The sequence below is a fragment of the Providencia alcalifaciens genome (genome assembly GCF_915403165.1).
In the GTDB taxonomy this organism is placed as follows: Bacteria; Pseudomonadota; Gammaproteobacteria; order Enterobacterales; family Enterobacteriaceae; genus Providencia; species Providencia alcalifaciens_C.
Window position 1 is genome coordinate 3,168,299 of the sequence record NZ_OU659204.1, and the last position, 115,343, is coordinate 3,283,641.

Here is a 115,343-nt window from a genome sequence, read left to right on the forward strand (position 1 = left end):
CCGTTTGGTTTTGGCTGGTGTTTTTTTCCACCATCATCGAAATATCAAGCTGCTTACGGCGTTCTTCCGTAATACACAGGCACACAATGCCGCTGCTATAGCGAATGGTCATTGCCATTTGCTCTGTGGTCATGGTTTCTGCTGCAAACACTAAGTCACCTTCATTCTCACGATCTTCATCATCGAGAACTAAGATACCTTTGCCTTGGCGCAGGGCTTCAATTGCATTTTCAACACGCTCGGTAGGATTACCGAATTCGGAAAGTAGCGTCTGATTCATGGTAAAAACCTTCTTAAATTAACAATATTTGAGTTACCAGAACCAGGGCAGTCTTAGGAGTACGAGAAATGAATAAACACAACGACTTAACAGCCGTTTCGCCATTCAATATGTAGAACAATGTTGCACCTAAAAGGTACAAACATGCAGATACAGTGATTCTCTCCCATCCGGACTATGACCGTCGGCTCCAGATTCACACTGGATCTGCTGACCTTTCCTATCCATGACAATAATGCCAAAGATAACAAAGCGCTCGCGGGCTTCATGCGCGATGCATGTTACCGCCGGTGGGGACTTTCACCCCGCCCTGAGATTACGCAATTAATATAACTCCAATAATTCAATGGTGCAACGAACAAACGATAAACTGGAAACTTACTCACACTTTTCGCCAATAAAAACAAGATGAAAGGCTGGGTTTTTATAATAATGTTAGAAGGTGGTTTATTCATAACGCCGCAGGTATTACACTACCCCACATTATTTATATTGAAACTGAAGGACCCGCGAATGCTCGATCCGAAAAAAATTGAACAAGTTGCCCGCCAAATTCAAGGTGCATTACCAAAAGGCGTGCGTGACTTAGGTGAAGACTTTGATAAAAAGCTTCGTTCACTGCTGCAATCTCAGCTTGGCAAATTAGATTTAGTCAGCCGTGAAGAGTTTGATATTCAAACACAAGTTTTGCTGCGCACTCGCGAAAAACTGATGAAAATGGAGCAGCGCGTTAGCGCACTTGAAGCCCGTTTTTCAGATGAAAAAGTGATTGAAGAAAAACAAGAAGATTGATTCACAAACAAAAAAGCCTAACTTCTGTACGCATTTAAATGCAGACAAAAAGCTAGGCTTTTGCTAAAACCAATTAAAATTTAATTATTTGGTTTTCATAATATTTTTGATGATATTGGTGGTTGAAATACCATCTTCGAAATTCAAAACCATCACTTGCCCACCAGCAGCCCACACTTCCTTGCTACCAGCAATCTCATCTGGTTGATAATCCCCACCTTTTACTAAGATGTCAGGCAGAATTTCTGAGATCAAACGCTGCGGTGTATCTTCCTCGAATGGCACAACCCAATCCACGGCACCCAATGCGCCCAACACAATCATACGTTGGTCTAATGGATTAACTGGGCGAGTTTCGCCTTTCAAGCGACGAGTCGATGCATCACTGTTTACCGCAACAATCAGGCGATCACCCAATTTACGTGCATTTGCCAGATACGAAACATGTCCTGCATGCAGAATATCGAAACAGCCATTGGTCATCACCACGCGCTCACCGCGAGCACGCGCATCGGCTACGGCTTGCTTAAGCTGGCTTTCGGTCATTACGCCGAAACCATTCTCTGCGCGACCACGGATCGCATTTTCTAATTCGATAGGTGAAACTGTTGAAGTCCCTAATTTGCCAACCACAACACCCGCCGCTGCATTCGCTAATGCACAAGCTTCATGCAATGGACGACCTGATGCAATTGATGCCGCCAATACGCCAATCACCGTATCACCAGCCCCTGTCACATCAAAGACTTCCTGTGCTTCAGTCGGTAAATGTAGAGGTGCCTCATTACGGCGGATCAAGCTCATGCCTTGCTCTGAACGAGTAATCAATAGCGCTGATAACTCTAAAGACTCAAGGAGCTGCATCCCTTTTTCTTCAACATCTTTATTATCTTTGCAACGACCCACAATCGCTTCAAATTCAGACATATTTGGCGTTAACAGGGTTGCTCCACGATAACGTTCGAAATTGTTGCCTTTCGGGTCGATAAGAACAGGTACGCCCGCTTTATTCGCCAGCGCAATCATCTTCTCAACTTCGGTTAATGCACCTTTCGCATAGTCAGACAGCACCAATGCCCCAATATGTGGCAGAGCTTGTTCGATGCGCTCTAGCATTGGCTGTGCATCCACATTTTCGAACCCTTCTTCGAAATCGAGGCGGATCAGCTGCTGGTTACGGGATAAAACACGTAACTTAGTAATGGTTGGGTGCGTTGGAATGGCCACAAAATCACAGCGTACATTCACGCCATTCAGGTTCTCAGTCAGCGCTTTTGCCGCGTCATCAATCCCCGTTAAACCCACTAAGCGAGAATTTGCGCCCAGTGACGCAATGTTCATTGCCACGTTTGCAGCGCCACCTGGGCGCTCTTCCACCATGGTCACTTTAACAACCGGAACCGGCGCTTCAGGTGAAATACGATTCGTAGGTCCATGCCAGTAGCGGTCTAACATGACATCACCAACAACCAATACACCTGCTTGCTTATAATCAGGAAGGGTTACTTTCATCCCGCACTCCAGTTATGAAAAGAAAATCTGAAATTAATTGCCGCTAATACTAGCATACTGCGCAATATCGCCTAAATAATTTGCTAGCTAATCAATTACTCAAGCCATTTTTTCCAGCTGGCAAGCACTAAGGCGCGTTGAGCTGAAAATTGTTGACTGTCCACGCGACTCGGTAAAGATTGTAGCGCTAAGTGATGTAGCTCGTTACGCATCGTGACATACGCCTGCGTTAAACCATACGCTTCGTCTTCTGGCATAAAATCATACTGCGCCATTAGCTCAAAAATACGCACGTTATCTGACCAGCGAGTCAGCGCTGGATTATCAATAGCAAAACGCAGCACTAAATATTGAGCAATAAATTCAACATCAGTGATCCCGCCCGGATCAGCTTTTAAATCAAACTCATTTTCCTGATGGCTTCCCAAATGCCGATGCATTTTCAGGCGCATATCCCGCACCTGCTCACGCAGCACATCTGGCTCTCTCGGCAGACATAAGGTTTCATGACGAATTTGCGTGAATTTTTGTTGCAGCGAACTGTCACCAAACACCATGCGAGCGCGGATCAGCGCTTGATGCTCCCATGTCCACGCATCATTTTTTTGGTAATCATCGAAAGATTGAATTGTGCTGACCAACATGCCCGATTCACCGGAAGGCCTTAGGCGCGCATCCACGTCGTACAATACCCCTGAAGCCGTTCGGGTGCTAAAAAGATGAATAATACGCTGCGCAACACGCAGATAAAATTGACGAGCTTCGATGGAACGATCCCCTGTTGTCACCGCATTCATCGGGCAGTCAAACAGAAAAACCAAATCCAAATCTGAGCTATAACCCAACTCCCAGCCGCCTAATTTACCATACCCCAGTACCGCGAATCCGTACTGTTTTTCATCGAACTTATCTTCATCAAACTTAGCTAAGTGATCCGGCTCTCCATAGCGCTTGACCATCATTTGCCATGCTTGGTGCACCACGGCATCAATAATCGCTTCAGCCAAATACGTTAAGTGGTCACTCACTTTCATCACAGGGAGCACTCCCGAAATATCTTCGGCGGCAATGCGTAATAATTGTGCCTGTTTAAATTGGCGGAGCGCTTCTAACAACTGCTCTTCGTCATCTTCAGGCACGCGCATTAAATATTGGCGTAATTCATCGCGATAGGCGGTGAGTGGTAATGGCTGATACAAGGATTGCGGATCGAGTAATTCATCCAACAAAAGTGGGTGACGGGCTAACTGCTCGGCAATCATTGGTGAAGCCGCGCATAAGCGAATAACGTGAGTCAGTACTTCGTCAAATTCGAGCATCAACTCTAAATAAGTTGTTCGGCTAACAATGCTCAGCAGTAATGGCGTGATGCGTTCAATCACTCGCCCAGCATCTTCGCGCTCGCCGACTTTTGCCAACAATTTTGGCATTAATTCATCAAGAACATCACGACCACGAGGGCCGATAGTGCGCTTATTAAGATCATGGCGGAACAGGCTAATTCCATGGATCATTTTTTCTGCGACGAGTTCATCTTTTGATGGTAAATAACTTGCCAGCTCCTCTTTGGAAAGCTCGCTTTGCCATAGCGTAATGTACGCTTCATGGCACTCTTCCACTTGGTCTTCCTCGTCATCGCTACCGATTTGTTCTGCGAAAATTTGGTGTACTATTGCCATTTTCGCACTCAATTGCTGATAAAAATCAGTCCAATTCGCAAATCCCATTCCCCACGCTAAACGCGCCTGATTTAAAGCATCATCGGGTAATGTTTGGGTTTGTTGGTCATCGATACTTTGCAGTAAATTCTCTAACCGACGCAGGAAGATATAGCTGTCTTGCAGTTGAGTAACTTGCTGTTCAGGTAATAATGCAAGCTCTTCAATGCCTTGTAATGCGGTAAATAAAGACTGTGACTGTAATGCAGGTTCTCGCCCGCCTCTGATCAACTGAAAAACTTGGGAAATAAACTCAATTTCACGAATGCCTCCCGCGCCTAATTTGATGTTGTTGACCAATCCACGGCGGCGAACTTCTCGCTCAATCATGTTTTTCATATTACGTAAGGATTGGATGACACTGAAATCTATATAACGACGATAGACAAACGGGCGTAATAATTTACGCAAAGTATCCGCATAATGAACGCTGTCAGGCCCCATGATTCGGGCTTTGACCATGGCATAGCGTTCCCAGTCTCGCCCCTGTTCTTGGTAGTAATCTTCCAAAGCAGAAAAACTGAAGACCAATGGGCCGCTATCGCCAAATGGGCGTAAACGCATATCAACGCGGTACACAAAACCATGAATGGTGACTTGGTCAAGAACGCGGATAAGCTTCTGCCCTAGGCGCGTAAAAAACTGCGCGTTATCCAGCTCTTTACGCCCACCTTGAGTAACCCCATTTTCGGGATAAGCAAAAATCAGGTCGATGTCAGAAGAGAAATTTAACTCTCTGCCACCCAGTTTACCCATCCCAAGCACTAATAGTGGCTGCGGGTTTCCAGCACGATCACACGGCGTTCCCCACAAGAGGCAGTAGGTTTTGTATAGCCAATCACGAGCTGCAACAATCAATACCTCAGCCAGTTCACTCAGTTGCACAATAGTATCGCGCTGAGCACATAATTCTAAGGTTTGCATCCAAGCAATACGTACTAACATATGATGACGAAAAGTGCGTAAAACCTGCATCAAATGATCTTCATCAGTCACCGATGCTAGCGCTTCCTCCAGCCATTCCCCATAGCGAGTCCATTCATCGCCTACCGGCGGCAGTGTTCGGATATGCTGTAAAAATCGGGAATGAGCGAGAACCTGTTTCAACACAAAATCACTGAATGCGAGAAAATTCAGTTCAGATTCATTTAGCGGAAGCAACTCAGAAGATTGCTCCGTAAACTGCTGAATAATACGTTGGTGTTGGTTCTGCAAAAGCTCGGAAGAAAGCGGCATAGATTCAGTACCTATTCGACATCAGTATATGTTAAGGCGGTTAACCACTGAATAAAGGCTAGTTTGCATTTTAGCCATTGGCTACTGTAACAAAAGCCTTCTGCACTGACCGTTTCATCAGTCACATCCAAACGTAATTGTTCCAGAGGGAGATCGTGAACAAAATGCGGCGCAGAGTTTTGGTAATGTACTAAGAAAGCCTGAACAAAGCGTAAGAACTCGCTGAGCCCATGACGTGCATGCTCACCATCCGCTAGCCAATACTGTTCATGCTGCTGGCAAAGTTGCTGCATGTGCAACAGAGACTTCTCAATCGGTTGTTCTTCATAATCAAACACCGATTCAGGACGCACTAAAAGTACTGGCTCACTCGCCAATAATGAGTAGCCTCGCGCCGCTTTACTCAGGGAGGATAGATTCAGACCATCGATATCCGCGAATTTCTTCGCTAAATTCAATACATCCGCCACAAAGCCTTGTTTTAGTTCCAGTTCAAATTCTTGAATCGGTAAGTCTTTCGCACCCGCAGAGACTTCCCCTTGGTCGAAAACAATTTCAATTTCACTATCTTCGAATTTCACTAACCATGTTTCGCGAGTGAAATTGGTACTAAACAGAACTTCCAACTCATCCTCAAGTTGCGCGATATCCGTTCCTTCTGGCCAGATTTCAGCTGGAAATGCCGCGAGATTGATTTCAGGGGAATCAATCTCCACGTTGAACTCTGGGCGCTGGTGTAATCCGCTAATCACTTGCCCAGCCGTTTTCATCGTCATCTCATAACGACCATCACAACCCCGAATACGCAACCCCATATCCCATTGGCGTAGTTGTCTTTGCGCCGTATCAAAATAGATATTAGTCAGCTTGCGAGGAGCAGAATGTTGTGGCGAAAGCGTCGAAATACACTGGCGAACAGCATCAATAGCAGAACTCTGAGCCGCTAACTTGAGTTCAACTTCTATGTGGTTCATACATTTCCTTATTTAATAATTTTACTGCATCCATATTACCCCAATCCCTGAAAGCAGAGAAAAGAAACCGCACGGAAACCAAAAATTCTACAAACATAAATTCCCTTAGAGGGTTGTTTCAATAACATGCTTAAAAATTGTATTATCCAGTGACTTAGGAAGGTTCTCATTCTCATTCAACATTTACACAACTCTATGCTTTAACGTTTGCACCAATAGGCTTTACTTATTAGTATTTAATTAATACGACACTCATTCACCGTGAAAAGATAAAAACACTATGCGAAAAATTCCACTTTTACTTGTTTCAATCATGGGGTTAGGCCTTTCAATCACAGCAAACGCTGAAACACGCTACGTTTCTGAAGATTTATCGACTTATGTCCGTAGTGGTCCGGGCACCAACTACCGCATTGTTGGCTCGCTAAACGCAGGTGAATCCGTTGAACTAATTTCAGTGGATAATAAATTTGCTCAGATTAAAGATAGCAAAGGTCGCACCGTTTGGTTACCAACGGATCAGCTCAGCGACATCCCAAGTACGAAGAGCCGAATTCCGCAGTTAGAAGCTGAAAATCAAAAGCTTCGTCAACAGTTAGATAACATTGATAATACTTGGAATACCCGCACCGCAGACATGCAGCAAAAAGTGGCTGATAATGATAGCGAAGTGCGTCAGCTCAAAGCGGAAAATGAAAAACTGAAAAACGAACTCATCAAAGCAGGTAAAAAGTTAGACATTGCTGAAGTGAATCTGGATGACCGCCGCCGTGAGTTAATTTTACAGTGGTTTATGTATGGTGGTGGCGTGGCGGGTGCTGGCTTAATTTTAGGGTTACTTCTCCCTCACATTATTCCACGCCGTAAAAAACGTAATGATGGTTGGATGTAAGAGAGCCTAAATGAAAGTCTATCTCGTCGGTGGAGCGGTACGTGACAAATTACTTGGGTTACCCATCTCAGATAGAGATTATGTGGTGGTGGGTACCACGCCAGAGGCAATGCTAGCCCAAGGCTTTCAGCAGGTAGGAAAGGATTTTCCGGTCTTTTTGCATCCGAAGACTCACGAAGAGTATGCCCTTGCCAGAACTGAACGAAAAATTGGTTCTGGCTACACTGGGTTTAGCTGTTATAGCGCGCCAGACGTCACCATCGAGGATGACTTACTGCGCCGAGATTTAACCATCAACGCCATCGCACAAAGTGATACAGGGGAATTGGTCGACCCCCATCATGGTGTACGTGATCTCAAAAATCGCGTTCTGCGCCATGTCTCTGATGCTTTTTTGGAAGACCCATTGCGCGTATTGCGTGTCGCGCGTTTTGCCGCTCGCTATTATAACCAAGGCTTTCGAATTGCCCCAGAAACCATGACACTGATGCAATCCATGTCGGAATCTGGAGAGCTATCCCATCTCACCCCTGAGCGCGTCTGGACGGAAACGCACAAAGCACTGATGTCCAATTCACCTCAAGTTTACTTTGAAGTTTTACGTGAATGTGGCGCACTTGCCGTCCTATTCCCTGAAATTGATAACTTATTCGGCGTACCAGCTCCTGAGAAATGGCATCCAGAAGTGGATACTGGGATCCATATTTTGATGGTAATGCGCGTGGTGGCAATATTATCGAAAGATATTGATGTGCGTTTTGCTGCGTTATGCCATGACCTAGGTAAAGGGCTTACACCTAAAGCGGTCTGGCCAAGTCATCCGCAGCATGGAGAAGCAGGGATCCCCCTGATCATCGACATGTGTGAGCGGTATAAGATCCCTACCAGCACCAAAGATCTCGCCTGCCTTGCTGCAAAATATCACGATATGATCCATGTGATTAACAAACTCAGCGCTGCCGATATTGTGGGGATCTTTGATGGATTAGATAGCTGGCGTAAACCTGAGCGTATTTTTCAGCTTAGTTTAGTGAGTGAAGCTGATGCCAGAGGTCGCGGAGGATTAGAAAACCAAGCTTATCCTCAAGGAATATTTTTACGCCAGTCCTATGAGATAGCCAAAGCGGTTGCGGTAAAATCGATTATTGAGCAAGGCTTCCAAGGCGCACAAATCCGAGAGGAACTGACTAAGCAGCGTATTCAAGCTGTTGAAGAGTGGCTGAAAATACAAACCGTGATGATTTAAAATAGCTGAAAATATTGGCGGCACATAGACCGCCAACATCCACGAGACAATCCCCATTAACTGGTTTTTGTACCACGTTCAATCAGCACGCCCATATTGGCTGCACGGGCTACTGCGCCCGGCTTAGATACACGGATACGTACCCAAGGCGTTAAAAATTCATTCATCAGAAGTTGAGCCACTTCTTCTGCAACTCGCTCAACTAATCCAAACTTGTTCTGTTCTAAATAGCTAACAATGCGTTCGCTGACATCGGCATAATTCAAACATAATTCAACATTATCGCTCATCGCGGCCTGTTTATTGTCCCATCCCATTTCGATATCGAGCAAAAGTTTTTGTTCAATACCTTGTTCCCAGTCATATACACCAATGGTGGTGATGACTGATAATTGTTCAATAAATACGATATCCATCACGTCATTTTCTCGTTTATGTGCTGAATTGATACCACTTCAGGAAAAATATGCGTATTATCCAAGACTGAAGTGAATTACATATAAATAGCCTAAACCGTTTTTGGAGTTAGTTATGAGTGCTATCGCGCTTGGCATGATAATCTTCGCCTATCTTTGCGGATCAATATCGAGTGCTATTTTGATCTGCCGTCTGGCAAGATTACCCGACCCTCGTCAACACGGCTCTGGTAACCCCGGTGCAACTAACGTCTTACGCGTCGGTGGCAAAGCCGCCGCTGCTTCAGTACTGATCTGTGACGTACTGAAAGGGATGATCCCTGTATGGCTTGCTTATTATTTAAATGTGCAACCATTCTATCTTGGCTTGGTCGCGATTGCAGCCTGCCTTGGGCATATTTATCCGGTTTTCTTCCACTTTAAAGGTGGAAAAGGCGTTGCAACCGCATTTGGATCCATCGCAGCAATTGGCTGGGATCTTTCAGGGCTGGTGGCCGGTACTTGGCTGCTCACCGTATTGCTCAGTGGCTACTCATCCCTTGGGGCGATTGTCAGCGCACTACTGGCACCATTTTATGTGTGGTGGTTTAAGCCTGAATTCACCTTCCCGGTTGCCATGCTGTCGTGCTTGGTGCTTGTTCGCCATCATGGCAATATTCAGCGTCTATGGCGCGGGCAAGAAAGCCGAATTTGGCAAAAATTGAAAAATAAAAAGCGAAAAACCACCAAAGAGATAGCTCAAGAGCAACGTGACGACAACGACGATTAACATCCTTCACGAATCATGCCTCTAATAAATCATTACTTTGATAAGCAATAAGGGCTGAATTTCAGCCTTTTTTTATTTCTATTATCTTCACTTCTTGTTCAATCACATCCTTCTATACCATCAAAAACTTTCCCTATTTTTTACTGCATTGACTCACACTCACATCACCAATATTGATACGTATTTACACTTATTCATAACGCAGCGCACACTTTTAAAAAATAGTTAAAATATTGCAAATTTATTACTAATGAATAATTAAAAATTGTCGACTATATAAAGGAAAACTTAACTATAAAAGTGAATATAAAATGAGCAGAACTCCATATGTAACCCAAAATGAGCATATCTTAGATGAAGATATCACCTTGATGACTACAAGCGACCTTCAAGGGAATATTATTCACGCTAATGATTTTTTTGTGCAGGTCAGTGGGTATGATCTCGATGAATTAATGGGACAGCCTCACAGGATTATTCGTCATCCTGATATGCCCAAAGCCGCCTTTGCGGATATGTGGCGTACCTTAAAAATGGGAGAACCGTGGACAGGGATCGTCAAAAACCGCCGTAAAAATGGCGACCATTACTGGGTTCGTGCCAATATCATCCCCATGCAACGAAAAGGTGTCATCACCGGTTATATGTCTATTCGCCTACGCGCCACCCGAGAGGAAATCGCCGCGGTTGAGCCGCTGTATAAAGCCTTAGTCGAAAATCGCAGCAATCGCCGAATTTATAAGGGGATCGTGCTGCCCAAACGCCGTCGATTCTCACTTTCAACCCTGTCTGTTCGCTGGCGTTGCCGTTTAATTTCCAGCAGCTTACTTGTCTTGTGGATGGCGATGGCGGGTTTATCGGGTCTATCTGGAAATGCACTGTTACTGGCCAGCTTATTCACCTTGATAACCCTACTACTCGGTAATGTGATGTTAGAGCGTAGTTTTGCTAAGCCGCTCGAAAATATTATGTCTCAGGCACTCAGCGTCGCGCGGGGTAACCGTAATAGCATTGATCACATGAGCCGTGTTGATGAAATTGGGCAGATCCTGCGCTCCATTGGCCAGCTTGGCTTAGTGTGTCGTTGGCTGATTAACGATGTATCCGAGCAAGTGGATAACGTTCGTAAAGGCAGCCAATCGTTAGTGAGTGATTGCGGTGAACTCGATAGCCATACACAACGTACCGTAGGCTATATGCAACAAACCGCCGCCACCATGAACCAAATGGCGGTCTCCGTTAAGATGAATGCGGACAACACCCACAAAGCCGATATGCTCTCCAATGAAACAAGTGAAACAGCGGTGAATGGCGGTGCGATGATGGATGCAGTGGTCATCACTATGGATGAAATAGTACACAGCACCAGTAAAATCAATTCGATCACCGATGTGATTAAAGATATCGCATTCCAAACCAATATCTTGGCGCTAAATGCCGCCGTGGAAGCTGCTAGAGCGGGTGAACAAGGCAAAGGTTTTGCCGTCGTCGCCAATGAAGTTCGTAGCTTAGCTAGCCGCAGTGCTAGTGCAGTGAACGATATTCGCGAGCTTATCAATAACTGTGAAAAGAAAGTGAGTTCTGGTAAAGACCAAGTCTACACGGCGGGGAACACAATGAAAGAGATTGTGGATCAAGTGCAGAACGTAACGCAGCTAATTACCCATATTAGCCATGCCACTACGGAGCAAGCTTCTGGGATTTCCGATATCACACAAGCCGTCAGTGAATTGGAGTCTATCACTCAACAAAGCAGCTTACTCGTTGAGCAGAGCACCGAGACTGCGAATCACGTTAAAGATCGTTCCATTCGCTTAGAAGATGCAGTGACTGTCTTGCACTAAAAACGTTATACATTAAGCTCGTTTTACAATAAAAAAAGGGGCTAACGCAATACGCTAGCCCCCTTTTTTATTATGTTCAAAACATAATAAATTAATTATTTAACAGCACTTTCATCTAACGGTGGCAACTCTGCAAGAGGCCAACGAGGGCGAACGGTCACGCCTAAATCTGCATTTGCTCCGCCTTTTAAGCGAATTAAGCCAGCTAGTGCAATCATTGCGCCATTGTCGGTACAAAACTCAGGGCGTGCATAAAATGCTTCACCGCCACGCTGCTTTAAAACTTCTTCCATTTTGGCGCGTAAAGTACGGTTAGCACTCACGCCACCAGCCATCACTAAACGTTTAAATCCAGTTTGCTCAAGCGCACGCTTACATTTAATGGCAAGAGTATCCACAACCGCATCTTCGAAAGCACGGGCGATATCAGCGCGGGTTTGAGGATCATCCGGGTTATCGCGAATCGTATTTGCTGCAAAAGTTTTCAAACCAGAAAAACTAAAATCTAACCCCGGACGGTCAGTCATCGGGCGAGGAAAAACAAAACGCCCAGCAACGCCTTGCTGCGCCATACGAGACAACACAGGTCCACCTGGATAATCTAAACCAAGTAATTTAGCCGTTTTATCAAATGCTTCGCCTGCCGCATCATCGATGGATTCGCCAAGAAGTTCGTATTCACCAATGCCCGTCACGCTAATTAGCTGGGTATGACCACCAGAAACTAACAGCGCCACAAACGGGAACTCAGGGCTTTTTTCTTCCAACATCGGGGCAAGTAAATGCCCTTCCATATGATGCACAGCAACTGCAGGTACATCCCACGCAAACGCCAGCGCACGACCCACTGTCGCTCCCACCATCAATGCGCCCACTAAACCAGGGCCTGCGGTGTACGCAACGGCATCGATATCTTCACGGGTTAAATTGGCTTCTTTGAGCGCCGCTTGAATTAGCGGTACTGTTTTGCGGATATGATCACGAGAGGCTAATTCGGGTACGACGCCACCGTAATCAGCATGAACTTTAATTTGGCTGTATAACTGGTTCGCGAGTAGACCCAGTTTATCATCATAGATTGCGATTCCGGTTTCATCGCAAGATGTTTCGATACCTAAAACACGCATTGCACTACCCTTGTTTGTTGCATGGGGGCAAGTTTACCACTAAATTTGTGTCATCGCGCCTAAATTTGCGTCATTGCGCAATAAAATGTCATGAAACCCCACAATTAATCCCAGCAAAAGGCTGACTTTCCAAGTTGTATAGTCTATAATCAGACCCCTGTAATAAAAATTTCGTGTGGCAAACTCTCATTATTATCTGGTTTTTCTCACTTTATTGAATAAAGTTGAGGTGAAACAGGTGATCTTGCGTGATTCAATTTTATACGGCACTTTACAAACCCGTACTCATTGAAGTAAAATTCCGCACCATTTTAAATGAAGGCTGGTGAACCAAAACCAGCAACAAACCGATTTCTATTGAGGTGAGAGGCACATGCCGGTAATTAAAGTACGTGAAAACGAGCCATTCGACGTAGCACTGCGTCGTTTCAAACGTTCTTGTGAAAAAGCAGGAGTTTTAGCAGAAGTTCGTCGTCGTGAATTCTATGAAAAACCAACGACTGAACGTAAACGCGCTAAAGCATCAGCTGTAAAGCGTCACGCTAAAAAACTGGCTCGCGAAAACGCACGCCGTACTCGTCTGTACTAATTTGATTGCGATTTTTATCGCAGCCAATACAGATAAGTAAGTAGTTAGCAGTTAAAGGCCGTGCTTTCCTAACGGAAGCGCGGCTTATTATCGTTCATCAACAGGCGAAAAAGAGGCTTATGGCTGGACGAATTCCGCGTTCATTTATCAATGACTTACTCGCTCGTACCGATATCATTGATTTAGTCGATGCAAAAGTCCCGTTAAAAAAACAGGGTAAGAACCATCACGCTTGCTGTCCTTTTCATAACGAAAAAACACCATCATTTACTGTTAATGGTGAGAGGCAGTTTTACTATTGTTTTGGTTGTGGTGCCCATGGTAACGCCATCGATTTTTTGATGAATTACGACAAATTAGATTTTGTCGAAGCGATAGAAGAGTTATCCGCATTACACGGTCTGGATGTTCCATACGAAAAAGGAACCGGAACCAGCCAAATTGAACTCCATCAGCGTCAAAATTTGTACCAATTGATGGAAAAAATAAATCAGTTTTACTGCGCTGCCTTAAATCATCCATCGGCCAATAAAGCTAAAGATTATTTAAGCCAACGTGGTTTAAGTGCAGATATTATCTCGCATTTTTCGATTGGTTTTGCGCCCGTAGGCTGGGACAACCTTCTCAAGAAATTTGCTGTGACCCCAGAAAGCCGCCAACAACTTGATGAAGCAGGCATGCTGGTCACTAATGATAATGGTCGCGTTTATGACCGCTTTAGAGAGCGAGTCATGTTCCCGATTCGCGATCGTCGCGGTCGCGTAATTGCATTTGGTGGACGGGTGTTAGGCGATGGGGTGCCGAAATATTTAAACTCCCCAGAAACCGATATATTCCATAAAGGTCGCCAACTTTTCGGCCTTTATGAAGCCACACAAAATAGTAGTGAGCTTGCAAAATTACTTGTTGTTGAAGGCTATATGGACGTTGTAGCACTCGCACAGTATGACATCCGCTATGCGGTTGCATCACTTGGCACCTCTACAACCTCTGAGCATATTCAATTGCTCTATCGCTCAACAGACACGGTAATTTGCTGTTATGACGGAGATAGAGCAGGAAGAGAAGCCGCTTGGCGTGCACTTGAAAACGCCCTTCCTTATCTGACCGATGGTCGCCAACTCCGTTTTATGTTTTTGCCTGATGGCGAAGACCCAGATTCATTGGTACGCAAAGAAGGAAAAGACGCCTTTGAGCAACGCATGGAAAATGCGCAAAGTCTTTCCACATTTTTGTTTGACTCTTTAGTTCCTCAAGTGGACTTAAAAACCCAAGAGGGTCGAGCAAAAATTAGTAAGCTTGCTATCCCATTGATAAAACAGATACCGGGTGAAACTCTGCGTCTTTATATGGCACAAGAGCTAGGAAATTTTATTGGTATACCGGATATTTCCCAAGTTCTTGCTATGATTGATAGAGAGAGTACTGAGCCAGTTAACTATCAGGCACCCAAACTGAAACCAACAACAATGCGCATACTTATCGCGTTGTTGGTGCAAAATCCGAACTTTTCGGAGCTTGTTCCCTCGCTAGAGGGAATTGCCCATATCCAAATGCCGGGGCTTTCTCTATTTCAGGAATTGGTTGAAGTTTGCCGTTCCACCCCCGGAATGACTACTGGGCAGTTGCTAGAACGTTATCGCGATAATAATTTCGCGAAACAACTTGAAAAACTCGCAACATGGAACGATATAGAAATAGAGGAAATAGCGGAAAATACCTTTATAGATGCTCTAAATCATCTATTTAATAGCGCCCTCGATGAGCGTTTCGACTATTTGATAGCGAAAGAACGAACACAAAGGCTGACACCTGAAGAGCGCGAAGAAGTCCGTCTAATCACTCTTTCACGAGTGAAAACTTAAAGCATCCAAAAATAGTATACAGAACGGCTTAAGTGCCGCAAATAACAAGGCAAATGCCTGTAAATGCTACGAAATATAAAGGGCGTAGCGCGTAGTCAAATGTCCCTTTAAATGTTCTTGTTGGCCGTTAGTTTCGCCGACCGACACCAATTTAAATACTCAGAAGTGTGGATACCGTCTTATGGAGCAAAACCCGCAGTCACAGCTTAAGCTACTCGTCACCAAGGGTAAAGAGCAAGGTTATTTAACCTATGCTGAGGTAAACGACCATCTGCCGGAAGATATCGTCGATTCGGATCAGATTGAAGATATCATCCAGATGATTAATGACATGGGCATCCAGGTCATGGAAGAAGCACCTGATGCCGATGATTTAATTTTGGCTGAAAACACTTCCGACACGGATGAAGATGCAGCTGAAGCTGCAGCTCAAGTATTGTCCAGTGTTGAAAGTGAAATTGGCCGTACAACTGACCCAGTGCGCATGTATATGCGTGAAATGGGGACTGTCGAACTTCTTACCCGTGAAGGTGAGATCGACATCGCAAAACGTATCGAAGATGGTATCAATCAGGTTCAGTGCTCTGTTGCTGAATACCCTGAGGCTATCACCTACTTACTTGAACAATATGACCGCGTCGAAGCTGGCGAAAGCCGCTTATCTGACCTCATCACTGGGTTCGTTGACCCAAATGCGGAAGAAGATTTAGCCCCTACAGCAACCCACGTAGGTTCTGAACTTCCACAAGAAGAGTTAGATAAAGACGAAGAAGATGAAGAAGACGAAGACAGTGATGACAGCGATAGCGATGACGATAACAGCATCGATCCTGAGTTAGCACGTCAGAAATTCTCTGATCTTCGTGAGCAATATGAAAAAACTCGCACCCATATTAAACAATATGGTCGTAGCGATGCGAAAACTGTAGCTGCTATCGAGCAATTATCCGAAGTTTTCAAAGAGTTCCGTTTAGTACCTAAGCAGTTTGACTATCTGGTCAACAACATGCGTGAAATGATGGACCGCGTTCGTATGCAAGAACGTACTATCATGAAACTGTGTGTTGAACAGTGCAAAATGCCTAAGAAGAACTTCATCACCTTATTCAGTGGCAACGAAACTAGCGAGACTTGGTTAACCGCAGCAAAAGCGATGAACAAACCGTGGTCTGAAAAACTGCTGGAAGTGGAAGAAGAAGTTCTGCGTTGTCTGCAAAGACTGCGTCAAATCGAAGAAGAGACTGGCCTGACAATCGAACAGGTTAAAGACATCAACCGTCGTATGTCTATCGGTGAAGCTAAGGCTCGTCGTGCGAAGAAAGAGATGGTTGAAGCAAACTTACGTCTGGTTATTTCTATCGCGAAGAAATACACCAACCGTGGTCTGCAGTTCCTTGATTTGATTCAAGAAGGTAACATCGGTCTGATGAAAGCGGTTGATAAGTTTGAATACCGCCGTGGTTATAAGTTCTCAACTTATGCAACATGGTGGATCCGTCAAGCTATCACCCGTTCTATCGCTGACCAAGCACGTACTATCCGTATTCCGGTTCACATGATTGAGACAATCAACAAACTGAACCGTATCTCTCGTCAAATGCTGCAAGAGATGGGCCGTGAGCCATCGCCAGAAGAACTGGCAGAACGCATGCTAATGCCGGAAGATAAAATCCGTAAAGTACTGAAGATTGCAAAAGAGCCAATCTCCATGGAAACGCCAATCGGTGATGATGAAGATTCACATTTAGGCGATTTCATTGAAGATACCACATTAGAGTTACCGCTAGATTCTGCAACGTCAGAAAGCTTACGTTCGGCAACTCATGAGGTTCTGGCTGGCTTAACCGCGCGTGAAGCGAAAGTCCTGCGTATGCGTTTCGGTATCGACATGAATACTGACCACACCTTAGAGGAAGTGGGCAAACAGTTTGATGTTACCCGTGAGCGTATCCGTCAGATTGAAGCCAAAGCGCTGCGTAAATTACGTCACCCTAGCCGCTCAGAAGTTCTGCGCAGCTTCTTGGACGAATAAGCTACAACGTCTTCAAGTCTACAAAATCAAACACCTGCTTCGGCAGGTGTTTGGTTGATGACAAAGAGGGATAAAAGCGTGGTTTTTCCCTCTTTGTGTTATCAGGCGAAAATCAATAAATTGATTTTCCTTGTTAGTTTTACAACCCAAAAGAGCCATTTCCAAACCTGATGGGTTTGTCAATGGTCTGACACCTGCTTCCGCAGGTGTTTTTTTATCGGTCACTCACACTCAATTTTTTGCTGGCGTTTAAACATTAACGCTAATGAAAGCAAAATTGCCAATGATCCACCGAACATCGCCAAATTAAACCCCGAAACAAAGGCTGAGCGCGTTGCTTGCTCAATCATCGTTGACGAGATATTTCCATGTTGGTTAACTAACTCGATAATTTGCTCAGTGGAAAGTTGAGCATTAACCTGTTGATTACTCAACAGTAAATCGACGGCTCGGTGAGTCATTAGCGTTCCCAGTAAGGCTATCCCCAGAGTCATACCTGTTTGCCTCAATGCGTTCATCACCGCAGATGCCATCCCTGAATAGGCTTTTTCAACACTCGACATCACCAGCGCCCCTATTGCAGGTGTTGCCATTCCCATGCCCGCCCCCAAAATAAATAACGTGACCGCAATAGGGAAATAGTCAGTATCAGCATTAACCCGTGTTAAAAGCATGGATGACAGAGCTATCAGCAGAAAACCAATAATCATAATGTTACGGACACTGTATCGCCGAGAAAACCGGCCGAAACTGAGTGAAAACAGCGCCATTGCGATAAATTCGGGCGTCATCCGTAAGCCAGCCTCAAAAGCCCCCCAACCTTGCCCTTTTTGCAAAAACATCGCGATAAAAAACACATTACTATAGGTGGCAAATCCGAGGGCAAATGACGCCATATTGTATTGAAAAAAATCAGGATTTTTCTTGAATAGATACAGGGGTAATAAAGGGCGCAGCACTTTCATCTCCACAGCAACAAAACCCAATAATGCTGTAGTACCAAGCGCCAAACAGCCCAACGTCGATGGGCTATCCCAACCAAGATCCCCCGCGTCAATTAGCCCATAAGTGATCCCGCCAAGAGCAACAATACTCAGCAACTGACCTGCTGGATCCAATGCCGCCTTATCAGGATCGGCACTTTCCGTTATACCTAACCAACCTAATAATAAAGTCAGTAAGCCAATGGGAATATTGATGATAAAGATGGTAGTCCAATCAAAAGTATCCACTAGAAAACCACCCAGAATCGGGCCAACAATCAATGACAACGCACTGACTGCCGACCAAATACCAATGACTTTAATTCGCTCTATATCATTACTAAATGTCTGCGTAATAATAGATAGCGCCCCAGGGATCAGCGCCGCGGCGGCAATTCCTTGAACAACACGCCCAAATAGCAGCCATTGAATATTTGATGCCAAAGCACAAATCAACGATCCCAGCGTAAATATTGCAATCCCAGCAAGCCACACTTTCTTACGCCCATAACGATCGCTCAAAGGCCCAACGGAGAGGATCAATGCTGATAAACACAACGCATAAGCATCTATAATCCATTGTAACATCGACAAATTTGTGGACAGTTCTTGCCCTATAGCAGGAAGAGCGACATTCACAATACTGATATCGAGCGTAGCCATAAACGTTCCCAAACACACCGCAATAATCAAAAAAATGCGTTTCATTCTCTTATTCCCATTATCTTTCTTTTCCGCATGTTAGATCGCAACTGACCGACGGTCAATCAATATTGAGAATAAAAATCATTTGTAATTAAAATGGAAAATTCTTTATTTGCTAACGATAAAAAAACGGCCTATTGACCGTTTCATGTTCCACTAAGTAACTATTTTTCGAAATTTGGTTTATTTCACCGGTGTTTCATGCAGGTATTTCCAAGTGCACGTTTCATTTTCAACATGAATACACGCAGTGGAAATTCGTAACGACGAAACGCCTTCATTGGTCTGCAATTCTTGGTATTGCACCCAGCAATCATCGCCTGATTGCTGAATTGGCACTATCTGCTCAATTGCGATTGCCAGATAAGGCTTTTTGCCAACATTCTGACTAAATAACGCAGTGACATCTTTGTGGGCGATCCCCTGCCCTTGGATCGTGATCATTTTAAAATCCGAGTCAAAGCTATTCAGTAAAAGCGGTAAACTCTCCCCCTGATTGCGCCCTGTAAATACATCCTCAATAACCACATGTAAATCAATCACACTTTGTACTGCCAGCGACATTTTAGAGTCCATCTATTTTCCCTTAATGACTGAAATTAACGATAGCAGCCCTAAAATAGCTGCAATGAAAAACGTATATTGATAACGAACTAGCTCTGATGAAAATGAAATAAGGTTAAAGAGGGAAATTAATACCACCGTCCCCACACTAAAAGCCACCTGACGGTTAATATTCCACAACACACTACCTTGCAATAGATCCTTATCTTTAAAATCTATTAATGCACTAATTTGCGCCGTATTCGCACTGATCCCACCACCTATTCCCATTAATAAATAGGCCATAATGAGCAATATTAATTGGCTTTGGTTATCGACCCAAAACAAGGTCAAGATCCCAATGCTATGCACGACAATCCCCGTAATAAATAGGCTTCGCTTACCTAGACGATGATAAAAATAACCGCCGGTTATCATGGAAATCAGAGCGCCCGCCGCATACACCAGCATAAACATGCCCGTTTGTTGTGCATTAAATCCGATATTATTTTGTAGATTAAAAATATTCAGTAAATTAACGCCCGTAAAAATTCCCGGCACCGCGTAATAAACAATAAAACCATTACGTAAATTATAATTTTTGAGTAATTGCAGGTTTAAAATCGGCGCTCGACATTTTTTTGCATACTGTAAATAGACAATCAGCAAAACGATAGAAAGAGCAAAACTTAATAATGCGAGAGCTAAACTTTGGTAATCATTATAAAGGGAGAATGACATCAATAAGCTCAGTAAACTGAAACTGACTAACAGCAGTCCCATAATATCGGGCTTTTCTCGTACCTGTTTTTCACTGGATTTTACCCAGCACCAAGCCAACAACGCCGCCAACAATGAGAACGGAAGATTAGCAAAGAATACCCATCGCCAAGAAAGAGAATCGATAATCATGCCGCCAATTGCCGGAGAAAATGCAGGGGCGATTAAAGCAACCGTCATGATCATTGTGGATATCTTTTGGCGTTCTTGATTAGGAAATAGAGCAAACACTAAAGCCTGACCAACAGGAATTAATAATCCCCCTGCAATTCCTTGAATAAAGCGCCAGAAAATCAAACTATAAATAGAATCACTAAATCCACATAACCCAACGGAGAGGGAAAACAGCAGCATCGAATAAGCAAGTAATTTGCGCTCCCCCAAACGACCCGCTAACCACAAACTGACAGGCATAATGAGCACTAACCCTAGAATATAGGCATTCGCTACCCAAGAGACCATCGACTGACTCGTCGAAAATGCCGAAGCAATGTCTGGCAATGCAATGGCAGACATAAAAATATTAATACAATCAATGAAAAAACCGAGAAGAAATACTGTAGCGATTTGATAACGATATGACATAGCTACCTCCGGTCGCAAAGAGTAGAGCGCAGCCCTTCTCCTGTCGATGCAAAGGAAGTAAAATCATTGTTTAACACAATCAAACAATCGGGAGGATTATGCAAAAAAATCTCAAGCAAATTACCAGCTTTCTTCAAGTTGTAGATTCTGGTTCATTTACCAAAGCCGCAGAGGTTTTAGAGCTAAGCCGTTCGATGGTCAGTATTGATGTCAAACAGCTTGAAAAGAGCTTAAATGTCAGCTTGTTGGTGCGAAATACCCGCAATATTGCACTCACTGAGGTGGGAAAATATTTCTACAATGATTTTAAACAGATTCAATTACAAATTCAGGAAGCCTTTGAAAGAAGCCAAAATTTAGCAACCAACATAACTGGCACATTGCGTTTTTCTTCAACCAATGAATTTGGGCAACGCTATATTTTGCCTTTACTCCCTGAATTTTGCCGGCAATACCCTCAACTGCGCCTGCAATACAGTTTTAATTCTTCTTTCGATGATTTATTGGCTGAAAAACTGGATATTGCGATTCGATTAGGGAATTTAAAAAACTCATCATTAAAATCCCGTAAACTCGGAGAATATGCAATTTATTTGGTCGCCACACCGCAGTTTGTTCATCAATATTCCATTAAAAATATCGAAGACTTAGCGCATATTCCGTGGGTCACGCATTCACTACTGAATTTGCAAGATAGCCAATATATTCTACAAAACCGTCACGGCGAAAAATTTGGATTACCGTTATTAAACAGTCAGCATGAATCCAACTCCGCAGAAACAATCCGCCAGTTGGCACTTGCCTCATTAGGTGCAGCTATTTGCCCCGCATGGCTGGTTGAAGAGGATTTAAAAACGCACCGATTAGTGCGCTTGTTGCCTGAATTCGAGCTACCGAAACAAAACATTCAATTACTCTATCCCAATACCCAAACTCTACCCGCCAAAACACGGGCATTTATTGAGTTTTTGGTCGATAAAATACAACTGTGACTAATTGCCCGCCACCGTCCACACCTTGGTACACACTTTCTCTAGCAGCGCTTTATTGTGGCTAAAAACAATCATCGCAAGGGGGCGTTGCTGTGAAATACGGATCAAATGCTGCCATACATCCTTTTGAAGATGGGCATCTAATTGGGCTGTGATTTCATCGGCAATCAGCACTTTGGTACGAGGGTCGAGCGCGCGAAGTAAGGCGATCCGCGCAAGTTCTCCGCCCGATAACTCACTAGGGCGTCGCTCTAACCATTGCGGTTTGATAGAAAGGTAATCTAACCATTGGGTATCCGGTTCCCATGCATCGCGAACACTGGAACCCACGGTACGATAAGGATTAAAACTTTTTTCAGGGTGCTGCGGTACTAACTGAATTGGGCAATAACCGCGATGAGGAACAGGCTCACCATTAAATAAAACGTGTCCATCAGTGGGCTTTTGCCACTGCCCAAGCACACGTCCTAGCGTCGTTTTCCCAAATCCACTTGGAGCAGAAATGCCAAGCCGTTCATTGTCTGCTAATGACAAATTCAGGTTATCCCACAGTACTCTACCGGCCTGCTCAATACGCAGATTTTGAATTTCTAGCATCTGGCTACCTCCACTCATCCAACATCATAAATTGATGTTCAGGCAGGGCATTCCATAGAGATTGGATCCATTGTCCGCCACCACCTTGTTTGAGTTTTTCGCTGCTCAGAACCTCTTCTAATGCACCATTACGTAATAATGTGACGCGATCCGCAAAGCGTACCGCCATAGACAAGTCGTGAGTCACCCACAATACACCGCGACCATCGCGACATAGCGATTTAATATTATCGAGCAATTGCACTGCATGTTCATCATCCAGCCATGAAGAGATCTCATCGGCAAGAATATACTCCGCACACGAAAGCGTGGCGCTGCTCGCCAACACCCTTTTAGCCATTCCCCCTGAGAGCTGACTTGGGTAGTGATTCACAAGGCTCGATTGCAAACTGTATTCTTGTAGATGCCGTGCTACATCGTGCATTTTTATATGCTGCCCGCTAAGTACCGCGGCGCGTTCTAGCTGAGGGCCAATCTGAATTAATGGATTTAACGCACTCACTCCTTGGGGCACATAACACAGAGAATTTCCGCGATACTGAGATTTGGTTTTCTCCGTCAGGGCTTGACCATTCAGTTCGATATTCCCTTTGCAGCGCATATTATTTGGCAATAATCCTAATGCGCTTTGTAGTAATAAACTTTTACCTTCACCACTGCCGCCAATCAGCGCCACCATTTCACCAGGTTGAATATCGAGTGAAATATCTTGCAGTAATGGAGACCATTGCTTTTTACCCAACCAACGATATTGCGCCACATCAATGGTCAAATTTTCAAATTTCAGCATGTTGCTCCTCTTAACCACAATTGTTGAGCCGATTTCGCAAACTGGTCAAATAGCAGAACTAACCCCATCAATGCCGCACCGGGGAAAACGACCATCCACCACGCACCAGTACTCAAGTAACGTAACGCTTCAGAAAGCAAAATACCCAGCGATGGCTCATGGGGTGCTAACCCAAATCCGAGGAAACTTAATGCGGCGCTGTGTAACACGGAATGCGGAAACATCAATAATGTTCCGACCATCCATTGAGGAAGCAACATCGGTAAATAATGGTAGCGTAAACGCTCAAACGCGCTGTTACCTATACGATGGGATAGCATGATGTAATCAGTTTGCTGAACCCGCAGCAATTCTGAGCGCAAGATTAATGTCAGTTTAGGCCAGTGCGTCAATGCCACCGCCCAAATTACCCCCATCTTTCCGCCACCCAGCGTAAAGCAGATCAGTACCAATAACAGTAAATGCGGTAGAGCAAGCAGTGCATCAATAATACCGCGCACCACATAATCCATGCTTTTATTGAGCGAAGATAACCCCGCCATCACCAAGGCGATAATGCCGCTGGTTATCGACGCGGTTAAACCAATTTGTAAACTGGTAGCGAGCCCTTGAAATGTACGCTCAAATAAATCGCGTCCTAAATTGTCTGTCCCAAATAAATGCAACAATGACGGCGCTTGTCGCCTATCGAGCAAGCTCATTTCAATATCAGACGAAAGCAGCCAAAAGGCATAGCCACCTAATATAATTAGGCAACCTAATGAAAGGATTAGTTTGATCAGAGCGCGATTCGGATTATAAGTCATGATCCTCTTATCACTCCCTTATTCACCCGTTTTAATAGCAAATCTGCCATCGTATTACTGAAGAAAATCAGTACGGCGCACAGCATCACTATCCCCATTAACAGCGGCACATCTCCACGTAAGCCTGCATCAATGGTGGCCTGTCCTAATCCTGGATACGCAAACACTTTTTCCGCTAATAATGCGCCACTAAAAAGCTCACCGACAGAGGCAAACTGCAAGCAAATCGCGGGCGTGATAGCGTGTTTAAGCACATGGAAGCCCATCATTGACCAGCCTTTATCCCCTTGCGCTTGTGCGTAATGAATAAATTCGCTGTTCATCACTTCAGCCACTTTTGCGCGGGTATGCAAAGCAATGGTGCCGACCCCCAGCATTCCGAGGGCTATCACTGGTAAAATTAAATGCTGAATTTTTTGTGAAAATGTGGCGGTCTGTTCATCTAAACCTATTGGCCATGCGCAACAAATGGGTGCCCATTTTAAAGAAACCGCAAACAGAGACAGCAGCAATAAGCCTATCCAGAAGACGGGAATTGAAGCGAGTAAATAACAAAATGCCGAAATAACTTTGTCAGGCCAGCGGTTTAAGTAGCGCCCAGCGACTAACCCAAGCCCAAACCCGACCACGCCGGAAAATACCCATGCACTGCCGAGCAATGCCAGTGAAGGAACAATACGGTCAGAAATCACTTGTAAAACAGGGGTATTGTACAGCATCGAATACCCCAAATCCCCTCGAAGCATTTGTGAAAACCAACGCCAGAACTGCATCCAGAGCGGCTGGTCAAGCCCCCAACGCGCCGCAATCAGCGGGTATTGCTCTGGGGGCACATGCATCAAGTCGTTACCAATGTAGGCTTTGATCGGATCAATCGGCGAGTAACTTAGTAGGATAAAAATCCCCAGCGCGGTTACCGTTAATAAGCAGATAAATCGCAATAAAAGCCCAAAGGTCGTTCGCATTACTTACAAGTCCACTTCCATTCATCGACGTTATTTAACACAGACCAAGATCCGTGAATTTCTGGGGCACTTTTACCCAAATCAACACATTGATTTGATAAGTAAACATGCTGAACATTCATCAACCAAGCCCATGCAGCATCCCCTTGGATACCAACGCCCACTTTGCCATTCCAATCCACTTTCTGCCATAGTGGGATAGCGGCATCTTGGTCTGGTTGACGCAATGCTTCTTCGATAATTTCATCCACCGCTGGGTTTTTATAGTAACCCGCATTGTAGAAGCCGACACCCGCAGCTTTGCTGCTGTAGTTGTGGACTAACTCCATTGGGTCGAGGCTGCCCCAACCAAACAGTGTAGGGTTAGCATGCATATGCAGTTCAACCGTTTCCCAACTACCTGATTTCAAATCCATTTCAATACCGAGCGGTTTTAAGCTTGAGCGAATGGCTTGCGCTAAATCACGGCGAGTTGTGTCACCGCTGGCATACCACAGGGTTAATTTCGCTACTTTGCCATTTTTCTCTCTCAACCCTTCTTTATTCAGCTTCCAGCCTGCCTCTTCCAAAATTGCTTTCGCTTTGTCTAAATCCCCATCTTTGAATGACGAGTTAGGGTTATTCCAAGGTAATCCAGCCACGCCGGTATAAGCCGGAACAGCAAAACCTTCAAGAACAGATTCCGCCAACAGCTTGCGGTCTAATGCATAGTTAATGGCTTTACGAATAGCCACATCGGAGGTGATGTCGTTACCGATTGGATTACCCTGAGCGTCTTTTTCGCCAGCAGGTGGAATCGGGAATGAGATCCCGCGGTTTTCCACACTGTAACGCTCAATCAGCTTCATATTAGGAACATTATTGGCATTGCTTGCTACAGCGGGTGGAATGCGTACAACTTCAAGCTGAGCACTCTGCGCGGCAGCAAATGCGGCATCTTCATCAAGGAACACAAACACCATTTTGCCATAATCATTTTTAGGGCCGGCATAGTATGGGTTTTGCTCAACAATCAGTTGTTGGCCCGGTTGGAAAGCCACTAAGCGGTATGGGCCTGCCCCAATCGGCTTATGAGCATAAGTTTTTGCATCGTACTTATCCGCAGAGACGATCCCTAACGATCCCAACACATTGATAAACGTACTTTGCGGGGAAGATAAGGTAATTTTCACAGTCAGCGGGTTAATTTCTTCTGCTTTCGCGAAGTTACCCATATCCACTTTACCGCCACTCGCCGCCGCATTGTTGTAGCTGAATACCACATCTTTTGCCGTTAACGCTGAGCCATCCGAGAACTTCAGATCCTTTTTCAAGGTCAGTATCCACTCTTTACCATCTGCATTGTGTGTGTAGCTTTCGAGCATATAGCTATGCCAAGAAAGATCTGCTTTTTGCTTTAAGAGTGGGCTATGCAGGAGCAAGTAACTCCCGTGGCTCCAACCCAACATTGGGTCAAAACCTTCAGTGGGTTCTGCGCCAATGGCAAGTCGTAAAGTGTGTGTAGATGATGCGGGCTCAGCCGCTTGTGCTTGCAGGGTTAATCCCATTAAACACATGGCAACCGCTAATTTTTTAATCATATATCCCTCTAATCGGTGATTTTTTCATTTCGGCACCGTTTTCAGGTGCCGTTTTTAGGGTACAAATAACTAACAAATTCGAGGTAATGGCTCGCTATGTGGCAAATCTAACAGTCGTGAAGCACCAAAAATACCCACCAGCTTCACCTGTTTATTTTCTGTCACACAACCAATGGTTTTGGCATTAACACCTAATGGATGTTGATGTAATGCGGCTAAAACTTGCTGTTCAGCTTCAGGTTTCACCACAATCACTAATTTGCCTTCGTTGGCAAAATTAAGGGGTTCTAAACCTAATAATTCGCACACACCACGAACGGCGGAAGAGACTGGTAAATCCCCTTCGTTGATGGAAATACCGCAGCCACTGGCTTGTGCAAATTCATGCAGAATGGCATTCACACCACCACGAGTGGCATCACGCAGAGCGCGTACACCATCAATATCACGTAAAGGCTCAATAATCGGCGTTAAAACCGCACAGTCACTGCTAAGTTGCCCTTCCAGCCCCATCTGCTCACGCAGGTTCAGGATAGTCGCACCATGATCACCCAATGTTCCGCTGACAATCACTTTATCTCCCGCTTGAATTTGCTGAGCGCCCCAATGAATTTCGGTTGGGATCACGCCAATGCCAGCGGTATTGATAAACACTTTATCCGCCGCGCCACGCTGTACGACTTTGGTATCCCCTGTCACTATCTGCACTCCCGCCGCTTTAGCGGTTGCCGCCATGGATTCCACAATGGTTTGCAAATCAGACAGTGGCAAGCCTTCTTCAAGGATAAACCCGCAAGAGAGATATTTAGGAACAGCACCGCTAACCGCCACGTCATTGACTGTACCGCAAACCGCCAGTTTCCCAATATTGCCGCCGGGGAAAAAAATAGGGTCAATCACATAACTATCGGTACTGAAAGCTAAACGGTCACCTAATGCGGTCATTTCGGCCAGAGAAAGGCGCGCTTGGTCTTCACGTTCATCGAGAGCTTGGTTAGCAAAAGCCTGTAAAAACAGCTGTTCAATCAGCTGCTGCATGGCGAGACCTCCACTACCATGAGCCATAGTGACCACGTTTTTAGTATCCGAGCTCATTTTACGCCTCCCGACGATATTGGTAATACGCGGCGCAGGCTCCTTCAGAAGAGACCATCAACGCGCCAAATGCCGTTTGTGGTGTACAACGTTGCCCAAACAGCGGGCATTCATTCGGTTTACAGCGCCCCGTTAGCACATCACCACAACGTGCTTGAGGGTCATCCGACACTTGATGAGGCTGGATATTAAAACGCAGCTCCGCATCAAAGGTTTGGTAATCAAGGGTTAACTGCACACCTGAACCCGCAATTTCACCCAATCCTCGCCACTCACTGGTGGCTTTCAATTCAAACACATCGTCCAAGGCTTTTAACGCCAACAGATTGCCTTCATCCGCCACAATACGCTTATATTGGTTTTCCACTTCACAGCGACCATCCGCAATTTGATCCACCAGCATGGCAAGAGATTGCAAAATATCGAGGGGTTCAAACCCTGTAACGACCAGCGGTTTATGGAATTCTTGGGTAATAAACTGATAAGGATGCGAGCCAATCACCATACTGACGTGACCCGGCGCAAGGAAGCCATCAATTCTCACATCAGGCTGTTCAAGCAGGCTACGAAGGGTTGGGATAATGGTGATATGTTGGCAAAATACCGAAAAGTTTTTCACCTGGCGTAAACGCGCTTGTTGTAGTGTCAGTGCGGTGCTCGGCATAGTGGTTTCAAACCCCAAACCGAAAAACACCACTTCACGTTCAGGGTTTTGCTGGGCAAGATTTAACGCGTCTAATGGTGAATAAACGATCCGCACATCCGCCCCACGGCGTTTCGCGTCCAGTAAAGAGCCATTTTTACCCGGCACACGCATCGCATCGCCATACGTGCAGAAAATCACTTCAGGACGTTCAGCAATTTCAATGCAGCCATCAATTCGTCCCATCGGCAGTACACAGACAGGGCAACCCGGTCCGTGCACAAATTCAATTTCAGGAGGAAGCAGCTGGTCAATACCAAACTTGAAGATGGCGTGGGTATGGCCACCACACACTTCCATTAACTGTAATGGGCGCTGCTTGGCTCTTGGGATATCCGCAATACGCTTGCGGATATGCGCCAATAATGCTTTTGCCAAGGCAGGGTCGCGAAACTCATCGACGTACTGCATCTGTTGCTCCCGAATTTAGCCCTGTAAAGTCCCCCACTTCATGGTCTAACTGGCTCATCGCCGTTAGCGCATCAAGGGTGGCTTGAGCCTCTTCTTCGTTAATCACACTCATCGCGAAGCCAACGTGTACTAAGACCCATTGGCCTAGCAGGTCTGCGGTGTCCCCTTCACAAATCAGCCCAATGTTCACGTCGCGTTTCACACCACAGACATCAACTTGCGCCAATTGGTGGATATCTTCACCCACCGCGACAATTTTACCCGGTATTCCTAAGCACATAGCTGAGTCTCCAGCCATGCTAACCAAGCATCCATTCCTTCACCGCTAGTGGCAGAGACTTTGATCACTTGGATGTTCGGATTCACCCGTTTTGCATTGGCAATGCAGGCTTCTACATCAAAATGCAGGTAAGGCAGTAAGTCGATTTTATTGAGGATCATAATGTCAGACGCTGCAAACATATGCGGGTATTTCAAGGGTTTGTCTTCACCTTCAGTGACAGACAGCACCGCAACTTTATGGCGTTCACCCAGATCAAAACTCGCTGGACAGACTAAGTTTCCAACGTTTTCAATAAATAGCAGGCTGTTTTCATCCAAGCCTAAACGGTCAACCGCATCATGTACCATTTGCGCATCTAAGTGGCAGCCTTTACCCGTGTTCACTTGAATAGCTGGTACACCCGTTTCACGAATACGCTGAGCATCATTGGTAGTCTGCTGATCTCCTTCAATCACCGCGCAGTTCAATTTGTCGCGCAGACGTAACAAGGTTTCCGTCAGCAAGGTGGTTTTACCGGAGCCAGGGCTTGAAACGAGGTTCAATGCCAAAATATTTTTTGCCGCAAAATCTTCACGATTATGCTCGGCTAGATGGTTGTTTTTATCCAAAACATCCATCTCAATTTGTAACATGCGTTTTTGGCTAATACCCGGCGCATGGGTTCCCGCTTCACCTTGACCATAATCGAGGTCATGGTGGTCACCTGCGGGGGCAAAAGTGGATTGCGCATCATGGCTATGACCATGAGCATGATCGTGGGAATGCGGGTGCTCGTGCTTATGTTTATGCTTATGTTTTTCAATCTTCACGCCACAGGTATCTGGCTCAGATTGATAGTAGTGGTTCACATCACCTTGATGATAATAATGGTGATGAATAATCACCGTTTTACCACTATGTTCTGCTGCATGACTGTGGTCATGGTGATGATGGTCGTGGTCATGATGATCATGGTCATGCCCATGAGAATGTTGATCGTGGTGATGATCATGGTCATGAGAATGAGGATGATGGTGATCATGTCCATGGTGGTGGTCACTTCCATGGTGATGTTGGTGCTCATCACCTTCAATTCTGCGCTCTCCCGAAGCACAGCCACAAGTACTACACATAATGATTACTCCATAAGTGAGTGATGAAGTTAGCTTAGTGCAACATCAAAAAAATAGGTTGATTCACCGCAAGGTCAATTCACAATTTTCGCTCTAAATCACACAAAAGGTTCTTAGATCAAAAATCTATTCGATTTCTAATTCTTTGATTCGCAGGCTGTCACCGTTCTCAACTTTGAGGTTAAAACCGTGACATTTAGGGCAAGTGGCGTCGTGAGTGTGGACATCAACACTTTCACTACAATCCCAACACCATGCTTGAGCAGGACGATACAGGATATGCAATTGACTACCGTGTGCCACGGTTCCGCGGCACGCGATATCAAAACAAAAACGAAGGGCACTCTCTTCAATGCAAGAGAGCGCGCCAATTTCCAACCAAACGCCGGTCACCTTTTTCACCTGATGCTGTCTTGCTTGCTGTTCAATTATCTCGACAGCACTTTGGCATAAAGAGACTTCATGCATTATTGGTCTCCCAGATAACGCGCGAAGACAGCGCGACGTTCCGGTGATTTAGGGACATTAGGATCCGTCACAGGTAAAGAGAGCAGCATCCGCGCACAGTCATCAGCCAGATGCTCACCCTGCATTGCAGTTAGCTTTCTGTCTAATGGCGACATTAATGAACACGCCAAATATTGAGTTAGCCCTTCCAGTTCCCCAACGGTGTAAGTCATTTCGCCGTAAGGAAGAATCAAACCGAGTTTCTCCCCAACAACACGATGCTCCCAATATTGGTCAGGACCCGGCAGGATGATCGCACTCAACATCCAAGGGGTGATAACCGCCCCTACCCATTGATTTTCAAATAATGAAAATGCACTGGCATAAATACCCATCGTCGGATGCAAGAAAGACAAATCATGCATCGATTGTTGGGCAACTCGTTCAAAAGCAGCCTGAACTAGAGGCTGCGGATTTTGAGAGTAACCTTGGATTTCTTTTGGCATGGATTCATTAGGCATGGAGACACTCTTCTTTTGCGATAATCTCTAACCCTTCACTGCGTAGCACTTCAATCACTTTTTGCAGTGCAGGCTCTAATGCGGCTTGTCCCGTTTCTGTTAAACCAATTGCAGGCTCTAAAGACTCAGGCACAATCCCCACTAGTGTCAGGCGCTTCGGAAACTCATCGGTTAGATGCAGCGCCGATAACACATCGGAAAGCCCTAACTGATGGGGTGAGATTTTACGGGTAAACAGCGCGGGCACTTCAGCATCACGCAGAACTAAAATGCTACCAGGCTGCTGACTCGACAGCACCACATCCGCAATAATCAGATGGTCACGATCGGCCATAGCGCCAATCAGCTCCATGCCTGCCGTTCCACCATCCAATACCTCAACACATTCTGGTAAGTGATAACGTTCTTCGAGTGCTTCAACAATGCGCACACCGATACCTTCATCACTCAGCAAAATATTGCCAACACCTAAGACTAATATACGCATTACAGCACCTTCACCTTGGTCACTTCGGAGCCTTCTGTATCGACGATATGCACCGCACAAGACATGCATGGGTCGAAGGAGTGGATCGTTCTGACAACTTCCAATGGTTTAGATGGGTCAGCCACCGGTGTTCCCACCAGCGCTTGTTCATAAGGACCTGGTTCGTCATTGAAGTTACGAGGACCTGAGTTCCATGTTGATGGCACAACGGCTTGATAGTTTTCAATTTTGCCATCTTTAACCACAACCCAGTGGGACAACAAACCACGCGGTACTTCACCAAAACCAACCCCTTTAATCGCAACATCTTGCGGGAAGTTTGGTTTGATAAAGGTGGTGAAATCCCCTTTACCGATGTTATCCACCAGCGCTTGCCATTGAATAGACAAGGTTTCGTTTAATACGCAGCAGCGAACGGAACGACCAATAATACGTCCAAATGTAGACTCTAATTGGTTTTTGGTGATGGTGTTACCCGTCAAAGCTTGGTACAGACCCACGATTTGGTTGAAGTGTTTTTCTGTTGGCTCATGTTTTGCCGCCAGTTTACACAGTAAGTCAGCTAATGGACCCACTTCCACTGTTTTGTCATAGAAAGTTGGCGCTTTAACCCAAGAATATTTACCGTCATCATCCCAACCGGTATAGTCAGGGATGGTAGTCCCTTCCCAAGGTGCTTGCGGTTCATTATCTTTGTACCAAGCGTGTTTGCTGCTCTCTTTGATACCGTTAATCAGGTATTCATCAGTGTGACTTGTAATTGGACGATAAGTACTGAAATCACCATTCTCCAAATAACCACCCGGCAGTAAGAAACTGCCATTTTTGTTGTCCATTGGCATTTCAGGTACGCACATATAGTGTTGTGCACCTTTACCCACTTCGAGCCATTCTGGGTAACCCGCAGCGATCACCGCAGCATCGACTTTATAAACTTGTTCGATGAAATCACCTAAGCGGTCAATAAAGGATTTCACATACATTAAGCGCTCAAGGTTAAGTACCCCAATACCATCAAGGTTGATTGGGTTAGCAACACCACCCACCGCTAAGTTTTGAATATGCGGTGTTTTACCGCCCAGCAGTGCCACGATACGGTTAGCATCACGCTGACATTCCAGCGCTTGCAGGTAGTGAGCCACCGCGATTAAGTTCACTTCTGGCGACAGTTTCATCGCAGGGTGACCCCAATAACCGTTAGCAAAAATACCTAACTGACCGCTAGCGACTAAATCTTTGATTTTGTTTTGAACGCGAGTGAACTCTTCAGGGCTATTTAAAGACCATGTTGAGACCCCTTTAAGCATATTCGCCGCTTTGGTTGGGTCCGCTTGGAGTGCCGATGTGATATCAACCCAATCTAACGCTGATAATTGATAGAAATGCACAATATGGTCTTGGATGGTATGTGCCGCCAAAATCATATTACGGATATATTGCGCGTTAACAGGCACTTCAAGATTCAGTGCGCTTTCAATGGTACGCACAGAAATAATCCCGTGAACCGTGGTACAAACCCCACAAATACGCTGCATGATCATCCATGCATCACGAGCATCTTTCCCTTTGACGATCTCTTCCATACCACGCCACATGGTGCCAGATGCCCACGCTTTGGTGACTTTTCCATCTTCGATTTCGCAATCAATGCGTAAGTGACCTTCGATACGAGTTACCGGGTCGATAGTTATACGTTGGCTCATGCTTTACCTCGGGCCTGAGAAGGACTTGAATTAGATTTTTTTATTGCTGGAATAATCGGTAATAGGCGAACTAACAAGATGTATGCGCACACCTCGATGGCCACAAAACCGATGGAAATTAATATCTCTTCAGCGGTTGGGAAATAGTCATATCCACCGCCAGGATTGAAGGCGATCAGTGAGTAGCTCATACGCCATAGCGCAGAACCTAACAACATGCTTAATCCACTGATATATAACCATCTTGAGTCAGTACGCAGGGATGGCATGCGGAAGATAATCAGCGGGATCACCATTAATGCAGTCTCAATCCAGAACATCATGGCGTAGAAATCCATCGCCATCACATAGTGCATCTTGCCGCGATAAATCAACTCACCGAAACGGCAAACCAAGAACAGCACTAAGAACACTTGAAGGATATTGGTTAACTTAACGAACAGAGGTCGTTCATCAGCCCCTTGCCCTTTTAACGCTGACTGCAATAAGGAGCCTTCAAATATCACAATGGAGAAACCCATAATGAAGGCAGTCAGTAGCGATAATAACGGCAACATTTCATAGCTTTGCCAAATCGGATGAACCTTGTGCCCTGCGGCAATCATCAGTGAACCCATGGAAGATTGGTGCATCATTGGCAGTAATGCACCCAATGCGATGATGAAAAACATCACTTTATTCAGGCGTTTTAATGACACTTTCCAATTAAAGCGTTCACAAATTGCAGGGGCAAACTCCAGCGCCATCACACCGATGTAGATAGTCATACACACCGCGGTTTCAAACAGCACGGAGTTAGTATTAAAGTACCCCGGAATATAGAAATAAGGCAGGTTCCAGTAGCGACCCACGTCGATGGTGATAGACAAACCACCGAGAGAGTAACCAAACAAACTTGCCAACAGTGCAGGGCGCACTAACGGGTGATATTCACCGCGGTTAAAGACATACACCGCCCACGCTAATGCCCATCCACCACAGGCAAAACCGGTACCAATCAATAAGTCGAAGGCAATCCAGATCCCCCATGGGTATCCACCGTTCAGGTCAGAGACTGAACCCAGACCAAACACTAAACGTTTTACAATCAAAATCAGGCACAGGATGACAAACGGTCCGAAGACAATCACTGGCCAACTGACTAAACGCCCACCTAGCGGCTGTTCTTTATCATGCGTTGCCATTAGAGTCGTCCCCCTTGTCCTTATGATTTTGGTCGTCATGATTTTGGTCGTCATGCGTTTTATGGCCATGAGACTTATCATCATGAGAATCATGATTCTTGGTATTGCGATACACTAAGAAACTCAGTCCCGCTAATGCCGCGAGAGGCAGAACCATGCCTTTATACAAGGTGTGCTGAACATTTTCAGAACGTGCGCCAGTTGCCAATTCATCTAACTCTGGCAGTCCCAGATTTTGATATGGCACACCAGAAAGCACCATGACCTGAGTACCGCCGCCTTCCAATTCACCGTAAATATGCTGCTGGTATTTCGGTGCAGGCATCACATTCGGGTCATTGTGATGGACAGTTTGGCGAGGGAAGCCATACTCTTCGCCCACTTTCAGCGATAAACGTTTTTTCGCTTCAGCGAGAAGCTCTTCACGGGTACCAAAAATCACCGCCCCCGTTGGGCATACTTCGACACAACCTGGTAAACCGCCTTTATCTAAGCGCTCTACGCCTTTTTGGTTACACAGTTCACATTTATGAATTGCACCAAACTTGTCGTCATAAGCATATTTAGGAATGTTAAATGGACAACCCACCATGCAATAACGGCAACCCGTACAGATATCTGGGTCGTAATGCACGATGCCTGTTTTCGGATCTTTAGTGAGCGCAGAAACAGGGCAAACAGAGACGCAGTTAGGATCAACGCAGTGCATACACTGTTTTTTAATGTAAGCGTAGCCGTCTTTTTCCTGATCTTTATGCAAGCCTGAGCCATCGCTCCAAACTTGAATCACGTTGTTAGTGTATGGCGTCAGTTTGTCATTGTTTGACCATGTTTGAGGCCCTACAGGGTTGCGCTCAGGATGGTTAATATCCTGACACTTGGTGACGCACGCCTGACACCCAACACAGAGTGTCGAGTCATACAACATACCCAGCGCATTCGGAATTGGCGGCCTATTTTCCGCTCCCGCCAAGCTCGGTGAAGTCGTACTTGCAAGCAACGCTCCCCCAGCTGAGAGCTTAAGGAAATTTCGTCTATCCACGGTTATTCTCCCCGTGAGTTGGTATCATTTTGACGTTTTTGACGCCCTAACTCACGTACAGCCATCACACTGACACCCGCCACCAGACCGACTACACCACCGATTAAGCCCACGGCAGTTGCAGAAACTTGTCCACCTTCTTTGTTATTCAAATCTGGTTTTTCGGAACGTGGCGTTTGATTTTCCACATTCGCTAATTGGTGGATACCTTTGTGGAAGCCCACATTTTCTTCGTTACAGCCGTAGCATGGATGCCCGATTGCCACTGGCCACACACCGCCAACATCGCAAAATTGCAAGGTTGAGCAGTTACCGTAAGTTTCTGGCCCTTTACAGCCTAAATGGTATAAACACCAACCTTCACGGTGACCAGCATCGCCGAACTCTTTTGCGAAGCGCCCCGCATCAAAGTGTGGACGGCGTTCACAGTGTTCATGAATTAATCGACCGTACGCGAACATTGGACGATTTTTGCTATCCAACGCTGGTGGACGGTTATAGGTGATCAGATGGGCAACCGTTGCTAAGAAGTTATGTGGGTTTGGCGGACAACCCGGAATGTTAATAATGGTTTTATCTTTGATGACTTCATTTAAGCCAACCGCGCCAGTCGGGTTATCCCCAGCTGCCGCAACCCCGCCCCAAGAAGCGCAAGAGCCGATAGCAATAATCGCAGCCGCACCTTCAGCAGCCATACGGATATGCTCAACGATAGGTTTTCCTGCCACCATGCAGTAAATGCCATTATCTTTCAGTGGAATCGAACCATCGACCACTAAAACATACTTACCTTTATATTTTTCAATAGCATTGTGCTTGTTCTCTTCAACCTGCTCGCCAAAAGCCGCAGAGAGAACTTCGTGATATTCGAGAGAAATGGTATCGAGAATTAAATTTTCGAGAGTTGGGTGAGTCGCACACAGCAACGATTCTGTACATCCAGTACACTCTTGAGCACCAATCCAAATGACGGGTGGACGTTCTGGATCACTCACCGCATCAGCCATTTGAGCGGCGGCTTTTCCACTTAACCCCATTGTCGCAGCAAGCGCTGTACACAACTTCATAAAGTCACGGCGATTAATGCCATGGGGAGAAAGAATAGAGTTATCTCCTGCCATTTCTATTTCCTATTATGAGTGGCTTAGAGCCTATTTATTAGGCTATTTTTCTTTACGATTTTGCATTCAAAAAATAAATAAAATCCGCCACATATTAGAAATATGAATAGGAATTTAGGTATTGTTTGTATTCAAAATCGCTTTACCAATTACACCTAATAAGCTGAAGTCTTATTAGAATTACCTGATGTGTAAATATAAATGAGATCCTAGTCCTACCGCTTTTTAATCACTTGATCTTCATCAAGAGCCAATAAGAAATTTGGTCTTTTTTAAATTTATGATAGAAAAATCGATTCAGCGACGAGTTAAAAGATTATTTAACTTTTCATGCTGTTTTCAATTTGTTTAAAGAAATGGGAGTTGAAATGTTAAAAAAATATAACAAAACGTTGTTATATCATAATGTTAAAATAAAAAATTACCCATAGGGTCTTATAGACATGTATAATTAACCAAATTTCGAGTAACGTCTTATTTCAATAATGGCTATTTTAGTAAAAACAAATAAGAATTAATATCAATTATATTAAATAAGAATTAATATCAAAAATAAATAAAGCCAAATTTACTTATTAATATATGACGAATAAAAATAAATAAAGCCTGACTATTATTCTCAGTTATTTTTCTTCAATATTGCGGCAGCGATCGCAACTTGCCCCAATGCAAGTCCACCATCTCCCATCGGTAATTGACGAGCATGCAATACCTCAAGAGGCTGCAATTTCTCTATTAGCAAATGACGCAATAATTGGTTATGCAGAACACCACCAGACAGCACCACTTGTTGAATGCTATGCCATTTCGCTTGTTGCTGCGCTAAATCCGCAAATCCTTGGGCAAGAGCTTGATGAAAAGCATGGGCTCGTTCGGCTCTCGGTGCATCATAAGCCAACCATTCATGCCAAAATGTGATTAAATCCAATTGATTATCCACAACCGGCATGGTGACAGGATGCTGCTGAACTGAGCTTTGCAATGCTAGCGCTTCTAACTGACAAGCCCCCTCGCCTTCCCAACTGGTTTGCTCAGGACAAATCCCTAATTCCGCTGCGACAGCATCAAATAATCGTCCTGCCGACGAAGCGGTTGGGCAGTTAAGCTTTTTCGCAATCGCTTTTTGTAATAGTGGATAAGCAAAAGGAGCTAGCACCGAAGCAATGGGCCTCGTTTGCCAATCGGGTACAAACTTTTCTAGATGAGCTAATAAATTGCGCCATGGTTGGCGAGATGCTAAATCTCCCCCTGGCATAGCAACTGGCGGTAATCCACCAAGGTATTGGCTAGAAGCGTAATCGACGAGTAAGCACTCACCGCCCCACAACCGGTTATCATCACCAAAGCCGAGACCATCCAGTGCCAAACCAATCACTTTTTCATTACCTAACGGAATACCATGTTCCGCCATCACCGCCGCAATATGGGCATGATGATGCTGAACGTGGATCATCGGGATATTCAGCTGCTCACTTAAGGCATTACCGTAACGATGGCTAACATAGTTGGGGTGCTTGTCCCCGACTAAATATTCAGGTTTAAATCGATAAATCGACTCAAACAGTGCAATAGATTGCTGATATTGTTGGTAAATATCAATATCGTCTAAGTCACCTAAATGCTGGCTCATCACCGCACTTTTATCTCTAAGCAAACAAAAGGTATTTTTTAAATCCGCACCTAGCGCCAAAATAGACGGTGAGTTTTCAAAGCCCGCCGGAAGGTCAATGGCATCCGGCACATAACCTCGGGCTCGGCGTAACATTTCCGCTTTTCCGGCATGGTAACGCACTAAAGAGTCATCAGCCCGTTGCACAATATCGCGATTATGCATCAGCCAAATGTCTGCGATGTTTGCTAAATCTGTGAAAGCTGCTTGCTCGGTTAATACAGGAGGCTTGCCCGATGCATTTCCAGAGGTCATCACTAATGGCTTACTCACCTGCGCCATCAATAAATGTTGCAGAGGGTTGGAAGGTAGCATCACCCCCACTTCCCGTAAATGTGGTGCGATATTTTCACTTAATGCGCTATTTTTCCATTGATGAATTAATACTATTGGTGCAGCCGCGCTTTCAAGTAATGCACGCAGACCTTCAGTAACATCGACCCCTTGGTCTTTTAGCCAGTCTAGGGATGGGATCATTACCGCCAGAGGTTTGCTAGGACGGTGTTTACGTTGACGCAATTGTTCAACTGCATGGAAATTAGTGGCATCACAAGCAAGATGGAAACCGCCAAGCCCTTTAATGGCAGCAATTTTGCCATTCAATAAATCAGTCGCCGTTTGTTCTAAAGCTTGATGGTGAACCGCCAGAACCTTGCCATTCTTGTCACACAGCTGGATTTCAGGACCACAGGTTGCACAAGCATTTGGCTGTGCATGAAAACGTCTGTCTGCTGGGTTTTCATATTCTTGCTGACATTCAGGGCATAACGGAAATGCCGCCATTGAGGTATTGGGTCGGTCATAGGGCATTTGACGAATAATAGTAAAACGGGGACCGCAATGGGTGCAGTTTGCAAACGGGTAATGATATCGACGGTTCGCAGGGTCAAACAATTCGTCACGGCAGGCTTTGCAAGTTGCAGCATCGGGGATAACTTGAGTATCCATTCGTCCTGCACCACTATGACGAATCGTAAATTTTTCTGGTAACTCATCCCATTGAAAAGGCTGGGATTGAATAGACTCAATATGTGCAAGCGGTGGGCAATGTTGGTATAAAAGTTGGGTAAATAAAGGAATATCCGCAGTCTCTAGTAGGCGCACCAGCACACCTTCGCCATCATTACAGACGTCTCCGTTCAAGGCGCATTGATGGGCGAGTTGCCAAACATAAGGTCGGAATCCAACCCCTTGAACCTTTCCTTTGATACGTAACTGTATGCCGTTTTTCACTCGAATGCCCTCTGGTGACTAAGGCTCTATTCTCGCGCTTCTACGTATAAATAACCTGAGTTCAGATCAAAAAATGGCAGGGTTTTAGTCTCGATGTATTGACCAAAACCCTGCCATTGTCTTTTATGCTTGAATACTAAGGGAGCTCAACCGATAACAGAAAAATACCTGAATACTCATCTGGAGCGAGATCTTTGGTTTTTCTTAATGTGCTGGAAACATCAAAAGTTTGCTTCACAAACGAATCTACCGAAAGTACAGTTGATGGCGCACCATTGACTTTAATTTCAGACTCTAGCCCATCAGCCATAAAAATGAAGTTATCGTTATCTAATCCTGCGACAGCTGAAATTTTAACATCCGTTGGATTTGTGCAGCTGATCGTAAAGTTTTCTCTCACAGTATGACCATTCATCGAGCTATTGGATAATGTGCCGTGGTCGATATAGTCAGGACCTTCAATATCACAGTTAGTAATAGCAGGGTCTAACGGTGAACAGAGAATTATTGGGTTATCTGCGGTTTGCTCACGCTGCATTTTTTGTCGATACAAAATACCTAAATTGAAGCAGAATCCAACTCCAGGCCTTCTCGGATAAAACTGCCAACGTCCCGGAATTTGCCTATTTAAAACGTTATCTTTTTCTAATGCTCTAGCCACTTCACTGAACGTAACGGGGCTTTCGTCCCACGAACTTCGCTCTCTTAATCTAACTGAGTGAGTATCAAAGTTAACAATGTGTGAGTTACCCGCACCATACCCACCATCTGCATAGGTACCCCAAGATCCTAACTCTATATCACAAGGACAACTGCCTGTCGTTTGCACAGCCATCGGGCGATTATCGTGTTGTAAGTCCCCGCGTAAAATATATCGTGTGTCCATCCATGCGCCATGGTCAGTAACAAGCTCACCTTGCGCTGCAAATTCAGCTCGCGCAAATTGAAAAGACGATATAGCTAACAAACAGATAAGAATAAGTTTTTTCATAATATCCTTAACAACCGAGTTATTCGTAATAGATATTAAAAGTGGTGGTGGCGCTAAAATCCCCGAGTTTAATACTTTTATTTTTGATTGCGTCTTCTTCCCCCAAAATGGAAGCTTTAAGCGGGATCACGCTAGGGAATTTACTGCCGTTCATTCCAACAATAGGGTATTGGCTATTAATATCCACATTGCTATTATCGCTACTTAACACGATGGCATAGCCCAGATCACCGGGGTCACCATCAATTCGCAGCGAACCTTTAATTTTCGGGTTACTGATTCCCGTAAATGACATCGAAAATGAAAAATCAGGTAAAAACTCGCACTCAGAGAGTGTGATTTCAAAGACTTCGGAGATATCTCTTTGACGATAAAGGTCTTTATCATTGACCTCATGAAATGGCACTACAAGCTCCTCGCCACCATTGACGATGCAAGGAATGGCGTGCCTCAATACTCCAGAAAAATTCACTTCATCCGCGAATGCATTCCCAGAGAAATAAAGTAATAGAGTAAAGAAGATTATCTTCATGGATAAGAAACCGTTAATGTTGCGCTAGCAGTGAACTCCCCCGGATCAACACGAGCAGAACTTGAGCTACTTTTCACTAATGCCGCCTTCAGATCAGGTGTTCTATAGTCAGATTCATAGGTATATACAAACGTATCGTTCACTCTTAATGTTTTTGAATCATGATAAATTTGCAGTGCAATGTCTCTTTGCTCATTAATTTCTAATAAATCATTATCAAAGTAAGAACGTTTACCTTCAAAACTAAAAACCACATCCGTTCCAGAGGAGATATTGTCGCATTCCCATTCAAAATCGATATCTTCGATGTACTTTTTACCATCTTTGGTGGGTACCATTGAAACGACTAAGTCATCACCAAAATCCACCTCAATCGGGCGATTATTATTGATGACACATGGCGTTCCCTCTATCAAATTTCCTCTAAAGCTCACTTTGACAGCCTGTGCCGCACTTGTGTATGCCAGAAATAAAACGAATGATAACAAGAGCTTTTTCATAAGATAATACCTTAATGATATCCTACAGTTAGTGTTGCAGCAGTAGAAAACTCACCTCCAACAGGTCTTATCCCATTAGCCAGTGCCAGTTCTGCGGTTAAAGAAGGTAAAGATTGGATATTATCAATCTCATATTGAGAACCGATATCCATTGGCTTGTTATCAATATACAGTTTGATATTCAAACCCGGTGTATCCGCGACTTTCAGGCTGTTTGAGGTTTCCCCTTTAACGCCTTCAAAAGCAATATACAGCTCATCAAATCGCGAATCACAATTTAAACTATAAGGAATTGCCTCTGTGTATTTACCTGACTCAATTTGCCCAATAACGATGTCATCGCCAAAATCCACATAGATATCTTCGTTATCATTCAACACACACCCGCCAGATAAAACATTCACTCTGACCGTCACAAACTTCCCATCCGCAAATGCAGTCACAGATAAAAAAAACAGTAAACTAAGACAAAATAGGTTCTTAAATTTAAACATTCGATTTATCCATTTCTCTCATTTGCTTATGGGATTAATTAGCCGCTTGTGCGTGGCACTCTGTTGCAGAACAGACAAACGGAACATCAACCTGACCACCGTAATCATTGATGTAATTAATGACTGGTGATGAACCTAATTGTTCAGCTGTAATTGGCAGTTTTTGTTCAGCAAATGGGGCAACGTCTACAGCAACAAAACTTTTTGCTTTCTCTGCATTAGCACTTTTTCTAATGTTGTTTAATACCACGTAGTAAGCCGTTGGGTTTTTGGCATAAATGGCTCCATCTTTTTTGACTAGCACTAATTTATTCTGCCACGGTGCATTTTTCATTTGAGTGGAATCAACCGCTAAAGACGCTGGACGATAGAACAACTTCACGCGTGTTTGTAATGCAATTTGCAGTACGTTAGATTTTTTACTTGTAGGTGGAATTTCTCTTAAATTAAAGAAAAACAGACTTTCTCTATCTTGAGGCAATTTCACTACGTCTGGTAAAGCTTCAATACGCAATTGGCTTGTTTGCCCCGCATTAATTCTTTGGATTGGTGGCAAAATTGTAAAATAAGAGGTTAATTTTTCGCCTTTCGCATCTTGAAACCAACCTTGTGCCAAATAAGGCAGTTGGTTATTTTTATTACTTATCGTTAATGAGACAGAATTGCTATCGCCATTATAAATAATACGTGTTCTGTCCATTGAAATTGCAGAATAAGCATTCGCAGTCACGAAGCAGCCAAGTAATAATACGGATAATTTTTTCATCATAAACATTAGCCTTCTTTTAAGATTATTATTAATTAATTACATGGTAAGAATAGTTTGTCATAAATATCGTGCTCTTCGATATTTTGTGGGAATGTAATCGTACATTCAGAACCTTGCCATGATACTTTCATTGTCTCACCCGGCTTTATTCCACCGATGTAAGCTTCACCTTGGTCACCCACAATACCTGTTGTCTTGCCGGCATTATTTTTAATATCCGCAGCAAATGGAGGGTAACTTCCATCTTGTAATCTCAACGTCACCATCATTTTGATCCCAGAAATAACATCAAAACTACGATAACCTATTGCACCTTCAGTGAGAGTGGTTTGTGTTACAGAATCCGCAACCTCAACGTTCTTAGGTAATTTATTAATATCAACAACGACGTCTGTCTTATAGTAGCTATTAATATCAGGTACAACGACTTTTCCAAAACCACTTGAACGTAAATATGTGCCGTTATATTTTACAGGAACATCTTTAACGCCATTCGTATCAACAAAAACTCGCGTTCCACCCGTTGATGTGACTGGGTGCATTCCTATTCCATACCCCGTCAATGTCATGCCACCTTGAACATTCGCAGATAATGACATTGAGTTATTACTTATATAGTTATAGCTGGTATTAAAGTCATTCATATTGCCTTTGTGGCTATAATAGCTACTAAATATCCCGCTATGTCGATTATTACCGACAGAAAGTGAAAGGTTATCTTTATTTTCAAGACGCTCATTCATTGTCACTTTATTCGTATTATCATTCTTACCATTATACGTTGAATAATTGACATAAGTTCCTGATGCTAATGGAACTGAAAGGCTGACATAAATTCCGTTATCTTGATAACCCTGCATTTTGCTATTAAACATGTTGATAGACAGACCGATATTATGAAACTTGCTGGTATCAAAATATTTCGAAAAGGTCATGTTATAGCGATAACTATTTGGGCGATTCCAATAGGTTTGGTGCGTGTAATTTAAATTTATGGATGAACGCCAATCAGTAAAGTTTTTACTTAGTGATGCAGAATAAGAGCCTTTATTGTGTCCTGCATACATAATATCTTTTTGGTCATTATAAGTGAGGAAGTCACTCATCGTCATAAATTCACGATCCATAAAACGGTAAGCGGATAATTGAATTTGACTATTACTTCCTTCGAAACTTTTATAATAATCGACTTTAAATGCTTTGCCTTTTAAGGTCGGTCCATCTGTCAGTGCTGCGATGGAATGATTAAATGAGAACGAGATTGCACCAAATCGAAACAAATCACGCCCAACACCGGCAGCAAAAGAGTTAAATCGACTACTATTTAGCGCGCCACCAAAAACTGACCAACCATTGCTAGCACCCCATGAAACCTCGCTTTGTGCGAATGCATCTCCCATAACATGGCGATCCATATCCGTTGGTCTACCTGCACTCACTTTATAACGCACAGAGCCTGGACGAGATAAAAAAGGAATATTTCCAGCTTCTACTTCAAATTCCGAAACTCGCCCGTCGCTCTCTTCAACTCTGACTTGTAACGTCCCTGAAATACCGCTATTTAAATTTTGAATTCTAAATGGGCCCGCAGGAACTAAGCTTTCATAAATAACGCGTCCATCTTGGCTAATTTTGACTACTGCGTTTGTTTCTGCAAAACCCGTCACCTCTGGCGCATATGAACGTAAGCTCGGTGGTAACATATTGTCGTCAGAACGTAATGAAATCCCAATAAATTTGAAGCTATCAAATAAATCTGTTTGCAGAAAATCTTCACCAAGGGTTAATTTCGATTTTAAGCTGCGAATAGCTCGATAAGCATAAATATTCGTCCATTTAATATCGTGGGTATCATCAACTCGACTATTTTGTGCATGGTTATATGAACCTTGCCAAAAACCCCGTAAACGCCAGCTATCAAAGTTAGCGCCGACTGCCCCTAATCCTGAAAGGAAAAAAGTATTGTTCGATTTGTTATCACCCAAACTACGGTTATATTGTGAGGTCAGATTATAATCAAAAATAATACCTTTAATGCCATCTTCCCAACGAGATGCTGATTCCCAATCGTTGGCGGAATATTCCTGATAGCTTTTCGGAATATTAATAATTAATGTTCCGGTCGATAAATTAGGTGTTACTGACATTCCTTCTAGGCTAGCAATATCCAAACACTCTAAGTCATCAATAGTATTCCACTGTAATACACTTTCAGCTTCAGAATTTAAGTCAAATTTCTCGACAATTTCATCCGTTAAACACGCTTGTGATTTTTCTTCATAACTCACAACGGTTATTTTCTGCTCAGGTATATACGCGTTATTTATACTTAGTTTAAAGGGATAAATGCCAGGAACAATATAAAGATCTTGTGAAAAAACTGCCAAATTAATATTTTCTCTATCTTCTGCGTTCAATATATTAATATTGAAATCCACTGCCTCTTCAGAGAGAGCAATTAATGGATTCAGCAGCAATAAAGATATCGTGATGAGTTTTTTCATGAATTTATTTTTTATTAACATTTAAAAACACAGAACACATAATTTTATTATTAACTTTTTTCATTACGATGTCCTTAAATTTTAATAAAATTTCTAAGCTGAAGTAATGATTGGTCTCATTACTTCAGCTTACCGTTAATAACTAATGCATTAAATTAGTTATACGACAATACGAAATCAGTTACCGCTTGGAATTCACCTGAAACGATATCAACTGGTGCTTCTGGTTTACCTTGGCTACCTAAACCTTTCACGTATGCAGCAAATTGCAGGGTGTTAGTTGTGCCTTGCAGTTTGTGCTCAGATTTAGTGACTTCATTTAATACGATTGGGTCATTATTGCTATCTACGATCTGGATACCCGCGCCTGCAGCAGTACCTGTAATAGCTAATAGTGATTTAGGGTCATTTGTAGCGGCCGCACCTGAAAATGTAATATTCACGGAATCACCTGTTTCTACAGTACAGTCAATTAATTTAATATCGAACATAACTGGTGAAGATTGACCGTCTGAACTACCACCATTTTTTAATACCACATCAGCGATTTGACCTAAATCTACAGTTTGGTCAATAGAAGATGGGTCAATAGAACAAGGTGCAGTGATGATGCTACCAGTGAAAGTGACTTTACCATTACCGTGGTTAACCGGCGCTGCGTTTGCACCAAAACCAATTAATGTTGTTGCTGCGATAGCCATAAGAGTTTTATTTAATTTCATTGGGTAAATCCTCAATTAAGTCATAATTTAAAGAAAAAAGATAAAAAGAAGCCGTGTAATTAATTATTAATTACAATAGAAGCTTAAATTTCAGATACGAGATATAGATAAATATACTTAGCTAAAATCAAGGTATATTTATGAATATGGTAGTTAAATCTTTTGCCTTCTGAGCTTTGGTTCACACAAATACTATAATTACACTTAAAAGCTGTAAAGTCGCCATCACCTATCGAAAACAAGAAGTTCAATAGGCAGTTATTTTTTGACACATTTAATCATATTAAGATTATTTTGTTATGATAAAAATCAATGAGTTATGGATAATGTGTCATTGATTCATACTTAACAACATTTATTTCACATATATCGGACATTACTTTTTTGCAATTAGTTACATCTTTGAAGTGTATTATTATCAGCAATTATCCAATTACCACAATTTAGCGTAATAGTTTTTTGAATTTTCAATCCAATTTTATATGAATCAAAAAGAAAATTATTAATTCCAACTTATCTCTAACTGCTATTTTTCTAATAAATAAGAAATTAGTCTCATTTATTACATCTAATGAGAATTATTCAATGTGATTAAAATACATTCTGGTCTAATCAGTGTTTAATTAAGATACTATTTTATACTCAACTATAATTACTATAGTGATTATCTCTGAGATGAATTGGATGCTATATAAGAATAGATAGATAGGAAATTAGAATGGCAAATACTCTTCAAGTAAAAAGAAACACAAAGGCTCAAATGCATTCATTGAGCCTTTACTAAAACAGTGATTAACCCTTCATGCTAGGTTCACTATCTTCATTAACGACTGGTTGTTTCACTTCAAATTTCTTAGGCAGCTCAGCTGGCTTAATAGTTTGTAGATCGCGAATATTCTTTTGCACCGCGATAGAACCAAATATGCATAAAAAGAAAGCAATTCCGTAGAAACCTTTTTCACTTGGTAATAGTTCCGCGTTGTACAGCCCCACTACCATTAATGCGATGGATGCAAAAAATGCCACCATACAAGCAATGTAATACGCTTGGGTAGTTGGGATATTATCCATTTTATCTCGCACTGTTTTCTGGACTGAAATTGAAGAAAACAGCCCCAGTAATAAGATTGCAAAATAATACCCTTTTTCATTTAACTGCATCTCAGAGCGCCATAGCCCAATAAGATACACGGCAACCCCACCAATCACCGCAATCCAAGAAATCAGATGAAATGCATTGAAGCCCGAAAATTCATTATCTAGTGAAACATTATCCTTCATATGAGTAACCTTTCCATAAGTGAAATTGGAACTCATCCTACCTTAGATAATTTGACTTTAATAGTCATTACAAGGTGACAATCATAGTGTGTAGTTAAAATAGGATTAACTGCAATACATTGATTTTATTTTTAATTATTCATTCTAAGCTCATAACCAACACATTAAATGCGTTAAAAACAAAACCCATCAGAAGCTATTTCGTATTATTCCGAATGGCTCATTTAAATAACATTTTGATTTAACGCTAACCAATAAATTGCTAGCTAACTTTAGTTAACACCGATTAAGATTAAATTTTCCCAGACAACCTGAGAAGCAAGATGACCACCACTTTTATTATTGTTCCCGGCTATACCAATTCCGGCTCTCAACATTGGCAATCCTATATAGAAAGAAAATACCATAATACTGTGCGCGTCATTCAGGATGACTGGAATGCCCCTAACCATAAATGGATAGAGCGCCTAAACGAGGTGGTTCAAAATACAGAGGGTGAATTGGTACTGATTGGACACAGTTGCGGAGCCGTTTGTGTGGCGCAATGGGCGAGCCAATTTCCCAACCATCAAGTAAAGGCGATGATCCTAGCCACCCCTGCGGATGTTGATTCCCCTTCTGCCCTACTCGATATTCAACAGCAGCGACCGCTACCCAGTAAAAAGCTTCCAAGCCCTTCTTTGCTTATTTATACCGATAATGATCCACACCTTGGCACTGAAAAAGCCCATCAGCTTGCCGAAATATGGGGCAGCCAACTTATGTTGGTTAAAGGCGGTGAGCATTTAAATACTGATGCAGGATATGGCGAATGGCATGAAGGCGAGCGGCTGATTGAAGAGTTTGTGGGGAGAGAGTTTATTGGGCGGTAGTTTGTATCCAGTGCTCCAGACACAAAAAAGCCACTTCTTTCGAAGTGGCTTTTTGCGCTGATTTAACAGCTGAAATTTGGTGGCCCCTACTGGACTTGAACCAGTGACCAAGCGATTATGAGTCGCCTGCTCTAACCAACTGAGCTAAGGGGCCAAAGTGGTGCGATTATACGTGCTGTTTTGGTGAAGGTCTAGTATTTCAATACTATATGGTGAATTTGTATCCAAGCCATAGCGTTACCCTATAATTCAATAGCATGACATCACCGAAAGACATCATTCCTATCTTAATTATCGGATTTTAATCTAGGATTCCATTCTTTATTAGAACACCATTCATGAAAAAACCTGCGTTAACAACTACCCTATAGTAAATAATCGGGCGTAAAGATTGAGTTTCCCCGTTCTAATTTATTAAGCATTCTTTGTTCAATTGATTGATATAAAACAATAATTTTATACTTCATATAGAACATGATGATATTAGACAAACAGTTATAGGACGATAATGATGAAAAAAGTACGTGCAGTTCAATATGGTTGTGGAAAGATGGGCAAATTTCTCATCCGTTACCTACAAGAACACGGTGCTGAAGTTGTGGCGGCTTTTGATATCAACCCTGCCGTGATTGGCAAAGACATTGGTGAAATCGCAGGCACGGCAACAACTGGCGTAAAAATCCAGCCACTGAATGAAGCTGATAAAGCCCTAGAAACCTTAAAACCCGACGTGGGAATTATTGCGACCCTCAGCACCATGGCTGACTTAGAAGATGCATTCTCCCTCTTCGCTCGCCATGGCGTTAATGCTATTTCAACGGGTGAAGAAGCTCTCTATCCATGGAACTCATCCCCTGAAATTACTGAAAAACTCGATGCTTTAGCTAAAGCGAATAATTGCACTTTAGCTGGTAGTGGCTACCCAGATATGTTCTGGGGCGTGCTTATCGATACCTTGGCGGGCTCCATGCACAAACTTGTCAAAATCAAAGGTTCTAGCTGCTACAACGTGGAAGATTACGGTATTGCACTGGCGAAAGGCCACGGTGCAGGCTTAACCGTTGACGAATTCAATCAGCAAATTGGTAACTATAACGACCTGCCATACGCAGTTATCGCTGAGAAAATTGAGAGCGGTGAATATGCGCCACCGTACATGTGGACGCAAAATGGATGGTTATGTAGCCGCTTAGGTCTGGCCATTACCAGCCAAACTCAGCGCTGCGTACCCCAAATTGCCAAAGAAGATATCTATTCAGATACCTTAAAAATGACAGTGAAAAAAGGCGATGTTTTAGGGTTATCTGCTGTGGTGATCACTGAAACAGCAGAAGGCGTCACTTTAGAAACGGAATGTATTGGCAAAATATTAACGGCGGATGAGTGTGACAAAAACAGTTGGCAGCTAATTGGTGAGCCAGATACGGCAATTGAAGTGAATAACCCTGCAACCGTGGAATTAACCTGCGCAAACTTGGTTAACCGTATCCCTGCGCTGATCAACAGCCCTGCTGGCTACACCACCACGGAAAAAATGCCAAATAACGTGTATATGACCAAACCGATGCACGAATATTTATAATTGGCTGATTTAACTATATATTAATCATATAGCCCACATCCTGTGGGCTATTTTTTTGACTTAGCGAGGCTTTGTCATCTGCCATTCTAAATGGCGACGCACTGCCGGCCACTCATTATTTAAGATGCTATAAACGCAGGTATCTCGTAGCTCACCCGTACGAGTTAGCATATGGTTACGTAAAATCCCATCGAGTTTTGCCCCTAAACGCTCAATCGCTTTACGACTTTGATGATTTAAAAAGTGCGTTCTTAGCTCCACGGCAACACAGTCTAATTCTTCAAATGCATGTTTTAACAACAGGTACTTAGCTTCCGTATTGATCGGTGTGCGCTGGGCTTCAGCTCCATACCATGTTGCTCCAATTTCAACACGGCGAACCCCTTGATCGATCCGCATATACGAAGTCATGCCAACGGCTTTGCCTGTACGTTTATCAATAATCGCGAATGGCACCATCTCTTTTTGGGTAAAACGCGCAAGGCGCATGTCGATATCTTTCGCGACATTTTCTGGTTCAGGTACCGAGGTATACCACAAGTGATGCAGCTTATCTCGTTCAATAATCTCAGCATAAACAGCATTATGGTGATGAGTCAGTGGCTCTAATCGAACATGGTTGCCTTCTAAGGTGACAGCTTGGCAAATCTCTTTCATCGGCGTATTTCCTGAATAACTCGGTTGTGTGAAGTGAAAACCCATCAAATTATGATGCGAATAACCATTCTTCTTTGTTGTAATCTTTTTTTATGACAGAAAAATAAAACAAAAGAAATAGTCCTGTAAGTTTAATTATTCCTCGTAAAACATATGATAAAAATCACAATTTTTTAACATTATTCTTAATTCAATTGTCCATTAGGCTACAGTTAACTCATCTGACCTGTTATTAATAGTCCCAAATGGGAGCCAATATGAGCAATTTTCCACATCTTTTTACCCCACTTGATTTGGGGCATACCGTTCTTAAAAACCGTATTTTGATGGGTTCAATGCACACCGGCTTAGAAGAGCATCCTCAAGGAAGCCAGCGCCTTGCCCACTTTTACCGACTTCGTGCAGAGAATGGAGTCAGTCTGATTATTACTGGGGGAATAGCCCCGAACCCCGAAGGGGCTTTAGCACCTCATGGCGCTGTATTGAATCATCAAGACCAATTGCCATTTCATCAACAAATCACCGATGCGGTACATCAAGCGGATGGTAAAATTGCGTTACAGATCTTGCATGCAGGTCGTTACGCTCTACATCCGGCGTTAGTGGCACCTAGCCCGATTAAATCCGAAATAACCCCATTTCCACCCCGTGAATTAACCGTCGATGAAGTTCACAGAACCATCGATGACTTCGTGAACACCGCTAAACTTGCCCAGCAAGCAGGCTACGATGGCGTCGAAGTAATGGGATCGGAAGGTTATTTAATCAACCAATTTATTACATCGCGCACCAATCATCGAACTGATGAATGGGGAGGCAGCTATCAAAACCGTATCCGTTTTCCGATAGAAATCGTTAAACGCATTCGCCAAACGGTTGGGGAAAATTTCATTATTATCTATCGGTTATCCATGCTTGACCTTGTCGAAGGAGGCTCAACATGGGATGAGATCGAGCTATTGGCTAAAGAGATTGAAAGTGCGGGTGCCACCATGATCAATACGGGAATAGGCTGGCATGAAGCCCGTGTGCCGACCATTGCGACGCTGGTTCCCCGCAAAGCCTTCAGTTGGGTGACGGAAAAATTAATGGGCAAGGTGAATATTCCGCTGATTACCACCAACCGTATCAATGACCCGTTTGTGGCGGAGCAAATCATTGCTAGCGGTCAAGCAGATATGGTTTCCATGGCGCGCCCTTTTCTTGCCGATGAAGCGTTTGTGTCGAAAGCTCAAGACGGCCGCGCTGATGAAATAAACACCTGTATTGGCTGTAATCAAGCCTGCCTTGACCAAATTTTTAATGGCAAATTGGCGGGCTGCTTGGTAAATCCTCAAGCCGTACGCGAGATGGACTATCCCAATGAATTAGCAGATAAATCCAAAAAAGTGGCGATTGTCGGGGCAGGTCCTGCTGGGCTTTCTTGTGCAATCTATGCCGCCAAGCGAGGCCATCAAGTCACGCTATTTGAATGCAGCAACCAAATTGGTGGGCAATTTAACCTCGCCAAACAGATCCCTGGCAAGGAAGAGTTTTATGAAACTCTGCGCTATTTTTCACGACAATTGCAACGGCTCAATGTGGATGTTCGACTAGAGCAGCTCGCGCAAGCGAATGATTTAACGCAATTTGATGAGGTTATTATCGCCACGGGAGTTATCCCCCGCGCTATCAACCTAGCTGGCGCAGATCATCGCAAAGTCATGTCCTATATTGAGGCGTTAAAACAGCCCGATAATGTCGGCAAAAATGTGGCTATTATTGGTGCCGGTGGGATTGGGTTCGATGTTGCGGAGCTCCTTACCCAACAAGGGATCAGCAGCAGTTTAGATGATGATAAATTTAACCATGAATGGAATATCGATACCGCCATCACCGCTCGGGGCGGGCTTTTCCCTGCGAAAAAACAGTTAGAACCAACGCCTCGCCATCTCTATTTATTGCAGCGTAAAAACAGCAAAGTCGGTGCGGGGCTTGGAAAAACGACGGGATGGGTACATCGCTTGTCATTAATGAAACGTGGCGTTCAGATGTTTAATGGCGTGGAATATATGAATGTGGATGATGATGGACTACATATTCGCTATCAAGATGAAAATATCTGCCTTGCTGTTGATAATGTCATTCTTTGTGCTGGGCAGGAACCATATCGTCCATTGAAAGAGCAATTAGAAGAAGTTGGTATCCATCCCCATGTTATTGGGGGGGCGGATGTCGCAGCTGAATTGGATGCCCGTCGAGCTATCGAACAAGGTATGAAAGTGGCTTATCAGCTATAACCCTATTTCACACATAAAAAAACCCCCAGTAATTGGTTGTCCAACTATTGGGGGTCACTTCATTCAGCGGGTTTTCTTTTTAATCAACGAGAAAGCTTAGTCTTGAGTTTGAGATAACTCAGCATCCGCTTGGGCTAGTTTATCATCTTCCGACAAACATACCGCCGCAGTGAAAAGCACATCCGTTGAAGAGTTGAGTGCAGTTTCAGCCGAATCTTGCAGCACGCCGATCATCACGCCCACTGCAACGACTTGCATCGCCACTTCGTTAGAAATACCGAACATATTACACGCCAGTGGGATCAGTAATAATGAACCGCCAGCAACTCCAGATGCACCACACGCACACACCGCAGCCACCACGCTCAATAACAGCGCCGTTGGGATATCAACAGGAATTCCCAGAGTATGTACCGCTGCTAGTGTTAACACAGTGATAGTTACTGCTGCGCCGCCCATGTTAATGGTTGCACCTAGCGGGATAGAAACGGAATACGTGTCTTCGTGCAGGTTCATACGGCGACACATACCCATGTTCACCGGAATGTTAGCTGCGGAGCTGCGGGTGAAGAAGGCGGTTACGCCACTTTCACGTAAGCAAGCGAAGACTAATGGGTATGGGTTACGTTTGATTTTCCAATAAACAATCAGCGGGTTAACTACTAATGCCACAATAATCATACAGCCCAGTAATACCGCCAATACGTGGAAATAACCTTTTAAGGTTTCAAAACCGGTTGTCGCAATTGTTGAAGAAACTAAACCGAAAATACCTAATGGCGCTAAACGAATAACCACGCGAACCAGCTGAGTCACGCTTAAAGAAAAATCGTGGATCATCGTTTTGGTGGATTCATTGGCATGACGCAATGCAATACCTAAACCAATCGCCCACGCTAAAATACCAATATAGTTACCTTTAATCAGTGCATCGACTGGGTTAGCAAACACATTGATTAACAAACCTTTGAGCACTTCAGCAATATTACCCGGAGGCGTCAGTTGCGTATCGCCGACAGCTAAAATCAAGCTTGATGGGAACATAAATGAGCCAATCACCGCCACAACAGCCGCGAAGAAGGTGCCTAAAATATACAGTACTAAAATTGGGCGAATACTGGTTTTTTGCCCTTGGCGATGGTTAGCAATGGACGCCATCACCAACACCCAAACAAGAATTGGAGCAACTGCTTTTAACGCACTAACAAACAGGTCACCCAGTAAGCCTACGTTTTTTGCTGCCGATGGCCATAACCATGCCAATAAGATACCTGCAATCAAGCCTGCTAGGATTTGTTTGACCAAACTACCTTGACTAATTACTCGCCATAACCCTGTTTTATTTGTATCCATAATAGACCTTTATAATTTATCTTTTTTAGGAATTAAATGTGTTTGCCGAGCCAGTATAAGGAATATTAATCTCCTGAAAAGGCTATTATTCAAAATATACACAATGATTGATTGTAGTTAACATTAATTTTACATATCTGTGATCGTAATAGAATTTTGTTTCTTATAGGAAACAGTCGGCATTAAAAATGAATGAGTATTTTCAGATAGTTAAAATAAAAAACACCTTAGAGAATTCCCAAGGTGTTTTTCTGAATTTATTAAAATATTACCAATAAGATTTAACGTTTGACTAAATACTCACCAAAATAATTTGCTGTTTTTTCTTCATCGATTTTTAAATTTCCTTTCCATCCAGCCCAAGGCATTTCCATATCTGAACGCCCTTTTGTATTATTCAGCTGATTTTCTGCGCTAGTTACATCACCAAAGTCGTGCCAACTATCAAGAGATAAAGAGATAAAAGTATTCGGAATAACGCCAATTAATGCGAGTGAATGCAATATCCCGCGTAATGTGTATTTATCGCCTTTAATTAATTTCGCCTCAGATAAACGCTTTTCAAATTTTCCGGGGGTTTCATCTTCAGGCGCATTACGTAGTAAATCGAGTAATTGGTTAAAGACTTTTTTATCTTCATCGGTAGGTTCTACAGCAGCAACCGTCAGTAAATGTCGGAGATTCAAATAAGTGTAACTTACATTCCCAGTATAGGAATTTCCGTAATATAAGCAGTATTGGAAGTAACTATCATTAATATAAATATGCTTATTATGATCGCTACAAACCCAACAACATGCATATTGCGGTTTTTCAAGATATTGATGAGCTGGCAGAGAATGTAACTTGTGATAAGCGCCCAAGACTGATCGCCCCCGCAAGTAACTTCCTCCGACTCCCGCCACGAAAGCATCCAAACAACGCTGGCGAGTAATCGCTGTTTCCTGTTTTAAACTGTGTAGTTTATTAATGATATCTTCATGATCAGTAAAAAATGCAATCTCATTCGGCAACCAATGAGAATCACTCAATATTTTTCGTTCTTTATCAGATAAAGAGTCCAATGGATAAGTCGATACCGCACGACCTCCATCATATTGACTATTTTCATACTTATAGAGTTTTCGTAAGACCCGCATAACTTGTTGCACAGAACCTCCTCATCTTCACGCCTATAAATCATTAGATATAAAAAAACTCCCAAAGTCATGATGAACTTATGGGAGTTTTTCTAATTAGGAAAAAGATTATTCGTTAATCAATTTTTTGGCTTCATTACGCTTATTCACGATGGTATTAACCACCAGCGTCAGAATTAAAATTGCAGCAACAGTACCTAACGAAACCGCAGTAGGAATATGGAAAATATCCATCAGCAACATCTTCACGCCGATAAAGCTTAAAATAATAGCTAAACCGTACTTAAGCATTGAGAATTTCTCAGCAACACCCGCTAATAAGAAGTACATTGCTCGTAAACCTAAAATCGCAAACAGGTTAGACGTTAATACGATAAACGGGTCGGTGGTCACAGCAAAGATTGCGGGAATACTGTCTACCGCAAAGATAACATCGCTGATTTCCACTAAGATCAGAACCAAAATTAATGGGGTAGCAAACAGCAATCCATTCTTTTTAATAAAGAATTTTTCACCATGCAGCTCATCCGTCATGCGTAAGTGTGAACGCACCCATTTGACTAATGGCTTTTCATTTATTGGCGAATCATCCTCTTTCGCGAACGCCATTTTGATCCCCGTGAACAGTAAAAATGCACCGAAAATATAGAGGATCCAGCTAAATTGCGTGACTAACCAGCTACCTGCGAAAATCATAATGGTACGCAGGACAATCGCCCCAAGCACCCCGTAAACAAGTACGCGACGCTGTAAGTTTGCCGGAATAGCAAAATAACCAAATAGCATTAACCAAACAAACACGTTATCCACAGCAAGGGCTTTTTCTAACAGATAACCGGTTAAGAATGCCATAGTTTGCGTGTTCGCGACTTCAGGTCCAGCGGTATCATTAAAGTACCACCATAGGCCGCCCGCAAAAATCAGCGACAGAGTCACCCACAAGATGCTCCAACCCGCTGCTTGCTTCATCGACATCGCCTGACCTTTATGTTTTCCTTGCCAAAACATGTCGATGAGTAACATCACAAGGATCATGACAGCAAAGCTGCCCCATAAAACGGGATTTCCAACAGAGTTCATTTTGATTCCTTAAAAAACAAAAAACGGCTGATATCCAGAAGACATCAGCCGCTTAAACTGTTTTCACCCTAAGTTATCACTATACGGTTGTAAACGATGAGCAAACCTCGCCTTCTGGCAAGGTCTCACTTACAACACAGATAACCTAAGATAAGGAAATTGTGGTGCTCGGTTACCGGGCGCAATTGTGTGCACCGTAATGACGATAATCCGACAGAAGAAGTTACTCCCCTTTGCTATGCGCACACAATAAGGTAATTAGTCTTAAAAAGCAATGATTAGCTACCAATATGTTCATGCTATTTTTCGTTACCTAAACGTAAATAAAGTGGCAAATAATCAGATTAAATCTTCTTATTCAGTGCCATTCCCGTTTTTTGTCGCTTTAGAAAGTCAGTGGTTAAGAACCTAAAATGTAAAAATCAGCCGTAATTTAAATGAATTCTCAAAATAAGCTCAAAATTTACTGTTTAGTTATTTTCTGTTTTGTTAAAGTGATCGGGTTTTACACTAACAGCCCGAAGAAACAGCCGTTTCCTTCTGGCATTTACTTAATCCATTTCTGCCCAACAACATGTTTGTTGCTGTGATTGCCGTTTAGGAAACATTAATGGAATTAGTTAGAGAACTTTTTTTCGCCCTTTGGCACCAAGATTACGAAACCTTATCTAACCCATCGTTGATATGGTCGATTTATTTCATGCTGTTCATGATCCTTTTATTGGAGAACGGCGTGCTCCCAGCTGCTTTTTTACCTGGTGATAGTTTACTGATCCTTGTTGGCGTACTCATCGCAAAAGGTGCGCTTAGCTACCCATTAACCTTAGTGATTTTAACTGCGGGGGCTAGTATTGGTTGCTGGGTGGGTTATATCCAAGGTCGCTGGCTAGGTAATACAAAAATTGTCAAAGGCTGGTTATCACACCTCCCCGAACACTATCATCAGCGTGCCCATGGGCTATTCCATCGTCACGGCCTTGCCGCGCTACTGATTGGTCGATTCCTTGCATTTGTTAGAACATTACTACCAACCATCGCAGGGCTTGCAGGCTTGCAAAACGGGCGTTTCCAACTGTTTAACTGGTTAAGTGGGCTCCTTTGGGTGCTAATTTTGACCGCTATCGGCTACGGTTTCGGCAAAAGCCCTATTTTCCAGCAATATGAGCATCAAATTATGAATGTCTTGATGCTTATCCCAGTTGGGTTATTAATCTTAGGTCTGATTGGCAGCATCGGTGTTGTCATCAAGAAAAAATTCTCCCGCAAATAAATAGCCGTCACTAAACTAAATTGAACAGCGGGAAGACTTAGCAATTCCCGCTTTCCTCTTTCTCAATTCGAAATCTATGCCAATTAGTGATTGCACTTAAGCTAAAAAAAGCTATTGTAATGTTATTAAGGTAATGCGTTATTTTTCTATTGATAGGAGGTTCTACTATGTCATCCAATCATTCTTCTGAAGATCTACGTGCTGAACTTAAATCACTCGCAGACTCTCTCGAATCCATTCTGAATAGTACTCAAGACAAATCAAAAGAAGAGATCGAAAACTTAAAGGCGAAAGCCCGTGAAGCCCTCTCCTCTTCAAAAGCTAAACTCGGTCAAGCCAGTGATAAAATCACCGAGCAAACCAAAGAAATTGCAGGCCAAGCAGATTGCTATGTGCGTGAAAATCCATGGAAAAGCGTGGGTATTGGCGCAGCCGTCGGTGTGGTCTTAGGCATGCTGCTCACTAAGCGCTAATCACCGTTTATGGAACAGTCACCGCGTCAAGGGCCCGCTAAGCGGGTTCTAGATTCCCTGCAAAGAATTGCGGGTATCGCCGTTAATATGGTTGAAACCCGCATTCAACTTATTGCAGTAGAATTAGAAGAAGAGAAACTCAACCTTGTTCAGTTATTATTACTCGCAGGGCTGACTCTTCTATTTTCTGCATTTGGTCTGATGTGCCTTATTGGGCTTATTTTTTGGTCTGTGGATCCCGTCTATCGTTATCAGGCTTTTGCTATCACGACCGGAACACTGATTTTACTCGCGATTATCTTTGCTATTTGGACGTTAAAAAAAGCGAAACAGTCCACGCTGCTAAGTGCAACCCGTGAACAACTTCGCAATGATGCTAAAGCACTGGCAGGAACCGATGATGAGCAAAAGTAAACGTCAGTTACTTGCAGAAAGAAAATCACGCTTAGTCTCTGATATTGAGCAGCAGCGCATTCTGTTATCGGCCAGTAAGAAAGAGTGGCTACAAGCCACTGCCCCTTATGACCGAGCTTGGCAAACCCTTATGGCCTTTCGCCCAATTGTTATCGCAGCGACGGGTCTTATCTCCATTTTTACCTTAAAACACCCCAATCGATTTATTTCATTGAGCAAAAAAGCCATTGCGACTTGGGGCCTTATTCGTACCCTAAGAAGCAGCTTAGACAGTTCAAGCCAGAAATAGCCCATCCCCTTAAGATGAAAATAGTCATTATTTGTCAATGAGATAGATAAAAGTGCCCTTTGGCGCTTTTTTTTCGCGCTCAACCACACACATTCAATTTTTTTGTCTATCTTTGTTAATAAGCTTAGCTTTTTATTGAAAGAGCTAAGTAATAAGATACGCACATCCAAGATTTCTAGCCTTTTCGTGCTGAAACTTAGCTTATAACGCGATATATATCGCACTTTATTTATATTTAATGACCGTATTATCTGGAGAGTCTCAATGAAAAATTTAGAAAGTGGAGCTATTTTATTAGCACGTATTATGATGCCAATTCTGTTCATCGTTGCAGGTTACGGAAAATTAGGCGGGGCATATGAAGGCACTCAGCAATATATGCAGGCAATGGGCGTCCCAGGCTTTTTACTGCCACTGACAATTTTACTTGAGTTAGGTGGTGGTCTGGCGGTGTTATTCGGACTGTTAACTCGTACAACTGCAATTTTCACTGCTGTGTTCACGTTCTTAACTGCGATGCTGTTCCACACAAATTTCAGCGTTGAGCCAAACAGCTTGATGTTTATGAAAAATATGACCATTGCAGGCGGCTATATTCTGTTAGCAGTGACTGGCCCAGGCAAATTCAGTATCGACCATTTATTAAACAAGAAATGGTAATGAGCTCCAACCTCCTCGCCTATAGCTACCTATAGGCAGGGAGTTAGTCGTACCCTCAAGTCAACATCTTTATTCATAAATTAAATGCCTTTGCACCTCCCATCCGAGGTGCTTTTTTTTTTGCTTTTATCTTTTCTTCTATCTCAGCTTCTATCTTTGCTTTCTTTATTTTTACTTTCTCTTTTATTTTTGCTTTTCCGAGTCGCCTCACTTGCGATCTCTAAATAATTCGAGTTGTAGCAAGGCGGCAAGTGAAGTTATCCCTAGGAGCATACATAAGTATGTGACTAGGGTAACTTTATGAAGCCAACACAGCTACAGCTTGAAGTATAACGAGAGCAAGATCTAAATAATTTGTATTGAAGATAGGCGGTCAGCGAGGATATCTCGGGGAGCATACACAAGTATGTGACTCGAGTAGCCGAGAGCAACCAACACCCCTACAATACAAAGTATGACGAGATCAAGATCTAAACAGTTTAGGGATTTCCCGAAGACACCACGACTTCGCCTCCCCCATACTATCGCGTCGCCACGCCATAATCATATTCGACTCATGACTAAATTCCGCCCCCACCACTTGTAGACGTCCTTCCTTAATATCTTTCTCCACCAGCGGGTATGGCATTGTCGCCACCCCTAGCCCTGCAATCAGCGCCTTGCGCTTATCTTCAATGCTCGATACCGTCAATCTTTGTTGTTTATCCAGCAGTTGCACGGTGATCACTGGGCGTTCACGAGCGGTATCTGCCACCGCAATACCTCGGTATTTCACGCGTGTGGTTTCAGAAAGCGGTTCTGGCTCTTGGTGAATAGGATGGTTCGGGCTTGCCACATAAATATGGTTCAAGGTATATAGCACTTTGGAATTAATTTCAGAGGATGAGCGAAAATGCATATCTGGTGCGATAACAATATCCGCACGCCCTGATTCAAGTCGCTCCCATGCTCCTGCTAGCACCTCAGTAATTAAAGAGAGTTGGGTGTCGGATTTCTCAGCCAGTTTATCCACCAGCGGGAATAAAGACTCTGCCGGAACCAGCGCTTCACACACAATAGTCAGATGGGTTTCCCAACCTTTAGCTAGCGCCTCCGCATCCGATGTGAGTTTATCTGCGGCTTCAAGCAACACGCGCCCACGCTCTAATAGCATGCGCCCCACATTGGTAAACTTAGTGCGATGTCCTGAACGGTCAAACAAAATAACATCAAGTTCTTCTTCTAACTTCTGCATGGTATAGCTCAATGCCGAAGGAACGCGACCTAGCTCTTCCGCCGCTGCTGCAAAGCTGCCACGCCTATCGATTGCATCCATCACCCTTAACGACTCAAGTGTTAATGCTCTCTCTTTGCTCATGATGTATCTCTTTCAGGAAATTTGAATAATGGAAACAGATTAACTGGCTAACAATTCAACGTCCAGATATTTATTATAACAATATATTACTAGCTATATATTTTGAGTGAGGGTTAACCATTATGATGAAATTAAGATCAGTTAACCATTGTGGGAAAGCAGACTACGGTTGGTTACAAGCACGCTATACTTTTTCGTTTGGTCACTATTTTGATCCAGACTTAATGGGCTTTAAAACCCTAAAAGTGCTCAATCAGGAAGTACTTGCGCCAGATAATGCTTTTCAACCAAGAGTTTATCCTCATGTTGATATTGTGAACATCATCCTGCAAGGTCAAGCTGAATACCGCGATAACATAGGTAACACCGTCAGTGCAAAAGCAGGGGAATGCGTCAGCTTTTCGCCTCGTCCTGACCTAAGTTACAGTGAACATAACGTCAGTTCGATGACACCATTAACACGGCTTCAACTGTGGTTAAATGCCTGCCCACAGCAGGAGTCCATGCCGCCACAAAAATTAGTGCTAACAGAGAAAGATAACAAGCTTATCGCATCACCTGATGGGGACGATAATAGCCTACAACTTCGCCAAAAAATTTGGATAAGCCAGATTTATCTTGAGCCTAATGAATCGAAAACCCTCGCATTACGAGGTAAAAATGCCTATCTGCAATCCATTCATGGTGGTTTACAGGTTAGAGGTAAAGAATCACAGTCTTTATCAATGAGCTGTAACGACGGCTTATTTATCCAAGATGAGAATTCCCTAATGCTCACCAGCGACCGAGTATTTAGAGGTTTATTAATTGATTTAGGGGAATCGTTGTAATCCTATTTAGGGGCGGAAACGTGAGTTTAATACGTAAATTGCGCAAAATTTGCGAATAGATTCGCAAATTTCATCATTTATATTTCCGCTATCCTGATATCACTGTGATAGAGTCCAGCCATAAGACAGTTAAAAAATCATCAGTTTTTAACTCCGAACTTTATTTTTTGATTTTAAAGGGGTTCTTGTGGCTTTATTCATTTTGCAGCGACACAATCAAATTTTCTCTCGGATCCTCAATGAGGTTGTCCCTCAAGATGAATTAGCGAAACAATTTTCCGTTTCCACACGCACCATTCGTTCAGATATCAATGAAATCAACGAATTAATTAAAGACCATAGCGCTCATGTTGTGTATGAGCGTGGGCGTGGGTATCGATTAAAAATCGAAAATGATGAGGTTTTTTCTGCATTTACTAAGCTTAATGACAAAAATAACCAGATCCCGCGCACCAGCAAAGAGCGTATTGATGCCCTATTGCTCAAACTCTTAATGCTGTCCCTACCCGTCAAGCTCGATGATATTGCCGAAGAGTGGTTTGTCAGCCGCAGTACCATTCAGCAAGATATGGGAGCCGTTCGGGAGCATCTTCATCGCTACCAAGTACAATTGGAGAGCATTCCCCATCAAGGGATCCGTTTAAATGGTAGTGAGTGGGCTATTCGTGCTTGTATGACCGAAGCACTCTGGCGGCAGTTTAGCGAGCAAATCACCCCCGACCTCGCCACATTCACTCCAGAAAGCCTAGACAATCTAGATTTAACCTATATCGATAAAGTGGTTCATAACAGTTTGAATCGCTTTGATATTCGTATCAGCAATGAAGGTCATCTTTATCTTGTATTTAACTGCGCCGTCACTATTTTGCGTATTACTCGCGGCCATGAACTCACTGCCAACGTCAATAACGAAGAGTTAGAAGAAGTCATTACTCAGGCCTGTGATGAAATTTCTAAAGGGCTAATTTACTTCCTTGGTAATGATTTATCCCCAGCTGAATTAAGCTTTTTACACGACCAAATCATCGCGCAGCGTATCAGTAACCAGCATGCATCAACACAAAAGCATCATCATCACAATGAGTTATCTGAATACATCTTAAATTATATCAATGAGTTGTATAACTATGATTTGCGTAATGATGAAAAGCTAAAGAAAGATCTCAATACCCATCTTTCAGCCTTAATGACTCGCCTTCAATACCATATTTCCACCCCAAACCCGCTGCTTTCGGACATCAAACAGTATTATCCATTTGCTTACGATGTCACGTTAAGCGCCTTAACCAGCGCCAGTAAGCAGCTGCTTCCACATCCCATTAATGAAGATGAACTGGGTTACTTAGCGGTGCACATTGGGGTTAGCCTTGAACGAAATTATGGAGCAGGCTCCGCACGCCAGACGGAAGTGTTAGTGGTCACTGATGCGGGAAACTCCACCTTTCGCGTGGTGGAATCCAAAATCATGCGCGAATTTCCTCAGCTCAAATTTAGCCGAGGGTTAACACTGCAAGAGTATGAATCGTTGGATGAAGTCGCAGAAGACTTTGTAATAACCACCGTACGGATCTCTGAGAAGAATAAACCGGTTATTAAAATTGCACCTTTTCCAACCCCCTACCAGCTCGAACAAGTGGGCCGCTTAGCGATGGTGGATCAGACTCGCCCCTATATTATTGAGCGCTTCTTCGACGAGCGTTTCTTTATGGTTATCAATGAAAAAATTAGCCAAGAGACGCTGTTCAAAACCGTCTGCCAGAAACTGCAACTAGAGGGTTATGTCACCGCAGATTTTTACCCGTCACTGCAAGAGCGGGAATCGATTGTCTCGACATTGCTGGGCGAAGGGATCGCCCTTCCTCACTCTTTGGGGTTACTTGCCAATAAAACTATCGTGACCACTATCCTTGCCCCGCAAGGCATCGAGTGGAATAAAGAGACCAAAGAGAACGCCTATGTGATTTTCTTATTGGCAATCAGTAAAACTGACTATGAAGAAGCCATGGCAATTTATGATTTATTTGTTACCTTCGTCAAAGAGAAAACCACCCGTCGCCTAGTGAATGTCAAAAATTTCAATGAGTTCCAAGCAATCGCTAAAGATAGTCTCGCGCGAATTTTATAGTTTTCAATTATCCCCATTACTATCACTTCCTATCACTTCCCATCATTTCCACTTCTCAGTGGAAAAAGGGAGGTGACCACTATTTACGTGATCCTAACCACAACTCCACCAAATGATTTTTAGTCCAAATTGTCCGCTTCATGCGTAGACCAACGTAAGTGGAAGTGAAGATTTCCACTCTATGTAGATTTCTACAAATTCATTTCCACTTTTATTTACTATCCCGCGCACAATTTCCACCACCCTAAAAATAATCCTAATAATTTGAAATATAATAAATTTATTATATTCCTCATTATTAGACCGCCTAAACCCACCCTCGTAATGTGTTAGCTTTTCCAGTTAGTTTCCTCTTAGATCGAAAATTAACCGCCACCTTTCCAGTTACACTTCCAATATATTTCCACTTTGAACTGGAAATTCCCTGTCTGCAAAATTACTCAAGAAGCGATTAAGGTATTAGTCATGAAGAAAAAAGTGATTTGATTTGAAATATTACCTTGGATTTTAAACAGTTATGAATGAATCAGTTGTGGTTTTCAAAATGTTAGAAGACGACCTTGATATCCATCAGGTCACACAAGAACTGCTAGCAGTGATTACTGACTGGCTCAAACTGGAGGGTTGCTACACCACAGATGTACAGCAACAAATGCTGGAGTCTCATCTACGTGCCATGGTCGCTCGAGCCAAAACCGGTGAAGCCTTACCGGAAGTAGATATCAGTTTGTTCGATGAAATTTCGAGCCATTCGATTGCATTAGCGCAGCGCGTTGTCGATACCTTGCCGGGGCTTGCGCCAGAAGAGACTTATTTGCTCTCAGTTCACTTTGAAGTTGTTCGTTCTAATGATTAATTTTTAGCACCTTATTTTTAGCACTCTATTTTTGGCATTCGGTCTTGGAGAATATTTTATGAAACAGATAGTTATTGTTATCGGCGATCGTTTAGGTAAAGGGCAAAAAGTGGCTGCGGGCGTTGAAGCGGCCGGCGGAAAAGCCATCGTTGTTCCCGGTGTCGCTGCTGACATGAAACTGGGGGATGTGATGAACCAAGAACAAGCTGATCTTGGCATTTCATTCTGTGGTAGCGGTGGTGCAGGTGCCATTACAGCTCAAACCAAATATGGCTACAAAGCGCGTTATGGGATGCGTTCGATTGAAGAGGGAGAAACCGCCATTGCTGAAGGTTGCAATGTTTTAGGTTTCGGTTTTATGGACAAGGAAGAGTTAGGCGAGCGCTTAGTTAAAGCTTTTAATAAAAAATACGGCAACGCTTAATGAAAAAATCTATCGAAACGACCGTACGGGTGACAGGGCAAGGCGACACAAAGCAAAAAGCGATTGCTGACGCCTTAAATTCGATTCAAAAAACCGTACTTAAGAACAGCACCGACATCATTCTGCGGATAGAACCCAAGGATGTTGAGGTTGTTAGTGCTCACTCTCATTCGCGGACAGAAAAGTTTCTCTTTCTCTTTTTGCCACGCAAACGTGAACATTTTCGAGTTGTTCTCGACGTTTCGCTGGATGTTACCTTACTTTCTGTCAACGAAATTCCATTTACAGAACAATAAAAGCAATCAGGTCTGGAGTAAATTCCATGAGTGAAACTGCATCTTTCTTAGAAATATTGGGCATGTCCCTCATTATCGGCGGTCTCTGCGGCTTTGGTTTAGGCGCAGGGGCGGCACGTATGTTCCATGCCCCGACCATTCAAGGGATGGGGGCATTCCGTACCCTTGGTGAGTTAAACGCGTGTGAGGGCGACCCCGCATCACACTTCTCATTCGGCTTAGGATTCTTCTTCAACGCATGGGCATCATCGGTCGCTGCGGGTGCCTTCACCCAAGACGTTGACCACCGTATCATCCCTAACTGGGGTGCCGCGGCTCTATTAACTAAAAACCGCAGTGTGGCAGATACCCTGCATAACCCGAAAAAAATGGCGATTGCCTGTGCCATTATCGGGGCATTGGTGGTCGCCTTCTTAAATACCACGGCGTCCGCAGTACCAGCCGCGCTACAAACCACCGCGATCAACGTACTGGTTCCGGCTGCTAACTTACTGGTTAACACCGTGATGCCAGTGATTTTCTGGCTAGCTGCGATGGATGCAGGTCGTCGTTCCGGTTTCTGGGCAACCTTATTTGGTGGCTGCGCCCAATTAATCATGGGTAACGCTATCCCAGGCTTAGTGTTAGGCATCTTGATTGGTAAAGGCGTGGATGACAATGGCTGGAACCGTATCACTCGTACCATGATGATTACCGTTGTTCTGCTGTTCGTTCTCAGTGGTTTCTTCCGTGAGTTTGACCTGAAGATGATCACCTCTTTCAACTTAGACAAACCACTGTGGCTTGAATATGTCCACGGACTGCTGAGCGGGAAATAATCATGACAACTGAAATCAACAAACAAGACTTTTGGTACGCAGAATGGTCTTTCCCTATCTTTGTTGGGCTGTTATCCGCAGGGATCTTCGCGGGTACCCATATGTACGTCGTGTACGGGTTCGGCGCATTTAACGAAGTGGCTTTCGTCGCCATGTTACGCGCTGGGCTAGATACTGGGGTTTACGGTGCCGTCGCCGCCTTCGGTGCAAGCTTCCTGTTTGCACGGATAATCGAAGGGTCACTAGTGGGGATTTTGGATATCGGTGGCGCACTACAAACCGGTATTGGCTTAGGGGTTCCCGCACTATTTTTAGCCGCAGGCTGGGATATTTTAGTCACCAACTTCTGGATCTCCCTGATCACGGGTTTATTCCTTGGTGTACTTATCGGCTTAATTATCGTGTTCGCCCGTAAGTTTACCATTGCACAAGCTAACTCCACATTCGGTGCGGACGTCATGATGGGCGCAGGTAACACATCAGGTCGTTTCTTGGGCCCATTAATTATCCTTGCCGCAATGGCCGCATCTATTCCGATTGGTATCGGCGCTCTGATTGGTGCTCTGATTTTCTATGTATGGCAAAAACCGGTAGCGGGTGGTGCGATTTTAGGTGCGATGTTGTTCGGGTATTTCTTCCCACTTGCCGCCTAGCCTCATTTAGAACAAACACTTATGCATACTCTAAATAATTCAAATTGCAGCTAGGTGGCAAACGACGATATCCCTAGTCACATACATAAATATGTGACTAGGGTAGCGAAAGAGCAGCTAACAATGCTGCGGTTTGAAGTATAACGAGTATGACGTGCATGAAAGAAGGTAACTATGTACTCACTAATCATCAAACAGGGCAAACGTATCGATGGTTCAATCATCGATATTCTAATCAAAGACGGAAAAATCGAAGCTGCGGGTCCTGAGCTTTCCCACAATCAGCACGCTGAGAAAATCATTGATCTTGAAGGTAAGCTGTATGTTAGCGCTGGGTGGATTGATTCTCACGCCCACTGTTTTACTGAGTCACCGATTTACTTCGATGAGCCTGATCTCGCCGGTGCCGCTGGCGGTGTCACCTCACTGATTGATGCTGGCAGTGTTGGTGCTGATGATATTGACAGGTTTTATAGGCTAACCACTCAGTCCAAAACTAATGTCTTCTCTCTGCTGAATATTTCTCGCATTGGCATTATTGCTCAGAATGAGCTGTCCAACATGGACAATATCGATGATGTGAGTTTCCAAGCCGCACTTGAGCGCCACCCGGGTTTTGTGGTTGGCATGAAAGCACGCATGAGTAAAAGTGTGGTTGGTGAAAATGGCATTGCCCCGCTCATCCGCGCAAAAGAGATGCAGAAAAAACACCATCTTCCATTAATGGTACACATTGGGAATAACCCGCCCAATATTGATGAAGTCGCAGATTTGCTGACTCGCGGGGATATTATTACCCACTGCTTTAATGGCAAACCAAATAAAATTTTAGGGGATGACGGATACCTAAAACCGTCGATTGCCCGTGCCCTCGCCCGTGGCGTGATCCTCGATGTGGGTCACGGCGGTGAAAGCTTTAGCTTCAAAGTCGCAGAGCAAGCCATGCGAATTGGCACCTATCCAGACATTATCAGCTCAGACATCTATCACCGTAACCGCGTGAATGGGCCCGTATATAGCCTCGCTTTTGTGATGACGAAATTCCTGTGTATGGGCTTTAGCGCCGAACAAATTTTGCGTTGTGTCACTGAAAAAGCCGCGGATTTACTGTCTCTTCCTGCTAAAGGTTATTTAAGACCGGGCTTTGATGCAGACATCACCCTATTTGACCTGAAAGAAGAACCGACTGAGCTGACGGATGCCGAAGGCGAGCATCGCATCGGTACCCATCGTTTTGTTCCTGTTGCTGCCATCGTTGGTGGAAAGCACATTATTCCTGCACAAGGCGAATCTGAACATGCAATCAATCTATGAAAAATATCAGTTAAAACACGTTATTAATGCCTCCGGTCGTATGACCATTTTAGGCGTTTCGACCCCAACGCCTGAAGTCGTCGAGCGCGTAACCTATGGGCTGAACCATTATTTTGAAATTAAAGACTTAGTGAACAAAACCGGGGAGTACATCGCTCAACTGCTCAATGTTGAAGCTGCGGTTGTGGTTTCCTGCGCCTCTGCGGGTATTGCTCAAGCGGTGGCGGCGGTGATTGTGCAAGATGATGAGGATTTGCTGCTTAACTTGCACTCCTCCAGCAAATCTATTCCTCGCGAAATTATTTTGCCCAAAGGGCATAACGTGAACTTTGGTGCCCCTGTGGACACAATGGTCACTTTAGGTGGCGGCAAAGTGGTTGAAGCGGGTTTTGCGAATGAATGTAGTGCGGCTCAGCTAGCAGCAAAAATCACCCCACAAACCGCCGCCATTTTATATATCAAATCCCACCATACCGTACAAAAAAGCATGTTAACGGTTGCTGAAGCGGCCCAAGTCGCCCACACACATCAATTACCTCTGATTGTCGATGCCGCCGCCGAAGAAGATTTAACGACCTATTATCAGGCAGGTGGTGACTTAGTGATTTACAGCGGTGCTAAAGCGATTGAAGGTCCCACCAGCGGTTTAGTGATTGGTAAAAAACAGTATGTAGAGTGGGTAAAACGTCAATCTCAAGGGATTGGTCGTGCCATGAAAGTGGGTAAAGAAGGTATTTTGGGCTTAACACTGGCTATCGAGCAGTACCTCACCGCTACCAAAGAAACTGGGGCGGAAATGGTCAGCCGTATGGATAAATTCCTTAAAGATTTAAATGCGATAGCCGGTATTTCAGCCCGTATTGTTTGGGATGCCGCTGGGCGAGATATCGCCAGAGCCGAGATCAGTTTCGATGAAAAAGTGATTGGCAAAACGACCTACCAAATCATGGATGAACTGAAGCAAGGCAATACCGCGATTTATTTTCGTGAGTACAAAGCCAATGAAGGTAAGGTTGAGGCCGATATTCGTAGCGTCAGCACCGAGCAACTTGACGTCATTTCGCAGCAAATTCGTACGTTAGTAGAAGGAATTTAATATGAAGTTGTCACCAAATTTTTACCATGATCGTGTATGCCTGAACGTCTTAGCGGGAAGCCACCAGAACGCAAAAGATATTTATGCTGCGGCAGAGAGTTTTGTGGTGGTTGGGGTGTTATCCAAAAATTATCCTGATCTTGAAAGTGCCATTGCAGATATGAAGGTGTACGCCAAAGAAGTGGATAATGCGTTGTCTGTTGGTTTAGGTGCCGGCGACCCTAAGCAGTCCACCATGGTGTCTCTGATTTCGAAAGAAGTTCAACCACAGCATGTTAATCAAGTATTTACTGGCGCACCGATTAGCCGCGCGCTATTGGGTCAGAATGAGACTTTTGTGAATGCGGTGATATCCCCGACGGGCACGGTTGGTATGGTGAAAATCTCAACAGGCCCATTAAGCGCTCAGGCACCCGATGGTATCGTACCGATTGAAACCGCCATTATGATGCTCAAAGATATGGGCGCAGACTCTGTGAAGTTCTTTAATATGCAGGGCTTGAAGTACATTGAGGAATATAAAGCTATCGCAGAAGCTTGCGCGAAGTTTGATTTTTCTTTAGAGCCAACAGGCGGTATTGATTTGGAGAATTTTGCCGAGATTTTGCAAATCGCCCTCGACGCTGGCGTGAAGAAAATCATCCCACATATTTACAGTTCTATTATTGATAAAGCCACTGGAGATACCCGTCCAGAGGATGTCCGCCAATTGCTAAACATGGTTAAAAAAGCGGTAAATTGATGTAGCAATAAGCTACACATAAGAAAATAAATATTAGCGAGACGTAAAAGTACTTACCGCCATAACAATGACAAAGCAACCAATGCCCCACTCACTTTTCGTGCCGTGGGGCATTTTTACTTTCTATTTTTATTCTCTATTTTTTTACTCTCCATTTTTTCTGCATCAATGACCTATCGTTCTCGCGTTCGGTATGATGTGAAACCAATAGTTATCAGGCACCGGGCTATCCCAAACGCCCATGTAAGCTGCAACTGCGATAGTGGCGAATAAAATACCTAGGGTCAAAATGGCCATCATCATTCCCGATAAGGGTATTTGGCGTTTTTTAGTCGGTGCTTGTAATGAGAAAGCCAAAGTTGACGCCACTGGGCAAGATTCAATGCACGTCATACATCCTGTACATTCCACCGTTCTAACCTTAATTAACTTATCAACTGGAATGCGTGACGGGCAAATTTTGGCACATTTTCCGCAATCAATGCAGCTTTCGACATTACGGCGAATTTTAACGGGTGAGAATAGGGAGAATATCCCTAGTAATGCGCCATAAGGGCAAAGATAACGACACCATGCGTTACGAATAAACAGGCTAGCGACGACAAGAACAGAAACCGTGATGAGTGAGGCGCTACTAATATGGCGAAAGAAATCCAGCATTTTGACATCAATGATGATCCCATAAGGCGACATCATAAAGTATTGGATCATTTGCGCAGGCATGGAGAGCGAGATATAGAGGAAAAAGGCTAATAGTAGGTATTTTAATCCTCTTAAAGGAATATCGAGCCATTTAGGTACGTTGATTTGAAAATGAAACAGTTTCTGACCTATTTTCCCGATGTATTCCGATATTGTGCCTATCGGGCACAGCCATGAGCAAAAGGATTTTTTCAGTAATAAACTGATGATAATAAAGGAAGCCAAGAGAAACATTGATGCGGCATGAATGGGAGGTAGCCCCCCTGTTTCGATGGCGTATTTTAAGTTCATTAATCCCGCGATGGGCAGCCAGCCTTCAATGCCTCCCGGACGTGGAAGATACAGCGTCGCACCGCCCGTTTCGTAATAGCGCACCCAGTAATAGAAGGTAATGCCGATATAAATGTTGATCGCTAAAAGCGTGATTTGCACGACTTTCCGCCATGTCGAGGCGTTACGCCAATCATTCCAAGGGAGTTTTCCACCAATTGTGCCAGGACGACGTGGGTATCGTACTGAGGGTTTCTTTGCCATGTCCGCCTATCTCTTTAACATGCATTTTAAATACCATTATTGTATTTAAGTCCCCAGCACTCGTATTGATTTGCATCACTGCCTTGCGATGTTGACGGTGGATATGGCGTATTGATAGGAAGATAAGTAAATAGAAGGTAGTAAATGGAAGTTAGCAAACTCAGATTTTTTCTAAAGAGTTAGTGTAGTCACAAGGCAGCAAAATGTGGACAACGCGGGGAGCATACATAAGTATGTGACTCATGTGGCTGAATGAAGCTAACGCCGTTACACCACTAAATATGACGAAAAAATTTTTTCTAAATAATTCGAGGTGTGCCAAGGCGGCAAAATGAGGAAATCCCTAGGAGCATACACAAGTATGTGACTAGGGTTGACGAGTGAAGCCAACGCAGTCACAACTTGAAGTATGACGAAAAAATTGGAGTTGGTCGGTAAGCCGGGTTCTGTCGTGGACAACCATTCATCTAGGCCAGCACTTGCGCACTGGCTCCAGCAACCTACCCGAGTTCAATGCGGGCCGCACCATATGAACCCCTATTTGGTCTTGCTCCGGGTGGAGTTTACCATGCCACGAACTGTTGCCAGTCGCGCGGTGCGCTCTTACCGCACCCTTTCACCCTTACCTGATCCTGTAAACAGGCCATCGGCGGTTTGCTCTCTGTTGCACTTGTCGTAGGCTCGCGCCTCCCAGACGTTATCTGGCACCCTGCCCTATGGAGCCCGGACTTTCCTCCCCTCTACCCGTCTCCCGAAGGGACTACGATAAAGCAGCGGTTGTCTGACCAACTCCGCGGCGAATTATAGGCACTTTACGCTAGCTTGTACAGACTCAATGGCAGGCAAATTACGTCAAAGCTTGCACTTGGACAAAAATCACTCGCCGTCTTGTTGGTCTAGCATCAGTTTATATAACTGGTTTTTCTTCAGGCCATAAATTTCTGCGGTGATCGCGGCCGCTTTTTTTGGTGGTAACTCTTTTTGCAGTAAACCCAACGTACGAATAACATCTGGCGTAATTGCCGATTCATCCGTTTGTGGCTTATACCCTTCTACAATTAGCACCATTTCACCGCGATGACGGTTTTCATCTTCTTTTACCCATTCGAGTAATTCACCAACTGGACGCCCTTCAATCGATTCCCATGTTTTGGTCAATTCTCGGGCTAAAACCACACGGCGCTCAGGACCCCACACTTCCACCATGTCTGCTAAACTGTCTAACAAGCGATGAGTGGATTCATAAAAAATAAGTGTTCGAGTCTCTTGTTCTAAGGATTGCAAAACATCTTTGCGTCCCTTAGTTTTCGCGGGTAAGAATCCTTCATAACAGAAACGGTCTGAAGGTAAACCCGCTGCTGACAAGGCGGTGATAGCCGCACAAGCGCCCGGTAATGGGACAACACGGATCCCCGCTTCACGGCAGCGATTGACTAAGTGATAGCCAGGATCATTAATTAAAGGTGTACCTGCATCCGAGACTAATGCGATACTATCCCCTTGTTGAAGCTTGCTAATTAATTGATCTGCTTTTTGCTGCTCGTTATGATCATGTAGCGCAAACATGCGCGCATTGATGGCAAAATTCTGTAAGAGAATGCCTGAGTGCCTTGTGTCTTCCGCAGCAATTAGGTCAACATGTTTAAGCACATCTAACGCGCGTTGCGTGATATCTCCCATGTTACCAATTGGGGTTGGCACGATGTACAGCGTAGATGCCATAACCACTGCTTGATTAGGTTGATTCATTGTTTCATCCGAATAGCCGGTTTAAAATTAAGCAATTGAAAAATACACCATTGGATACAGTATGCGTCCTTCAATTTTTTTGCATTTGAAAAAAAGATTAATCTGCACTGCGATGTTGTCCACGTTGGCATTAACAGGGTGCCAAATCGAATCATCGACAACCTCGACAACAACCCAGCAGCCTAGCGTTTCTGATGCCAGCCATTACCAATCCGTTATCGATGCCGCTCAAGGCAAACCATCAATGGATGTCCTGCGTGCTTTTATCAGCCAAGAGCCTCTGCTAACCGATCCTGCACAACATCAGGCGAATATTGATTCTCTGTGGCAGATGTTAACACAGATGAAGCCAGAACAGATTCAAGGAATCGAAGCTAACGAAAATATTCTACTGGGCTGGGTCGACCTTCTGGATATCTACCAAAATAATAAAGATGACCCAGAGGCACTACGTACTGGCATCGAAGACTGGAAAACTCGCTACCCACATAATCCGGGTGCCAAAAATCTGCCAAGCGCATTAGTTCAAGGGACAGTCACCAAAGTCGGTGCGAATCCACGTATTGCGCTATTTTTACCGATGAGCGGGCAAGGCCAAGTCTTTGGTCAAGCCATCATGCAAGGCTTCCTTGATGCACAAAAAGGTTTACCTTCAGGCCCTGCATCCCAAGCTGCCGCAGCACCGACTGCGCCACAAAGCTCCGGTAATAATGTGCTAGACCAGATTTACCAAGAAGTGGCTGCAACAGTTAATGAAAATGCCAATTCCGAAGTTGCTGCATCCAGCGTACGCATTGATGCAACGCCAACCAATACCCAAAACGTTAAAGTCTTTGATACCCAAGGCAAAGCGATCCCTCAATTAGTCGCTCAAGCCACTTCTGAAGGGTATAACTTAATTGTTGGACCGCTACTGAAGCCAGAGGTGCAAGCTATTGCTCAAATGAATATGCCCGTCAATGTACTGGCACTGAATGAATTAGACGCTAACCAATTACAGCCGCGTGCAAATTTATGTTATTTCTCTTTATCCCCTGAAGATGAAGCGAAAAATGCCGCTAACCAAATGAGATTAGACGGTAAGCAGATGCCGTTAGTGCTAGTACCTGCATCCCCATTTGGGGATCGCATCGCAAAAGCATTTGCCGAAGAGTGGCAAGCAAAAGGCGGTGGTACTGCACTAATGCAAACATTTGGTTCTACTGCATCCTTAAAAGAGTCGATCAACCGTGGTCAAGGGATCCGCATGACGGGTACCCCAATCAGTGTCGGTACCCAAGGAATAGCTCCAACCAGTGGCAGTGTTGATGCAGTTTATATCGTGGCAACACGCGACGAATTAACCCTCGTCAAACCGATGATCGATATGGCGATCAGTTCCCGTCAGCGCCCTGCTTTATATGCGAGTTCGCGCAGTAACCAAGGGAACTCAAATGCCGATTATCGTTTCGAAATGGAAGGCGTGAAATTCAGTGAAGTTCCATTACTTGCTGGTGCAAACAACAACCTACGCAAACAAGCTCAAGGCAAAGTGAATAACGATTATTCGCTGTTCCGCCTGTATGCGATGGGTATTGATGCATGGTCACTGGCGAATAACTACGATAACCTGCAGCAACACAGTGACCAGTTCCGTGTTAACGGTGCATCCGGTACGTTAAGTGTGCATGATAACTGTGTTATTTATCGCGAATTACCGTGGCTGCAATTTAAGCAAGGGCAAGTAAAGCCTGCGCAATAAATTAAACAAGGTCGCTTTATTATTGCCTATTTTTCAGACAAGGATGTCATGAAAACCGTTAAAAAATCATTAAAATGGTTGACTGGTCGATATTACGAAAACCAAGCGCTCTCCTATTTAAAGCAGCAAGGGCTCGCTTTTGTCGCACGCAATGTTCGAAATCGTGCAGGAGAAATCGATTTGATCATGCGAGATAAATCAGGCTGGGTATTCGTAGAGGTTCGTTTTCGCAAGAATAGTGATTACGGAGACGCACTTTTATCAGTAAACTGGCACAAACGCAGAAAAATATTGTCCACTGCACAATATTGGCTTGCTCAACGACAAGAAAGTTTTGAAACAACACCCTGCCGCTTTGATATCTGTGCAATCACCGGCAAGCAATTTCAGTGGATTCAAAACGCATTTAATCTTAGTGAACAGGAATATAAGTAAGTGCTAGATAGAATAAAAGTTTGCTTTACTGAAAGCATCCAAACTCAAATTGCCGCAGCTGAAGCCCTGCCCGATGCAATTTCTCGTGCTGCAATGATGATGGTACAGTCACTGCTTAATGGTAATAAAATTTTGTGTTGTGGCAATGGCGCATCCGCAGCAACAGCACAGCGTTTTGCAGCGAGCATGATCCACCGTTTTGAAACCGAGCGCCCAAGTTTACCCGCTCTCGCGCTAAATACGGATAATACCGTGCTCACCGCGATTTCGGGAAGCAAGCAACCAACTGAAATTTATGCAAAACAAGTTCGAGCTCTGGGCCAGCATGGTGATGTATTAATGGCCATCTCAACCCACGGTAACAGTGCCGATATTATTAAAGCCGTAGAAGCTGCAGTAACGCGCGATATGACTATCGTCGCACTCACTGGCTATGATGGCGGCGAATTAGCGGGTCTTTTAGGACCACAGGATGTTGAAATTCGCATTCCATCCCAGCATAGTGTCAGAATTCAAGAGGTACACTTACTCACAGTGAATTGTCTGTGTGACCTTATCGATAACACGCTCTTTCCTCATCAGAACGACTAAGGAGACAAAATGCGATTACTTCCGATTTTTGCCATAGCGTTTAGCGCGGTTCTTTTACAAGGCTGTATTGGTGCAGCTGTTGTGGGTACTGCTGCAGTAGCTACCAAAAGCGCTACAGACCCTCGTTCTGTTGGTCAGCAAGTTGATGATGGCACATTAGAAGCCCGAGTCAGTGGCCAACTTAACAAAGACAAAGATATCACCAGCAAAGCCCGTATTATTGCAACGGCGTATAAAGGCAATGTCTTGTTAACGGGGCAATCTCCCGATATGTCATGGGCAGATAAAGCCAAACAAATCGCCAGTAACGTCGATGGTACAGAAAAAGTGTATAACGAGGTTCGACAAGGTCAGCCCGTTGATTTAGGTACCGCGTCAAAAGACACTTGGTTAACCACTAAAGTGAAATCTAAGATTTTAGCCAGTGACGAAGTGAAGTCAGGCAGCGTTAAAGTCATCACTGAGAATGGTGAAGTCTTCTTATTAGGCGTACTCACTCAGCAAGAAGGTGCTGCAGCTGCAAAAATTGCGAGTGAAACGGATGGCGTTCGTCGTGTAACGACTGCATTTACTTATCTCAATTGATTATAAATAGTAACCTATTGTTACAAAGAGCCAAGCCATGAAGTCAAATTCATGGCTTTTTTCTTATTCCTCACCTATACCGTTATTTTTCAGATAATTCCTATCTCCTAATAAGCTCATCTGATTAAGTATCCATGCTTGCCTTTTCAAAACATATGAAGATGGGTTTTTCACATGGAATCGATGAGGGTTAGGTAAAACAGCAGCTAAAAGTGCAGCTTCCTGCCGGGAAAGCTTGCTAGCAGGCTTATTGAAAAATTTATTTGCAGCCTCTTCAACACCAAAAACCCCCTCTCCAAACTCTGCAATGTTAAGATAAACAGTAATGATCCGAGTTTTTGACCACATTAACTCCATAACAGGAGTCATTGCTGTTTCAAGTCCTTTTCTTACCCAGCTTCGTCCATCCCATAACCATAAGTTTTTTACCGTTTGCTGAGAGATTGTTGAAGCCCCTCTAACTGTCTGTTTATTACTCGAATTATGTTTATATGCTCGCTCAATTGCATCAAGATCAAATCCCCAATGATGAGGAAAATTTTGATCTTCAGAAGCAATGACAGCGAGATAAAGATAGGGAGAAATCTGTTTTTCACTCACCCAAGTCGAATGAGAAACATAAGAAAAATTAAAGCTTACCCATGCGGAAAGCTGTCTTTCGACCATCACTGCAGAAAAGGGAACAGGGATAAATTTGAAGATCACCACAGACACTAGCCAGAGGGCAAGTAATGAAAGTGTGATCTTCTTTAACCAATACCACAACCGAGAAACAAACTTTTGCATTGAGTTAATTACGCCATTTCTAATACTTTCTCAACCAGCTTATTGATACCTATATTTGCCTCAGCAATGGATTGAGCCAGCATATAAGCAGGTGTTGTAACAACTTTGTTATATTCATCAACCACAATGTTATCAACCGTGCAAACAACATGCTGCCCACCCATCTTTTCAATTTGGGCAATCGTTTCAGTATCATTGCCAATCGTCAATTTCACTGATGTATTTAACATCTTCGGTAGCATGACAGGAGCAATACACATCAGCCCTAGCGGCTTTTTCTGTTGGTGCATTGCCTGTACCAAACTTAATAGTTGTTTATTAATTTCACATTCGCTTCCTTTCACCGCAAAATCGCATAAATTTTTTGCGACACCAAAACCACCAGGAATTATAAGGGCATCTAGCTTAGAGGCATCTGCTGATGACAAAGGCGCTATTTTCCCACGAGAAATACGTGCAGACTCTTCCATTTGGTTGCGTTTTTCTGTTTTTAATTCACCATTAACATGATTAATTACAGTAGCTTGATATTCATCTGGCGCATAAAAGTGAACTTTTGCGTTATTTTTACTTAAAGCAAGCATAGTTAATACTGATTCATGGATCTCGCTTCCATCAAAAACACCACAGCCACTTAAAATTACCGCAATTGATTTCATATCTTCGTCCTTTTGTAGTAAATTACTCCCCAGAGCGAAAGCAGACAAACATCAATCTTCATCACAGATTTTAATGAATCTTGTAACAGGTTCGATAAATTTTGGTATCTTGATAACGTCTGAGTCGTGACAAATGCATTTTAATGATTCGCCTAAGATAAAAATTATAAGCGAATCAATGATTTCCCTGGTGTTGGCGCAGTATTCGCGCACCCCAACTTAGGTTGGGGTTATTTTTTTGTGCGGCCATCCACCCAGTTTCTTAATGTTTCTATATCTGATTTCCAATCCTGCTTTAACTCATCAACCCACTCTTGCACATTGTCCCACCATGCTGGTAATTCAGGGGATTGGATCTGCTGAGCAAGTTTCTGTAAATTTTTTAGTCCAATTGAACCTGCGGCACCTTTGATTTTGTGAGCTTCCTCAACAATTCCCTTCTGATCTTTAGCCACCATATTGGAATCGAGAATCGCTAAATAGCCTGGTAGCATTTTTTCAAATACTTCTAAGCCGTCATAAATCAGTTTTGGTCCAACTAATTCAATGTATTGCTCTAACATTTCACAATCTAAAATTGACTCATCAACTTCAGCCATATCCACTTGCTCCTCATGCTTGTCATTTGAAGATGCATTTTCGCCCCAGAATTGCTCAATCACTTGAGTGAGCGCAGGAACCGATAATGGTTTGCTCAGAACACCATCCATCCCCGCATCGAAGTACTCTTTCTTGTCTTTGAGGACATTCGCAGTCAGAGCGATTAATGGTGGTAAATCATCCTTATCATACTGTTGTTTAAGCTGTTTAGAGATATCTAACCCCGTCATATCAGGAAGTTGGATATCCAGTAGAACTAAGTCATATTCCCCAGGTGCGAACATCTCTAACGCGTCTTTACCTGTCATTGCAACATCAACCGTGTTACCAAGGTTTTCCAGCACAGAACACGCCACAACCACATTTAGTTCAATATCTTCTACTAGTAAGATATGGAGCGCTGGTAATGGATAATCATCTTCGTGCTGTTGCTGCTCTTCGATTTCAGCCTCAACCTCAGGGGCTATAATCGACAATGTAAATGTTGAACCATGCCCAATATCGCTTTCCACGCGGATATCACCACCCATACTTTGTGCTAACCTACGGGATACAGAAAGCCCAATCCCCGTTCCCGTTGCAGGACGTCCACCGGCGGAGTCACGAACTTGATAATACATAGCAAAGATTTTATCTAATTCATCTTTCGGAATACCGATGCCGCTATCTTTGACTTGGAAAAACAGCTTGTCATCCGCTTCACGCCAAATGCTTAATTTAACTTCACCTTTCTGAGTGAATTTCACCGCATTACCGATTAAGTTCCACAGAATTTGGCGTAAACGAGTTCCATCCGTCAGAATAGTTTTAGGTAAGCCATGAGCGACATCCATGACAAACTTCAAACCTTTCGGCTGAACCAGTAGCCCGCTTAAGTTTTCTAAATCGTTCACAAATTCGGGCAATGTCACAGGCTGGTTATCCAATTGGACTTTGCGACGCTCGATTTTGTCCATTTCAATCACATCATTAAAAATATTGCCTAAGGTGACGGCACTGACGTGAATAGTTTTTAAATAGCTCGATTGTTCTTTGGTAAGCTTAGTATCCAGTAAAATGCGACTAAGCCCCACAATCCCATTAAGCGGCGTACGAAGCTCGTGGCTGATAGTAGAAATAAAGGTAGTCTTCTCTCTACTGGCGTTCTCTAACGCCTCCTGATAGCGCTTACGCTCGGTAATATCACGCCCGAACCCCATTAGCCCGTGACGCTTCCCTACACGATCATAAAATGGCACTTTTCGCAGCTCAAAACAGGCTTTTCGCCCATCTGGGTAAACTAACCACTGTTCATAGGTTAATGCCACATTGTGTCTGAAAACTTTCTCATCCGTTTCCATCACTTTGGCGGCAATTTCTTCATCATAAATGTCCAGAGGCGTTAAACCGACTAGCTGTTTTTCACTCTTACCGGTGAGTAGCTCCATTGCTCGATTACAGCCAGAAAACTCATTATTTTCATTACGATAATAAACAAGGTCAGGGGAAGCATCGAGGAATGAACGCAGTAAAACAGATTGCTGTTCGAACTCAATTTGAGTCTGTTCGCGGTATTTCATTTCTTGTTTGAGTTGCTCTAACAACTCAAGATGAGCGCTTTCGGCTTTTTCACGCTCTAAAATTTCTAAGTTAAGTTGCTCAATATTGCCTTGAAGCTGAGTATTCAGTTCCGCATCACGCTTTCGCATCACTTCGAGTTTATCAACCATGCGCGTTAAACGTTGACGGGACTCTTCTAATTGTTCTACCACCACCGAAAGAAAATAAACGGCTAATGGCGTAATAATTAAGCCAAAGAAAATGGAGCCGACCATATCGAGGCTATCGACTTGTCCTCGAAGAAAAATCGCTACCGCCATTTGCATTATCATGGCGAGCACAACTAACGCTGACGCGAGAAGCAAAGAGAAACGCACTAAGCCTAGCTTCATCATCAGGTCAACATAGTATTGTGCAAGACCGCGAAGTACTTTCATAACCACCCCTTAGTTAAATTCTCACAGAATCATATATCAAACAGGGCTGTTTCGGATGGGGTTTCATACGAAATATCGATCCTGCTCATTAAATCGTCGGTCACAATGGGATATTCACCCGTGTATTAGTAACTTTATTACGATAATCACTATTTATATCAATGCTATCAAAGTAAACTTTAATTTATATCATTCCCGTAAAAGAATTTGGCCGGAAAGGTGCCTATGTCCTCTTCACATATGGGTTCTCCCCGTCTTGAACCTCGTAAAAAAGCGCTGACAATCCGCAAAATTGAGTTTGTGGAAATTTACCAGCCAATAAGCGGCATTGAAGCTCAGCATCAAGCCCAGCGTTGCTTAAGTTGTGGCAGCCCCTATTGTGAGTGGAAATGCCCACTCCATAACCCTATCCCAAATTGGTTAAAGCTGGCTGGAGAAGGTCGAGTTCTTGAGGCGGCAGAGCTTTGTCATCACACCAACAGCTTGCCTGAAATTTGCGGTCGAATTTGCCCACAGGAACGATTGTGTGAAGCCGCTTGTGTCCTGAATGAAACCTTTGGTTCCGTCACGATTGGGCATTTGGAGCGCTATATTACCGATAGTGCGTTTGAGCAAGGTTGGCGTCCTGACCTTTCCCATGTTAGGGAGACAGGTAAACGTGTCGCAATTATCGGCGCGGGTCCCGCAGGTCTTTCCTGTGCCGATGTGTTGGCTCGCCACGGCGTTCAAGCAACGGTGTTTGATAAACATCCTGAAATCGGCGGGTTACTCACTTTTGGTATTCCCGCATTTAAATTAGAAAAACAGATAATGCAGCACCGACGACGTATTTTTGAAGAAATGGGGATTATCTTTAAACTTAACACCGAGATTGGGCTGCATATCCCTCTAGAAATGTTGCTCAATGAGTTTGATGCGATTTTTATTGGAACCGGCACCCATCATCCAGTTACAGGGAATCTCCCCAACGAAGGCGCTATAGGCGTTTATCAAGCACTGCCTTATTTAGTGGGCAATGCACGTCATTTATTAGGCTACGCTGACGATCCCCGATATCCTTATGTATCACTGGAAAATAAAAATGTGACTGTATTGGGCGCAGGAGATACCGCGATGGATTGTATCCGCAGCGCTATCCGCCAAGGTGCGAGCAAAGTCAGTTGTATCTACCGTCGTGACGCTTCAGAAATGTCAGCAACACCACGAGAGGTCCTACACGCCCAAGAAGAAGGCGCACAGTTCCATTTTCACTTACAACCTATTGGGATTAACACTAATTCCGAGGGGCAAGTTATTGGTGTCCATTTCGCCAGCACATTATCGAATTCCACAGAATCGGAAGAAATTACACACTCTGCTGATGTTGTCATTATTGCGTTTGGTTTTGAATCTGATGATATGCCATGGATTAGCGCACATTCCATACAGCGCGATACGGACGGTAGAATAGTGGCACCTCGTCATCATCATTATGCTTACCAAACTTCACACCCTAAAATTTTTGCAGGGGGAGATGTGGTACACGGTTCTGATTTGGTGGTGACAGCGATTGCTGAAGGGCGTGGTGCAGCAGAAGGAATAATGAGTTTTCTTCAGGTATAAAAAAAGAGGAATTTCTTCCTCTTTTTAGCATTTTCTATATCTATGTTAACGGCCACGATTTGTGCTTATTTCACAACCCGTAACGCTGGACGACCTTTCGGTGGTCTTGGTGGCTCATCATCTGGGAATGAAGGCTCTTCAGTTTGAGTGGCTTCATCATGAACCAGTACGATGTTGTCAGATAGTGCTTCATCAGTTGCATTGTCTTCCCCATCAAAGTGCTCATCATAAGCCGCTTCAGGTTCAAACATCATACCAGCGCCATTTTCACGAGCATAGACCGCCATGATAGCTGCCATTGGTACATATACCTGACGAGGTACACCACCGAATCGCGCATTAAAACGCACTTCTTCGTTGGTAATTTCAAAGTTCCCCACTGCACGCGGGGCAACATTTAAAACAATTTGCCCATCACGCGCAAATTCCATTGGAACATTCACCATGGGAAGAGTGACATCAACCACCAAATGCGGAGTCATATCGTTATCCAGCAACCACTCATAGTGGGCGCGCAGCAGATAAGGGCGACGTGGTGTCATTGGTGCCATTTCCATCATCCGACTTAGCCTCGTGCTGACAGGCGCATTTCACGCTCTAATTCAGTTAATGATGCTAAAAATGCATCGCGTTCAAATACACGCTGCATGTACATCTGTAAGTGTTTGCTGATTGCTGGCTTTAATTCGATCCCTAAGATAGGTAAGCGCCATAATAGCGGTGCTAAATAGCAATCAACTAAGCTGAATTCATCACTCATAAAGAATGGCATCTCAGCCAGTACAGGTGAAACTGCGATCAGTTCTTCCGCTAATTGGCGACGAGCTGCATCTGCCTCTTGTGCTGTGCCCTTCTCGATTTTGGCCATCAATGAGTACCAGTCTCTGCGAATACGATGCATCAGCTGGCGGCTAGTACCACGAGCCACTGGGTAAACAGGCATTAATGGTGGATGAGGGAAGCGCTCATCGAGGTATTCCATGATGATATCTGGATCATACAAAGTTAGGTCACGATCCACCAGCGTTGGAACGCTTTGATATGGGTTAAGATCAATAAGGTCTTGAGGCATATGACCAGGTTCGACATGTTCAATCTCAACGCTAACACCTTTTTCAGCAAGCACAATACGTACTTGATGGCTAAAAATATCAGTTGGGCCTGAAAACAATGTCATTACCGAACGTTTATTAGGAGCAACAGCCATTAAAACCTCCAAATGATAAAAATAATGATCCTTAAATAAGGATTAATTCATTATTTCCATTTTTAAAATCCCATGTACTTAACCTTCAAGATCCATTTTGAAAGTCAGCACAACCCTCTCGCTTCATGAAAGCGAGAAATAATCAAATAAAAAACTGGGGCATAGTCTAACAGATTTTGTACAGCTTAGGGGGCTAACCTAGAGAAAATCATCGGTTAATTTTATTATAGAGGAATAACACCATCAAAATCAGTTCATTCAACCTTAAGTTTGCGATAGCAAAAAATTAAAACCTTGAAGTTAACTCAATAGTTGATAGTTATATTTTATTGCATTTGAGATAGCACGCAAAAAGCGAGTGGAATAATAAAATAATATCTTTTACCTGTCTTTATTTTAATTAAATCATGATGGCTCAATATTTGATTTATTTTAGGCAATAAAAAACCCGTCATAAAGACGGGCTTTTTCATCAACTTTATGCCCAGAAGGCAATAAATTAACGTTTGGAGAACTGTGGACGACGACGTGCTTTACGCAGACCCACTTTCTTACGTTCAACAGAACGCGCATCACGGGTAACAAAACCAGCTTTACGCAGATCAGAACGAAGAGTCTCGTCATAAGCCATCAGTGCACGTGTAATACCGTGACGGATTGCGCCTGCCTGACCAGAGATACCACCACCTTTAACAGTGATGTACAGGTCAAATTTTCCTAACATTTCAATCAATTCTAACGGCTGACGAACTACCATGCGCGCAGTTTCGCGACCAAAGTATTGTTCCAGTGTACGTTGATTGATTGTGATGTTACCGCTACCCGGCTTAATAAAGACACGAGCAGATGAGCTTTTGCGGCGACCAGTGCCGTAGTATTGATTTTCAGCCATTGCTATAATCCCGATTAAATGTCAAGAACTTGCGGTTGTTGTGCCGCGTGGTTGTGCTCATTACCTGCGTAAACTTTCAGTTTACGGTACATTGCACGACCCAGAGGTCCTTTTGGCAACATGCCTTTAACCGCGATTTCAAGCACACGCTCAGGACTACGAGCAATCATCTCTTCGAAAGTTGCTTGCTTGATTCCACCAATATGGCCAGTGTGGCGATAGTAGATTTTGTCTTCGCGTTTTTTGCCGGTAACAGCAATTTTTTCTGCATTCAGAACGATGATGTAATCACCAGTATCCACGTGCGGAGTATATTCCGCTTTATGCTTACCGCGCAGACGGCTAGCAATTTCAGTTGCAAGACGGCCTAAAGTTTTGCCATCTGCATCAACAACATACCAGTCGCGTTTTACGGTCTCTGGTTTAGCTGTAAAAGTTTTCATTAAAACTTACCCAATATTGAAGTTACACGTTGTGTGAACACTCATGTTCGTAAAATACAGCGAGGTTCACGCGACTCATTGTCCAGCAAACCCACCCCTTCGAGCAGCCTAGCTGGCATTAATGCGTTATTTTTTGGGAAATAAAAAACAACGCCGTAACGTGGGGTCGCAAGATTATAGAGAAGTCAGCAACAAAAATCGACCCCAAATGCATTTTTTTTACGTTCAAATAAATAATTAGTGCGACATGCTCAAAAATCACGCAAAAATCCAGAGGGAAAACGACATCCTTGAGACCTATTTCCTCTTTGGCTTCTATGATAAATGCGGAATTTTCAAATATTCTTCACTTTGCATTTCTTGCAAGCGAGAAAGGCAGCGCTGATATTCAAACGCCAAAAGTTGCCCTTGATAAAGTGAATCCATCGGCACCTGTGCATTGATCATCAATTTTACCTTACGTTCATAGAACTCATCAATAAGCGCGAGAAAACGTCTGGCAGGATTTTCATCTTTCAGCCCCATCACGGGGACGTCATAGAGCAATACCGTATGATAACAATTTGAGAGGTATATATAGTCGTTTTGGCTACGAGGCTCTTCACACAGTACTTTGAAGCTAATCGCTAAAACACCTTCAGCAGAACGAATTGCCTGCATTTTCCGATGATTCACTTCCAATATTGGGTTTTGCTGCCCTTCCTTCCCCGCCAGTTTTACAAACACCTCATCTAAATGATGGCGATTTTGTTCATTAACTGGCGATAAAAATAGATGGACTTGAGTCAGCGTACGCAAGCGATAGTCGATCCCTGCATCCACATTCATTACGTCACAATATTTTTTTATCTGTTCGATAGCAGGCAAAAAGCGAGCGCGTTGCAACCCGTTGCGGTAAAGGTTGTCAGGGATGATGTTGGATGTCGCGACTAATGTGATGCCCCGCGCAAATAGCCCTTCTAATAGAGTTCCTAGGATCATCGCGTCGGTAATGTCCGAGACAAAAAACTCATCGAAACACAAAATATCCGTCTGCTTTTTAAATTCATCAGCAATAATGTCGAGCGGATTTTCCTGTCCTTGCAGCGCCATTAAGTCTTCCTGCACTTTCTTCATAAAGCGATGAAAGTGTAAACGCAATTTGCGTTCTCCCGGTAAACTGTCGTAGAACATGTCCATCAACCACGTTTTACCGCGACCTACCCCCCCCCACATATATAACCCCTGAACTGGCTCGCAGGTTTTTGTGGATGATTTCCCTAACAAGCGTCCAAAGCGTTGTTTTAGACCATTTGGTCTTTCATTTGGAAAGCAAGGCGTAGCACTACAAAGTTGCTGATAAATCTTGTCTAATCGCTCTACGGCTTGTTTTTGTACGTCATCTGGCTGGTAATTGCCTTGCTCAAGAGCTTGTTGGTAACGCATGGTAGGGGTCATCGGTGACATCAACTCAGTGATCCTTAAAATTTTCGGTTTTTTTTACCGTTATATGATATACACTGCCTTTATTATAACCAGATTCTGTTAGCATTTAACTTTCGATTAACTATTCGGCATAGAGTAAGGAATTTCGCTTTATTATTCCACTCTTTAGCATTAACAGATTTGCTATTAGCAGGTATAGTTAGGGTAATCGAGCTAAATTTTGGCGACCATTTTCTGTGAATTTTGATTGAAGTAAACGAAGGAGTTAGCATGACTTGGGAGTATGCACTAATAGGATTAGTTGTTGGCTTTATCATCGGCGCATTGGTTGTGCGTTATGGCAATCCAAAACTTCGTCAACAAAAAACAGCACAGGCTGAATTAGACAAAAAAAGCACTGAGCTGGAAGAGTATCGTAAAGAACTCGTTAGCCATTTTGCTCGCAGCGCAGAGTTATTGGATAAAATGGCACGCGACTATCGCCAACTGTATCAACATATGGCGCAAAGCTCTTCCGAGTTAATGCCGGATATGCAGGATAACCCATTCCATTATCGTTTGACTGAATCTGAAGCCGATAATGACCAAGCACCGGTTAAAATGCCACCAAGAGATTACTCCGAAGGTGCTTCAGGACTGTTCCGCCCTCTCGAAGAAAAAGAGAAGTAATTTTTTGATTATGCCACCAGTAGCGCCCGTTACTGGTGGTGTTATTTCCCCGCTGCATCACTCCAATTCCGAATAAAATCTTATAGTTAGTTTAGCTACTGTATAGAAGTTAGCATTTCACCTAAACATCATGTAAATCGATGTAAAATTGTGGATAAGTACTATCCGCATAGGGAACTTTTCCGCATAATCCGTGGTCATAGTCATCAGTATAATATTATTTGAGACCCCAAAATACCTCCGCCCATATGACCTTAGTGTACCGTTTATAGGTACCATTCATATGAGCTGATATTTTCTATTGAGAGAATCTACGGAATGATGAAAAGAAAAAATTTCTTTCTGACAGCAGTCGCAATGAGTTTAGGTTTAACCCTGTCCACGATCCCAGCAATCAGTAGTGCCGCATTACCGGCCACATTACCTGTAACTGCACAAAGCCAAAACATGCCGAGCTTAGCGCCTATGCTGGAAAAAGTGCTGCCTGCCGTCGTGAATATCCATGTTTCAGGCACCCGTGTACAAAATCAACAAATTCCTGAAGAACTGAAATTCTTCTTTGGTCCAAATGTACCTTCACAACAACAAAGCGTGCGCCCATTTGAAGGTTTAGGTTCTGGCGTCATCATCGATGCGACACAAGGTTATGTTTTAACCAATAATCACGTTATTGATGGTGCTGATAAAATTCAAATTCAGCTCAATGACGGTCGTGAAATTGACGTTAAACTGATTGGTAAAGATCCACAAACTGACATTGCTTTATTAAAAATCAGCAATGCAAAAGATATCAAAAACCTCACCGCAGTTTCTATTGCAGACTCTGATAAACTGCGTGTTGGTGATTTTGCCGTCGCCGTTGGTAACCCATTCGGTTTAGGCCAAACTGCTACATCTGGGATTATCTCTGCGTTAGGTCGTAGCGGATTAAATCTGGAAGGCTTAGAAAACTTTATCCAGACTGACGCCTCAATTAACCGAGGTAACTCTGGTGGCGCTCTGGTTAACTTAAACGGTGAACTGATTGGGATTAACACAGCAATTTTAGCGCCGGGTGGCGGAAATATTGGCATCGGCTTTGCTATCCCGAGCAATATGGCGAAAAGCCTGAGCGAGCAGCTGATTAAACACGGTGAAGTTAAACGCGGAATTTTAGGTATTAAAGGTACAGAGATGAACTCTGATATCGCCAAAGCCTTTAATATCGATGCACAACGTGGTGCCTTCGTCAGTGAAGTCATTCCAAAATCATCAGCGGCAAAAGCAGGCATCAAATCAGGTGACGTTTTAGTTTCCGTTGATGGTAAGCGTATTAATAGCTTCGCTGAATTAAGAGCAAAAATTGGTACCAGCCAGTTAGGCAAAGAAATCACGCTTGGTCTAATCCGTTCAGGCAAACCAATGGAAGTGAAAGTGGTGCTAGAAAGCGATGAAGGTTCTGCAACCAACGCGGAAAAACTGAGTGAGTCCTTATTAGGTGCCACTATTTCCAATGCCGTTGTTAGCAATACCAAAGGGGTGCAAGTTGACAGTGTGGCACCTAAGTCTCCAGCTGCTGCGGTTGGTTTAGCGAAAGGCGACCTGATCTTTGGCGTGAATGACACTCGCGTGGAAAGTATCGACCAATTCCGCAAAATCATCGACAGCAAACCACCCGTATTAGCGATGAAAGTGCTGCGTGGTGGTGAAACTCTCTACCTATTAATGAAAAACTAATTCATTAAGTTACCACACATAAATCAATAAAACGGGTACAGTATCACTCTGCTGTACCCGTTTTTTTATGTTATGCTCAAAGCATCTCTCTGTCTGTCATTTCCACCCTAGCGAACTTGGTAACCTTTAACATGGTCAAAAAGCTGCTTGTGTCTGTCCTGCTTGGATTGGTCACTGCCTCAATCATTATTGTGGCTGTCCCCTCATTGCGCCCACAGGGACTGGCTGATTTACTGTATGGAAAAACCAATAGTGAGCCTGTGAGCTATAACAAAGCCGTACGCCGTGCTGCGCCTGCAGTGGTGTATGTCTATAGCAGTTCTAAGGGAAGTTTTTCCCAATCTGGTCGAGAACTACAATCTCTTGGCTCCGGGGTGATATTAAGCGCTAATGGCTACATAGTGACCAACAAACATGTGGTGGATAACCCTGATCAAATCCTTGTCGCTCTACAAGATGGTGCAATTTTCGATGCGCTTTTAGTCGGCTCAGATCCCCTTACCGACCTCGCAGTCTTAAAAATCGACGCTGAAAACCTCCCTGTTATCCCCATTAATACCAAGCGCATCACCCATGTTGGGGATGTGGTTTTAGCGATTGGAAACCCTTATAACCTTGGACAAACAGTCACCCAAGGGATTATCAGCGCGACAGGTCGTGTCGGGTTAAGCTCCACACGCCGCCAAAATTTCCTGCAAACCGATGCCTCCATTAACTCGGGTAACTCCGGTGGTGCCCTCATCAACACGGAAGGGGAATTGGTTGGTATAAACACACTTTCATTCAGTGCAGGGCAAGGAGTCAGTTCCGAAGGGCTGAGTTTTGCTATCCCAACCGCTCTAGCAACTAAAATCATGGAAAAATTGATCCGTGATGGTCGTGTCGTTCGAGGTTACATCGGCATTACGGCTCGTGAATTACCGCAAATTCGCACAAATACAAATAATATCAACCAAATTCAAGGACTACGGATTTTCCAAGTCTCAGCCAATGGACCTGCTGCAAAATCAGGCATTGAGCAAGGGGATATTATTTTATCTTTAGATGGAAAACCTGCCGTTTCTGCTGCAGAAACGATGGATTATGTCGCCGAAATTCGCCCTGGTACAAAAATTCCTGTTCAGATTTTGCGTGATGGTAACGTACAAAATATCGATATCATGATTGAAGAACTTCCTGAAGGGCAAGCGAACTAAATCCTCAAGTCCCTATATCAAAATAAACCCGAAAAAAAAGGTTGTTCTGATGAAGAACAACCTTTCTTGTTTTTGCGATCTCATTTTTGCAATGATATCAATGCAATCTGGGATTACTCTTCAGATTTAACGCGTTGAATATTGGCACCTAACGCATTTAATTTCGCTTCAATATTTTCATATCCACGATCGATATGATAAATACGGTCAACTGTCGTTGTTCCATCCGCGATACAACCCGCAATCACTAAGCTTGCTGAAGCACGTAAATCTGTTGCCATCACTTGCGCACCAGTAAGCTTTTCAACGCCATGACACACGACAGTATTACTCTCGATATCCGCGTGCGCACCCATACGAATTAATTCAGGAATATGCATAAAACGGTTTTCGAAAATAGTTTCAGTGATAACACCGGTACCTTCAGCCACTAAGTTTAATAGGCTAAATTGAGCTTGCATATCAGTAGGGAAACCAGGATGTGGAGCTGTACGCAACGTAACCGCTTTTGGGCGCTTACCGTGCATATCTAGGCTAATCCAATCTTCACCCGTTTGAACATCAGCCCCAGCTTCACGTAATTTTGCTAGCACCGCATCCAGCGTATCTGGGCGTGCATTGTGGCAAACCACTTTACCGCGAGAAACCGCAGCAGCAATTAAGAATGTGCCTGTTTCAATACGGTCTGGCAGAACACGATACACACCGCCACCTAAACGAGCCACACCTTCAATGACAATGCGGTCAGTTCCTGCACCTGTAATTTTAGCGCCTAACGCATTTAAGAAATTAGCGGTATCTTCAATTTCAGGTTCACGGGCAGCGTTCTCGATGGAGGTTGTTCCTTCAGCAAGCGCTGCGGCTGTCATGATACTGATAGTGGCACCAACGCTCACTTTGTCCATCACGATGTCAGCGCCTTTCAGACGACCATTCACCGTTGCCTTCACATAGCCATCTTCAAGGACAATATTGGCACCTAACTTCTCTAAGCCACTGATATGTAAATCCACTGGACGAGCACCAATGGCACAACCGCCCGGTAGAGAAACTTCACCGTGACCAAAACGCGCAACCAGTGGCGCTAATGCCCAAATAGAGGCACGCATGGTTTTCACCAGATCATACGGCGCACAATATTCAGTCACATTGCTAGCATCAACAAAAATCGAACCATTACGCTCGATTTTGACGCCAAGTTGGCTGAGTAACTTAATTGTAGTATCGATGTCTTTCAGCTTAGGGACATTCTGTAATTCAACTGGTTCTTCAGCCAGTAAAGCAGCGAACAGGATTGGTAGTGCGGCGTTTTTAGCGCCTGAAATAGAGACTTCCCCTTCTAAGCGGGTTGGTCCTTTAACTAAAAATTTATCCATTCTGGTATTCTCGTGTGTCAGATTTTTACAAACTGTTCGCTTACATTTTCAAACTTATAGGCCACTCAGCTTACGATCACGCTCCCACTGCGCTGGGGTATAAGCTTTAATTGAAAGCGCATGAATTCGATTGTCCGCTATATATTCCATTAACGGCGCATAGACTGCTTGCTGCTGTTTAACACGGCTCATGCCGTCAAAAAGGCTGCCAACAGCGATAACTTGAAAATGACTGCCATCGCCATTCACTATCACTTCATCCAGTGACAGCTTTTCCATTAAGACTTGTTTAATTTCGTTGGTATCCATAATGACTCAATTTTGTAATTAATTATGATAATAAATATAGCCATCTATCCTAAAGGATTCAGCTTAACACTTAAACTAAAGAAAACGCTTCTGGCGTATAAAAACACACAGAAGCGCTATTTTTTACATAACTTGACTTAATCCATCAGCAGGGGTTTTACCCCGTACAATTCCATCAAGGTATTCAAATTATCGCTTACACCAACAAGACTAAAACTGCGCTGCTGGGCTTGATACTCCCCTTTTAAGCGCACTAGCATTGCCAGTCCGGTAGAATCCACATGAGTTAAATCAGCGACATCAATGTGCCCAATTTGAGCTAGCAATGCTTGACGCTTATCCCAAAATTCAACCAGAGAATCGCGATTTAAAATACCGGAAAAAGCCAATGTTTTGTTATTTTTCGTCCAAGATAACAGACTACTCATCTTACTTGCTCTCTTCTAACGTAATCGGCACCTGGGCACTACGTTGTAATTGAGCGGTTAACCCATCAATGCCTTGTTTACGCAGAATATCACCCCACTCATTTTGCTTGGTGGTGATCATGCTGACGCCTTCAGCAATCATGTCATACGCCTGCCAGTAACCTGTTTTACTGTTTTTACGCCATTGGAAATCCAAACGTACTGGAGGACGGCCATTAGTGTCATTGATGGTCACACGGATAGCGATAATATTTTTGTCACCAATCGGCTGTTCAGGGGCGATGGTGTACGTTTGACCGTGATACATTGCCAGCGCTTGGCCGTAAACTTGCTCAAGATACGACTCAAATGCTTTAAAATACGCATCGCGCTGCGCTGGGGTAGCATCTTTATAATAAGTGCCTAATACCAACGCGCCCGCATATTTAATTTGCACATATGGCAGTAACTCTTCACGCACAACGGTACGTAAATAATCTGGGTTTTGTTTTATTTGAGGCTGTTGTGCTTTTAAGCGATCGAAAGTTTTCGCTGCGGCTTCTTCCATAAGCTTATACGGGTTAGTTTGATCAATGGCCATCGCAAATGGTGCAACCACTAACATCGCTATCATTATTAAACGTTTAAACATAATTCATTCCTTTTAAGTTCACAGGGAATTATAACTTAGTGGGCGACTGGCTCTGAGGGGGCTGCAACATGTTGTGCAGGTGCAACTCCTTGGCTATCACCACTCTTATACAAGAATTGACCGATTAAATCTTCCAGTACCATAGCCGGTTTAGTGTCTTCTAATCGACCGCCATCTTTTAACATCGCTATCCCCATATCTTCGTCATAAGGGCCGATATTCATGGCAATATACTGTTCACCAAGCAGGCCTGAAGTACGAATTGATAGCGAGCTAGAATCAGGAATGTTGTCGTATTCACTGAGCAAATCGATTTGGACATCTGGAATATAGTTCTTTTTATCTAAAGAAATATTCGCAACTCGCCCTACGACAACGCCACCGACTTTGATTGGAGAGCCAACTTTTAAGCCACCCACGTTTTCAAAAGAGGCGGAAACTCGGTAAGTTGACTGACTACCAATCGATTGTAAATCCGCTACTTTTAAGCAGAGAAACACAATTGCGGCGATCGCCAGCAACATAAAACAACCCACCCATATTTCACTTTTTTTACTTTGCATGACTTAGTTCCCAAACATCAGTGCTGTCAGTACGAAATCTAACCCTAGAACCGATAATGATGCATGCACAACGGTTTTAGTCGTTGCACGGCTAATACCTTCCGAGGTTGGGATTGCATCATAACCATTAAATAGTGCAATCCACGTTACTGTGATTGCAAAGACTAAACTCTTGATAAAACAGTTCACTAAATCGAGTCGCCACTCTACAGAGGACTGCATGGATGACCAGAAGAAGCCGGGGTCAATCCCTTTCCAATCCACACCGACAATGGCTCCACCAATAATACCGACGGCGACAAAGATCAGTGATAACAGCGGCATGCTAATGAGCCCAGCCCAAAATCTTGGGGCGACAACACGGCGCAGAGGATCCACCGCCATCATCTCTAAACTCGAAATCTGCTCAGTGGCTTTCATCAAACCAATTTCTGCGGTTAATGCCGAGCCAGCTCGTCCCGCAAACAACAGCGCTGTGACCACCGGTCCCAGTTCGCGTAATAGTGAAAGTGCGACCATCATGCCAAGGCTGGCTTCTGCACTGAACGTCGTCAGTACCAAATAACCTTGTAAACCGAGCACCATGCCGATAAACAGGCCAGACACCGCCACAATGAGCAGAGACTGAACCCCTACCGAATAAAGCTGTTTAACTAATAGCGGCCACTGCTTGCCAAACTCAGGTTTGCCAAATAGTGCACCAAATAATAAATAGCCTGCTCGACCAAAAGCCGCAAATGTTTCAATCCATCGACGTCCGAAGGCAGCAATCGCCTTAATTATCATGTTCATTTACCCTAATAAATCAGCCGAATAGTCATTGGCAGGAAAGCGGAATGGCACAGGGCCATCGGCAATACCATCCATAAACTGTCTGACGCGCGGATCTTGGTTTTCGCGTAACTCTTCCCCAGTTCCTTTCGCAATAACATGCTGCTGCGCCACAATATACGCTTTATCCGCAATACTTAGCACTTCAGGGACGTCATGGGAAACCACCACGCAGGTTACCCCTAACGCTTGGTTGAGTTCATCAATCAGTTTGACCAAAACGCCCATCGTAATCGGGTCTTGCCCCACAAACGGCTCATCAAACATAATCAGGTCAGGATCCAGAGCGATAGCTCTTGCCAGCGCCGCACGGCGTGCCATTCCCCCTGAAAGTTCTGATGGCATTAATTTTGCGGCTCCGCGTAACCCCACCGCCTCTAATTTCATCATCACCGTCGTATGGATCAATGATTCCGGTAAATTTGTGTGCTCACGCAAAGGGAAAGCCACATTATTGAAAACGTCCATATCGGTAAACAAGGCACCGGATTGGAATAACATGCTCATTTTTTTACGTGATTGGTATAACTTAGAACGAGACAGCGCAGGAATATTATCCCCATCAAACCAGATTTCCCCTTCCTCTGGGCGCAGTTGTCCGCCAATCAGTCTTAGCAATGTGGTTTTACCAATCCCTGAAGGCCCCATAATCGCAGTAATTTTACCACGAGGCACAGTTAGGTTAATATTTTCAAATATTTTCCTATTGCCCCGTGTAAATGACATGTTTTTGACTTCGATTAAGTTCTCTGTCTGTGCTTGCATCGTTTAATAGCTCGTTATAGGTCAAACTATGATTCTGCCTAAATAAATTCAGGGTTTTACAGAAACATAAACCAAATAGTATTAACTAATATTTTACCTAATTAATAGAAGATAGCTCTTAGAAATTTATATATCCAACCATAAGGGTAAGAGAATTAAAAAAATTTTTTTTGGGCATCGGTGCTGTTAAACCTTAAAAGGCTCTTTTGAGCTCAAATCGCTAATAGAGACTCATAACTATCACATTCATAATAACTATGACATTCATAAAAGCTTAGAGACAAAATACTTACTGATACTAAGTATTCGTTATACAATCCGATTTCTCTTTTTTGATCTAACCGAAACTTTGGATCCAACCGACACTTTTGATTCACCCGAAAACACACATGGAATTAGACATGTCAAATATCGATTTTCAGAAAGTAGGTAAAGAAGTTCTCCATATCGAACGCGAAGGTCTGAAAAACCTAGAACAATATATTAATCATGACTTTGACCTTGCTTGTCAGCAAATCTTTGCTTGTCAGGGAAAAGTGGTCGTTATGGGAATGGGGAAATCAGGGCATATTGGACGGAAAATTGCGGCGACGCTTGCCAGCACAGGAACGCCTTCATTTTTCGTGCATCCCGGAGAAGCCAGCCATGGCGATTTAGGGATGATCTCCAATAAAGACGTTGTATTAGCCATTTCAAACTCTGGTGAATCCGGGGAAATTTTAGCCCTACTGCCTGTGTTAAAGCGTATCAAAGTTCCATTGATCTGCATGACCAATAACCCGGACAGTAACATGGGCAAATATGCTGATATCCACTTATGCATAAAAGTACCGCAAGAAGCCTGCCCGCTAGGTTTAGCACCAACAACAAGCACCACGGCAACATTAGTGATGGGCGATGCGTTAGCCATTGCATTATTAACCGCCCGCGGCTTCACAGCTGATGATTTTGCGCTGTCTCATCCTGGGGGCGCACTTGGGCGCAAACTTTTACTCTTAGTTCGTGATTTAATGAGTACCGGTGACGATGTCCCTCATATTCCGAAAAGTGCCTCATTACGCGAAGCCCTTGTGGAAATTACCCGTAAAAAGCTGGGTATGACCGTCATTTGTGATGACGACATGAATATTCAAGGGATTTTCACGGATGGGGATTTACGCCGCATTTTTGATATGGGCATCGACCTCAACAATGCCAAAATTGCCGATTTAATGACGCCGGGCGGTATTCGAGTCGCGCCGGGCATGCTAGCTGTTGAAGCGCTGAACCTGATGCAATCTCGCCATGTCACGTCGTTATTAGTGGCGGATGGCGACCAATTAGTGGGTGTTCTCCATATGCACGACCTACTACAAGCGGGTGTGGTATAAGTCGAAAAGTATACATAAAGGAAATAGAATGAACCCTAATTATCAGAATACTTGCTATGGGTCTGTAGCGAATTCTGTGATAGAAAAAGCGACTAAAATTAAACTGCTTATCTGTGATGTCGATGGCGTGATGTCCGACGGTTTAATTTACATGGGGAATAATGGCGAAGAGTTAAAAGCCTTTAATGTCCGCGATGGATATGGCATTCGCTGCCTATTAACCTCAGGTATTGAAGTCGCTATTATCACCGGGCGCAAAGCCAAATTGCTGGAAGACAGAGCCCAAACGTTAGGTATTACATATCTTTACCAAGGACAAAGCGATAAGCTTTTGGCGTATCGCGAACTGTTAGATAAACTACAACTAACAGAAGAGCAAACGGCTTACATTGGTGATGACCTCATTGATTGGCCCGTGATGGCAAAAGTTGGGTTATCCGTTGCAGTTGCTGATGCACACCCATTGTTATTACCTAAAGCAGACTATGTAACGCATATTGGTGGCGGAAAAGGTGCAGTACGTGAACTTTGCGACCTTATTTTGTTATCCCAAGATAAACTGGAAGAAGCTAAAGGCTTGTCGATTTAAAGAATAGATATCATTCATGAGCAACGCAAAAAAGTGGTTAATCATTGTTTTATCCCTCATTGTACTGGGGCTAATTGGTTGGAACTTTTCGGTTTACGACGACTCCAAACCATTAACAACAGAAATCAATGACGGGAAACCTAATTATCAAACTGATGATTCGGTGACTTTCGTCTATAATCCCGCAGGGGATTTAGCCTATAAACTCGCAGCGAGCAAAGTTGATAATTATACCGATGGGAAAATCACATGGTTTACCAATCCGGTATTAACCACTTATAACGATGCGGGTATGCCGACTTGGACGGTGAAATCCATTAAAGCAAGATTAACCAAAGAGCGCGTGCTCTACCTGTATAGCGATGTTCAAGTTAACAGTTTGACCCCTGAGCCTCAAATCCAGCGTATTACCACAGATAATGCAGTGGTCAATCTAGTCACACAAGATGTTTCATCTGACGATAAAGTTACCATTATCGGACACGGGCTAAATTCAACGGGCTTGAAAATGAAGGGGAACCTTCGTACAAGAACCGCTGAATTAATTGAAGATGTTAAAACTCACTATGAGTTACAACCAAAAGAGCAACACAATGAATCAAGTAACTAAGAAAAGTTTTATTCAAGGGGCTGTTGCAAGTGCAATTTTGGCCCTTAGCCTACCGGCAATGGCACTGAAAACAGATACCCAACAACCGATGACCATTAACTCGGTTAAGCAATCTCTTGATTTAGAAAAAAATATCACCACATTTACTGATGACGTTGTTATCAAGCAAGGTTCCATTGATATTCGTGCCAACAAAGTTGTTGTGACGCGTCCAAGCAGCGATTCCGATAAAATCGTCATTGAAGCATTTGGTACGCCAGTGACTTTCTTCCAGTTACAAGACGATGGCAAGCCAATTAAAGGTCACGCGTCCAAAGCGCGTTATGAAGTCGATCAGCAGCTGGTTACATTAACGGGTGATGCCTACCTTGAGCAGCTCGATAGCAATATCAAAGGTGATAAGATCACTTACGTCGTTCCAACGCAAAAAATGGAAGCGTTCAGCGATAAAGGCAAGCGCGTGACGACTGTCTTATTACCAGCACAGTTACAAGAGAAAGGCCCAGCAGCGCAGGGTTCATCAACAAGTAAGAGTAAATAATTGTTATGGCAACACTAACCGCAGAGAATCTGGCGAAATCCTATAAAAAACGCAGCGTAGTCACTGACGTCAGCCTTGAAGTGAAATCAGGGGAAATCGTCGGTCTCTTAGGCCCTAACGGTGCGGGTAAAACGACCACTTTTTATATGGTAGTCGGCATTGTTCAGCGGGATGCTGGTAAAATTTTAATTGATGGGGAAGATATTAGCTTACTGCCTCTGCATGAGCGCGCTCGTCGTGGTATTGGCTACCTCCCTCAAGAAGCGTCTATTTTCCGCCGCCTCAGCGTGTATGACAACCTGATGGCAGTGTTAGAAATTCGCCCAGACTTAACCTCACAACAGCGCAAAGAGCGCGCTGAAGAGCTGATGGAAGAGTTCAATATTACCCACTTGCGTGATAGCGTAGGTCAGTCACTGTCTGGTGGTGAACGTCGCCGTGTGGAAATTGCACGCGCCCTCGCTGCTAATCCAAAATTTATCCTGTTAGATGAGCCGTTTGCTGGGGTTGACCCGATTTCCGTTTTGGATATCAAAAAAATCATCCAACACTTGCGCGACTATGGGCTAGGCGTATTAATCACCGACCATAACGTCCGTGAAACTCTCGATGTTTGTGAACGTGCTTACATTGTCAGCCAAGGGCACTTGATTGCTCACGGCTCGCCGGAGATGATCCTTGAAAACGAGCAAGTGAAACGAGTTTATTTGGGTGAAGGCTTTAGACTGTAGTATTTGTCTTGTTGGTTGTCATGATATTGGTTGTGTAAGCGGTAATGGAGAATAAAGCACATTCATGAAGCAAAGTTTGCAGCTCAGAATCAGTCAACAACTTGCAATGACGCCTCAATTGCAACAGGCCATCCGCCTGTTGCAATTATCCACACTTGAGCTTCAACAAGAAATTCAACTCGCCCTTGAAACCAACCCTTTGCTCGAACAAGAAGAATCATCCTCTGAGCAAGAAAATTTAGATAGCCTAAGCAACGACACTGACAGCAGCGAAATCGATACCAAAGATGCCCTTGAAAAAGCGGATATGCCCGATGAGCTTCCGCTAGATGCTGATTGGGATGAAATCTATACGGCAGGCACCCCCTCAGGAACGAGTAACGACTACAGCTTCGATGAACTTCCTGTTTACCAAGGGGAAACCACCCAAACACTGCAAGATTATCTAATCTGGCAAGCGGATCTGACTCCGTTTACCGATACCGACCGCGCGATTGCAACCTCAATTATCGATTCGATTGATGATTCAGGCTATCTCACAAGCTCAATCAGCGAGATCCACGAAGGGATTGATGACCCCGATATCACCTTAGAAGAGGTGGTTGCCGTTTTAAAACGTATTCAGCATTTTGACCCATTAGGGGTAGCTGCACAGGATCTCAAAGAGTGTTTGCTGACTCAGCTCTCTTTATACCCAAAAGAGACAATTGGCCTACAAGAAGCTAGACTGATTATTAGTAATCATATTGATTTACTGGCAAATCGTGATTTTCGTCAACTGAGCAAACTGACCCGCTTAAAAGAAGATGCACTGAAAACGGCAATTGACCTGATCCTCACGCTAAATCCCAAACCAGGGCAGTCAATCAATACGGGTGAATCGGAATATGTTATTCCCGATGTGCTGGTGAAAAAAGTCGGTGGGCACTGGCAAGTTGAGTTAAATACAGATAGCATCCCTAAGTTAAGCATCAATAATCATTATGCTTCAATGGCAAATAATTCAGCCAGCGAAAGTGACACGCAATATATTCGCAGCCACTTGCAGGATGCGAAATGGCTGATTAAAAGCTTAGAGAGCCGCCATGAAACATTACTCAAAGTGGCGACCTGTATTGTTGAGCAACAACAAGAATTTTTTGAGTTAGGTGAAGAGTACATGAAACCGATGATTTTGGCAGACATTGCCTATCAGGTGGACATGCATGAATCGACTATCTCCCGTGTGACAACCCAAAAATTCCTGCATAGTCCACGAGGCATTTTTGAGTTGAAGTATTTTTTCTCCAGTCACGTCAGCACGGACACTGGGGGAGAAGCCTCCTCCACTGCGATTCGTGCACTGGTGAAGAAGCTGGTTGCTGCGGAAAACCCTGCAAAACCATTGAGTGACAGTAAATTGACGAGTATGCTGGCAGAGCAAGGTATACAAGTTGCTCGTCGAACTGTTGCTAAGTATCGTGAGTCATTATCTATTCCGCCATCAAATCAACGTAAACAGTTGGTTTAACCCAATAATATAAGGAAGATTGTATGGAATTTCAGATTACTGGACACAATATTGAAGTTACACCGGCATTGCGCGAAACGGTTGAGAAAAAACTCAAGAAATTAGAGCAATTGTTTGATCGTATTAACAATATCCAAGTTGTTCTGAAAGTGGAAAAAGTTCAGCAAATTGCTGAAGCCACCCTGCAACTCAACGGCGCAGAACTTCACGCATCAGCGGAAGACGACGATATGTACGCGGCACTTGATTTACTCCTTGATAAGCTGTCACGCCAATTAACCAAACATAAAGAAAAACTGAGACAACACTAATACATTTAGCCAGTCGTTGACTGATTAATGTTCTGAACCAGATGGTGGCATACATCATCTGGTTTTGTAGTCCTAAGTGAATAATAAAATGAATAGTGATATAGAAATCCAATTAAGCGATGTTTTATCTGCCAGTTGCACACGTAATAATTTAGTTTGCACCAGTAAGAAGAGAGCATTAGAAATTATTAGTGAGTTAGCAGCCGCCGAGTTGGAATTACCGGAAAATACGGTATTTGAAGCGTTACTAACCAGAGAAAAAGTTGGCACCACGGGTATTGGTGGTGGGATTGCAATCCCTCATGGCAAACTCAATGAAGGCGAAAGTGCACGCGCCGCTGGCGTGTTTTTACATTTAGAAGAACCCATTGCGTTTGATGCGATTGATAACCAACCTGTTGATCTGCTTTTTGCATTACTTGTTCCATCGGATCAATGTAAAACTCACTTACATACTTTGTCTCTTATTGCTAAAAAATTAGCGGACAAAACATTCTGTAAGCGTCTGCGCAGTGCGAAAAGTGACGAAGAGTTATACCAGATCATCATTGAGTAAGTAATAACTAATATGTGTTGATGCCAGCCTAATGATATTGTTATGATTTCTTTCATTCTGTATCGTAAAACACCGCAAAATGCAAAATAGTCAGACGTGTTTGATCAATTAGAAATGTGTGATCAGTGAGAAATCGATCATTAAGATATAAATCCTTAAGAGACAGAAGGGAGTTAGCTCATGGTGCTGATGATTGTCAGCGGCCGTTCCGGTTCGGGAAAATCCGTTGCCCTACGCGCGCTGGAAGATATGGGTTTCTATTGTGTGGATAACCTTCCGGTAGTTTTACTGCCGGAATTAGCTAATTCACTTGCCGATCGCAATATTTCTGCGGCCGTGAGCATTGACGTGCGTAATATGCCCGACAATCCAGAAGTGTTCGAAGAAGCGATTGATAAACTGCCATCAACCTTCTCCCCACAACTGCTATTTCTGGATGCGGATCGCAACACATTAATTCGTCGTTACAGCGATACCCGTCGATTACACCCACTTTCAAGTAAAAATTTATCCTTAGAAAGTGCCATCGATGAAGAAAACGAGCTATTAGAGCCGCTACGCTCCCGTGCTGACTTGGTCATTGATACCTCAGAAATGTCAGTGCACGAATTAGCGGAAATGCTCAGAACTCGCTTAATGGGCAAACGCGAGCGCGAGCTGACTATGGTGTTTGAGTCCTTCGGTTTCAAACACGGTATCCCAATTGATGCTGACTACGTTTTCGATGTGCGCTTTTTACCAAACCCACACTGGGATCCTAAACTGCGCCCAATGACCGGTTTAGATCGTCCTGTTGCGGCCTTCTTAGATAGACACACAGAGGTTCATAACTTTATTTACCAGACTCGTAGTTACTTAGAGTTATGGTTGCCGATGTTAGAAACCAATAACCGTAGCTATCTCACCGTCGCCATCGGCTGTACAGGAGGGAAACACCGTTCGGTATATGTTGCAGAACAGCTGGCTGATTATTTCCGCTCCCGTGGGAAAAACGTCCAGTCACGCCACAGAACGTTGGAAAAACGCAAGCAATGACCGTCAAAGCGACGATTACACTGAAAAACCGTCTTGGTATGCATGCTAGACCAGCGATGCTTCTCTATGATTTAGTTAAACAATTTAGCTCTAGAGTCATTTTAAAAAATGACAGTCAAATTGAGGCCGAGGCGGATAGCGTTATTGCGATGTTGATGTTAGACTCGGAACAAGGTAGTAAAATTGATATCGAGGTTAGCGGACCCGATGAAGATTTGGCGTTATCCGCAATCATTAAACTGTTTGAAAGTGGATTTGACGAAGAGTAGTTCAACTCATTACATCTTAGCGAACAGAGCGATATACACGGTTTTACACGCATAGGCACCGAGTTCGTGATCCCGATCTCTTCCCTTTAATGCCTATAGCGCCTAATATTTTACATAATCTATTTTCTAGCAAACACCCCCTGCCTTCTGGGTGGGGGGTGTTTGCTTTGTATGTCCCTATTGGAGTGTGGTATGACAAAGCCAACAATTATTATCAATGATTTAGATGCAGAACGCTTAGATGCACTGATGGAGCAAGCCGCTTACGCGGGTACGCCTGTTGCTGAAGCACTCAACGACGAATTAGACCGCGCAGATATCGTCTCTCCACAAGAGATCCCTGCAGATGTGGTCACGATGAACAGCACTGTTCGTTTCTTAGATTTAATCAGTAACGAAGAGCGCACACGCACACTGGTTTATCCTGCCTCTCTCAAAGATAGTGCAGAACAACTGTCCGTGATGGCACCAATCGGTGCAGCGTTATTAGGTTTACATGTTAACGACGAAATTAGCTGGGCACTGCCAAACGGCGTAGAAACCCGTGTTCGTGTGTTAGAAATTGTTTATCAACCTGAAGCGGCTGGCGAGTTCCATCGCTAGTTGCGATGCTCAACAAGAGAAAGAAGACTAGCCGAAAAAAGTTTCCATCAAGAAACTCTCATTAGTCTTCAGGCGGTATTCAGGCACTCATTGAGTGCCTTTTTGCTATTTAGAGCTTATTGAATAACTACAAATTACTGCCCTGCAATACTCATTTCAGGGATCAACACAGAACCACACTGAATATTGCTGCGCGTTTCGATATCATCGGCGATAGTCACCATGTTCATCCACATATCCTTTAAATTACCCGCAATAGTAATTTCGCTCACCGGATACTGAATTTCGCCATTTTCTACCCAAAAACCAGATGCACCACGGGAATAATCCCCCGTAATCCCACTCACACCCTGCCCCATCAGCTCAGTAACCACTAAACCTGTGCCCATTTGCTTCAACAAAGCGTCAAATGATAAGCCTTGCCCTTCAATGCGCCAGTTATGGATCCCGCCCGCATGACCCGTGCTTTGCAGTCCCAGTTTACGTGCAGAATAACTGGTCATTAGCCATGTTTGCAGAACGCCATTTTCCACAATATTGCGCTCGATGGTGCGCACACCTTCACTGTCAAATGGGGATGAGGCTAAACCGCCCATTAAGTGTGGTTGCTCATTGATGGTTAACCAGCTTGGTAAAATTTGTTTGCCAAGGCTATCCATTAAGAATGATGATTTACGGTAAATGCTGCTGCCGCTGATAGCACCAACTAAATGACCAAATAACCCTGTTGCCACTTCTGAGGCAAAAATAACGGGGGCTTTCATTGTTGGCAATTTACGCGGTGATAAGCGAGATAATGTACGGCGGGCACATTCTTGGCCTACCCACTCAGGGGATTTTAATGCCTGCATGCTACGTGCGATGGTGTATGCATAATCACGCTCCATTGCGCCACTTTGCTCGGCGATCACGCAGCTCGACATCGAATAACGGCTAGAACTGTAACTCTTTAATAGACCAAGAGAGTTACCAAAGACACGGATACCATAGTGCCCATTGAAGCTACCGCCTTCCGTATTCACAATGCGTGAATCTGCATTTAATGCGGTCATTTCTGCAATCGATGCCAGTTTGATTGCTTCCTCAGGGGAAAGCTCCGTAGCTTGGAACAAGTTTAAATCCGGTGCATCAAATGCCAGTAATGATTTTTCAGCAGGGCCTGCGCATGGGTCTTCAGAGGTGTAATTCGCAATATCAATCGCAGCTTGAACAGTACGCTCAATCGCTTCGTCGCTTAAATCCGTTGAAGACGCACTGCCTTTGCGCTGTTTATGGTAAACCGTGATCCCAAGCGCCCCATCACTGTTAAATTCCACATTCTCCACGTCACCTTGGCGAGTACTCACGCTAATGCCAGTACTTTTATTGACTGCGACTTCAGCGCCATCACAACGGCTTTTGGCGAATTCCAATGCGTGGGCGACGGCTTGTTCTAATTGTTTACGTTGTTCGGCAACTTGTTCAGTAACACTCATGCATTTTATCCAATAAAGAGGGGAAAAGTGATTTTCTACCTCGACATATCAATGTCAGGTAGTCATAAGGGGGTTTTCCCAGTTACAATAGAGTTAATCTATAAATGTTAACACTCACAACGCCGTAAATCATGCTAATTACTCGTAATTACACGGCGGCGTTTAGTAAAAAGGAAAATCCCTATGGCCAAACAGCCTGAAGACTGGCTGGATGATATCCCAGCGCCCGAAGAAGATGAGGACGATGAGATTATTTGGGTCAGCAAAAGCGAAATTAAACGCGATGCAGAGATCCTCAAAAAACTGGGGGCTGAACTTGTTGATTTAAGTAAAAGCGAGCTTGAACGCATCCCATTAGACCCTCAATTACTTGAGGCTATTGAATTAGCACAAAGAATTAAGCGTGAAGGCCGTCGTCGTCAATTACAGCTCATCGGTAAACTGTTACGTTTCCGTGAAGTTGAACCGATCACTGAAGCCCTCGATAAGCTGAAAAACCGTCATAACCAGCAAGCTGTCATTTTTCACAAGCTGGAAGATCTGCGTAACCGTTTATTAGCAGATGGTGATGAAGTGATTGAAGATGTGGTTGCACTGTTCCCACAAACTGATCGCCAGCAACTGCGCGTATTAGTGCGTAATGCGAAGAAGGAGCGTGATGGGAATAAACCACCAAAAGCATACCGTCAGATTTTCCAATATCTGAAAGAGCTTTCTGATAGCAACTAATTTCCAGGTTTTATCCAATAAAAATCCCCCTATGCGGCAAAACATAGGGGAATTTTTTAATACCAAAATCGTAGAAGATTGAGTAGCGCAGGAAGTCGGGTATAGCCTTCTCTATCAAGGAAATGCCCCGCACTTTCTACCATTGTGAGAGAGGTTTTTAATGCCTTTGCTAACTCAATTGAAGCTTCAGGTTCCACGACCCAATCATTGGAAGAAACAATCGAAGCTCGCTTATCAGTTATGCCAATCAATTTATTATAATCCAATGAAAACTGAGTATGTTCAGCCAAATCAGACAGCGTCTCCAATGAGCGAACAAACCCAGAAACTAGCACATAACCACCAATTTTAACCCCTTCCGGCGCATTATTTTCCAGAAAACGTAATGCCGTAATGCACCCTAAACTATGCCCCACTAAAATAGTATTTTCATCAAACTGAATATTGGCATCGAGTAAACATTGCTGCCATTTTTGCGGGTCAGGAGAGTTTGATTCCGGTAATGCAGGCACATCAACCGTCGCCCCTAAAGCTTCTAATTCATTTTTTAACCAGTCAAACCAATTATCATTCGGTGATGCTGTATAACCATGAACAATGACAATTTTTTTACCGTTCACTTAATCGTCCTCAATATTAATCGCCACCAAAATATGGCTAAACGCAGAATCATTGCGCAAATTTAGCATGAGGTTTTAGAAGCTTCATTCTCATTATTCGTGATATCTATAAGAAAAATAAATGCTTCATCCAGCTCTTCTTCTGCTTCATTCATCAATTCAATCACTGATGAAAATTGCGTACGCTGAGCAGCCTTTAAATAACTAAAAATCAGCGTAACGGGTAACTCTATTTCCCCAGTAATCACATCCCATAATCCATCGAGATTATGACCAAACCATTTAGGAAGCGAGAACTGTTGCTGAAATTGCTGATAAAATGCCTCGAGGCTATCTATTTCACGAAAATCAAAAACGACGGTCTTGCTCATCGCTGCCCCCAATTATTTAACTTGTTGGAACGTTTTATAATGGTCTGTACTGACAAAGATCATCCCATCAGAAGAATAGAGTAGACGGTCCGCACCACGATGCCCGCAACGATAATTGATATCAGCTTCAAACCACTGGCGTCCCTGTGCAATAGGCAGGCCTTTTTCACGGTTAGAAAAACGGTCGCCACCAATGGCTCTACCGGGTAAAACTTCACATAAATTCCCTTTTTTAGCATCCCACCCCGCTTCTCTTGCCTGTTTTTTCGTCATGTAAAATGCAGGAAGTTTTTGGTATTTTTCCATAAAACTCACCACATTGTTCTGAGCGGTCAGTTGATCAATGGTTTTTGGCGTTTCACGCGGAGTTATCGCTTCGCGGGAAGGTGGTGAACTTGGTGTACTTGATATAGTTTGCGTCGTTGATGGTGTACCAGAAGATGGTTCCGGTACGCCCTGCTCGCCACCTTTAAAGTACAGGCTAATAGCAATCAAAATTGCCATTAACACTAGAGAAATAATACGTTTATTCATAATGCCTCAATCATTTTTGCTGAGCAGATAAACAATCGCCCCAGTCACATTCGTAACTAGGGCGAATAAATAAAAGACTATCTTAACGTGTGATTACGCGGTGCCACCCACGGTCATTTTATCGAGTTTCAGTGTCGGTTGCCCCACACCCACTGGCACGCTTTGCCCTTCTTTACCACAAACGCCCACGCCTTTATCCAACGCAAGGTCATTACCAACCATGGAGATCTGCTGCATAGCTTCAACACCAGAACCAATCAAGGTCGCACCCTTCACTGGTGAGGTAATTTTACCATTTTCAATTAAGTAAGCTTCAGAGGTTGAAAACACAAATTTACCCGATGTGATATCCACCTGACCACCACCAAAATTCGGCGCATACAACCCTTTTTCAACACTGGCAATAATCTCTTCCGGTGTTGATTCACCCGCTAACATATAGGTATTTGTCATGCGAGGCATTGGTAAATGGGCGTAAGATTCACGACGTGCATTCCCTGTTGGTGCCACACCCATTAAACGAGCGTTATGCTTATCTTGAATATAGTTACGTAGAATTCCATTCTCAATCAACACATTGTATTGGCCCGGAACCCCTTCATCATCAATCGCTAGTGAACCGCGACGCCCCGCAATGGTTCCATCATCCACCACAGTACACAGGGACGATGCCACTTGCTCGCCCATTTTTCCTGAGAAAACGGAGGTGCCACGACGGTTAAAATCGCCTTCCAAGCCATGACCCACAGCTTCATGGAGCAGAACGCCCGGCCAGCCAGCCCCTAATACGACAGGCATCGTGCCTGCGGGAGCGGCAACTGCCGATAAATTCACTAATGCCATACGTACAGCTTCACGCGCATACTGCTCCGCGACGACTTGCCCTTGATGGATTTCGAGGAAATATTCATAACCATAACGACCACCGCCACCGCTTGCTCCGCGTTCACGTTTGCCATCATGTTCCACCAGCACACTCACCGATAAACGCACCAGAGGTCGAATATCCGTCGCTAATGTGCCATCGGTTGCAGCGACCAGTACTTGCTCATACACACCCGTTAAACTGGCATTCACTTCAATCACACGAGGATCTTCAGCGCGCGCCACTTGGTCAACGCGATGCAGCAATTCAATTTTCTGTTCGCGCGGTAAGCTACGCAAAGGATCTGCTTCTGAATAGAGTTTTTTGTAGTCTACATTGGTTAAAATCTGTGACTTTCTAGTGCCTTGTTCAGTGACGATACTACGGGCTGCCGTGGCGCTTTGAGTTAGCGCTAGCAATGAAATTTGATCGGCGTAGGCAAAACCCGTTTTTTCACCCGTAATCGCTCGAACCCCAACACCTTGGTCAATATTGTAGGAGCCGTCTTTAATGATTCGGTCTTCTAAAACCCATGATTCATGGTAGCTAGACTGAAAAAAGAGATCCCCATAATCAACACGGCGCTCAGATAGCAGCCCTAAAATATCATACAGATTATCTTGACCAAGACCGTTGGCAGCCAGCAAATGCTCGCTGACAGAAGCTAAACTCATATTCGTTACTCTTATTTAGTTTATTTTTTAATCAATGATGTTAATTGTGGTCTAAAGCGGTTATGTTTCACCACTCGGATCTGTTCACGCATCACATTTAAGCTGTTTGGCTGGACATTCACGACCAACGCAGAAACAGCATCCACATTCTTTTTCATCACCTTACCCCAGCCATCTACGGCGAGAGTATGTCCCCATGTACGACGCGTACCATGCACCCCAACTTGCGCTGGCGCTAAAACATAGCACTGGTTTTCAATCGCACGGGCTCTTAACAGTGGCTCCCAGTGAGCTTGTCCAGTATAACGAGTAAACGCCGCAGGGACGGAAATAATCTCTGCACCTTGTTCACGTAATGCTTGGAATAAGCCAGGGAAACGTAAGTCATAACAAATGGTCAAACCTAAGCGGCCTACTGGCGTATCAACCACAGTCAGGTGCTCACCACGTTGATAAATAACCGATTCGTTATACTCGCCTTGTTCATCTTCGATGTTCACATCGAACATATGAATTTTATCGTAACGCGCAGTGATATTCCCTTTCGCATCAAACAGTAAGCTACTGCTGGTAATACGTTCAGGATCTTCACGGCTAATCAATGGCATTGACCCAATCAGGATCCACACATTGTAACGGATAGCCATCGCACGGATGGCCTCTTGTAATGGGCCATTACCTTCAGTTTCAGCCTGTTTACGATAGGTTGCAGCATCAGCAAATAGCAATGCGTTTTCAGGAGTAAGAACTAACTGCACGGTATCAGGCAACTGTTTAATTTGCTGCTCTATCTGTGCCAAATTGTGTTTTGTATTCTTACCACTACATAACTGCAAAAGTGCAACATTACCCGTTTTCATTACTCTTGAGTCTCCTTAAGCTGACGTAGTACTTCATCAATTTTAGGTTCATCCAGACTACCGCTTACGCGATAGCGAATAACCGAAATTTTACTCCACAACGGACCAAGGACTTTCGATGCCGCAAATACTGCCGCGCCCGCAAACGGGTTAATCACGAATGCGGTGGCTACACCTACTGTAGCAGAAATTTCAGGGGTAATGACCGCTTCCACATTAATTTGACGCTTAACAAGGTCAATATCACCATTCAAGGCAATATCTGCGACTAATCCATCAATATAAAGATCCTTCGAGGTTAGAATACCTTGATTGATGACCGCATTGCCTTTAATCGAATCAAAGTTAAAGTCATTACTGAACGTATCTCGGAAATCTAACTGAAGTTTGCGCAATAATGCATCAAAACTGACTAAACGTAGTAACTGCCCAGCACGGCCGCCCCCCATATGGGCTATCGCGCCTTTCCCTAATTTCGCTGACATTTTACCATTCAGCGTGGCAACCTCAGGTTCCCAAGGAACATGCGCCCAATTCAGGTCAAATTCAATGGAATATGGGGAATCGATAATCGGTACCAAGACACCAAAATAAGCAGCGGTTTCATCGAAAGCTTCGCCGGTAAGCGAGCCTGCAATCTCAGTCTTATTACCATCATTACTGCGCCATAGAGCATCCAGCTTTAACTCACTGGCACTGTTTTTCAGTGAACCTGCGGTTAATTTTAAAGTATGCCGCCCCACTGGCGTGACTTTCGCCGTGATTTCGCCCAGTTTTTGCCCACTCACCCAACACTCGGCGCAATGGATATTCACTTTAGGCCACTGGCTAAAATCGAATACTTCCGACGGAGAGGTCTTTTCGCTTGAAGCCAGTGAGCCTTGAGGATTGTAATACAGATACTCAATACTCAACGTCCATGGCTGCTGCTTCCAAATCTGTAGCTGCCCTTTTAGGTTTGCACTTTCTACATTGATTTGCTGTTCATCACGGTATAAATCATAAGAGAAACTCAAATCTTTCCAACGCTGTCCAGCCAAATAAACGGATGGCGCTTTAACCTCAAGGGTATCTGGGTAGCCAATTTGCCCCACTTGCTCACTGGCAGAAGAAGATAAAAAGCCACTCGCAAACTTTTCCCAATTCACGTCATCGATAGCAGGTAAATCCACCAAGATGGTCGAGCCATTTGGTAACGCAGGTACCTGACTATTCCACGGGGCAATGTGGGCTTTTTGCAGTTTCAATGGCGAACTGGTGAGCGACCACAGAGAATTAAAACCAAGGCGTTGACCAATATCACCACCTACCGTTAATTGCTCCGTCGTGCCTTTCGCTTGAACATTCATCTTGCCAAGCTGTTGCAGTAGTTCGGTATTCAGCGCAGGTAACTGGCTTTTTAGCTTATTTAATCCTGCGCTTACCTCAATCTGTAACCCTGTCGCTTGTTTGGATGACTCTGGTAACGTGATATGAATTTGGCTTTTCCAATCACTCACACCAGAGACTTTTCCTTTGATATCACTTGGCAGCATAGGAACTTTATTCAGCTCCCAATTTCCGCCAAGATTAATATCAACCAAATAATCTTTCGGGCGCGTTGACGTCGTGAAATCCAAAGAAACCGGCTGTTCTAACCATTGTCCCGTGATGTTATCGCTGACTAAATCCCCATTGGTAAATTTGAAGCTGCCAGTCAATCCGTGCAATGTGCTATCGATTGGGCGTACAAACACATTATTTTTATTAAGATTGACTTGCCCTTTCGCGATAACGTCTTTCCCAGCCGATAATGGAATAGCGAGATTAAGCTTACCGGTTACGGTGCCATCGATTTGTAACTCATCCAGAGTGTCGCCAAGGGAATGTTTGAGTGGTGTATGGGTAAAATATTGTTGGATCTGTTTGCCCGTTCCACTCACTCCCGCATCGATATATAACATTTCATCGAAGTAATCATGGATCACTGCGTCGAGATTTTCTGCCGTTGCATCCCCTAATTTCACCGAGTCCGTATGCATCGCTAAACTTGCGCGGCTAAAGTCTAAATCGAGGTTTAAATCCAGTAATGCAGGCCATTGGTCATCGTATTCGAATGTGCCATCACGCAGCGGCACATACACTTGGAATTGCCCGTCATTTTTATAGTAGGGATAATGAGCGGGGTCACCTTTATACACCAGCGTCGCATTGTCTACATGTCCGGCAATAATCGCTTTGGTCAGATAATCAGCGAGCTCCTGCCCCATGAGTTTTTGCGGGAAATAGCGCCAAGCTTCTCCTGCATCATCGGTGCTGATCCCTGCGAGAATGGCCAAATCAGCAACATCATGCTGTTTCGCTTTCGCATAGCTAAAGTCACCATTGGCTTTAACCGCCTTAGCTTGCAAATTCACACCGGAACTCCACAATTTGAATTCGCTGCTGTTATTGATCCAATTTAATTTACCGCTGGCGTTACTAATCTCAAAAGGCGCTTTAAATTCATCGCGATAATCCACAATACTATCTTTAAGCGAAAATGAGAGGATCCCTTGTTGAGCACCGCCAATAAGTACGCCTGAGAAATGGTTTACAGAAGGGAGTTCTTTCCATTTTTTCCAGCTAACATCCTGCCAATCCATACTGATTTGCGTATGGTCTTCAGTGTCTTGCGTTAGGTCGAGGGCAAATTCCGAGACTAATCCCGTCGGCTGACGATGCTGCCAATCTTGCACTAATTCTGGCGTAATAAACGAGAATGTCGGCAAGACTTCACTTAAACGCTCTAGCTCAATATTTTTTGCGCGAATGCGCCAGTGATCTTTATTTTGATATTTTGCCGATGTAGGCAAATACAGAACGGAGACACTTCCTTGCGGCCAGATGTATTCATTGGTTTTCAGGGTATCTAGCTCAGGAATATTAAACAGCCAACCGTTGCCTTGGCGCTTCATGCGCACTAGTAAATCATTTACTTGAAGATTTTGCGTGAGCGGCTCTTCCCCCCAGTTCGCTTCACCTTGACGTAGCTGGATCAGTCCATTATCTATACGATTATTCTTGAGGGTGATCCACGATGATAAACTGAAGTTGGCGTCCCGTAGCCCCGTATTATCCCGTAACCACTTGCTGAGCCAAGGCTGCATATCAATGTTATCGGCCTGCAAATAGAACATGCCGTCACTGAGTACGCCGTTTTTATCCGACACATCCAGCTTTACTTGTAGATAACTATTTTGCTTATTTAAAGTTTCAAGGCTCACGAAACCTTGAGCGCGGTGACGGGTATCTTGGTTAAGCCATGATAGTTCTGGCAGCAGTAACGTCATCTTTTGGTCTGATGGCGTCAAAAATGTCACTTGGCTATCTTTTAAAATAAAATGGTCAAACTGCCGTAAAAACAGGTCATCCACGCCATCATAGTTCGTGGTTTCATCTTCTGGTCCATCAAAACTAAGTGGGACTTTATAATCCACATTCAGTTGATAAAACGTCAAATCACGAAAACGCCAACGCAAAGATAATAGCGAGTTCCAAATATCTAACTCGATGGTGATTTTGTTGACTTGTATATCAGTGATTGAGTTTTTGATAGCAACATCGGAAATGATAAGCTCAGGGCCATAATAGCGCCAAGCTCCTTCAATCTGACCAATATCCAGTGAGATATCACTGTTATTTTCAACGTAAGTGATAATTTCTTGGCGATAATTATCGATATTGGGTAATAGAAAACGCAAACTGGTGAGTACCAACGCACACAGCAACAATACAGCAGCAGTTGTCACGAGTACGATACGTGGCAGTCGTTTCACCAGTTTCTCCTTCAAGCAGAATGCTACATCATGACAACATCAAAGCGTTCTTGGCTATATAACGGCTCAATCTGCACTTTAACTTGTTTCCCTACAAAGATTTCAACTTCCGCTAATGCGTGAGATTCATCCCCAGTCAGCACATCCACCACCGCTTTTGATGCGTACACTAAGAATCTATCAGCATCGATTGTGCGGTGAACTCTCACGATTTCACGCAAAATTTCATAACATACGGTTTCAACCGATTTCACCGTACCGCGGCCTTGGCAAGTTGGGCAGGTATCGCACAGCACATGCTCCAAACTTTCGCGGGTTCTTTTACGTGTCATCTCAACTAATCCTAGCTGAGAGAATCCATTAATGGTGGTTTTTACCTTATCTTTACTTAAAGCTTGTTCAAGTGAGGCTAACACACGGCGACGATGTTCAACATCAGACATATCGATAAAGTCGATAATAATAATACCACCGAGATTTCTTAATCGTAATTGGCGCGCAATGGCTTGAGTCGCTTCAACGTTGGTATTAAAGATAGTTTCTTCTAAATTACGGTGACCAACAAATGCGCCAGTGTTGATATCGATGGTGGTCATCGCTTCAGTTTGGTCGATGATCAGATACCCGCCCGACTTCAATTCAACCTTTCTGTCCATCGCGCGTTGAATTTCATTTTCCACATCGAACAAGTCAAAAATAGGTTGATTGCCTTGGTAAAGCTCAAGCTTCGCCGTCATTTCCGGTACATATTCCGCAATAAACTCTTCCAACTGCGTGTAGGTTAAACGAGAATCCACGCGAATACGGTCGAGGGATGCGCCTGCAAAGTCGCGAATAATACGGTATGCCAGTGAAAGCTCACCGTAAATTTTAGTGCGCGTGACATTACGTTTTTTGCGTTCAATCACTTTCGCCCATAAGCGTTTTAAAAATGCGGCATCTTGTTTGACGTCATCTTCAGCCACACCTTCTGCAGCAGTACGAATGATAAACCCGCCGTTTTCATCGCAATACTGTGCGACGCACTCTTTTAAACGCTCTCTTTCTTCTTCGCTGTCAATACGCTGAGATACGCCAACATGGGAAGCTCCCGGCATGAAAACCAAGTAACGAGAAGGCAGTGTAATGTCGGTGGTGAGCCTTGCGCCTTTGGTGCCTAGTGGGTCTTTAACCACTTGGACAATTAAATCTTGCCCTTGCTTCACCAGCTCAGCGATATCTCTGACATGAAAGTTTTTCTGCTCGTCACCCGCAATGCATTCGGTGTGAGGCATAATGTCCGAGGCGTGTAAAAAGGCTGCTTTATCCAGACCAATATCAACAAAGGCCGCCTGCATACCGGGTAAAACGCGGCTCACACGACCTTTGTAGATATTCCCTACTAGCCCTCTTTTCGCCTCTCTTTCAACATGTATTTCTTGTAAGATCCCACCATCAATATAAGCTACGCGCGTTTCAGATGGTGTTACGTTTACTAATAGTTCCGTAGTCATGAATTCCCCTTCCCATCACCTAACGCTAAAAATCGTTGTATTAATTCTTCTGTTTCAACCAATGGTAAGCCCACCACTGCATGATAGCTGCCATTAATGCGTCGAATAAAACGTCCACCGAGGCCTTGGATACCGTAAGCACCGGCTTTATCCATTGGCTCGCCAGATTGTATATAATCCTGTATTTCCAGCAAAGATAACTCGCGGAATGTCACATCTGTCGTAATCAATGAGGTTGACGTCTCATGGGTGTTTGATACGGCAATGGCGGTCATTACCTGATGTGTTTTACCGGAAAGATCACTGAGGATTTCCTGAGCATGGGCAGTATCTCGCGGTTTTTCTAATATTTTACCGTCAAGAACCACAATAGTATCTGCGCCCAAAACAGGATGATCCGCAGGGGCAATTGCCACACCCGCACGGGATTTATCTCGCGCCAAGCGCTGGACATACTCCTGGGGCGATTCTCCTTCTTGCCATTTTTCTTCCACTTCGGGACGCAAGATTTCAAAGGAATAACCTAGGAGTTGGACTAATTCACGTCGTCTCGGTGAACCTGATGCAAGATAAATTAAGCTCATAAATTGTCATTCCAGTTATCATCAACGGCCACAATCTTAACATACTGAAAATTGACGGCGAATTTTTCGTAACAGTAAAAATAACCATGGCCATAGAATGCCATTCACCAAACTATTCCAGAATACTTGTGGGTGGAATAAGACTTGTGAGGAAAGGAATTCTGCCCAGAAAACAGCAAGATCTTGCACCACCGTTAATGCAACAATAATCAAAGCTTGCTGCCACAGTGCCATGTTACGTAAAAGCTGATGCTTGTATGCGACGAGATAACAAATGATGCTGAAGGAGAGTGCATGTACGCCCAATGCTGATCCTTGAATAGAATCGACAATAATCCCTAAGATAAAGCTGGTGCCAACACTGACGCGATGCGGTAATGCCATTACCCAGTATATTAAAATCAGCAGTAACCATGATGGTCGGTAAAATACCAATTGTTCAGGCCAAGGCATTACCTGCAAAATCAGTGCAATAAAAAAAGATAGCCAGATAATGATGCGCCCATTACCACGATACTCATCCATTATGATTTCCTCTCCATCCTTTCATCATACCATTTCCCTCACTCTATCTTATGGCTGAGGTTGAGGCTGTGCAGGTTGCATGGACGGTGGTAATGGTGGTCCTTGAATTTCGCTCGGTGTTGGTAACACCTGCGGCAACACTTTCATTAAACGCTCATTTGCAGCTCGGTAAACATCGGATGGCTGTAATGGGGTTTTCGGATCACTTTCATTGCCCCACAGCAGGAGTAAATAACGTAGGCGTTGTAACTCAGCGCTTGGTCTTGCAGATATGATGGT

At 43.8% G+C, this 115,343-nt stretch carries 114 protein-coding genes, 1 tRNA gene, 1 other RNA gene and 1 riboswitch (2 of these 117 running past the window's edge); of the genes, 47 read left to right on the forward strand and 69 right to left on the reverse strand.

The window, feature by feature from the left end; all coding sequences use genetic code 11:
* A protein-coding gene (gene ribB / locus LDO73_RS14395; protein ID WP_224058894.1) for a 3,4-dihydroxy-2-butanone-4-phosphate synthase crosses the window boundary here: on the reverse strand, nt 1-280 show its 5' end (the start). 374 nt of this gene lie to the left of the window's left edge; the window shows 280 of its 654 coding nt (coding positions 1-280); it begins with the start codon at nt 278-280; its stop codon lies off the left edge, out of view.
* A 154-nt stretch (nt 281-434) separates the two neighbouring features.
* Nucleotides 435-602: riboswitch (FMN riboswitch) on the reverse strand.
* 191 nt (nt 603-793) lie between these two features.
* On the opposite strand from ribB, the gene ubiK reads away from it, so the two are divergent.
* On the forward strand, nt 794-1,072 hold the full coding sequence (ubiK, locus tag LDO73_RS14400) for a ubiquinone biosynthesis accessory factor UbiK (RefSeq protein WP_006662951.1): 279 nt from the start codon (nt 794-796) through the stop codon (nt 1,070-1,072).
* Nucleotides 1,073-1,156: 84 nt separating this feature from the next.
* Here the strand turns inward: ubiK and hldE are convergent, their stop codons facing one another.
* The 3 genes from hldE to LDO73_RS14415 form a co-directional block, all read right to left on the reverse strand.
* Entirely contained in the window at nt 1,157-2,584 is a 1,428-nt protein-coding gene (gene hldE / locus LDO73_RS14405) for a bifunctional D-glycero-beta-D-manno-heptose-7-phosphate kinase/D-glycero-beta-D-manno-heptose 1-phosphate adenylyltransferase HldE (protein WP_036956264.1), read from the reverse strand.
* Between the two features lie 95 nt (nt 2,585-2,679).
* Nucleotides 2,680-5,538 (reverse strand): bifunctional [glutamate--ammonia ligase]-adenylyl-L-tyrosine phosphorylase/[glutamate--ammonia-ligase] adenylyltransferase, encoded by a 2,859-nt coding sequence (gene glnE, locus LDO73_RS14410; protein ID WP_224058895.1) that lies wholly within the window; start codon nt 5,536-5,538, stop codon nt 2,680-2,682.
* 11 nt (nt 5,539-5,549) lie between these two features.
* A complete protein-coding gene (locus tag LDO73_RS14415) occupies nt 5,550-6,512 on the reverse strand; it encodes an inorganic triphosphatase (protein ID WP_224058897.1) in 963 nt (320 codons plus the stop codon).
* 280 nt (nt 6,513-6,792) lie between these two features.
* Here LDO73_RS14415 and LDO73_RS14420 point away from each other — a divergent pair, with 280 nt between their 5' ends.
* Nucleotides 6,793-7,404 (forward strand): TIGR04211 family SH3 domain-containing protein, encoded by a 612-nt coding sequence (locus LDO73_RS14420; RefSeq protein ID WP_224058899.1) that lies wholly within the window; start codon nt 6,793-6,795, stop codon nt 7,402-7,404.
* A 10-nt stretch (nt 7,405-7,414) separates the two neighbouring features.
* The gene (locus tag LDO73_RS14425) at nt 7,415-8,650 is read left to right on the forward strand and encodes a multifunctional CCA addition/repair protein (RefSeq protein ID WP_224058901.1); all 1,236 of its coding nucleotides are present in this window, start codon (nt 7,415-7,417) and stop codon (nt 8,648-8,650) included.
* Nucleotides 8,651-8,706: 56 nt separating this feature from the next.
* Here LDO73_RS14425 and folB read toward each other — a convergent pair whose 3' ends face one another.
* Nucleotides 8,707-9,066, reverse strand: a complete 360-nt coding sequence (gene folB / locus LDO73_RS14430; RefSeq protein ID WP_224061193.1) for a bifunctional dihydroneopterin aldolase/7,8-dihydroneopterin epimerase — start codon at nt 9,064-9,066, stop codon at nt 8,707-8,709.
* A gap of 115 nt (nt 9,067-9,181) precedes the next feature.
* Here folB and plsY point away from each other — a divergent pair, with 115 nt between their 5' ends.
* Together plsY and LDO73_RS14440 are read left to right on the forward strand one after the other, a co-directional pair.
* Nucleotides 9,182-9,835 carry a glycerol-3-phosphate 1-O-acyltransferase PlsY gene (gene plsY / locus LDO73_RS14435; protein WP_224058908.1) on the forward strand — a complete coding sequence of 218 codons (654 nt, stop codon included), beginning with the start codon at nt 9,182-9,184 and terminating at the stop codon, nt 9,833-9,835.
* Nucleotides 9,836-10,146: 311 nt separating this feature from the next.
* Nucleotides 10,147-11,679 (forward strand): methyl-accepting chemotaxis protein, encoded by a 1,533-nt coding sequence (locus LDO73_RS14440; RefSeq protein ID WP_224058910.1) that lies wholly within the window; start codon nt 10,147-10,149, stop codon nt 11,677-11,679.
* A gap of 95 nt (nt 11,680-11,774) precedes the next feature.
* Here the strand turns inward: LDO73_RS14440 and tsaD are convergent, their stop codons facing one another.
* A complete protein-coding gene (tsaD, locus tag LDO73_RS14445; RefSeq protein ID WP_224058912.1) occupies nt 11,775-12,806 on the reverse strand; it encodes a tRNA (adenosine(37)-N6)-threonylcarbamoyltransferase complex transferase subunit TsaD in 1,032 nt (343 codons plus the stop codon).
* Nucleotides 12,807-13,179: 373 nt separating this feature from the next.
* On the opposite strand from tsaD, the gene rpsU reads away from it, so the two are divergent.
* The 3 genes from rpsU (at nt 13,180) to rpoD (ending at nt 17,292) form a co-directional block, all read left to right on the forward strand.
* Nucleotides 13,180-13,395, forward strand: coding sequence for a 30S ribosomal protein S21 (gene rpsU, locus LDO73_RS14450; protein ID WP_001144069.1), 216 nt, complete (start codon nt 13,180-13,182; stop codon nt 13,393-13,395).
* Between the two features lie 119 nt (nt 13,396-13,514).
* Nucleotides 13,515-15,260 carry a DNA primase gene (dnaG, locus tag LDO73_RS14455; protein ID WP_224058914.1) on the forward strand — a complete coding sequence of 582 codons (1,746 nt, stop codon included), beginning with the start codon at nt 13,515-13,517 and terminating at the stop codon, nt 15,258-15,260.
* 181 nt (nt 15,261-15,441) lie between these two features.
* Entirely contained in the window at nt 15,442-17,292 is a 1,851-nt protein-coding gene (gene rpoD / locus LDO73_RS14460) for an RNA polymerase sigma factor RpoD (RefSeq protein ID WP_224058916.1), read from the forward strand.
* 221 nt (nt 17,293-17,513) lie between these two features.
* Here rpoD and LDO73_RS14465 read toward each other — a convergent pair whose 3' ends face one another.
* The 3 genes from LDO73_RS14465 to LDO73_RS14475 form a co-directional block, all read right to left on the reverse strand.
* The gene (locus LDO73_RS14465) at nt 17,514-18,983 is read right to left on the reverse strand and encodes an MFS transporter (protein ID WP_224058918.1); all 1,470 of its coding nucleotides are present in this window, start codon (nt 18,981-18,983) and stop codon (nt 17,514-17,516) included.
* 180 nt (nt 18,984-19,163) lie between these two features.
* Nucleotides 19,164-19,556, reverse strand: coding sequence for a hypothetical protein (locus LDO73_RS14470; protein WP_224058919.1), 393 nt, complete (start codon nt 19,554-19,556; stop codon nt 19,164-19,166).
* A complete protein-coding gene (locus LDO73_RS14475) occupies nt 19,557-20,888 on the reverse strand; it encodes an MFS transporter (RefSeq protein ID WP_224058921.1) in 1,332 nt (443 codons plus the stop codon).
* 98 nt (nt 20,889-20,986) lie between these two features.
* Between LDO73_RS14475 and LDO73_RS14480 the strand changes: the two genes are divergently transcribed.
* Nucleotides 20,987-21,880 carry a LysR family transcriptional regulator gene (locus LDO73_RS14480; RefSeq protein WP_224058923.1) on the forward strand — a complete coding sequence of 298 codons (894 nt, stop codon included), beginning with the start codon at nt 20,987-20,989 and terminating at the stop codon, nt 21,878-21,880.
* Here the strand turns inward: LDO73_RS14480 and LDO73_RS14485 are convergent, their stop codons facing one another.
* From LDO73_RS14485 to yiaA, 25 genes are all read right to left on the reverse strand, one after another.
* Nucleotides 21,881-22,477: an ATP-binding cassette domain-containing protein gene (locus tag LDO73_RS14485; RefSeq protein ID WP_224058925.1), complete on the reverse strand. Its 597-nt coding sequence runs from the start codon at nt 22,475-22,477 to the stop codon at nt 21,881-21,883.
* A 4-nt stretch (nt 22,478-22,481) separates the two neighbouring features.
* Complete coding sequence (locus LDO73_RS14490) at nt 22,482-23,267, reverse strand: ATP-binding cassette domain-containing protein (protein WP_224058926.1); 786 nt, start codon at nt 23,265-23,267, stop codon at nt 22,482-22,484.
* On the reverse strand, nt 23,261-24,073 hold the full coding sequence (locus LDO73_RS14495; RefSeq protein WP_224058928.1) for an ABC transporter permease: 813 nt from the start codon (nt 24,071-24,073) through the stop codon (nt 23,261-23,263). The genes LDO73_RS14490 and LDO73_RS14495 overlap by 7 nt, the downstream gene beginning before the upstream one ends.
* A complete protein-coding gene (locus tag LDO73_RS14500; RefSeq protein ID WP_224058930.1) occupies nt 24,070-25,038 on the reverse strand; it encodes an ABC transporter permease in 969 nt (322 codons plus the stop codon). Before LDO73_RS14500 ends, LDO73_RS14495 begins: the two co-directional genes overlap by 4 nt.
* Nucleotides 25,038-26,618, reverse strand: coding sequence for an ABC transporter substrate-binding protein (locus LDO73_RS14505; RefSeq protein WP_224058932.1), 1,581 nt, complete (start codon nt 26,616-26,618; stop codon nt 25,038-25,040). Before LDO73_RS14505 ends, LDO73_RS14500 begins: the two co-directional genes overlap by 1 nt.
* 69 nt (nt 26,619-26,687) lie before the next feature.
* Nucleotides 26,688-27,713: a hydrogenase expression/formation protein HypE gene (gene hypE, locus LDO73_RS14510; protein ID WP_224058934.1), complete on the reverse strand. Its 1,026-nt coding sequence runs from the start codon at nt 27,711-27,713 to the stop codon at nt 26,688-26,690.
* Between the two features lies 1 nt (nt 27,714).
* Nucleotides 27,715-28,827, reverse strand: coding sequence for a hydrogenase formation protein HypD (gene hypD / locus LDO73_RS14515; protein ID WP_224058936.1), 1,113 nt, complete (start codon nt 28,825-28,827; stop codon nt 27,715-27,717).
* Complete coding sequence (hybG, locus tag LDO73_RS14520) at nt 28,811-29,107, reverse strand: hydrogenase maturation factor HybG (RefSeq protein ID WP_224061194.1); 297 nt, start codon at nt 29,105-29,107, stop codon at nt 28,811-28,813. Before hybG ends, hypD begins: the two co-directional genes overlap by 17 nt.
* Complete coding sequence (hypB, locus tag LDO73_RS14525) at nt 29,098-30,222, reverse strand: hydrogenase nickel incorporation protein HypB (RefSeq protein WP_224058937.1); 1,125 nt, start codon at nt 30,220-30,222, stop codon at nt 29,098-29,100. The genes hybG and hypB overlap by 10 nt, the downstream gene beginning before the upstream one ends.
* A gap of 126 nt (nt 30,223-30,348) precedes the next feature.
* Nucleotides 30,349-30,690 (reverse strand): hydrogenase maturation nickel metallochaperone HypA, encoded by a 342-nt coding sequence (gene hypA / locus LDO73_RS14530; RefSeq protein WP_224058943.1) that lies wholly within the window; start codon nt 30,688-30,690, stop codon nt 30,349-30,351.
* Nucleotides 30,690-31,175: a hydrogenase-2 assembly chaperone gene (hybE, locus tag LDO73_RS14535; protein ID WP_224061195.1), complete on the reverse strand. Its 486-nt coding sequence runs from the start codon at nt 31,173-31,175 to the stop codon at nt 30,690-30,692. Before hybE ends, hypA begins: the two co-directional genes overlap by 1 nt.
* 7 nt (nt 31,176-31,182) lie before the next feature.
* The gene (locus LDO73_RS14540; protein WP_132496563.1) at nt 31,183-31,677 is read right to left on the reverse strand and encodes a HyaD/HybD family hydrogenase maturation endopeptidase; all 495 of its coding nucleotides are present in this window, start codon (nt 31,675-31,677) and stop codon (nt 31,183-31,185) included.
* A complete protein-coding gene (gene hybC, locus LDO73_RS14545) occupies nt 31,677-33,380 on the reverse strand; it encodes a hydrogenase 2 large subunit (RefSeq protein ID WP_224058945.1) in 1,704 nt (567 codons plus the stop codon). The genes LDO73_RS14540 and hybC overlap by 1 nt, the downstream gene beginning before the upstream one ends.
* Complete coding sequence (gene hybB, locus LDO73_RS14550) at nt 33,377-34,564, reverse strand: Ni/Fe-hydrogenase cytochrome b subunit (protein ID WP_036956223.1); 1,188 nt, start codon at nt 34,562-34,564, stop codon at nt 33,377-33,379. Before hybB ends, hybC begins: the two co-directional genes overlap by 4 nt.
* Nucleotides 34,551-35,606, reverse strand: coding sequence for a hydrogenase 2 operon protein HybA (gene hybA, locus LDO73_RS14555; protein ID WP_224058947.1), 1,056 nt, complete (start codon nt 35,604-35,606; stop codon nt 34,551-34,553). Before hybA ends, hybB begins: the two co-directional genes overlap by 14 nt.
* 2 nt (nt 35,607-35,608) lie before the next feature.
* On the reverse strand, nt 35,609-36,727 hold the full coding sequence (hybO, locus tag LDO73_RS14560) for a hydrogenase 2 small subunit (protein ID WP_224058949.1): 1,119 nt from the start codon (nt 36,725-36,727) through the stop codon (nt 35,609-35,611).
* A gap of 619 nt (nt 36,728-37,346) precedes the next feature.
* Nucleotides 37,347-39,629: a carbamoyltransferase HypF gene (hypF, locus tag LDO73_RS14565; protein ID WP_224058951.1), complete on the reverse strand. Its 2,283-nt coding sequence runs from the start codon at nt 39,627-39,629 to the stop codon at nt 37,347-37,349.
* Nucleotides 39,630-39,765: 136 nt separating this feature from the next.
* Nucleotides 39,766-40,620, reverse strand: a complete 855-nt coding sequence (locus LDO73_RS14570) for a hypothetical protein (RefSeq protein ID WP_224058953.1) — start codon at nt 40,618-40,620, stop codon at nt 39,766-39,768.
* A gap of 19 nt (nt 40,621-40,639) precedes the next feature.
* On the reverse strand, nt 40,640-41,152 hold the full coding sequence (locus LDO73_RS14575) for a fimbrial protein (protein ID WP_224058954.1): 513 nt from the start codon (nt 41,150-41,152) through the stop codon (nt 40,640-40,642).
* Entirely contained in the window at nt 41,149-41,652 is a 504-nt protein-coding gene (locus LDO73_RS14580; protein ID WP_224058956.1) for a fimbrial protein, read from the reverse strand. Before LDO73_RS14580 ends, LDO73_RS14575 begins: the two co-directional genes overlap by 4 nt.
* Nucleotides 41,653-41,663: 11 nt before the next feature.
* Nucleotides 41,664-42,146: a fimbrial protein gene (locus tag LDO73_RS14585; RefSeq protein ID WP_224058958.1), complete on the reverse strand. Its 483-nt coding sequence runs from the start codon at nt 42,144-42,146 to the stop codon at nt 41,664-41,666.
* A 34-nt stretch (nt 42,147-42,180) separates the two neighbouring features.
* Nucleotides 42,181-42,921, reverse strand: a complete 741-nt coding sequence (locus LDO73_RS14590; protein WP_224058960.1) for a fimbria/pilus periplasmic chaperone — start codon at nt 42,919-42,921, stop codon at nt 42,181-42,183.
* 26 nt (nt 42,922-42,947) lie between these two features.
* Complete coding sequence (locus tag LDO73_RS14595; RefSeq protein ID WP_224058962.1) at nt 42,948-45,419, reverse strand: fimbria/pilus outer membrane usher protein; 2,472 nt, start codon at nt 45,417-45,419, stop codon at nt 42,948-42,950.
* Nucleotides 45,420-45,574: 155 nt separating this feature from the next.
* Nucleotides 45,575-46,141, reverse strand: coding sequence for a fimbrial protein (locus LDO73_RS14600; protein ID WP_224058964.1), 567 nt, complete (start codon nt 46,139-46,141; stop codon nt 45,575-45,577).
* A gap of 792 nt (nt 46,142-46,933) precedes the next feature.
* Nucleotides 46,934-47,422: an inner membrane protein YiaA gene (gene yiaA, locus LDO73_RS14605; protein WP_224058966.1), complete on the reverse strand. Its 489-nt coding sequence runs from the start codon at nt 47,420-47,422 to the stop codon at nt 46,934-46,936.
* A gap of 323 nt (nt 47,423-47,745) precedes the next feature.
* Between yiaA and LDO73_RS14610 the strand changes: the two genes are divergently transcribed.
* Nucleotides 47,746-48,294, forward strand: a complete 549-nt coding sequence (locus LDO73_RS14610; protein WP_224058968.1) for an RBBP9/YdeN family alpha/beta hydrolase — start codon at nt 47,746-47,748, stop codon at nt 48,292-48,294.
* A 77-nt stretch (nt 48,295-48,371) separates the two neighbouring features.
* Here LDO73_RS14610 and LDO73_RS14615 read toward each other — a convergent pair.
* A tRNA-Ile gene (locus LDO73_RS14615) sits at nt 48,372-48,448 on the reverse strand.
* Between the two features lie 354 nt (nt 48,449-48,802).
* Here LDO73_RS14615 and LDO73_RS14620 point away from each other — a divergent pair.
* Nucleotides 48,803-49,876 carry a dihydrodipicolinate reductase gene (locus LDO73_RS14620; protein ID WP_224058970.1) on the forward strand — a complete coding sequence of 358 codons (1,074 nt, stop codon included), beginning with the start codon at nt 48,803-48,805 and terminating at the stop codon, nt 49,874-49,876.
* Between the two features lie 60 nt (nt 49,877-49,936).
* Here the strand turns inward: LDO73_RS14620 and LDO73_RS14625 are convergent, their stop codons facing one another.
* Nucleotides 49,937-50,533, reverse strand: a complete 597-nt coding sequence (locus tag LDO73_RS14625; protein ID WP_224058971.1) for a GNAT family N-acetyltransferase — start codon at nt 50,531-50,533, stop codon at nt 49,937-49,939.
* Between the two features lie 257 nt (nt 50,534-50,790).
* Between LDO73_RS14625 and LDO73_RS14630 the strand changes: the two genes are divergently transcribed.
* Nucleotides 50,791-52,812 carry an NADPH-dependent 2,4-dienoyl-CoA reductase gene (locus LDO73_RS14630; RefSeq protein WP_224058973.1) on the forward strand — a complete coding sequence of 674 codons (2,022 nt, stop codon included), beginning with the start codon at nt 50,791-50,793 and terminating at the stop codon, nt 52,810-52,812.
* Nucleotides 52,813-52,908: 96 nt separating this feature from the next.
* Here the strand turns inward: LDO73_RS14630 and sstT are convergent, their stop codons facing one another.
* The 3 genes from sstT to LDO73_RS14645 form a co-directional block, all read right to left on the reverse strand.
* Nucleotides 52,909-54,165, reverse strand: coding sequence for a serine/threonine transporter SstT (gene sstT / locus LDO73_RS14635; RefSeq protein ID WP_224058974.1), 1,257 nt, complete (start codon nt 54,163-54,165; stop codon nt 52,909-52,911).
* A 281-nt stretch (nt 54,166-54,446) separates the two neighbouring features.
* Nucleotides 54,447-55,316, reverse strand: a complete 870-nt coding sequence (locus LDO73_RS14640) for a hypothetical protein (protein ID WP_224058976.1) — start codon at nt 55,314-55,316, stop codon at nt 54,447-54,449.
* A 96-nt stretch (nt 55,317-55,412) separates the two neighbouring features.
* The gene (locus tag LDO73_RS14645) at nt 55,413-56,384 is read right to left on the reverse strand and encodes a TerC family protein (RefSeq protein WP_224058978.1); all 972 of its coding nucleotides are present in this window, start codon (nt 56,382-56,384) and stop codon (nt 55,413-55,415) included.
* A 610-nt stretch (nt 56,385-56,994) separates the two neighbouring features.
* Here LDO73_RS14645 and LDO73_RS14650 point away from each other — a divergent pair.
* From LDO73_RS14650 to LDO73_RS14670, 5 genes are all read left to right on the forward strand, one after another.
* The gene (locus LDO73_RS14650; RefSeq protein WP_224058980.1) at nt 56,995-57,654 is read left to right on the forward strand and encodes a DedA family protein; all 660 of its coding nucleotides are present in this window, start codon (nt 56,995-56,997) and stop codon (nt 57,652-57,654) included.
* 167 nt (nt 57,655-57,821) lie between these two features.
* A complete protein-coding gene (locus tag LDO73_RS14655; RefSeq protein WP_036956175.1) occupies nt 57,822-58,127 on the forward strand; it encodes a DUF883 family protein in 306 nt (101 codons plus the stop codon).
* Between the two features lie 9 nt (nt 58,128-58,136).
* Nucleotides 58,137-58,541, forward strand: coding sequence for a phage holin family protein (locus tag LDO73_RS14660; protein ID WP_036956172.1), 405 nt, complete (start codon nt 58,137-58,139; stop codon nt 58,539-58,541).
* A complete protein-coding gene (locus LDO73_RS14665) occupies nt 58,528-58,830 on the forward strand; it encodes a YqjK-like family protein (RefSeq protein ID WP_224058981.1) in 303 nt (100 codons plus the stop codon). The genes LDO73_RS14660 and LDO73_RS14665 overlap by 14 nt, the downstream gene beginning before the upstream one ends.
* A 264-nt stretch (nt 58,831-59,094) precedes the next feature.
* On the forward strand, nt 59,095-59,490 hold the full coding sequence (locus tag LDO73_RS14670; RefSeq protein WP_132496578.1) for a DoxX family protein: 396 nt from the start codon (nt 59,095-59,097) through the stop codon (nt 59,488-59,490).
* Nucleotides 59,491-59,953: 463 nt separating this feature from the next.
* On the opposite strand, the gene LDO73_RS14675 is transcribed toward LDO73_RS14670, so the two are convergent.
* A complete protein-coding gene (locus tag LDO73_RS14675; protein ID WP_224058983.1) occupies nt 59,954-60,847 on the reverse strand; it encodes a LysR family transcriptional regulator in 894 nt (297 codons plus the stop codon).
* A 122-nt stretch (nt 60,848-60,969) separates the two neighbouring features.
* On the opposite strand from LDO73_RS14675, the gene LDO73_RS14680 reads away from it, so the two are divergent.
* The 10 genes from LDO73_RS14680 to dagF all read left to right on the forward strand — a co-directional run bounded on the left by LDO73_RS14680 (nt 60,970) and on the right by dagF (nt 70,001).
* Complete coding sequence (locus tag LDO73_RS14680; RefSeq protein WP_224058985.1) at nt 60,970-61,677, forward strand: pirin family protein; 708 nt, start codon at nt 60,970-60,972, stop codon at nt 61,675-61,677.
* A gap of 187 nt (nt 61,678-61,864) precedes the next feature.
* Entirely contained in the window at nt 61,865-63,802 is a 1,938-nt protein-coding gene (locus LDO73_RS14685) for a BglG family transcription antiterminator (RefSeq protein ID WP_224058987.1), read from the forward strand.
* 517 nt (nt 63,803-64,319) lie between these two features.
* Nucleotides 64,320-64,658 carry a transcriptional antiterminator gene (locus LDO73_RS14690; protein WP_224058988.1) on the forward strand — a complete coding sequence of 113 codons (339 nt, stop codon included), beginning with the start codon at nt 64,320-64,322 and terminating at the stop codon, nt 64,656-64,658.
* Nucleotides 64,659-64,716: 58 nt separating this feature from the next.
* The gene (locus tag LDO73_RS14695; protein WP_036956157.1) at nt 64,717-65,082 is read left to right on the forward strand and encodes an SFCGS family glycine-rich protein; all 366 of its coding nucleotides are present in this window, start codon (nt 64,717-64,719) and stop codon (nt 65,080-65,082) included.
* Complete coding sequence (locus tag LDO73_RS14700) at nt 65,082-65,378, forward strand: DUF4312 family protein (RefSeq protein WP_006659132.1); 297 nt, start codon at nt 65,082-65,084, stop codon at nt 65,376-65,378. The genes LDO73_RS14695 and LDO73_RS14700 overlap by 1 nt, the downstream gene beginning before the upstream one ends.
* 26 nt (nt 65,379-65,404) lie before the next feature.
* Entirely contained in the window at nt 65,405-66,196 is a 792-nt protein-coding gene (locus LDO73_RS14705; RefSeq protein ID WP_006659131.1) for a DUF4311 domain-containing protein, read from the forward strand.
* Nucleotides 66,197-66,198: 2 nt separating this feature from the next.
* Nucleotides 66,199-66,849 carry a DUF4310 family protein gene (locus LDO73_RS14710; RefSeq protein WP_224058990.1) on the forward strand — a complete coding sequence of 217 codons (651 nt, stop codon included), beginning with the start codon at nt 66,199-66,201 and terminating at the stop codon, nt 66,847-66,849.
* 174 nt (nt 66,850-67,023) lie between these two features.
* On the forward strand, nt 67,024-68,163 hold the full coding sequence (locus LDO73_RS14715; protein ID WP_224058991.1) for an amidohydrolase/deacetylase family metallohydrolase: 1,140 nt from the start codon (nt 67,024-67,026) through the stop codon (nt 68,161-68,163).
* On the forward strand, nt 68,147-69,259 hold the full coding sequence (locus LDO73_RS14720) for a DgaE family pyridoxal phosphate-dependent ammonia lyase (protein ID WP_224058992.1): 1,113 nt from the start codon (nt 68,147-68,149) through the stop codon (nt 69,257-69,259). Before LDO73_RS14715 ends, LDO73_RS14720 begins: the two co-directional genes overlap by 17 nt.
* Nucleotide 69,260: 1 nt before the next feature.
* On the forward strand, nt 69,261-70,001 hold the full coding sequence (dagF, locus tag LDO73_RS14725) for a 2-dehydro-3-deoxy-phosphogluconate aldolase (protein WP_224058993.1): 741 nt from the start codon (nt 69,261-69,263) through the stop codon (nt 69,999-70,001).
* 165 nt (nt 70,002-70,166) lie between these two features.
* On the opposite strand, the gene LDO73_RS14730 is transcribed toward dagF, so the two are convergent.
* The 3 genes from LDO73_RS14730 to rsmI all read right to left on the reverse strand — a co-directional run bounded on the left by LDO73_RS14730 (nt 70,167) and on the right by rsmI (nt 72,986).
* Complete coding sequence (locus LDO73_RS14730) at nt 70,167-71,237, reverse strand: 4Fe-4S binding protein (protein WP_224058994.1); 1,071 nt, start codon at nt 71,235-71,237, stop codon at nt 70,167-70,169.
* Between the two features lie 419 nt (nt 71,238-71,656).
* Nucleotides 71,657-72,030, reverse strand: an RNA gene (gene rnpB, locus LDO73_RS14735) — RNase P RNA component class A.
* An 83-nt stretch (nt 72,031-72,113) separates the two neighbouring features.
* Complete coding sequence (rsmI, locus tag LDO73_RS14740; RefSeq protein ID WP_036956141.1) at nt 72,114-72,986, reverse strand: 16S rRNA (cytidine(1402)-2'-O)-methyltransferase; 873 nt, start codon at nt 72,984-72,986, stop codon at nt 72,114-72,116.
* A gap of 61 nt (nt 72,987-73,047) precedes the next feature.
* Here rsmI and LDO73_RS14745 point away from each other — a divergent pair, with 61 nt between their 5' ends.
* From LDO73_RS14745 to dolP, 4 genes are read left to right on the forward strand one after another with little or no spacing between them, the layout of a single operon-like run.
* Nucleotides 73,048-74,727 (forward strand): penicillin-binding protein activator, encoded by a 1,680-nt coding sequence (locus LDO73_RS14745; RefSeq protein ID WP_224058995.1) that lies wholly within the window; start codon nt 73,048-73,050, stop codon nt 74,725-74,727.
* Between the two features lie 48 nt (nt 74,728-74,775).
* The gene (locus LDO73_RS14750) at nt 74,776-75,162 is read left to right on the forward strand and encodes a YraN family protein (RefSeq protein ID WP_154603437.1); all 387 of its coding nucleotides are present in this window, start codon (nt 74,776-74,778) and stop codon (nt 75,160-75,162) included.
* The gene (diaA, locus tag LDO73_RS14755; protein WP_006659121.1) at nt 75,163-75,753 is read left to right on the forward strand and encodes a DnaA initiator-associating protein DiaA; all 591 of its coding nucleotides are present in this window, start codon (nt 75,163-75,165) and stop codon (nt 75,751-75,753) included. It begins immediately after the preceding gene.
* A gap of 9 nt (nt 75,754-75,762) precedes the next feature.
* On the forward strand, nt 75,763-76,338 hold the full coding sequence (dolP, locus tag LDO73_RS14760; protein ID WP_224058996.1) for a division/outer membrane stress-associated lipid-binding lipoprotein: 576 nt from the start codon (nt 75,763-75,765) through the stop codon (nt 76,336-76,338).
* A 63-nt stretch (nt 76,339-76,401) separates the two neighbouring features.
* Here the strand turns inward: dolP and mtgA are convergent, their stop codons facing one another.
* From mtgA to arcB, 3 genes are all read right to left on the reverse strand, one after another.
* Nucleotides 76,402-77,124 carry a monofunctional biosynthetic peptidoglycan transglycosylase gene (mtgA, locus tag LDO73_RS14765; protein WP_224058997.1) on the reverse strand — a complete coding sequence of 241 codons (723 nt, stop codon included), beginning with the start codon at nt 77,122-77,124 and terminating at the stop codon, nt 76,402-76,404.
* Nucleotides 77,125-77,132: 8 nt separating this feature from the next.
* The gene (gene elbB, locus LDO73_RS14770; protein ID WP_224058999.1) at nt 77,133-77,783 is read right to left on the reverse strand and encodes an isoprenoid biosynthesis glyoxalase ElbB; all 651 of its coding nucleotides are present in this window, start codon (nt 77,781-77,783) and stop codon (nt 77,133-77,135) included.
* A gap of 230 nt (nt 77,784-78,013) precedes the next feature.
* Entirely contained in the window at nt 78,014-80,359 is a 2,346-nt protein-coding gene (gene arcB, locus LDO73_RS14775) for an aerobic respiration two-component sensor histidine kinase ArcB (RefSeq protein WP_224059001.1), read from the reverse strand.
* A 225-nt stretch (nt 80,360-80,584) separates the two neighbouring features.
* On the opposite strand from arcB, the gene LDO73_RS14780 reads away from it, so the two are divergent.
* Entirely contained in the window at nt 80,585-81,961 is a 1,377-nt protein-coding gene (locus LDO73_RS14780) for an FAD-dependent oxidoreductase (protein ID WP_224059003.1), read from the forward strand.
* 65 nt (nt 81,962-82,026) lie between these two features.
* Here the strand turns inward: LDO73_RS14780 and sspB are convergent, their stop codons facing one another.
* The 5 genes from sspB to zapE form a co-directional block, all read right to left on the reverse strand.
* Entirely contained in the window at nt 82,027-82,521 is a 495-nt protein-coding gene (gene sspB, locus LDO73_RS14785) for a ClpXP protease specificity-enhancing factor (protein WP_423810857.1), read from the reverse strand.
* Nucleotides 82,522-82,526: 5 nt separating this feature from the next.
* Nucleotides 82,527-83,168, reverse strand: coding sequence for a stringent starvation protein SspA (gene sspA / locus LDO73_RS14790; RefSeq protein WP_224059005.1), 642 nt, complete (start codon nt 83,166-83,168; stop codon nt 82,527-82,529).
* Between the two features lie 499 nt (nt 83,169-83,667).
* Nucleotides 83,668-84,060, reverse strand: coding sequence for a 30S ribosomal protein S9 (gene rpsI / locus LDO73_RS14795; RefSeq protein ID WP_224059007.1), 393 nt, complete (start codon nt 84,058-84,060; stop codon nt 83,668-83,670).
* A 14-nt stretch (nt 84,061-84,074) separates the two neighbouring features.
* On the reverse strand, nt 84,075-84,503 hold the full coding sequence (gene rplM, locus LDO73_RS14800) for a 50S ribosomal protein L13 (protein WP_006659112.1): 429 nt from the start codon (nt 84,501-84,503) through the stop codon (nt 84,075-84,077).
* A gap of 315 nt (nt 84,504-84,818) precedes the next feature.
* A complete protein-coding gene (gene zapE, locus LDO73_RS14805) occupies nt 84,819-85,949 on the reverse strand; it encodes a cell division protein ZapE (RefSeq protein WP_224059009.1) in 1,131 nt (376 codons plus the stop codon).
* A gap of 249 nt (nt 85,950-86,198) precedes the next feature.
* Between zapE and zapG the strand changes: the two genes are divergently transcribed.
* From zapG to degS, 3 genes are all read left to right on the forward strand, one after another.
* The gene (gene zapG / locus LDO73_RS14810; protein ID WP_006659109.1) at nt 86,199-86,597 is read left to right on the forward strand and encodes a Z-ring associated protein ZapG; all 399 of its coding nucleotides are present in this window, start codon (nt 86,199-86,201) and stop codon (nt 86,595-86,597) included.
* 321 nt (nt 86,598-86,918) lie between these two features.
* Entirely contained in the window at nt 86,919-88,313 is a 1,395-nt protein-coding gene (locus LDO73_RS14815) for a Do family serine endopeptidase (RefSeq protein ID WP_224061197.1), read from the forward strand.
* A gap of 131 nt (nt 88,314-88,444) precedes the next feature.
* Complete coding sequence (gene degS, locus LDO73_RS14820; RefSeq protein WP_224059011.1) at nt 88,445-89,509, forward strand: outer membrane-stress sensor serine endopeptidase DegS; 1,065 nt, start codon at nt 88,445-88,447, stop codon at nt 89,507-89,509.
* Nucleotides 89,510-89,622: 113 nt separating this feature from the next.
* On the opposite strand, the gene murA is transcribed toward degS, so the two are convergent.
* The 7 genes from murA to mlaF form a co-directional block, all read right to left on the reverse strand.
* Nucleotides 89,623-90,885 carry a UDP-N-acetylglucosamine 1-carboxyvinyltransferase gene (murA, locus tag LDO73_RS14825; RefSeq protein ID WP_224059012.1) on the reverse strand — a complete coding sequence of 421 codons (1,263 nt, stop codon included), beginning with the start codon at nt 90,883-90,885 and terminating at the stop codon, nt 89,623-89,625.
* 54 nt (nt 90,886-90,939) lie between these two features.
* Entirely contained in the window at nt 90,940-91,194 is a 255-nt protein-coding gene (ibaG, locus tag LDO73_RS14830; RefSeq protein WP_036956119.1) for a BolA family iron metabolism protein IbaG, read from the reverse strand.
* Nucleotides 91,195-91,331: 137 nt separating this feature from the next.
* A complete protein-coding gene (gene mlaB, locus LDO73_RS14835; RefSeq protein ID WP_224059014.1) occupies nt 91,332-91,622 on the reverse strand; it encodes a lipid asymmetry maintenance protein MlaB in 291 nt (96 codons plus the stop codon).
* A 1-nt stretch (nt 91,623) separates the two neighbouring features.
* Nucleotides 91,624-92,253 (reverse strand): phospholipid-binding protein MlaC, encoded by a 630-nt coding sequence (mlaC, locus tag LDO73_RS14840; protein WP_224059015.1) that lies wholly within the window; start codon nt 92,251-92,253, stop codon nt 91,624-91,626.
* A 35-nt stretch (nt 92,254-92,288) separates the two neighbouring features.
* The gene (gene mlaD / locus LDO73_RS14845) at nt 92,289-92,816 is read right to left on the reverse strand and encodes an outer membrane lipid asymmetry maintenance protein MlaD (protein WP_224059016.1); all 528 of its coding nucleotides are present in this window, start codon (nt 92,814-92,816) and stop codon (nt 92,289-92,291) included.
* 3 nt (nt 92,817-92,819) lie between these two features.
* Nucleotides 92,820-93,602, reverse strand: coding sequence for a lipid asymmetry maintenance ABC transporter permease subunit MlaE (mlaE, locus tag LDO73_RS14850; protein ID WP_224059017.1), 783 nt, complete (start codon nt 93,600-93,602; stop codon nt 92,820-92,822).
* Between the two features lie 6 nt (nt 93,603-93,608).
* On the reverse strand, nt 93,609-94,412 hold the full coding sequence (gene mlaF, locus LDO73_RS14855) for a phospholipid ABC transporter ATP-binding protein MlaF (protein ID WP_006659099.1): 804 nt from the start codon (nt 94,410-94,412) through the stop codon (nt 93,609-93,611).
* Between the two features lie 401 nt (nt 94,413-94,813).
* Here mlaF and kdsD point away from each other — a divergent pair, with 401 nt between their 5' ends.
* The 11 genes from kdsD to rnk all read left to right on the forward strand — a co-directional run bounded on the left by kdsD (nt 94,814) and on the right by rnk (nt 102,537).
* Nucleotides 94,814-95,782, forward strand: coding sequence for an arabinose-5-phosphate isomerase KdsD (gene kdsD / locus LDO73_RS14860; protein WP_282560657.1), 969 nt, complete (start codon nt 94,814-94,816; stop codon nt 95,780-95,782).
* A 28-nt stretch (nt 95,783-95,810) separates the two neighbouring features.
* Nucleotides 95,811-96,371: a 3-deoxy-manno-octulosonate-8-phosphatase KdsC gene (gene kdsC, locus LDO73_RS14865; protein ID WP_224059019.1), complete on the forward strand. Its 561-nt coding sequence runs from the start codon at nt 95,811-95,813 to the stop codon at nt 96,369-96,371.
* A gap of 16 nt (nt 96,372-96,387) precedes the next feature.
* The gene (lptC, locus tag LDO73_RS14870; protein ID WP_224059020.1) at nt 96,388-96,981 is read left to right on the forward strand and encodes an LPS export ABC transporter periplasmic protein LptC; all 594 of its coding nucleotides are present in this window, start codon (nt 96,388-96,390) and stop codon (nt 96,979-96,981) included.
* On the forward strand, nt 96,965-97,522 hold the full coding sequence (lptA, locus tag LDO73_RS14875) for a lipopolysaccharide ABC transporter substrate-binding protein LptA (RefSeq protein WP_154603453.1): 558 nt from the start codon (nt 96,965-96,967) through the stop codon (nt 97,520-97,522). Before lptC ends, lptA begins: the two co-directional genes overlap by 17 nt.
* A gap of 5 nt (nt 97,523-97,527) precedes the next feature.
* Nucleotides 97,528-98,253, forward strand: coding sequence for an LPS export ABC transporter ATP-binding protein (gene lptB, locus LDO73_RS14880; RefSeq protein ID WP_224059022.1), 726 nt, complete (start codon nt 97,528-97,530; stop codon nt 98,251-98,253).
* A 64-nt stretch (nt 98,254-98,317) separates the two neighbouring features.
* Nucleotides 98,318-99,763: an RNA polymerase factor sigma-54 gene (rpoN, locus tag LDO73_RS14885; protein WP_224059023.1), complete on the forward strand. Its 1,446-nt coding sequence runs from the start codon at nt 98,318-98,320 to the stop codon at nt 99,761-99,763.
* 23 nt (nt 99,764-99,786) lie between these two features.
* A complete protein-coding gene (gene hpf, locus LDO73_RS14890; RefSeq protein WP_224059025.1) occupies nt 99,787-100,074 on the forward strand; it encodes a ribosome hibernation promoting factor in 288 nt (95 codons plus the stop codon).
* Nucleotides 100,075-100,162: 88 nt separating this feature from the next.
* The gene (gene ptsN, locus LDO73_RS14895; RefSeq protein WP_224059039.1) at nt 100,163-100,630 is read left to right on the forward strand and encodes a PTS IIA-like nitrogen regulatory protein PtsN; all 468 of its coding nucleotides are present in this window, start codon (nt 100,163-100,165) and stop codon (nt 100,628-100,630) included.
* 180 nt (nt 100,631-100,810) lie between these two features.
* On the forward strand, nt 100,811-101,665 hold the full coding sequence (gene rapZ, locus LDO73_RS14900; protein WP_036956106.1) for an RNase adapter RapZ: 855 nt from the start codon (nt 100,811-100,813) through the stop codon (nt 101,663-101,665).
* Nucleotides 101,662-101,934, forward strand: coding sequence for a PTS phosphocarrier protein NPr (npr, locus tag LDO73_RS14905; RefSeq protein ID WP_224059041.1), 273 nt, complete (start codon nt 101,662-101,664; stop codon nt 101,932-101,934). The genes rapZ and npr overlap by 4 nt, the downstream gene beginning before the upstream one ends.
* 192 nt (nt 101,935-102,126) lie before the next feature.
* A complete protein-coding gene (gene rnk, locus LDO73_RS14910; protein WP_006659086.1) occupies nt 102,127-102,537 on the forward strand; it encodes a nucleoside diphosphate kinase regulator in 411 nt (136 codons plus the stop codon).
* A 134-nt stretch (nt 102,538-102,671) separates the two neighbouring features.
* Here the strand turns inward: rnk and pmbA are convergent, their stop codons facing one another.
* Complete coding sequence (pmbA, locus tag LDO73_RS14915; RefSeq protein ID WP_224059043.1) at nt 102,672-104,012, reverse strand: metalloprotease PmbA; 1,341 nt, start codon at nt 104,010-104,012, stop codon at nt 102,672-102,674.
* 183 nt (nt 104,013-104,195) lie between these two features.
* Here pmbA and yjgA point away from each other — a divergent pair, with 183 nt between their 5' ends.
* Nucleotides 104,196-104,741: a ribosome biogenesis factor YjgA gene (gene yjgA, locus LDO73_RS14920; protein WP_224059045.1), complete on the forward strand. Its 546-nt coding sequence runs from the start codon at nt 104,196-104,198 to the stop codon at nt 104,739-104,741.
* Nucleotides 104,742-104,797: 56 nt separating this feature from the next.
* Here yjgA and LDO73_RS14925 read toward each other — a convergent pair whose 3' ends face one another.
* From LDO73_RS14925 to mreC, 10 genes are all read right to left on the reverse strand, one after another.
* Nucleotides 104,798-105,361: an RBBP9/YdeN family alpha/beta hydrolase gene (locus tag LDO73_RS14925; protein ID WP_224059047.1), complete on the reverse strand. Its 564-nt coding sequence runs from the start codon at nt 105,359-105,361 to the stop codon at nt 104,798-104,800.
* A 62-nt stretch (nt 105,362-105,423) separates the two neighbouring features.
* Nucleotides 105,424-105,732 carry a barstar family protein gene (locus tag LDO73_RS14930; protein WP_224059050.1) on the reverse strand — a complete coding sequence of 103 codons (309 nt, stop codon included), beginning with the start codon at nt 105,730-105,732 and terminating at the stop codon, nt 105,424-105,426.
* A gap of 12 nt (nt 105,733-105,744) precedes the next feature.
* A complete protein-coding gene (locus tag LDO73_RS14935; RefSeq protein ID WP_224059052.1) occupies nt 105,745-106,266 on the reverse strand; it encodes a ribonuclease domain-containing protein in 522 nt (173 codons plus the stop codon).
* 93 nt (nt 106,267-106,359) lie between these two features.
* On the reverse strand, nt 106,360-107,805 hold the full coding sequence (gene tldD / locus LDO73_RS14940) for a metalloprotease TldD (protein WP_224059054.1): 1,446 nt from the start codon (nt 107,803-107,805) through the stop codon (nt 106,360-106,362).
* Nucleotides 107,806-107,825: 20 nt separating this feature from the next.
* A complete protein-coding gene (gene nit1 / locus LDO73_RS14945; RefSeq protein WP_224059056.1) occupies nt 107,826-108,665 on the reverse strand; it encodes a deaminated glutathione amidase in 840 nt (279 codons plus the stop codon).
* The gene (gene yhdP / locus LDO73_RS14950) at nt 108,665-112,462 is read right to left on the reverse strand and encodes an AsmA2 domain-containing protein YhdP (RefSeq protein WP_224059058.1); all 3,798 of its coding nucleotides are present in this window, start codon (nt 112,460-112,462) and stop codon (nt 108,665-108,667) included. Before yhdP ends, nit1 begins: the two co-directional genes overlap by 1 nt.
* Before the next feature lie 23 nt (nt 112,463-112,485).
* On the reverse strand, nt 112,486-113,955 hold the full coding sequence (gene rng / locus LDO73_RS14955; RefSeq protein WP_154603465.1) for a ribonuclease G: 1,470 nt from the start codon (nt 113,953-113,955) through the stop codon (nt 112,486-112,488).
* The gene (locus LDO73_RS14960) at nt 113,952-114,539 is read right to left on the reverse strand and encodes a Maf family protein (RefSeq protein ID WP_224059060.1); all 588 of its coding nucleotides are present in this window, start codon (nt 114,537-114,539) and stop codon (nt 113,952-113,954) included. Before LDO73_RS14960 ends, rng begins: the two co-directional genes overlap by 4 nt.
* Nucleotides 114,540-114,575: 36 nt before the next feature.
* Nucleotides 114,576-115,064 carry a rod shape-determining protein MreD gene (mreD, locus tag LDO73_RS14965; RefSeq protein ID WP_224059062.1) on the reverse strand — a complete coding sequence of 163 codons (489 nt, stop codon included), beginning with the start codon at nt 115,062-115,064 and terminating at the stop codon, nt 114,576-114,578.
* Nucleotides 115,065-115,112: 48 nt separating this feature from the next.
* Nucleotides 115,113-115,343, reverse strand: partial view of a rod shape-determining protein MreC gene (gene mreC, locus LDO73_RS14970; protein ID WP_224059064.1) — the end only. Its footprint extends 747 nt past the window's final position; only the last 231 of its 978 coding nucleotides appear in the window; its start codon lies off the right edge, out of view; its stop codon occupies nt 115,113-115,115.

Bases quoted from the DNA above. Each gene is read 5' to 3' on its own strand.
- ubiK (WP_006662951.1), top strand. From the start codon at position 794: ATGCTCGATCCGAAAAAAATTGAACAAGTTGCCCGCCAAATTCAAGGT.
- hldE (WP_036956264.1), bottom strand. From the start codon at position 2,584: ATGAAAGTAACCCTTCCTGATTATAAGCAAGCAGGTGTATTGGTTGTT.
- glnE (WP_224058895.1), bottom strand. From the start codon at position 5,538: ATGCCGCTTTCTTCCGAGCTTTTGCAGAACCAACACCAACGTATTATT.
- LDO73_RS14415 (WP_224058897.1), bottom strand. From the start codon at position 6,512: ATGAACCACATAGAAGTTGAACTCAAGTTAGCGGCTCAGAGTTCTGCT.
- LDO73_RS14420 (WP_224058899.1), top strand. From the start codon at position 6,793: ATGCGAAAAATTCCACTTTTACTTGTTTCAATCATGGGGTTAGGCCTT.
- LDO73_RS14425 (WP_224058901.1), top strand. From the start codon at position 7,415: ATGAAAGTCTATCTCGTCGGTGGAGCGGTACGTGACAAATTACTTGGG.
- folB (WP_224061193.1), bottom strand. From the start codon at position 9,066: ATGGATATCGTATTTATTGAACAATTATCAGTCATCACCACCATTGGT.
- plsY (WP_224058908.1), top strand. From the start codon at position 9,182: ATGAGTGCTATCGCGCTTGGCATGATAATCTTCGCCTATCTTTGCGGA.
- LDO73_RS14440 (WP_224058910.1), top strand. From the start codon at position 10,147: ATGAGCAGAACTCCATATGTAACCCAAAATGAGCATATCTTAGATGAA.
- tsaD (WP_224058912.1), bottom strand. From the start codon at position 12,806: ATGCGTGTTTTAGGTATCGAAACATCTTGCGATGAAACCGGAATCGCA.
- rpsU (WP_001144069.1), top strand. From the start codon at position 13,180: ATGCCGGTAATTAAAGTACGTGAAAACGAGCCATTCGACGTAGCACTG.
- dnaG (WP_224058914.1), top strand. From the start codon at position 13,515: ATGGCTGGACGAATTCCGCGTTCATTTATCAATGACTTACTCGCTCGT.
- rpoD (WP_224058916.1), top strand. From the start codon at position 15,442: ATGGAGCAAAACCCGCAGTCACAGCTTAAGCTACTCGTCACCAAGGGT.
- LDO73_RS14465 (WP_224058918.1), bottom strand. From the start codon at position 18,983: ATGAAACGCATTTTTTTGATTATTGCGGTGTGTTTGGGAACGTTTATG.
- LDO73_RS14470 (WP_224058919.1), bottom strand. From the start codon at position 19,556: ATGGACTCTAAAATGTCGCTGGCAGTACAAAGTGTGATTGATTTACAT.
- LDO73_RS14475 (WP_224058921.1), bottom strand. From the start codon at position 20,888: ATGTCATATCGTTATCAAATCGCTACAGTATTTCTTCTCGGTTTTTTC.
- LDO73_RS14480 (WP_224058923.1), top strand. From the start codon at position 20,987: ATGCAAAAAAATCTCAAGCAAATTACCAGCTTTCTTCAAGTTGTAGAT.
- LDO73_RS14485 (WP_224058925.1), bottom strand. From the start codon at position 22,477: ATGCTAGAAATTCAAAATCTGCGTATTGAGCAGGCCGGTAGAGTACTG.
- LDO73_RS14490 (WP_224058926.1), bottom strand. From the start codon at position 23,267: ATGCTGAAATTTGAAAATTTGACCATTGATGTGGCGCAATATCGTTGG.
- LDO73_RS14495 (WP_224058928.1), bottom strand. From the start codon at position 24,073: ATGACTTATAATCCGAATCGCGCTCTGATCAAACTAATCCTTTCATTA.
- LDO73_RS14500 (WP_224058930.1), bottom strand. From the start codon at position 25,038: ATGCGAACGACCTTTGGGCTTTTATTGCGATTTATCTGCTTATTAACG.
- LDO73_RS14505 (WP_224058932.1), bottom strand. From the start codon at position 26,618: ATGATTAAAAAATTAGCGGTTGCCATGTGTTTAATGGGATTAACCCTG.
- hypE (WP_224058934.1), bottom strand. From the start codon at position 27,713: ATGAGCTCGGATACTAAAAACGTGGTCACTATGGCTCATGGTAGTGGA.
- hypD (WP_224058936.1), bottom strand. From the start codon at position 28,827: ATGCAGTACGTCGATGAGTTTCGCGACCCTGCCTTGGCAAAAGCATTA.
- hybG (WP_224061194.1), bottom strand. From the start codon at position 29,107: ATGTGCTTAGGAATACCGGGTAAAATTGTCGCGGTGGGTGAAGATATC.
- hypB (WP_224058937.1), bottom strand. From the start codon at position 30,222: ATGTGTAGTACTTGTGGCTGTGCTTCGGGAGAGCGCAGAATTGAAGGT.
- hypA (WP_224058943.1), bottom strand. From the start codon at position 30,690: ATGCATGAAGTCTCTTTATGCCAAAGTGCTGTCGAGATAATTGAACAG.
- hybE (WP_224061195.1), bottom strand. From the start codon at position 31,175: ATGCCAAAAGAAATCCAAGGTTACTCTCAAAATCCGCAGCCTCTAGTT.
- LDO73_RS14540 (WP_132496563.1), bottom strand. From the start codon at position 31,677: ATGCGTATATTAGTCTTAGGTGTTGGCAATATTTTGCTGAGTGATGAA.
- hybC (WP_224058945.1), bottom strand. From the start codon at position 33,380: ATGAGCCAACGTATAACTATCGACCCGGTAACTCGTATCGAAGGTCAC.
- hybB (WP_036956223.1), bottom strand. From the start codon at position 34,564: ATGGCAACGCATGATAAAGAACAGCCGCTAGGTGGGCGTTTAGTCAGT.
- hybO (WP_224058949.1), bottom strand. From the start codon at position 36,727: ATGGCAGGAGATAACTCTATTCTTTCTCCCCATGGCATTAATCGCCGT.
- LDO73_RS14570 (WP_224058953.1), bottom strand. From the start codon at position 40,620: ATGAAAAAACTTATTCTTATCTGTTTGTTAGCTATATCGTCTTTTCAA.
- LDO73_RS14575 (WP_224058954.1), bottom strand. From the start codon at position 41,152: ATGAAGATAATCTTCTTTACTCTATTACTTTATTTCTCTGGGAATGCA.
- LDO73_RS14580 (WP_224058956.1), bottom strand. From the start codon at position 41,652: ATGAAAAAGCTCTTGTTATCATTCGTTTTATTTCTGGCATACACAAGT.
- LDO73_RS14585 (WP_224058958.1), bottom strand. From the start codon at position 42,146: ATGTTTAAATTTAAGAACCTATTTTGTCTTAGTTTACTGTTTTTTTTA.
- LDO73_RS14590 (WP_224058960.1), bottom strand. From the start codon at position 42,921: ATGTTTATGATGAAAAAATTATCCGTATTATTACTTGGCTGCTTCGTG.
- LDO73_RS14595 (WP_224058962.1), bottom strand. From the start codon at position 45,419: ATGAAAAAACTCATCACGATATCTTTATTGCTGCTGAATCCATTAATT.
- LDO73_RS14600 (WP_224058964.1), bottom strand. From the start codon at position 46,141: ATGAAATTAAATAAAACTCTTATGGCTATCGCAGCAACAACATTAATT.
- yiaA (WP_224058966.1), bottom strand. From the start codon at position 47,422: ATGAAGGATAATGTTTCACTAGATAATGAATTTTCGGGCTTCAATGCA.
- LDO73_RS14610 (WP_224058968.1), top strand. From the start codon at position 47,746: ATGACCACCACTTTTATTATTGTTCCCGGCTATACCAATTCCGGCTCT.
- LDO73_RS14620 (WP_224058970.1), top strand. From the start codon at position 48,803: ATGATGAAAAAAGTACGTGCAGTTCAATATGGTTGTGGAAAGATGGGC.
- LDO73_RS14625 (WP_224058971.1), bottom strand. From the start codon at position 50,533: ATGAAAGAGATTTGCCAAGCTGTCACCTTAGAAGGCAACCATGTTCGA.
- LDO73_RS14630 (WP_224058973.1), top strand. From the start codon at position 50,791: ATGAGCAATTTTCCACATCTTTTTACCCCACTTGATTTGGGGCATACC.
- sstT (WP_224058974.1), bottom strand. From the start codon at position 54,165: ATGGATACAAATAAAACAGGGTTATGGCGAGTAATTAGTCAAGGTAGT.
- LDO73_RS14645 (WP_224058978.1), bottom strand. From the start codon at position 56,384: ATGAACTCTGTTGGAAATCCCGTTTTATGGGGCAGCTTTGCTGTCATG.
- LDO73_RS14650 (WP_224058980.1), top strand. From the start codon at position 56,995: ATGGAATTAGTTAGAGAACTTTTTTTCGCCCTTTGGCACCAAGATTAC.
- LDO73_RS14655 (WP_036956175.1), top strand. From the start codon at position 57,822: ATGTCATCCAATCATTCTTCTGAAGATCTACGTGCTGAACTTAAATCA.
- LDO73_RS14660 (WP_036956172.1), top strand. From the start codon at position 58,137: ATGGAACAGTCACCGCGTCAAGGGCCCGCTAAGCGGGTTCTAGATTCC.
- LDO73_RS14665 (WP_224058981.1), top strand. From the start codon at position 58,528: ATGAGCAAAAGTAAACGTCAGTTACTTGCAGAAAGAAAATCACGCTTA.
- LDO73_RS14670 (WP_132496578.1), top strand. From the start codon at position 59,095: ATGAAAAATTTAGAAAGTGGAGCTATTTTATTAGCACGTATTATGATG.
- LDO73_RS14675 (WP_224058983.1), bottom strand. From the start codon at position 60,847: ATGAGCAAAGAGAGAGCATTAACACTTGAGTCGTTAAGGGTGATGGAT.
- LDO73_RS14680 (WP_224058985.1), top strand. From the start codon at position 60,970: ATGATGAAATTAAGATCAGTTAACCATTGTGGGAAAGCAGACTACGGT.
- LDO73_RS14690 (WP_224058988.1), top strand. From the start codon at position 64,320: ATGAATGAATCAGTTGTGGTTTTCAAAATGTTAGAAGACGACCTTGAT.
- LDO73_RS14695 (WP_036956157.1), top strand. From the start codon at position 64,717: ATGAAACAGATAGTTATTGTTATCGGCGATCGTTTAGGTAAAGGGCAA.
- LDO73_RS14700 (WP_006659132.1), top strand. From the start codon at position 65,082: ATGAAAAAATCTATCGAAACGACCGTACGGGTGACAGGGCAAGGCGAC.
- LDO73_RS14705 (WP_006659131.1), top strand. From the start codon at position 65,405: ATGAGTGAAACTGCATCTTTCTTAGAAATATTGGGCATGTCCCTCATT.
- LDO73_RS14710 (WP_224058990.1), top strand. From the start codon at position 66,199: ATGACAACTGAAATCAACAAACAAGACTTTTGGTACGCAGAATGGTCT.
- LDO73_RS14715 (WP_224058991.1), top strand. From the start codon at position 67,024: ATGTACTCACTAATCATCAAACAGGGCAAACGTATCGATGGTTCAATC.
- LDO73_RS14720 (WP_224058992.1), top strand. From the start codon at position 68,147: ATGCAATCAATCTATGAAAAATATCAGTTAAAACACGTTATTAATGCC.
- dagF (WP_224058993.1), top strand. From the start codon at position 69,261: ATGAAGTTGTCACCAAATTTTTACCATGATCGTGTATGCCTGAACGTC.
- LDO73_RS14730 (WP_224058994.1), bottom strand. From the start codon at position 71,237: ATGGCAAAGAAACCCTCAGTACGATACCCACGTCGTCCTGGCACAATT.
- rsmI (WP_036956141.1), bottom strand. From the start codon at position 72,986: ATGAATCAACCTAATCAAGCAGTGGTTATGGCATCTACGCTGTACATC.
- LDO73_RS14745 (WP_224058995.1), top strand. From the start codon at position 73,048: ATGCGTCCTTCAATTTTTTTGCATTTGAAAAAAAGATTAATCTGCACT.
- LDO73_RS14750 (WP_154603437.1), top strand. From the start codon at position 74,776: ATGAAAACCGTTAAAAAATCATTAAAATGGTTGACTGGTCGATATTAC.
- dolP (WP_224058996.1), top strand. From the start codon at position 75,763: ATGCGATTACTTCCGATTTTTGCCATAGCGTTTAGCGCGGTTCTTTTA.
- mtgA (WP_224058997.1), bottom strand. From the start codon at position 77,124: ATGCAAAAGTTTGTTTCTCGGTTGTGGTATTGGTTAAAGAAGATCACA.
- elbB (WP_224058999.1), bottom strand. From the start codon at position 77,783: ATGAAATCAATTGCGGTAATTTTAAGTGGCTGTGGTGTTTTTGATGGA.
- arcB (WP_224059001.1), bottom strand. From the start codon at position 80,359: ATGAAAGTACTTCGCGGTCTTGCACAATACTATGTTGACCTGATGATG.
- LDO73_RS14780 (WP_224059003.1), top strand. From the start codon at position 80,585: ATGTCCTCTTCACATATGGGTTCTCCCCGTCTTGAACCTCGTAAAAAA.
- sspB (WP_423810857.1), bottom strand. From the start codon at position 82,521: ATGATGGAAATGGCACCAATGACACCACGTCGCCCTTATCTGCTGCGC.
- sspA (WP_224059005.1), bottom strand. From the start codon at position 83,168: ATGGCTGTTGCTCCTAATAAACGTTCGGTAATGACATTGTTTTCAGGC.
- rpsI (WP_224059007.1), bottom strand. From the start codon at position 84,060: ATGGCTGAAAATCAATACTACGGCACTGGTCGCCGCAAAAGCTCATCT.
- rplM (WP_006659112.1), bottom strand. From the start codon at position 84,503: ATGAAAACTTTTACAGCTAAACCAGAGACCGTAAAACGCGACTGGTAT.
- zapE (WP_224059009.1), bottom strand. From the start codon at position 85,949: ATGTCACCGATGACCCCTACCATGCGTTACCAACAAGCTCTTGAGCAA.
- zapG (WP_006659109.1), top strand. From the start codon at position 86,199: ATGACTTGGGAGTATGCACTAATAGGATTAGTTGTTGGCTTTATCATC.
- LDO73_RS14815 (WP_224061197.1), top strand. From the start codon at position 86,919: ATGAAAAGAAAAAATTTCTTTCTGACAGCAGTCGCAATGAGTTTAGGT.
- degS (WP_224059011.1), top strand. From the start codon at position 88,445: ATGGTCAAAAAGCTGCTTGTGTCTGTCCTGCTTGGATTGGTCACTGCC.
- murA (WP_224059012.1), bottom strand. From the start codon at position 90,885: ATGGATAAATTTTTAGTTAAAGGACCAACCCGCTTAGAAGGGGAAGTC.
- ibaG (WP_036956119.1), bottom strand. From the start codon at position 91,194: ATGGATACCAACGAAATTAAACAAGTCTTAATGGAAAAGCTGTCACTG.
- mlaB (WP_224059014.1), bottom strand. From the start codon at position 91,622: ATGAGTAGTCTGTTATCTTGGACGAAAAATAACAAAACATTGGCTTTT.
- mlaC (WP_224059015.1), bottom strand. From the start codon at position 92,253: ATGTTTAAACGTTTAATAATGATAGCGATGTTAGTGGTTGCACCATTT.
- mlaD (WP_224059016.1), bottom strand. From the start codon at position 92,816: ATGCAAAGTAAAAAAAGTGAAATATGGGTGGGTTGTTTTATGTTGCTG.
- mlaE (WP_224059017.1), bottom strand. From the start codon at position 93,602: ATGATAATTAAGGCGATTGCTGCCTTCGGACGTCGATGGATTGAAACA.
- mlaF (WP_006659099.1), bottom strand. From the start codon at position 94,412: ATGCAAGCACAGACAGAGAACTTAATCGAAGTCAAAAACATGTCATTT.
- kdsD (WP_282560657.1), top strand. From the start codon at position 94,814: ATGTCAAATATCGATTTTCAGAAAGTAGGTAAAGAAGTTCTCCATATC.
- kdsC (WP_224059019.1), top strand. From the start codon at position 95,811: ATGAACCCTAATTATCAGAATACTTGCTATGGGTCTGTAGCGAATTCT.
- lptC (WP_224059020.1), top strand. From the start codon at position 96,388: ATGAGCAACGCAAAAAAGTGGTTAATCATTGTTTTATCCCTCATTGTA.
- lptA (WP_154603453.1), top strand. From the start codon at position 96,965: ATGAATCAAGTAACTAAGAAAAGTTTTATTCAAGGGGCTGTTGCAAGT.
- lptB (WP_224059022.1), top strand. From the start codon at position 97,528: ATGGCAACACTAACCGCAGAGAATCTGGCGAAATCCTATAAAAAACGC.
- rpoN (WP_224059023.1), top strand. From the start codon at position 98,318: ATGAAGCAAAGTTTGCAGCTCAGAATCAGTCAACAACTTGCAATGACG.
- hpf (WP_224059025.1), top strand. From the start codon at position 99,787: ATGGAATTTCAGATTACTGGACACAATATTGAAGTTACACCGGCATTG.
- ptsN (WP_224059039.1), top strand. From the start codon at position 100,163: ATGAATAGTGATATAGAAATCCAATTAAGCGATGTTTTATCTGCCAGT.
- rapZ (WP_036956106.1), top strand. From the start codon at position 100,811: ATGGTGCTGATGATTGTCAGCGGCCGTTCCGGTTCGGGAAAATCCGTT.
- npr (WP_224059041.1), top strand. From the start codon at position 101,662: ATGACCGTCAAAGCGACGATTACACTGAAAAACCGTCTTGGTATGCAT.
- rnk (WP_006659086.1), top strand. From the start codon at position 102,127: ATGACAAAGCCAACAATTATTATCAATGATTTAGATGCAGAACGCTTA.
- pmbA (WP_224059043.1), bottom strand. From the start codon at position 104,012: ATGAGTGTTACTGAACAAGTTGCCGAACAACGTAAACAATTAGAACAA.
- yjgA (WP_224059045.1), top strand. From the start codon at position 104,196: ATGGCCAAACAGCCTGAAGACTGGCTGGATGATATCCCAGCGCCCGAA.
- LDO73_RS14930 (WP_224059050.1), bottom strand. From the start codon at position 105,732: ATGAGCAAGACCGTCGTTTTTGATTTTCGTGAAATAGATAGCCTCGAG.
- LDO73_RS14935 (WP_224059052.1), bottom strand. From the start codon at position 106,266: ATGAATAAACGTATTATTTCTCTAGTGTTAATGGCAATTTTGATTGCT.
- tldD (WP_224059054.1), bottom strand. From the start codon at position 107,805: ATGAGTTTAGCTTCTGTCAGCGAGCATTTGCTGGCTGCCAACGGTCTT.
- nit1 (WP_224059056.1), bottom strand. From the start codon at position 108,665: ATGAAAACGGGTAATGTTGCACTTTTGCAGTTATGTAGTGGTAAGAAT.
- rng (WP_154603465.1), bottom strand. From the start codon at position 113,955: ATGACTACGGAACTATTAGTAAACGTAACACCATCTGAAACGCGCGTA.
- LDO73_RS14960 (WP_224059060.1), bottom strand. From the start codon at position 114,539: ATGAGCTTAATTTATCTTGCATCAGGTTCACCGAGACGACGTGAATTA.
- mreD (WP_224059062.1), bottom strand. From the start codon at position 115,064: ATGGATGAGTATCGTGGTAATGGGCGCATCATTATCTGGCTATCTTTT.